This window comes from Psychrobacter pulmonis, from assembly GCF_904846465.1.
GTDB lineage: Bacteria > Pseudomonadota > Gammaproteobacteria > Pseudomonadales > Moraxellaceae > Psychrobacter > Psychrobacter faecalis.
The window spans coordinates 57672-158318 of sequence record NZ_CAJHAT010000007.1 but is presented as its reverse complement, the minus strand read 5'-3'; the positions used below and the strand labels follow the sequence as shown (position 1 = coordinate 158318).

Sequence of the window (100647 nt, the reverse complement as noted above, 5' to 3'; positions counted from 1 at the left end):
TATCATGATGATTTGGTTTGTCAAGCTTTTTTATAATTTGTTTCAATGGGTTAGCCAGGTTGGTTATATGTAATTCACATATAAGCTATTCCGGTTCTCCCTAATGAGGTGCGTATTATAGACGCTTATTTTAATTAGTCAAGAAGTTATTTTTATTTAGTTTGAAATTCTTACCAGCCTACTTAGTAGTAGTTTGATGTGTTCTTTCTCGATAATAGGTGTTTATTCAGTATCAAAGCACTTCCTAAACGCCCTTCCCTTTCGACTGGGTGGCATTATACGCGCTTTTAGTAGAGGGTCAAGGGGGTTTGAAGGTTTATTTCTGATTTTTTGATAATGCTAAATCTATGTATCAATCCAAGACGCTATTTAAGACGCTGTTAAGGGCAAAGATTCTTCGTCCATTTCCCTGCTTTGTTACCGCGAACACATTGATATTGCACACCATACTGAACCCAATGCCAACTTAATTCAGATGGCGTACCTTTTAAGGTAAAGCTAATACGATAACGTTCTGCGCTAACACTATCATCCATGAGATCAGAACGGGTAATGACAACAACGGCTGTCTTGGACTGGGCTTTTGATGGATAGAAGAAAGTTTGCGCCAAATCATAATCCGCGGACACCTCATCAATACTGCTATTGATGAGTTTGAGCTTTTCAAGACCACAAGAGATCAGTCCTATTTTAATAGGACACGGCGCTGATGCATAAGTCACTGCGCGGCCATTAACGCTTAAACGCTTAAAATTGGCTGGATTTGCAGCTTCAGCCCGAGATATGTGACTTATTGAGTTGCTAGTATTGGCATATGAAGATGCTGGAACTAATGATAATGAAAATAAAGCACTCGCTATCAAACCTCTTATCAAGTGTGTTGAGGTATTTGAGACCGGCAATAGATGATTAAAACTATTTAAGTGCAGCATAATAACCTCGACGTTTATTATCAAATAGCATTATAAAAAGGCTAGTCATATAATGTTTATATAGCTATACCATACAATACCATATTAAAATTATTTAATAATAACTCCAACCAAGTGTTATTTGTGTCTTTTTATTATAACCATCTCAGTTGTTATGATTATCTCTATTAGAGCCGTATATTGGTATGCAACTCACCACCCTAGCACGCAAATAAAAACCGCCCATTAAAAAATAAACGGTTCGTATGTGCATGTCTTAAGCCAACATCTACTATAAAGCAATCATAGCGTTAACTGGTGGCTTTGCTTTTTAGCGTGGTAAAGATACCTGATAATGCATAGATGATACCGATGGCTAAGATGCCTACTGGGATATCATATAAGATGATACTCATGACCAATACGCCAATGATAAGCACAACAAATGGCACTTTCTTTTTATCGAACTCTTTAAAGCTATAGTACTTAACATTACTGACCATCAATAAGCCGCAGATAACCACCCATGCCGCAAATAGGAACATGATGGCAGTATCGTATTGTCCGACCCATTCATTATGATCGACCGCAACCATTACCGCAGCCGTAACTAAGATAGCCGCGAGCGGACTTGCCAAACCGACGAAGTATTTTTTATCGACTATACCAACTTGCACATTAAAACGTGCCAGACGAAATGCGGCGCAAGCGGTAAAGACAAATGCACAGCCCAAACCAATACGACCTAACGGCTCTAACGCAAAGCTATAAATCAGAATTGCAGGCGCAACGCCAAAAGCCAACATGTCAGCGAGTGAATCATATTGCTCGCCAAAAGGACTTTGCGCATTAAGCATACGCGCAACACGCCCATCAGCGCCATCAAGGATAGCGGATAAGAAAATCGCCAGTGAGGCTTTATAAAATTCGCCTTGGGTACTGGCTAAAATAGAATAAAAACCCGATAGCAGAGATAAAGTGGTAATCAGATTGGGCGCTAAATAGACACCGCGACTAACCACACGCTTACCTTCGGCAACCTCTGCTTCAATCACCTCAAAGGTCAAACCATCATAATTGTCATTATCCGCTAGGCGAATATTGAACTCATGCTCATCGACAAAAGGCGGCTGAGTGGCAGCACTATCCTGTAAGAGCGGCTCTTTTACCAAACCGTCATTCATAACCTTGTCGGTTACCAGACTGTCCTTTGCAAGGCTATCTTTGCCCATACTACTTGATGATTGATTCGTCGTCATAACGATATCCTTATTCGCCGACCAGCCAGCGCACATTAGTGGCACTATCAGGAGACATGTCTGGGGCATCCGCAACTTTTAACACCGGCTGTAAGAAACGCAAAATCTCACGTGCGTGATTGTCAAATTGCCAAGGCGGATTGATAACGAGTAACCCTGTACCATTTAGACCAACAGCGATGTCGTTAGGATAGATATTGAGCTCGCAGACCAATTGACGTCTCATTTCAGTCCGTTTTAGCTTTTTGTAAAACAGCTCAACCGCTTCCATGTTTTTAATTGGATACCATAACGCGTAAGTACCTTGTGGCCACTTATTATAAGAATGTACCAATAGGTCAATCAGGCGGGTGAAGTCTTTATGCTCTTGCTCGTAAGGCGGATCAAGAAAAATCAAACCGCGCTTCTCTTTTGGTGGAATCACCGCAGCGATACCTTCAAAAGAATTGCGATGATGAATACCAATCGGCAATTTATGGAGCTGATAATTTAGTGCATCGTATTCACTGGCTTTGGCTTCAAACGCTTCACCGCGCACGCCGGCATCAGGATTTTTTTCAACATGATGGGCAATCCACCAAGGTGAACCAGGATAGACTTTTTTATCATACGTGAAACGAGCTTGCTTAATGCTTTCCATATAGTCTTTGACGGCCGCCGGTGCTTTTTCGATGTCGGCTTTTAACAAAGCTTGGATACCGCCTTTGGCTTCGCCTGTTTTGCGCGCCTCTTCACTGCCGAGCGAATACAGTCCACGACCACCGTAAGCATCAAGCACATAAAAAGGTTTGTTCTTTTGCCCCAATTGATTCAGCAGTTGTACCAATAAAATGTGTTTAACGACATCGGCAAAGTTACCGGCATGATAGGCGTGTTTATAGTTCATAAGATCAAAAGTTTAAATAAGAAAAATTGCATCTATGGTAGCATAGGCAGAGTAAAAGATAACGATGGTTTTGGTAAAAAGGCATGGATTGGCTGTGTATTGACAGTGAATGGCATGTTTATTGATAACGGCGAGGCAAAATGACGCAGATTATTAGCAATCTTGAAGTGACACAGTTAGTCGTCGATCATCCGATTGGAGCGGATAACCCGCCACTACTATACCCACCTAGCGATGACGAAAGGCAAACGCTACTCACTCAGCATGAATTACAATTCTCCGACTTTGATGTCGATTGGCAAAATAAGCTAACCGATAAACAGCTAGATACGTTTGTAGACGATGGCTGGATGATTATTGACGATGTGTTTGAAAATAAAGCGCTATTGGCTCTGCAGTCTGAGAGCGGTTTTATTGACTATCGTGACGCCGAGCTGACGGCTGGCATTCGGGTTAGCAATATTCGCGGTGATCGCATTCGCTGGATTACCGAAAACTTCTTTGCAGGCTACTATTATTTACAAAGTATCAATGCGCTTGCTGCTTTATTCAATCAAAGCTTGTTTGCTGGTATTCGCCATAGTGAGGCACATTACGCTTGTTATCCGGTAGGTTTTGGCTATCAATGGCATAGCGATAATCCGGCTGGACGTGATGAGCGCGTTATCTCGGCGGTGTTTTATCTCAATGATGATTGGCGTGATAGTGACGGTGGCGCTTTAGAAGTCGTCGACAAACATGGCGTCCACCATAATGTCATGCCTGTTGCCAATCGACTGGTCATATTTGATAGTGACTTGCAACACCAAGTGCAAATCGCCCATCGGCAGCGTTATTCTATCGCGACGTGGATGCGCCGTGATGGTTTGGTGCCTTTTGTTGAGGATAATATTTAAATATCGTTATATTTATACCCCACTCTCAACTTATTTTTCTAAGGTATTGGTTTACTTATTTTTTAAAATTTCAGTTAAAACAATTAGAATTTTAAATTCTATAAAAATCAAAAGCCTACGATAAGTTGAGATTGGCGTATTTATATACTATTCTTCACAAGCGCCGCTTATTTAATTACTCTATCTATCATTTCATCATAAAAAAGGTTTCTCATGTCAGATATGGATAAAGACCTAGTTTCTCAAACCCATCAACAAGCAACCTTAGACTTAAGTATCGCCCTACTTGAACGTCCTTCTGTCACCCCCGATGATGATGGCTGCCAAGACATATTGTCAGAGCGCCTGACGCAGGCTGGGTTTGATTGCGAGTTTATGTATTTTGGTGAGAGAAACCAAAGCGGCGAACATGCGGAAGTCAAAAACCTCTGGGCGCGCCGTGGCATCACCGATCCGGTTATTTGTTTTGCTGGTCATACCGACGTCGTGCCTACGGGTGATGAAAACAATTGGACTTATCCGCCATTTACACCCACCATTGCCGATGGTTATTTATGGGCGCGCGGTGCCGCTGATATGAAGACCGGCATTGCTGCTTTTACCGTTGCCGCCGAGCGTTTTGTCGCTAATCATCCTCAGCACAATGGCTCTATTGCTTTTTTAATCACCGCAGATGAAGAAGGCCCGTCCATCAATGGGACGGTGAAAGTCATTGAAACGCTTGAAGCGCGCAATGAGAAAATCACCTATTGCCTCGTTGGCGAACCCTCAAGTACCGACACGCTTGGCGATATCATTAAAAACGGTCGCCGCGGCTCATTGGGCGCCGAGCTGACCGTCACTGGCAAACAAGGTCATGTTGCCTATCCGCATCTGGCTTGCAATCCGATTCATGCGGCAATGGCGGCATTAGCAGAATTAACCAATGCCACTTGGGATAACGGCAACGAGTATTTCCCTGCGACTTCTTTGCAAATCTCCAATATAAATAGCGGTACAGGCGCAACCAATGTCATTCCTGAAACGCTAACCGTTATTTTTAACTTCCGCTTTTCCACAGAAACGACGGATGAAGAATTAAAAGCGAGAACTCATGCTATCTTTGATAAATATTTTGAAAACAATAAAGCCAGTTATGATATTAACTGGAAATTATCCGGTCAGCCATTTCTAACTCCTGAAGGCAAACTCGTATCAGCCTGCCAGCAAGCGATTAAATCTGTGACCGATGTTGATACCACGTTATCTACTTCTGGCGGTACTTCAGACGGACGCTTTATCGCGCCAACCGGTGCACAAGTGGTTGAGCTTGGCGTACGTAATGCCACGATTCATCAGGTCGATGAAAAGGTAGAAGTAGATGATTTGGGCAGATTGGCGCAGATATATGAAGGGATTTTGGAGAATCTGCTGCTTGATTAGACATAATCTATAGAAACAAAAAAAGCGCCATCTGCTTCGTATTTGGCGCTTTTTTATTATGATCTTTTATCGATAAGGACTTGAACAACACAAGTCAATTAAGCTACTTACTAGCTTCACTCAATCCCTATATAAACATCCACTTGCCCATACTCTAAATTACCATCAATATAGTGCTCAAAATCGACATTATAACTACGAGTATACTCACAGCTTGGGTCGTTGAAGTACTCCCAAGCCTTCTCCCACGCATTCATGACGGTATTAGGCATATTACCTGTTTCTGAAAAGACTAAGTATTTCCCTGCGGGAATGGCTATTGTTACAAGATTACTCTTATTGGCGACCGCCGCATTATCCGGCTGCGCCTGCTCATTGCCCACTTCCCAACCAGCGACAACATCAAACGCCCCTACTAAATCAGCACTTTCATAATTGTGGTAGATACCATAAATATCCTGATCTTCAGGCAAATCACCCATGTAGTTTTGATAGAACTTTTGCCATAAGCGGCCTAATTTTGCCGTTTCGTGGCTGATTTCAGCGTGATTGGTGGTACGTACGCTAATACCCTTGCAAGCTATCGCTTCGGGTAGCTCTTTAATTTGTGACGTCATGATGCTGCCTGCCCTGTTGTGCTGTGTGATTTTTATTTGATGTGCGATTAAATGAGCATAACTGCCTTAATCCGCTTCATCAATCCAATTCATTTGAATGGCTTCTAAGATACCCTCGTTTGATTTTTGCGGATCATCATCAAAACCTTCTAGCTCCGTCACCCAGCGGTGTAAATCAGTAAAGCGAATATACTGCGGATCGGTCTCAGGGAATTTTTCATAAAGCTCAATAGCGATATCTAAGCTGTCTGTCCATTTTAGTTTTTGCGGGCTCATGGTAGCTCCTTAACTGTTATTTATTTTATAGTTTTCATCAAACTAGAGATTAGTTTGACCAGTTGTTTGTATAATGTTTGTCTAACGCTTTACTTGCTCACTTACTAACCCCCTATCCTATCAAAATTCGCCAACTGATTATAGACAAGTTCGTTATACCGCCTTTGTTGCTTTAACTTTTTGCTTTATCTTTTTATTTTGTTTCTGCAGATTTAATCGCTACTTGATGCTGATTCCAAGAAACAATGACCTCATTTGTCTGCTCACCTGTCATATCCAATATCTCTGGTGCGCATTTGCCTTTTTTATCGTTTAAGACAAATTTAGTCATACCAACACCCATGAGCTGATTTTTTACCAAAAAGCGCGTTTCAAAATAGACGTATTTTTTATCCCAACCGACAAGCGTACTATTTACCGTCATTTTATTCAGGAATTTAATTTCTTTGAGATAGACCATTTCTTGCATGGCAATAATCCAGCCGAGATTTTTAATCCCCTTTTGATGACAGCAGGCCATCAGCCATTTAGTGATGTTTAACTCGATAAAAGACAAGTAGCGATAATTGGGCAGATGGTCGCGAAAACCCATGTCGTGTGGCAATACGCGATAGTGGCGCACAATTGGTTTGGTTAATGTCTCGACACTTAGGTGTTCATTAGCCGTTTGCTGTTTAAGCTGCTGCTTTAATAAGCTGACCATAATAAAAAAACGTATCAACATGTTCATAAAGGAAATCTCTGCACGGTTATTCTGTATGAATTATGAGTAAATATAGCTTTGATAAATGCTGCCTACCTTAACGCAAAAAAAGCCACCTCAGTGACTTTTTCGTAAAAATATTATTAGTAGATGATTAGCAATTAATGACCGCCGCCATTGATACTACGTACCATCTCTTCAACCATTTTCTTAGCATCACCAAAGATCATCATGGTTTTGTCCATATAGAACAAGCTGTTATCAAGACCTGCATAGCCCGTACTCATTGAACGCTTGATAACCATGACCGTCTGCGCTTTATTGACTTCTAAAATTGGCATACCAAAGATTGGGGATGATGGATCATCTTTTGCCGATGGATTGACGACGTCGTTGGCACCAATGACTAAGACCACATCAGTACTGGCAAAGTCGGAGTTAATCTCATCCATCTCAAGAATGTCATCATAGGGCACGTCAGCTTCCGCCAATAGTACGTTCATATGGCCTGGCATACGACCAGCAACCGGATGAATGGCAAAGCGCACATTGACGCCTTCCTCTTTTAACAGCTCATACAATTCTTTGACCGCGTTTTGAGCACGGCCTTGCGCCATACCGTAGCCCGGTACAATCACCACACTGCTGGCATTAGACATGAGGAAACCTGCGTCTTCTGCCGAACCTGCTTTGTAGTTTTTAGGTGCGCCATCATCTGCGCCTGTAGCGGCAGCTGCCGTACCCATACCACCAAATAAAACGTTTAGTAATGAGCGGTTCATGGCTTTACACATGATGTAAGATAAAATCGCGCCTGACGAACCAACGAGCGAACCTGCGATAATTAGCATCGAGTTGCCAAGGGTAAAACCAATACCCGCTGCCGCCCAACCTGAAAATGAGTTCAATAGCGACACAACCACGGGCATATCACCGCCACCGATTGGCGCAATCCACATCCAACCAAATATTACGGCTAATACTGCCATCGCATAGAAAGCTGGCAATGAATCGGTCATAAAGTAGACGATACCAAAACCAATCATAGCAATAAATAGAATCGCTTGTACCGGTTTTACCCAGCCGCCTACTAGGGTTTTTGCCCAACTTTTTGCGGCTAATTTACCAAAGGCAAAAACAGACGCTGAGAAAGTAATCGCACCAATAAAACAACCAATAAACAGTTCAGCACGGGCGACTGCGCCATGCTGTTGCTCAGTATGCAGTACGGTCGCTAAGGCAATCGCCACTGCTGCCAAGCCTACGAATGAATGCATCAAAGCAACGGTTTCTGGCATCTGGGTCATAGCAACCGTTTTTGCTTTCCACATGCCGACGACTGCACCCAATACCATGGCACCGATGATTAACCACAGCACAGGGCCTTCGGCTAAGAAAAAGGTCGTTGCAACTGCAATTGCCATCGCTACCATACCAAAGCGGTTGCCACGAATGGCGGTTTTTGGACTAGAAAGACCACGCAACGTTAAGACAAAAAGGATAGCACCGATTAAGTAAAACCAATCCGCATTTGCTGCAATCATATTTGTTAAATCGCTCATGCATCGCCTCCGCTTTCAGTCGTCGCAGTTTCAAGCGCTGGCGCTTTTTTTGCTTTTGGTTTAAACATTGCCAGCATACGCTCAGTCACCGCAAAACCACCAAAGATATTGATACTGGCTAAAAATACGGCAAAAGCACCGAGCAAGCTGGTTGGGGTAAACATCGCGCCGTCAATGGTGACGGTTTGTAGCATCGCGCCGACGATAACGATACTTGATAAGGCATTTGTTACCGCCATCAATGGCGTGTGCAGTGCTGGCGTGACGCCCCAAACGACGTAATATCCGACGAAAATAGCGAGCACGAATACCGTGAAAATCGCTACAAACGGTGTGCTACTCATGGCCGCACCCGCTGGCGCTGCCGCTAAAATAGTGGCAATCATCTAATCCTCCTAAAAATTTGTTCGTGTCTGGCAAATGTAAGGTAATGAAATTCGAGACTGGATATTTAAGGCTTAGCGTTTAGCAAGACGTACTTGATTGTCATGCGTCACTGCTAACGCCCCTTGAATCTCATCATTCATGTCTAAATTCAGTGCCAGCGTTTTCGCTGAAGCGTCGTCTTTAGCTGCAGGAGCCATTAAAGTAGTGATAAAATTAACAAGGTTATTGGCATATAAATCTGAAGACTGCGCCGCCAGTTGTGATGGAATATTGGCTGCACCGACGATACGCACACCGTTTGCCGTGGTAATGGTTTCATCAGGCACGCTGCCTTCGACGTTGCCACCTGTACCAGCGGCCATATCAATCAGTACTGAACCAGCTTTCATTTTGGCAAGCGTTGCCCCGTGCACCAAGCGCGGCGCGTTACGTCCAGGAATCTGCGCGGTGGTAATGACGATATCTGCGTTGCTCAAGGCTTTGTCTACGACAGCAGCCTGATCTTTGATATATTGCTCAGAGGGCGTCCATGCATAACCGCCCGTGGCTTTGGCTTTTTGCGCTTCGTCTTCGCTCATTGGCACGTCAAGCCATTTACCACCAAGCGATTCCACCTGTTCTTTGGCAGCAGGGCGCAAATCACTGGCTTCAACGACAGCACCTAAACGTTTCGCCGTCGCAATCGCCTGCAAACCTGCAACGCCAACGCCTAAGATGACCACTTTGGCAGGTTTCACCGTACCCGCTGAGGTCATAAACATCGGAAATGGACGCGAGTATTCATTAGCAGCAAGCAATACCGCTTTATAACCGGCAAGGTTGGCTTGTGACGATAAGACGTCCATATTTTGCGCACGTGACAAAGTACGTGGCAATAACTCCATCGCAAAGACGGTTGCACCTTTGGCCGCATAAGTATCTAGCTGGCTATTGCGATATGGGTCAAGCATACCAATAACCACTTGACCGGCTGTTAAATGCTCAGTCACCGCTGCTGGCAAATCATTGACGGTAGTAATAATTTGCGCTTGGTTGACGACCTCGGTACTACTGTTGGCAATATCAGCACCCGCTGCCTGATACAATTCATCAGCGTAATACGCTGCTTGACCTGCACCTGACTGAATGACGACTTCAAACCCTAGTTTACGTAATTTTTTTACCGCGTCTGGGGTTAGCGCTACCCGTTTTTCACTCGCGCTATCTGCACTAATAACACCAATCTTCATACCGTCTCCTTACTTACGTCAAATGACTATACTCACGTTTAATGACTATCTTTTAACACCCGCAACGCATCTTTAAAAAGCACAGGGGACAAAAAAATCTTTGGTCACGGTTGGTTAAGAACTTAAGACCAAAGATTATCAATTTAATAAATGATAGCTCCTTTGCCATCATGCCTTTTTATTATAGAGATAACATCTGCAAACTTTCATTGTCTAATGATGACCCACAAGTAAAATAAAAAGTTAGGTATTTACACCATCATCATAACTTTTATTGTTATATTAAAAACTTTTATTTTTTCCAAAAGCGCGCAAAGCCTGTAAGCTATTAGCTCACGACAAATATAAAAACCGGCTTAAGGTTTGACATATGTCTACGATGTCGCTTAAAAATACAAAACCGCTACGACTAAGTCAAGATAAAATACGGCCTAACGTATAATAAGAAAACTTGACCGCTCAATGGAACACCCATTGACCTACTATAAATAAGGAATAACCATGTATTTTTTACTCTCCCCTGCCAAATCGCTTAATGAGAAAGATGCCGTGCCAGTCAATCTCGGCAATTACTATAGTCAGCCCGAGCTGATTGAGCATGCGCAGGGGCTCATGAAAGACCTAAAAGCCAAAGAGCCAATTGATTTACAAGAGCTGATGAGTATCTCTGACGATTTGGCGCAGCTTAATGCCAGACGTAATCAAGACTGGGCTTGGAGTGCAAATACTCCTTTTACGGGTGACAACGCCAAACCAGCGGGGTATTTATTTGACGGCGATGTCTATACTGGGCTTGATATGTATCATATGGACAAAGATACTGCTATTTACGTTAATGAACATTTGGGTATTTTGTCAGGTCTTTATGGCGTGCTGAAACCGCTCGATTTGATTCAGCCATATCGCCTAGAGATGGGCACCAAGCTAAAAAATGATCGCGGGGATAATCTTTACGAGTTTTGGGGCGAAGAAGTGACTAAAACAATCAATGCACGTATGGCAGATAGTGAGGACAAAGTTTTAATTAATCTTGCTTCTAATGAATACTTTAAGGTAATAAAAAAGAAAGCACTGAATGCGCAAATCATCACGCCAAGATTTGAAGACGAGAAAAATGGCCAATATAAAGTGATTAGCTTTTATGCCAAAAAAGCACGCGGATTGATGGTGAAATATGCAGCAGACAATAAGCTGACCAACGCAGAGCAGCTAAAGCAGTTTGATTTGGCAGGCTATTATTATGTTGATGAGCTGTCTGACGATAAAACGTGGACATTTCGTCGGGATAAAGCGAGTCAGTAGTCTTCAAACAAACAACTAATATGCATAAAAAAACCCCGATAAGCTTAGCCTATCGGGGTTTTGTTTGAACTAGGTTTAACAAGTAGGTTATGACAAAGTCATACTTCTAGCGAAAAGCGATTTGTCGAGGAAGACGCGCGAAAATAGTACTTATCGTACATTGAGCGCGGCTAACAAAGAAAAATCGCTTTGTAGCAGAAGTAAAATTACATCATACCGCCCATGCCACCCATACCGCCCATTCCACCGGCAGCGCCCATGCCAGCCATAGCATCATCACCTTGCGGTAAGTCAGTAATCATGACTTCAGTTGTAAGCATGAGGCCTGCAACAGAAGCCGCATTTTCTAGTGCTGAACGTGATACTTTTGCTGGATCAAGGATACCCATCTCTAGCATATCGCCGTATTCGCCAGAAGCTGCGTTGTAACCGTAGTTACCGCTACCGCTCTTGACTTCATTAACCACCACTGACGCTTCTTCGCCTGAGTTGGTCACGATTTGACGTAAAGGTGCTTCCATCGCACGGCGTAGGATTCTAATACCCGCGTTTTGGTCGTCGTTATCGCCACGTAGTTCAGACAAGGCATTCATCGCACGAACGAGGGCAACGCCGCCGCCAGGGACAACGCCTTCTTCAACCGCTGCACGAGTCGCATGTAGCGCATCATCAACGCGGTCTTTCTTCTCTTTCATTTCAGTTTCAGTTGCCGCGCCTACTTTGATAACGGCAACGCCGCCAGCAAGTTTTGCCATACGCTCTTGTAGCTTCTCTTTATCGTAGTCAGACGTTGATTCTTCAACTTGACGTTTGATAGATTCAACGCGGTTTTCGATGTCAGCGGTGTTACCCGCGCCATCAACAATCACAGTGTTTTCTTTACCGACAGTGACTTTTTTCGCCGTACCTAATTGCTCTAAAGTAGCAGTCTCTAAGCTCAGACCAATCTCTTCAGAGATAACCGTACCGCCAGTTAACGTTGCGATATCTTCTAGCATAGCTTTACGGCGATCGCCAAAACCTGGTGCTTTAACAGCACAAGTTTTTAAGCCGCCACGCATGTTGTTTACAACTAGTGTTGCCAATGCTTCGTTTTCTACGTCTTCAGCAATGATTAGCAACGGTTTGCTTTGCTGCATGACTTGCTCAAGTAATGGCACGATCTCGCGGATATTGCTAATTTTTTTATCAACAAGCAAGATGTAAGGATTTTCGAATTCAGCGGTTAAGCTGTCTTGCTTATTGGCAAAGTACGGGCTGATATAACCACGGTCAAACTGCATACCTTCAACCACTTCCAAGGTATCTTCAAAGCTTGAACCTTCTTCAACGGTGATGACGCCTTGCTTACCAACTTTTTCCATCGCTTGGGCAATCAGCTCACCGATTTTAGTGTCTGAGTTGGCAGAGATAGAACCTACTTGCGCAATCGCTTTTGAATCGTCAGCTGGGGTTGATAACTCATGGATTTGCTCAACCGCGGCACGTACGGCTTTATCGATACCGCGCTTAAGATCCATTGGGTTCATGCCCGCAGCAACTGACTTCATGCCTTCAACCAAGATTGACTGAGCCAATACCGTTGCGGTCGTTGTACCATCACCAGCAACATCGTTGGTGCGGCTAGCCACTTCACGCACCAATTGTGCGCCCATGTTTTCAAATTTGTTTTCAAGCTCGATTTCTTTGGCAACCGATACACCATCTTTAGTGATGGTAGGTGCGCCAAATGATTTATCGATAACCACGTTACGACCTTTCGGGCCAAGCGTGACTTTTACCGCATTTGCTAGAACGTTTACGCCGTCCATCATTTGTTTACGGGCATCAATGCCGAATTTTACGTCTTTTGCCATGTTAAATTACTCCACTATTATAAGTATGAGAATACAATGAAAGGTTTCAATAATATTTTTTATAAATGCTCTTGGGTATAACTGTTGTTGGCTAAAAATCGTTAGCCAAAATTGTCTTATTAGCAATTAGCCTTCTAGTACACCCAATACGTCTGATTCTTTCATAATCAATAGCTCTTCGCCGTCAACTTTTACCGTTTGACCCGCATATTGACCGAACAAGACTTTATCGCCAACTTTTACATCTAACGCGCGAGTTTCACCGTTGTCACGAATCTGACCGTTACCGATGGCTAGCACTTCACCTTGAGAAGGTTTTTCTTGAGCTGAACCAGGAAGCAAGATACCACCAGCCGTTTTTGTTTCTTCTTCGATACGGCGGACGACAATACGGTCATGTAAAGGACGAATATTCATCGATACGACTCCAAAATTTGGTTAGTTAACATAAAGGTTTATTTGAATGAATGATCTCAATACCAAGATCTAGCAGAATGTCTGCTTAAAAACAGCATTCTTTAGATAAGCTTTGAGCTTGTATCAGAAAGTGGGGGCAAGGCAAGTTTGCTTCAAGTGTAAAGCCCAAAAATTTACAAGATTTTTGCACATCATTGCCTATGTAAGCAGTAGTGAGAGTGATAAATAGTCCATTGATTAAATTGCACGCTATTAAAGGCTTGAGCATTGCTTTAAAACAACAAGCCTTCCATCAAATAATAAGAGAGAAAATAAGCGATTGTAAATGAAGCTTTTAGCGGTATCAGCCAATTAACTTCCTCATTTCTTACCAAGCTTACAGCAAGTTACTGCCCGTGCTCGCTTTAGCTAAACCAGCAACATCGACTACAATAGCCTAACGCTTCACTGTGCCCCTGCCCTTGAAAATGTAACAGAGTATGACAATATATAAGGGTGAGCACATAACAACCCCTATAAATAATAGTTAAATAAAATACAGTAGCTTTAATCGAAACTGCCAATACAGCTTGAAACCAAATTAAGGAATATCCATGAGTTTTTTATCACAAAATAAACAATCCCTAACAACCCATTCTAATAACCCGAAACGCAGCCCCTCTAAATTTTTAAGCGCCTTAACCACTGGGGCAAGCATTGCTGCGATTGGAGCTTTAAGTATGACCGCACCTACCCTTGCCAGCGCTAAGAGCGTTGAGCCCTTAAGCGCGAACTATAGTTTCACCATTGAAGATAAATATAAAGGTACAGCCACCCGTTCTTTGAATAAATCTGGTAATACCTGGAAATACAATGTCAATGCTCGCGTTGCTGGTGTCGCCACCGCCGCGCAACATAGTACCTTTACTATTAACGGTAATAATGTGGTACCAACCCAAGCCAGCACCACTTATAAATTATTGGGCGTTGGTCGTACGCATAAGTTGGACTTTAATCCAAGCAGTAAAAAGGTAGTAAGTAACTATCGCGGCAAATCGACGACGATGAATATGGCGCAGCAAGCCTTTGATGATTTGAGCCTTGAGGTGCAAATTCGCCAAGATTTATTAAATGGTAAATTCTCTGGCAACTATTACATGGCGAAAAAAGACAAAATTGAGAAAACGCCTTTTAAAAAATCAGGCAATACTAAAATCACCGTACCAGCAGGTACGTTTGATACCGTGCGTGTCGACCGCGTGCACGATGACAATAGCCGCTCGACCAGTTTTTGGTTGGCGCCAAGCTTAGATTATCTGCCAGTTAAAGTCAGTCAAATTAACGATGGTAAAAAGATGGATTTAGAATTAACCAAAGTCAATTAAGCCCTTATCTTTGTATAAATGGTTAACGTAAAGAAGCGGCGCTCTAAATGAAGCGCCGCTTTTTTTTATCCGTATAAAACTTTCTATGAGAATTTTAGCGAGAACGTGGCTGTTTAACGACATTGTTCATTGACGGTAGACGTTTTAACAAGATAAATAACCAAACGTTGATGGTAAGTAATAACACAAAATCAAGCAGATAGACCATTATCTCAGCCCAACTACTGCCATAAACACGGGTAAATAGCACCACCCCACTCGCGCCAAGATAAACCAAGGTAAACATACTGTCTATCAATAGCGCATAAGGCGAACGCCCGCGTAATATCGATGGCGTTAAGACCAGCGCCGGTAGCAACCATAACGCTTGCCAAGCGATACCACCAACGATATCGGGACGACTAGGATTAAAGACGCTGATTAAAATCGGCAATGCCAATAATCTAAACGCTAGCCAAACCAACCACGTCACCATTAAGCGCTGACGTATGGGCGCTATCGGTTTTTGCGTATTGACTGTCTCAGGTGTTTTTGCTGCGGGCGTGTCGATATTACTGTCCTGCTTGGATTGGTTAGTGACCATGGGAGATATGTATTTCCTAATTGATAACAGCAAGCGGTAACCTATAAAGGTTAATTAACGCTGCCAATTGGCTTTCGTTAAGGCAGACGCGGTAATTGCCAAACGCCGACCTTGGGCAATCGCCAGCTCGCGCTCATCTGCCGATACTGGCTGATCATGTAACGCGCCGCTGACATGACTTGCGCCATAAGGCGAGCCGCCACGCTGCGTTCTATTTAACGCAGGCTCAGCATAAGGGACGCCCACAATCATCATGCCGTGGTGCAATAGCGGCATCATCATGGTCAGCAAAGTCGTTTCTTGCCCGCCGTGCATCGAACCGGTAGCCGTGAATACCGCAGCTGGCTTGTTTTGCAGATTGCCTGCCAGCCATAGGGTGACGGTATTGTCCCAAAAATACTTCATCGGTGCGGCCATATTACCAAAGTGCGTCGGACTACCAAGCGCAAGCCCGCTACAATCTTTTAAATCATCCATGGTGCAATAAAGGTCGCCTTCATCAGGAATGGCAGGCTTAGTTGCGGTGGTTTCAGGCGCGACAGTCGGCACCGTACGAATACGCGCCGTCATGCCAGCGTCTTCAACACCTTGGGCGATGGCATATGCTAATGTCTTCGTCGTACCATAATTTGAATAATAAAGCACCAAAACATAAGGGGCGGTCTGACTCATTAGCAAAACATCCTTAAAAAGTCGTGAAAATGAATGGTTAAAGGCGCGTCAACCACACTATAAATGACCCGCATGAATAATAGATGTGCATATTATGCCCGAGTCATGCATTGACAGCAAACAAAGCACATCAACCTCATTCAAAAGTGCCGTTTTGTAGATGGTGTAGACAAGCATGTAAACCAACGCTGACTCAGTGCATTTTGACACAATTCAGTGGCAGATTCTGCACGCTTACTTTTGTTACACTATTCGCACTCTTATTGCCGTTAAATGGTTGTCATGGAAAATTTACTAAAAAAAATCCCTTTTTTACACCAACGTTGGTTTCAGTTTCTCCGTTTTTTGACGCGGCACTTTTTTGAAGATAACTGCCAACAAAAAGCGGCGTCGCTAACGTATACGACGCTATTATCGATTGTGCCTATCTTAACGGTACTGTTGATGATTTTGTCGTCAGTGCCAGCGCTTGCGTCGGTCAGAGCGCAGATTTATGAAGTGATATATAGCAACTTGCTGCCGCAATCGAGCTTGCAAGTCAGCAAATATATCAATAACTTCGCTGAGAAATCGTCTAATCTGACCATCATCGGTTCGATGGTGTTGTTTTTTACTACCATCATGACCCTGACGACCATTGAGCGCGCCTTTAACCAAATCTGGCGAGTAGAGAATCGTTCAGGCGGTATGAAAAGTATTCTGCGCTACTGGACGATTGTGACATTAGGACCGCTGATTTTAGGCACGGCATTTATCGTCTCAAGTACGGTGCAAAGCTTAAGTTTCTTAAATCGACAAATCGCCGGCTACGGTATCGACTGGTCGTTTTGGATACAAATCGTTTCTATTGCGGTCACGGTAGCGGGCTTTATTAGTATGTACTGGTTTATACCCAAAGCGCGTGTCCCGGCAAAAAATGCGGCGATTGCTGGTGTCTTTGTGGCGATTATTTTTGAGTTAATGAAGAACCTTTTTGGTACGGTCATGGCGAATTTTACCAGCTATGAGGCCATTTATGGGGCGTTTGCCGCGCTGCCAATATTTTTATTATGGATCTATCTGTCGTGGAATTTGATTTTGCTCGGCGTTGAGATTAGTTATACCTTGACCATTTTTGAGACCGAAGAGGTTTATCCGCGCCACCCGCTCCTAAGTTTGCTCGATATGTTAAATCTCGTTTATACCCATCATTTAAAAGGCGAAGCGGTGAGCGAGCAAGCGCTGCGTAATGTCTTAGGACGTAAAGAGCTGCCAAAATGGTATACCTACATTAACTATCTGCAAGACAGTAATCTTATCACCATGACCGAAGAAGAAGATTATGTGCTGAAAAAAGATTTGAGCAAAATGACCTTGTGGGATTTTTATCGTACTCTGCCTTACCCTTTGCCTATCAAAGATGAGCTTGATGAGATGAGCATTGAGGACCAAAAACCTTGGCTGAGCTTATTGGTTGATCGCTTTGAAAATACAGAAGCCTATGCCAAACAGCAATTGGCTTTACCATTGAATATGATTTTCGCTCATAGCGAACCCCGTAAAAAATCTGAGGAAAATACAGCAAATTCAACTAAAAAGACTCGCTCTAAACTCTTTAGAAAATCTAACGAGGCAACCCCTAACTATCTATCTAAAAAAGATAAAGATAGGGATAACGTCACGCCGGACTTTGATCCTATCGCTTATGATAAAGACAGCGACGTAGAATGCGATGAGAATAACAATGAAATTCTCATTCCTAAAGATATTGGCGACAATAAACCTTCTACACTTCACCACAGAATTGGGAAGAGAGACGATATTATTACAGAAGCGGATAAGCCTATAATAAAGTAAGCTTATGTTAAGTAAGCTAACTATCATTTTTTATCTTCGTTACAACATATAAATAAGCTCCTATCATAGGGGCTTTTTTTACTAAATTTTTAAACGATCCTATTTATATGGTAAGGTAATTCCTTTTAAGCCTCGTCATTTAGTGAGGCAATAGCACGGCTTTTTTCAATAAAACTTGTTTAGTTTTTAGGTCATTTTTGGAGCGCATTATATTGGATAAACACCCTAAAAATGGCTGGCTTAAGTCGTTAAGTCGCTATTGCTCACCCTTATGCACAGGTTAAAGCAATTTGCCCAGCTCTGGTCGCTACAGACGCTATTGGATTTACCCGATCGCCTAAAAAATCTGTGGCAGCAGCTGATTGGTTCTTATTGGTTTATTCCTAGCGCTTGTGTGTTAGCGGGCATTCTCCTCGCGCCCATATTGGTCACCATTGATGAACATTTTGACCGCGAGACGGTTAGAGAGCTAAGTTTTGCTTTTACCGGCGATGATGAGGCCGCTCGCGCTATCATGACCACCATTGCTGGTGCCGTACTTGGTGTCGCGGGGACTACTTTTTCGATTACCATTGCCGTGTTATCAATGGCGTCTTCGCAATTTGGCCCCAGATTGCTGCGTAATTTTTTGACCGATACGCCCAATCAGTTTGTTTTAGGCGCATTTATTGGCACCTTTAGCTATAGTTTATTGGTGTTAAAAGCGATTCATAAATACGATGTTGCCTTTGGCGTACCGCAATTGGCCGTGACCTTTGGCATTATCATGGCGATTATTTGCGCGTTATTGTTGGTGTATTTTGTGCAGCATATGGTGCATGCGATTCAGGCATCGCATGTGATCGAAGGCGCCAGTAATGAGGCGATTAAAAATATTCACTACTGGTATAAAGACCGCTGTGATATCAAACATCAACGTGACGTTGTGCATCAGGATATCGAACAATTTCACACTTGGTCTGCAACGCCGATTTATGCGCCAAGCTCGGGCTATTTACAGCAGATTTACCTTAAGTCACTGGTAACTCTGAGCCAAGATTATGCAGGCGTGGTGCAAATTAATGCCAATCTTGGTGATTTTGTCACTGATAGAAATATTATCGGCTATTTTTATCAGCGCCCAGCCAACCATCCAGACAATCGACAGCAGACCAACACACCAAAACTTGCTATTGTGCCGCGCCCCCCAGATAGCTTGTTTTGGCAGCGCTTTGCTGGTTGTATCCGTATTGAGCAGCGCCTAAGCCATTCTAACGATATCGCTTATAGTTTAGGACAAATGACCGAAATTGCGGTACGCGCTCTTTCTCCAGGAATTAACGATCCCAAAACTGCGGTCAATTGCGTACAGTCTTTGACCAGCTGCCTTAGCATCATGATGCGTCGTCAGCCGCCAAGCCCCTATCATTTTTATATAAAAAATCCAGACAAGTCGATGCCAGATAAAACAACATCTGATAATAGCATTATTGAAAAAGTAAGCCATAAACCACGCGACGCCATATTAGCCGTCGTGACTCATACCCCTAAAATATCCGACTTTATCGATACCTCGCTTGGCGAGATACGGCGTTACGCGACCGCAGACTTAATGGTGTTAAAGGCGCTTTGTCAGGCAATGGTAGACCTTAATTATGCCAAAGTTAATAATGCTCAGCAGCAAACGTTACTACATGAGCTAACATTGATTGAACGCGCCGGACAAGACAATCTTAGCTATCAAGCCTTGGTCGATGACCTAAGCGCCATGTGTGCGCAAGCCAAGCAGTTTATTCTCAGCGACAATGACCAACACCAATATTTTGCTTATGTCGCTAAGTTCGATGCTCATATTCATCAAGCTCTACAAACGCAATCAAGATAGCGTTTAAAACGATCTTTATTACTAAAAATAAGTTTGCCATTCATAACTGGTAAGCCAGCGCAAAATAACTAAAATAAAACCCCGTTAATCCTCCTAAGTCCTAAAATTGGGGCGACTTTTTATCATTATTTGAGACCTTTTTATGGCCCCTACCAGCAGTTTGACCGTACTAGAAATCAGCGCTATTTTTTATCGATTACTGCCTTATTAACTTATGTCAATCATCGCTTTATCGGCTTACCAACGACTATCGGCGTGATGGTTATCTCCATCCTATTATCTATCGGTGCAATATTTTTGGGCTTTTTAGGTTTTGATCAGCTCATTGATTACGAAGTGAGCTTATTAGAACAGCTTGATTTTACCGAAGTCTTATTGGACGGCATGCTGTCTATGTTGCTCTTTGCCGGCGCGCTCCACGTCAATATTGGCGATTTAAAACGCTATAAATTGCCCATTGGTATCCTTGCTTGTATTGGCACCATCATATCGGCGTTACTGATTGCCGCTGCACTGTACTTTATGCTGCCGCTATTTGGTTTTGGCCTGCCGTTTTTGTGGTGTTTATTATTTGGCGCCTTGATATCACCGACCGATCCAATCGCCGTGATGGGTATTTTGGCCTCAGCTGGCGCACCAAAAAGCATTGAAACGGTCATCGCTGGTGAATCACTATTTAATGATGGTATCGGCGTGGTTATTTTCGTGCTGCTGCTCGGTATTTTATCCAGTGGCGATATCCCAACGGCCAATTATGTTGCCCATACCTTAGCCGTTGAAGCTGGTGGCGGTATAGTCTTTGGTTTAGTGCTCGGCGCAGTTTTGTACTACATGCTCAAAAGCATCGACAGCTACCAAGAAGAGGTGTTATTAACGCTAGCAGGCGTCATAGGCGGCTATGCACTCGCCAGCCATTGGCATTTATCAGGGCCACTTGCGATGGTGATGATGGGCTTAATGGTAGGTAATCGTGGACGCGCGCTAGCGATGAGTGATAAAACGCGCCATTATATTGATTTGTTTTGGGAATTAATTGATGAAATTCTTAACGCGATTTTATTTGTCTTGATTGGTTTAGAGGTGGTGATGATTGCTTATTCGGGCAATTTATTTATCGCTGCTGGTTTGACCATTGTTATTGCCCTAGTTGCACGCTTTATCGTCGTCGGCATGACCACCAAAACCTTTCATCGTCAGCTTGATTTGCCAAAAGGCGCGTGGAAAGTGCTGACATGGGGCGGCTTACGCGGCGGGATTTCGGTTGCTTTGGTGTTGCAGCTGCCAGCAGGCGGCGAGCGCGATATTTTATTGGCGCTGACTTATGCGGTAGTGATATTCTCTATTTTGGTACAAGGTTTGAGCGTTGGTAAAGTCGCCAAAAGCATTCGCACTGATGAGAAAGTCGCAGAGATATAAGCTTTACATAGTTTTTATTTAGCCGTTTTAATCAAAGAAAAGCCAGTATAAGAGGATAGCTTATACTGGCTTTTTTAGGTCTATTGAACCCGTGTATTGGTTTGTATCATAGCGTAGTTATATCAAACCTTTGCGCTTCATATTGCGATAAACCACGATAACGATAATAATGTTTGATAGCAAGATGGCAAGTTTAAACCAGTCAAATGGGCTAGCAAACAAATAATAAATCTCAATAGGAATAAATATCCCGTAGCCTAACACCCCAAACCAATATGCCCAAGTTTTATCTTGCCACAAACCATAAGCTTCAAGAAAGCGCAAACTGGCATAAGCAAAAATGAGCAATAAAAATACTGGCCAATTTTTGCTTGCCTGCTGCGCTATGCGTACCGCACTATCAACTTGCGGTGCTAGCAGTTGCCCAAAGACTTGCTGCCAAGAAGCGGTTGCTGTCGTTAGCCAATGCTCAAGGTCACTATGCCAGGACCATAAAGCCCCCGCCCCTAATAGCGCACCAACGCCTTTGACCACTTCATAGATTGCCACCGCTTTGATCGATTCGCTAGAGGTACTAGCGCCACTGCGCGGTGTATGCGGCTGACTGGTTAAATCTTGGTTATTATCCTTCGAGGATGGTAGCAGACTGTCATCCTGTCTGGGCAAATTAGGCAAAGAAAGTCTCCACCACACGACCCTGCAACTGCTCATTAAAGAACGGCGTGTTTTTCCCATTTGACAGCATGGTTTCTGTGGTTACTTGCCACTCAAGATTGGGATCGACCAACACCGCGCCGCCGATACTTTCATACTTCTCACTAATGCCCGCAATTTTTGCGGGGTTCAGACAGATTTTATCGACCAGTTGATCAAGCGTTAATACTTCATCGCGTACCAGCTGACAGGCCAGCGCCATAAAGGTATCAAAGTTTGAGATACCAGGCGTACTCTCAGCAAAGGGTGCTTTTTTAGCGGTACTATTTAGCGGCTCATGATGGCTGCAAATCGCATCAATAGTGCCGTCTTTTAGCCCGCGGCGAATGGCTTGCTGATCGGTATTACTACGCAGCGGCGGTAGCACATAGGCTTGGGCATTAAAGCCTTTTAAATTATCATCGGTTAAATACAGCTGATGCATCGCCACATCACAAGTCACCGGCAGACCTTTGTCTTTCGCCCAGCGCATCAGCTCAATCGAAGACTTACAAGATAATTGGCTAAAATGTGCGGCAATACCCGTTTCTTCTACCATCAATAACTGCGTTGATAAAGCAACCGTTTCTGCAATCCAAGGAATGCCTTGCAAACCATGATACGAAGCGATATAACCTTCATGTGCCACGCCATCACCAGAGAGACTTGGCTCGTCAGGATAAAAGAATACTTTCATGCCAAAAGTCGCCGCATACTCCAAAGTACGCAGTAACACTAAGTCATTACGAAAAGGTCGACGCGCATTAGAAACTGCGATACAGCTGCCTTTTTTCAGACCAGCGATATTTGATGGTCGCTCGCCTTCTAAGCCTGCGGTCAACGCCCCTAAAACATGCAAATAAATACCGCCATCACTCAGCGCCCGCTCACGCAAACCTTTTAATAGCGAGCCATTTTCTAAAATGGGGTTGGTATCAGGTGGAATCACCACATGCAAAAAGCCATTGCCACGGGCCGCACGCCCTTCTGACTCTAACGTACCGTGTTGTTGTTGACCCGGTTCGCGTAAACGGGCGCATAAATCAACCAAGGGCGGCAGTAGCCACATTTCGCGCTCTGACTCAAGAGAAGCCAGCTTATCGGTTACTGTGCTTGGTAACCCGTCTTTAAATGCTTTTGGAAGTAAGTCGTGCATATGAATATCTGAATTCGTAATGTGAACCATGAGCGTTATTACCGTATCAATAAAATGTGATAAATAAATATAAAACAGCGCAGCAGAGGATTATTGACTCGCCGCTTGATGCGCGCGCTGACCTTCCATAGCTAGCGATAACACTGCCATGCGAATCGCAATGCCATTATTTACTTGCTTTAAAATAACAGACTGGTCACCATCGGCAACGCTTGAGGCAATCTCAACCCCGCGATTCATCGGCCCAGGATGCATCACCAACGCATCGGGTTTAGCCAGTGCTAGGCGTTCAGGCGTAATACCATAGTGTTTATAATACTCACTCGACGACGCCAGCAGCGGCGAGCCGATACGCTCATTTTGTATTCTTAATCCCATAATGACATCACAGTCGGTGACGCATTCGTTCATATCTTCATAAACTTGCACGCCAAAACGCTCAATACCTTTGGGTAATAAGGTACGCGGCGCACAAACACGAATATCTTTAACTCCCAAGGTTTGCAGCGCACTAATATCTGAGCGTGCGACCCGCGAATGCTTAATATCACCGACGATGGCCACAGACAATTCTTCAAACGGGCGCGGTGCTTCACGGTGAATGGTCAGCATATCGAGCATACCTTGCGTCGGATGAGCATGCCAGCCATCACCGCCGTTGATAATAGCAATATCTGGCGTTACTTCGGTTGCCATAAAATGCGCCGCGCCTGACGCTGAATGCCGTACCACAAAGATATCCGCCGTCATCGCTTGTAGATTCCATAAGGTGTCGCGCAAGCTCTCGCCTTTTTTGGTACTGGAGCGCTCAATATCGATATTGAGCACATTGGCACCAAGACGCTTTTCGGCGACTTCAAAGGTTGTACGCGTGCGCGTTGACGGCTCAAAAAACAAATTCATCACCGTATAGCCTTCAAGCTCAGGGCGGTTAATCAGTTGCCCATTATCATCAAAAAATGTCTCTGCTTTGGCAATAATTGCCTGCAGTTGCGCTTTACTTAAACCCTCTACCCCTAAGAAATGGCGAATACTGCCATCGTTATTGAGCTGCGGACGACTGAGCGAGGCGTTGAGCTTTTGATGAATAGTCTCAGGATCAAACTTGGCATAATCAGTCGGCGAAACGGTTGGTGTTGAGCGACTATCGATAGAATTTGACATAATGGCACATCTTTATTGTTAGGTGATATGAGGTGATTATCATTATTTAGGCGTTTTACGCTCGTTAAGCACACAGACAAGGACATTTTGGCGCTTATTTGCTACAATTTAGCGCAATGACAAACAACCTTAAAAGATAGCTTTTGGCGTCTTAGTGAGCAATGGCTCTAGACATATAGCAAACCTTATCAAAAGCCACTTATTAACACCATAAATAAATAATCATAGCGCTAGTGTAGCTGATTTTGTGGTCAGGACAAAGACGCCTTGCTGGGTATTTAAAAATTTGCCAAATTTAGGCAAATTAAAGGTGATCTAACCGTCTCTCAAACTTCTATTTAATTTTTATTCTCATTGGTCTTATTTTTAAAAGTACTTATTTTAATACTATCTATTTTAACCGTCTTTATCAGGAAACCTTATGACAACCTTAGCAAATTATCTAAATGCTGATGCCAGTAACCCGGCACTTAATGACGTAATTACCACTGTGACTAATGTTGGTAAAACCATCTCGCAGTTATTAAGAAAAGGGGCGTTAGCAGATATCTTAGGCGAAGCAGGTAATCAAAATGTCCAAGGTGAAGAGCAGAAAAAACTCGACGTCTTAGCTAACGATTTATTATTAGAGGCGTTGGCAAACAACGCGCATTGTGCAGGTGTTGCCTCAGAAGAGCTCGACGATGCTACCCCTGCCAACGCTGATGGTAGTTTATTGGTATTGTTCGATCCGCTTGATGGCTCATCAAATATCGATATTAATATGGCCGTCGGTACCATCTTCTCTATCCTACCGTACCAACGCCAAGGTCAAATCAGTGCAAATAGCGATTTTTTACAAGCGGGTAATCAACAGCTAGCCGCCGGTTATTTGCTATATGGCACCTCTACGGTACTGGCATTAACCATCGCTGATAATGTCGTGATGTTTAGCCTAGACCCTGATAGCAATGACTATGTGCTGATAGAAGAGGATGTTCAGATTGATGCGGATACTAGTGAATACGCTATCAACGCTTCAAACTATCGCTACTGGCAAGCGCCTATGCAGCAATATATCGACGAGCTCATCGCTGGCAAGACTGGCGTACGCGGCCGTGACTTTAACACGCGTTGGGTGGCGGCGATGGTCGGCGATGTGCATCGAATTTTATGTCGTGGCGGTTTATTCACCTATCCATTTGACACCAAAGATGCCAATAAAGCCGGCAAGTTACGCTTGATGTATGAAGCCAATCCGATGAGCTTATTGATTGAGCGAGCGAGCGGCGCTGCTACCGACGCGGTGCAGCGTATCTTGGATATAGAACCAACGGATATTCACCAACGTGTCCCTGTGGTACTTGGCAGTAAAAACGAGGTCGATTACGTTAAAAATCTACATTTAAAACATGCTGATAAATAAATCATTTGCACCCAATTTGATAATACACAGCGTACAGCGATATAAACAATCGACTTTACGCTGATGATTCAAACTCTTTATATTTTAAGCGATCTATTATGGTAGCAAATCCCACCGAGCTGATTACCTCAGATAAAAATACGACTGTCAAACTTATCAAAGGGCTATTGACGCAAGCGCGCCAGCGTAAGAAACAAGGGCAAACCGTCATTGAAGGCGTGCACCTTATCGATGCCGCTCTGCGTAGCGATTACCCATTTGTGCAGATATTACTGTCTGAATCGGCGCACCAGCATTCTGAAGTTCAGCAGCTTTTGACGCGCCTACCGACTTATACGCCTATTTTGACTTTAGCAGATAGCCTGTACGAAGGTATTCGTAGCTTAGGGACTGGCATCGATATCATGGCGCTGATTAACATTCCAGCGCCTAGCCTTAAACCCATCAATGATGACTGCTTGATTCTTAATGATGTCCAGGACAGCGGCAATGTCGGTACGCTACTGCGTACGGCGGCGGCGGTTGGCATTAAAAACATACTTTGTACCAGTGCAACAGCGCAAGCATGGTCACCAAAGACGCTCAGAGCAGGTATGGGCGCGCAGTTTGCCCTCAGCATTTACGAGGGGTTAAGTGTGCAAGATATTTTAGATTTCGTACAAACGCCGCTATTTGCCACCAGCTCACATACCGATACGGTCATTTATCAACATGACTTAAGAAAGCCAATCGCTTGGATTATGGGGCATGAAGGCCAAGGTGTTTGCGACGAGCTAATGCAGTGTGCCACCCCTATCGCCTTGCCGCAGCCTAACGGGCAAGAAAGCCTGAATGTCGCCATTGCAGGCTCATTATGCTTGTATGAGACATTGCGTCAGAGAAGTTATGCTTAGAATCATTTAGAGAAAACACGAAAAACCCGCTATAAAAATAGCGGGTCTTTTTTGCTTCATTACTTATGCAAGAGGTAACAATTAAATCTTGCTAGTCAGCTCAGGCAATGCCTCAAACAAATCGGCTTCTAAGAAGTAATCAGCAACGCTCGCGATTGGTGATTCTGGATCATTGTTGATAGCAACGATGACTTTAGAATCTTTCATACCTGCTAAATGCTGAATCGCGCCTGAGATACCCGCTGCGATATAAAGGTCTGGTGCAACGATTTTACCTGTTTGACCAACTTGCATATCGTTTGGTACATAGCCTGCATCAACAGCAGCCCGTGATGCGCCAACCGCAGCGCCAAGCTTATCCGCTAGCGGCTCGATATATTTAGTGAAGTTTTCACCATTCGCTAATGCACGACCACCAGAAACCACGATGCTTGCAGAAGTCAATTCAGGACGGTCAGATTTTGCCATCTCTTCATTGACGAAGCTTGATTTACCCAAATCTTGAACATTATCGAGTGTCTCAACAGACGCTGAACCGCCTTCGCTTGCCACAGGATCAAAAGCAGTGGTACGGACTGTTAAAACCACTTTATCTTCTGAGGTCTTAACTGTTGCCGTGGCATTACCTGCATAGATAGGACGCTCAAAAGTGTTTGCATCTACCACCGCAGAGATTTCTGACAACATGCTCACGTCAAGTAAAGCGGCGACACGTGGCATAAAGTTTTTGCCAGTAGTGGTAGCAGCAGCGATGATATGGCTATAATCACTAGCGATGTCAGCAATCAATAGGGCGATATTGCCTGCCAATTGATGTTCATAAGCGGCGTTATCGGCTAATAGTACTTTAGTCACGCCTTCAGCTTTAGCGGCTGCATCAGCTGCTGCCTGCGCGCCGCTACCAGCGACCAATACATGGACGTCATCGCCTATTTGCTTAGCAGCAGCGATCGTGTTCAAAGTTGCCTTTTTTAGACTGGCATTGTCATGTTCTGCATATACCAAAATTGCCATTGTTTTTATCCTTTATTTATTCGTATCATCTATTCATGCGGTTGTTTGTGTACAAAACGATTTATCAAATCAGCTTAAATATGAAACCTTTTAGATAACATCATTTTGCACAAGATATGCCGTAGCAAAATATTAAAAGACTCACGCCTTAGATAACTTTTGCTTCATTTTTTAGCTTATCGACCAACTCGTCAACTGAACCTACCTTGATACCAGCTTTACGCTCAGAAGGTGGCACGACTTTGATAATTTCTTGCTTAGAAGTCATATCGACACCGAAATCAGCAGGCGTTTTTTCATCAAGTGGTTTTTTCTTCGCTTTCATGATGTTAGGCAATTTTGCATAACGTGGCTCATTTAAGCGTAAGTCAGTGGTGATAACCGCTGGTAGCTCAAGTGCTAGGGTTTGCAGACCACCGTCGATTTCACGCGTGACGTTGACTTTGCTGCCTTCAACTTTTACTTCTGACGCAAAAGTACCCTGACCGATACCCATCAATGCTGCTAACATCTGACCGGTTTGGTTGTTGTCGTCATCGATGGCTTGTTTGCCCAATAAGATAATATCCGTAGACTCAGTTTCAGCGATATTCTTAAGGATTTTAGCAACTTGTAATGGATAAGGTTTTTCGTCAGATATGACCAAAATCCCACGGTCAGCACCCAAGGCTAAAGCTGCACGAATTTGCTCTTGTGATTCTTTTGGACCGATTGAGGCGACGATGACTTCATCAATCACGCCCGCTTCTTTTAGACGAACGGCTTCTTCAACAGCAATTTCATCAAAAGGGTTGATTGACATTTTAGTGTTAGATAAATCTACGCCCGAATTATCAGCTTTTACACGAACTTTTACGTTGTAATCAATGACACGCTTGACCGCTACTAATGCTTTCATACGTTCCTCGTTTATTAATGTTATGAATTAAAAGTTACCAATTAAGAACCAAAGGTTCATTTTTTTCAAACTATGCTGCAAATTGTCGTTCAAAATACTACTAAAGGTTTTTACCACATTAGCATAGATTTAAACATAAATATGTATAAGCCGCTCACCCAAGATATCGCGGCATCATATTTATTATTCGCTAGTCGTGATTTATTATCGGTATTTACTCATCTAAGTATTTACCAATAACAAAAGTATACCAGTAAACGATTAAATCCTGCTAAAGCTAAGCCAACCGTTATTATCAGACCCGTCTATCTTGCGTGAGCTCAGGACTAAGGTCAAGACAACGCCGTGAATAATGCGTCATAAATTTGTCACCATTGTTGCAAAAACTGTCTATAAGAGCCTAAATAGATAGTTAATTTGCTCGAATACGCTAACTCGACCGTCCTTTATAACAGAGGCAGCTTTGTAATTATTGCCTACTTTACTATGATTTCATCTTCCGACTTTTTATTGTCTAGGCGGGTTATCAAGTTTATTGTTAGAGTTAATTAGCAAATGGCTGTCACGAATGTCGTCGAACAGCGACCAGTCAGGCGCGGTACTACCCTGCTTAATGACACTCATATCGCCAGTCGTTTCCATAATAACAGCGAATACTTCGCTTTTTGATTTCAATCCATTCCTACGCAATACTTCTTGCACGTCACTTTTGGTCAGATTGGCTTCTTTTAAATTATCGCAAAAATACTCTGCGTGCGCCATTAAGATAATTGCTTGATTATCAATGATCGATTTTAGAGGCTTAGACTTACGCCTGATGACAGAGATGGTACCTTGAATAAGAAACAATACCACAACGGCGACTAAGCCTTGTGACAAAGATGGACTATCAGATAAGATGGTTGACGCCAGTATGCTACCGATAGCAACAGTCATGGCAAAATCATAGCTTGAAAGCTTGGAAAAACTGCGTAACCCCATCAACCGCGTAAACAAAATGAGTCCCAAGTATAATCCAAGCGCCGATAGTGAAATGCCAACTATTTGCGGCCATTCAATCGCAAACCATTTTTCCCACTGCATACACTCGCCTTTTTTATTTGGTATTAATGCCTAAAAACTTTTTTAAACTAATCCTCTATTAAGATAACAGCGTTATTGTCAAAAATAAATAATCACGCTTTGTCCAAACTTACAGAATTTAAGTCATTTTCTTAAAAAAATATCATAAAAAAAGCAACCTGATGAATGGTTGCTTTTTTTTAAAGTCTAAACAGTATTTTTATTGTTTTAACAAACAAAGGAATCAATACTTATCGATCATCTTTATGGTATCAAGTTGGCTAATAAATCAGTTTACTCAATAATCACTAAGATTAGATAGCTTCGATTTGCTCAGCTTGTGGGCCTTTCTTGCCATCACCTAAGATGAAAGACACTTTTTGGCCTTCGGCTAGAGTTTTGAAACCGTTACCTTGGATAGCGCTGTAGTGAGCGAATACGTCTTGTCCGCCATTGTCTTGAGCGATAAAACCAAAACCTTTAGCTTCATTAAACCACTTTACAGTGCCTTCAACTTTCTCTGACATAAATTTTCCTAACTCTTTAACTGTTGGCGAGACGTGTGTCATCACCGATTAATTGATATATACTCAAGTGTTTTTTGCTAAGCGCATCGGCTTAAACCCTTGATTTATCTAGAAGATAACCTCAAGCTCTTGCCTAAAATCCTATGAGTACAAGCTGATTATAGCAGCTTTTCTAAACTGCAACAGGTTAAATTATTTTTTTTTGTAAAAAACCGCGGCCTTCTGTCAGCTTTATCATTAAATAAATATTTATCATTTAAATAATTGATTTTAATGGTTATTTTATAGTATCTAAGCTAAAAAAATTGATTTACGTTGCTCTTAATAGCACAACAACCAAAAATATCATCTAAACGCTAAAACATTGTTATGCAGGTAACGGCAACCATGGTGATAATAAAACCAGCAGACACAAGGCGAAAAATATCAAAGAAAAGGATTGGCTATAGGCGATATATTTAGCTGGCACCACCAAATCCTTCGGTGAGTCTGGTATGCCTTTGCGCTTGAGCAGACGCGTACCATATATCCAGCCGTAGATGGTATAGATGCTATAAGCGACTGGCACGGCAATGGCCAACGGCGCCAAATCAATGAGGTACAACGCCAGAGTAGAGACAAAGAACCAAGCGGTATCAAGTAAAGAGCTGATGCGAAAGAACTTGGATTGCGGCAGCTTACCTTGGTTGCGCTTGAGCATCTCGCCTTCTATCCAAATCAATACTGCTACCACAGCGCTCAGAGTAATGTAGATAAATTGCGGCGTTAGCCAGTTAGGACTTGGTATTTGCACAACAGACAACCTGTAATCAATAAAAAATAAGAATAAAAAATCAAGCGCTCAGATCATTCTTCAGCGTTTGGTTTTACTAATTTTTTTAAATAAAATAAAAGTAAAAATTAAATAACGGCTTAAGCAAGACACCGTCATTTATAAAATACACAAGTCTGCTTATATGAGGTAGTAATAAAGAGTTTTCAACCAGTAGCAAACGATTACGGTGGCAACTTTCTCTAGATTATTGAATTGCTAACCATTAAAAAACCCGTGTCATCAAGTGATAACACGGGTTTTGATTTTTAGATAACTAAAATGATAGAGATTTGATTATTGCTTAATTGCTTAACCATTCACTAATAAATTAGTTTTTGTCTTTATCGATGATTTTATTGCCACCAATCCAAGGCATCATGCCGCGCAATTTCGCACCAGTCACTTCGATTTGGTGCTCAGCGTTGTTACGACGACGGGCAGTCATTGAAGGATAGTTGGTTGCGCCTTCACTGATGAACATTTTTGCGTATTCACCAGATTGGATGCGTTTTAGCGCATTACGCATCGCTTCACGTGACTGTTCGTTGATCACTTCTGGACCAGTCACGTATTCGCCGTACTCAGCGTTGTTGCTGATTGAATAGTTCATATCAGCGATACCGCCTTCATACATGAGGTCAACGATAAGCTTTAGCTCATGTAAGCACTCAAAGTAAGCCATTTCAGGAGCATAGCCGGCTTCAGTTAGGGTTTCAAAGCCCATTTTTACTAGCTCAACCGCGCCGCCACAAAGTACCGCTTGCTCACCAAATAGGTCGGTTTCGGTTTCATCTTTAAAGGTCGTTTCGATGATGCCTGAACGACCACCACCAACACCAGCAGCATAAGACAAGGCTAACTGCTTAGCTTGACCAGACGCATCTTGATAGATAGCGATTAAATCTGGGATACCGCCACCTTTGGTAAATTCTGAACGTACGGTATGACCTGGTGCCTTAGGCGCCACCATAATAACGTCAAGGTCGCTACGTGGCTCTACTTGGTTGTAATGGATCGCAAAACCATGAGCGAAAGCAAGGGTGGCACCTTCTTTGATGTTTGGTTCAATCACATCGCTATAAAGCTGTTTTTGGAACTCATCAGGGGTCAAAATCATCACGACGTCAGCCGCTTTTACCGCTTCTTCTACTTCAGCAACTTTTAAACCCGCGTTTTCCGCTTTTTTCCATGAGCTAGAATTGGCGCGTAGACCAACGGTGACATCGACGTCTGAGTCTTGTAAATTCAACGCGTGTGCATGGCCTTGTGAACCGTAACCAATAATGGCAACTTTTTTGCCTTGGATGATTGATAGATCACAGTCTTTGTCATAATAAACGTTCATAAATAGAGTCCTTTTCCTAAAACATGGCTGGCCATGGATAATAAGCGCTCCTGCTCTAACCGAAACTCTAAAGTGTTGGCTAAAATGAGCGCGCTGTTGATAATAAATTAAGGTTTTTAATAACGATTATAAAATTATAAGCTCAGTGTTTTTTCGCCGCGTGCAATACCAATCACACCCGAACGCACCACTTCCATAATGCGCTCACGACCAATCACATCGATAAAGCCGTCAAGCTTTGCTTTATCACCAACGATTTGAATGGTGTATAGGTTAGAATTTACATCAACGATTTGAGCGCGGAAAATATCAGCACTGCGTTTAATCTCTTCACGTACGCCACCTGACGCTCGTACTTTAATAAGCATCAGCTCGCGCTCAACGTGCACGTTGTCTGTTAGATTGAGCACTTTAACCACTTCAATCAATTTATGCAATTGCTTGGTGATTTGCTCGATTCTTTCAGGCGAAGTAATGGTGGTGACCGTCAGACGTGAGATACTTGGATCATCAGTAGGGGCGACGTTTAGCGTCTCGATGTTATAGCCGCGTTGGGAGAACAAGCCGACTAACCGCGACAACGAACCCGCTTCGTTTTCCATCAATACCGAAATCAGATGTTGTTGTTGCATTAGGTACGCTCCCCTTTTGTTAACCACATATCACGCATCGCTTGCCCAGCGACTTGCATCGGATAAACATGCTCATTACGATCGACATAAACGTCGATAAATACCAATTTATCAGTCATAGCCATAGCTTCAGCCAATTGTGCTTCCATAGTCGCAGGATCGGTAATCTTAATACCGACATGACCATAGCTTTCAGCCAATTTGACAAAGTCTGGTAGTGAGTTCATATAAGACTGCGCATGACGGCCTTCATACAGCATGTCTTGCCATTGTTTAACCATACCCAACTGTGCATTGTTTAGGTTCAAAATCTTGACTGGCAAGTTATATTGTAGGCAAGTCGATAGCTCTTGAATATTCATCTGAATAGAGCCTTCACCGGTAATACACACCACGTCACGCTCAGGATTGGCAAGTTTTGCCGCCATCGCATAAGGCAAGCCTACACCCATGGTGCCCAAACCGCCGGAGTTCAACCATTGACCAGGCTCATTATAAGTATAATAAAGCGCGGCAAACATCTGATGCTGACCGACGTCACTGGTGATAATGGCGTTACTATTGGTTACTTTATCCAAAGCCTGCACCACCGCTTGTGGCTTAATACCATTATCGGTATTAGTGTCATAACGTAGGCCATGACGCGTACGCCATTCATTAATTTGTGACCACCAATCTAACAAGGCATGCTGCTCAAGCTCTTTATCATCACCGATGATTTCTAACATATCGGTTAAGACTGCTTTAACGTCGCCGACGATTGGAATATGGGCATTAATGGTTTTTGAAATGGATGCCGGATCAATATCGATATGAATAATCGTCGCATTCGGACAGAATTTTTTGACATTATTGGTCACGCGGTCATCAAAACGTGCACCGATTGCCAAGATGACATCAGCGTGATGCATACTCATATTGGCTTCATAGGTGCCATGCATCCCAAGCATGCCTAAGAACTGACTATCAGAACCTGGAAAAGTACCCAATCCCATTAAGGTATTGGTAACTGGCAAGTTTAAGCGATGCGCAAGTTCCCTCAGCTCTTTGCTCGCTTTACTCCAGATGACCCCGCCGCCTGCATAAATAACTGGGCGCTGCGCCGATAATAAGGTTTCAACCGCTTTTTTAATTTGACCGCTATGACCTTTTAGTGACGGCTGATATGAGCGTATAAACACGTCTTTTGGATAAGCGTAAGCAAATTTTTCACTTGGCGCTGTCATATCTTTTGGTACGTCAATGACTACTGGGCCTGGACGTCCAGACTGAGCGATATGAAAGGCTTTTTTGACAATCATAGGGATTTCGCTAGCATGGCGCACTTGGAAGCTATGCTTGACGATAGGACGTGATACACCGACCATGTCGGTTTCTTGGAAGGCATCTTCACCGATTAGGCTACTAGGTACCTGACCTGAAATAACCACCATCGGCACAGAATCCATAAACGCGGTGGCGATTGCCGTCACGGTATTGGTCGCACCTGGACCTGAGGTCGCGAGCACCACACCTGTCTGACCGGTCACGCGTGAATAAGCATCTGCCATGTGGCCGGCTGCTTGTTCATGACGCACTAAAATATGCTCAATATTTTCTTGTTGAAACAAAGCATCATAGATATGTAGAACGGCGCCGCCTGGATAGCCAAAAATATATTTGACCCCTTCGTCGGTCAGTGCCTGCACCAACATCTCAGCGCCAGACAACATCACAGGCTGCTCGCTACCTTCTGCAAGGCGTTGTTGCTTTTCTTCAAAATTTTTGGCGGCATTACCCGTTTGGGTATGTCCAGTCATATTTGGACTTTGCGTGGTTTGCGTCACTGTCATCACCTTTTTTTGTGGTAAGAATGGTCGCTCATTTATAAAAGAAAACACCGTTTTTACAAGGTTATTGGTCTTATAAAGAAGACTTGGGATTCTTATCCATATCAAGAATGTGTGCCTACTATATTCAAGTAACACTGTTATATAGAACAGCATGGCCCTCAAACACAGCAATATATGTAGGGTCAGCTTTGTGGCAGGATTTTATCGACAGACAGTGACAAGATGCGAATGCACCTATAAAAGAGGCTTATTATTTTGAGAATACCAAGTTACGACAGTGATAAATAAATAGAGGCAGGATATAAAACGACTCTCAATAATATTGACACGCTATAGGATCGCTAAATCTTATAACTTATTTAATGAGTTGTTGTTAAAACTACACATTGCGCCCTATTTTTTATTACAGCCAAATCTTACGAACCACAGTAATAATAAGTTTATCTTAGTCATTGTAGACAGATAAGTCCGCAGACAATAAATATAGCTTTGAATACGCATTAGGATAATGGCATTTTATTCCATATCATTGTCACAAAGAAAATAAAACTGAGCAAGCTACTGATAAGCAACCCGTAGTCCTTATTTTCAAGTGCCACGGCAATTTTATAAAAGCCGCTCACTGACCAATCAACTGCTATTATATTCGATGGTTTGGGCACCTTTGTCAAGAAAAACTTCTAAACCCTATGCCTAACTATTAGTTATTAAATAATGTACATTTATAAGTATTATTTGCTAAAATCAAACGCTAGTGTATTTATATTGTTATCAAGACGATTAAATATTATCCTTATCTGATAAATACGTCCGTTTCTTACCTATTAAGAGGATTGTCATTATGGCAATTGTTACCATGGCATCTGCGTTTCGTGTGAACACCGCTACCAAACTGCTTCTAAGTATCAGCACGGCGTGTATGCTCATGCTGCCAATCAATGCCAGTCATGCCATTCAGGTTTATAAATCTATCGGCGCGCATGGCGAGGTGAAGTACAGCCAACACGCCCCGCAAAACGGTAGAAATATTGAAGTGATAGAGTTTCGTAGTGACGGCAGACAAAGTAACGCCGGACAATTGGCAGGGAAAACCGAAGCCAATCAAGCGGCTCCGCAAAGTGCTGAAGAACAGCGCGTGGCTCAGCTAGAGGCGCGCATTAAAGAACAAGAAGCACAGGCGAATGCTCAGCGTTGCCAGTCATTACGCAATAATTTAACCAACCTAAATGTTGGTGGGCGTATCTACGAGATGGATGCCAATGGTAAACGTCAATATTTAGATGGCCGTGAAATTGAGCTAAAACGCGAGCGTGTACAGCAAGCCATCAATCAATATTGTAATGGTACCTAAACTCGGTCTTCATATACCTTTGAATAATACCATCACTGCTCTATTCAATGTTAGTCGTTGATACTGATGACTGATGATTCAGTCAGTTATCAGGTGCATAATATGGCGGATAGCAACGGGCATATCCTGTGCTTGCAAGCCTCGTTGGCCGATCAATAATGAGCGACAATTATGAGTATGGCTAAGACTTTCTAAATTTTCTGCCTGCCCCGCTAAGCAGTCGCCTGCCAGACCGTGAAGCAGAACCGCTTGGTGCAAACTACGCGCTTCTTCGGTCAAATCCTTTTGCGCTAGCAGACCTGCAATGACGCCTGATAACACATCGCCCATGCCAGCGCTTGCCATCCCGGCATTACCGACGCCACAAACGTAAATCTGTCTTTCCTCAGCCTTTTGCTCTAGCACTAACGACCCTGCACCTTTTAGCACCCAATCGCCGCCATAGATTTTGGCGCACCGTTTTATCATGGCTAGCCTATCCTCTTCTACTTCATTGACCTCTTTATTCAACAATCTTGCCGCTTCACCACTATGCGGTGTTAGGCAAACTTGATGTTCGCTACTATACGCTTTTAGCTGTGTAACCAGTTTATACTGCTCTGCCTGCAATGTTGCCAAATGGTATAGACCATCAGCATCAATCACTATTGGTTTGCTGTTTTCTATCGCCGTTTGGATATAATTTATAAACAACGCTTTTGCTTTGTCATCACGGCCAAGTCCCATGCCGATAGCAATAACACTGGCTTCTTGGATGAGGTTTTTTACGCCATCTGTATCGTGTAAATTGATGGTCATCGCATCAGGCAATGAAGTTAATAGCGCTCCATGAAATGCTTCATGACAGGCGACGGTAATTTTACCCGCACCAGTCGCCATCGTACTTGAAGCCGAGAGGATAGCAGCACCGCCCATGCCCTGCGAGCTATTAACGCGATTACCGCCAATCACCAATACATGCCCGTAACTGCCTTTATAACTGTTTTGACGGCGTGGATTTAATGGATAAGCTGCTGTCAGTAGCTTGGCAATTGGCTTAAATTCTTTACTAGCCATTTGATAAGGTATGAGCGGAATGTCAATAACTTGTCCGCTATAATCCATACCATCGTTAGTATGCAAACCAAATTTGCGCGCAATCAAACATAATGTCGCATCAGCGTTTACAGCTACTTGGTCGAATACTTGCCCAGTAGAAGCAACCAAGCCACTGGGCACATCAACCGCAATAACCAAAGCGCCGTTGTACTGCGCAGCATCGTTAAGACTATTAATTGCCTGTTTATAAATACCATCAGGCGCGCGATCTAAACCTATACCAAATAACGCATCGACGTAGACGTCGGCTTGTAGCTGCTCACTTACGTTTTGCTTGTCATCAGAACTGATGTCTTCAAAGCGTAAATAATCACAGTTAGCAGACAGCGCTATTTGTAGAGCTTGGTTGGCATCAGATAAAGAAGCTTCTTTGTTAGATGACTGCGTTGTCTCAGCTATCGCAAAAACTTGTTTATCAAAGCCAACCGTGATGATTTGTACTTGCCAGCCTATTTGCTGCAAATAATAAGCAATCAACCAACCATCACCGCCATTATTACCCTTTCCAACCCAAATACTTACTCGAGGCGAACAATTATTGCGATTATCAGTGTTAGTAAGTGCTGAGGAATGAGGATTAAGCATTTTTTGCTCATAAAGCACCACAATATAATGTGCCATCTGCCATGCAGCCTGCTGCATTAATCCAAAACTATCATGACCTGCGCCAAACCATGCCTGCTCCATAGCATAAATCTGCTGACTACTATACAACGCTACTGGTATGGTCGTTTTTGTGGATACATCGGTTGCTACTGGCATGGTTCATCCTCGCTTATTTTTATTGGCTGGTTTTATTATTTTAATCATAAGGTAATGTATGGGTGGTATCAGCTCTATCAAATTTTACGAGAGCTTACAGCTTGGTATAAATACAGATTTATTGGTTTTGCTACTTGCGCTCGTCGCTCACTGGCTTATCATACTGCTATTCACATTATCATTTATAGCGCATTATGAATACCAAAGCCCAACCTACCCACCTTCAATCAACACAGTCAGGCGCACAGACCTCAGATGCTCACAATTTAGCAGCGCAGACATCTGCGCCTAATCATGCAGAGCAAGCAAGAATTGCCGTTCATAATGCGTCAGAATTTGCTACACCGGCAGACGTCAAACAATGGATTAAAACCCAAGCGCAAGGCCTAGGATTTGCTGACTGTGGTTTTTTATCGGTGCATCATCCTTTATTTATCGAGCAAACAGAACATCTAAAGCAATGGCTGGCAAAAGGGTATGAAGGGCAATTGCAGTTTATGCATCATAACCATCATCTGCGGGCCCAACCTGAGCAATTGGTAGAAGGCGCGAAAACCATCATCAGCGTGCGCATGGATTATTTAACCCAAACTCCCACGCCGCGCGCAGTCACTGATAACGCTTATCCCAATCAAGGTATCATCGCCCGTTATGCTAGGGGGCGTGATTATCATAAGACCATGCGCAGTCGCTTAAAGCAATTGGCATTAAAAATTGAAGCCATGCTACCTGAATGGCAGCATCTTAATATTGGCTCAGAGCAGGATTTTATTTTTCGCCCCTTTAGCGATTCTGCGCCTATCTTTGAGCGTCCTATTGCCGATGCGGCAGGTCTTGGCTGGACGGGCAAACATACCCTGCTCATAAACAAGCAAGCTGGCTCGTTTTTTGTATTAGGCGAGCTATTTATGAGTCTTGAGCTGCCTGATGACGAACCGGTCAAGGAGCATTGCGGCAGTTGTAGCGCCTGTATTGACGTCTGCCCTACGCAAGCAATTATTGCGCCCTATGAGCTTAAAGCCTCTGCTTGTATCTCTTACCTTACCATCGAACACGACGGCATTATTGACAGAAAATATCGCCGTGCCATCGGTAATCGCATCTTTGGCTGTGATGACTGTCAGCTTATTTGTCCGTGGAATCGCTATGCCAATATCACCCCAGTAGAAGATTTTGCCCCAAGGCATAATCTTAATAACAGCAGTTTGCTTGAGCTATGGCAATGGCAAGAAGCGGAGTTTATGAAAAAAACCGAAGGTAGTCCGCTTAGACGCACCGGTTACGTGAATTTTTTACGCAATATCGCGATTGGTCTTGGCAATGCAGATGGTAGTACGGAAATAATTACTCAGCTGCAAGCAAAATTAGGCGTTCATAATGCCATGCTAGACGATCATATCCATTGGGCAATTAAAGAACAACAGGAAAAATTAGAAAATTTAAAACCGTAAATGCTATGGAAAATAAAGACCAAAAAAATGCCTCTAATTATATTAAGAGGCATTTTTATTAGCACATAACTTTAAATATCTGTGTTTAAGCGCTTATGTTTAAATACTTATATTTAAACGCTTAGCTTTAAGCACTTAACAGCCTATTACGGCTTAGGAATACGTAGAACTTGACCTGGATAAATCTTATCGGGATCAGAAAGCATTGGTTTGTTGGCTTCAAATATTTTCATATAATCACCCGTTGAACCATACACTTCCTTGGCAATTTTAGATAAGCTATCGCCAGATTTTACTGTGTACATGGTAGATTCAGGCGCATCTTCTTCAATATCGATATTATCAATAACTTTAGCGACGTTTTGCACGTTACCGATAGCGATAATAGCTTTTTCGCGATCCGCTTGGGTTTTGGCCTTACCACTGATTTCTGCAGTATCTGTAGAACCGTTATATTTCACTTTTAGATTACTGATATTCAGATTTTGCTGCTGAATACGGCGTAGTAAAATATTGGCAACTGACTGAGCAGAAGGCTCTGTGCTTTGAACTGGAGTATTAGCATCCGCTTTGGTTTCTGCTTTAGCGTCATGCTTGGCATCGTCACGGTTAAAAATCTTTTCACCGATGTCTTTTGCGAAACTGAACATACCCATAAAATTGCTCCTTAAAATATTGTTATCTATTATTTATCATTATTGTTTTAATAGGCAATGTATTTAACGTTTGTCACTCTCGCATCGCCTACATATGAACATAACTTTTATCTCTAAACAGTGGTTTTAATCGATATAACAAATATCACCTTATTACTGCTTACCATTCCTAGTATAGACAAAGGCAAATACCGTCTCTAGTAATAGTATGTTGAGTAATGTTGATTTGGCGTAGCTTATGTAACTTTATTATTAATAGCTACCATTCAAATATGGCAGTGAATTGAGCAAATATAAGCAGTAAAACAGAGAAATAATCACTACCTCTAAAAAATAGCGTTAAAAAAACCGCTTATCAATAAAGATAAACGGTCATAGCACACTTACTAAGCAAAGGATTAATTACAATTGCGCTTGTACGTAATCAATGGCTTTTTGAACAGTCGTTAGTTCTGCTGAATCTTCATCAGGGATAGTGATGCCGAAATCGCTTTCGAATGACATAACCAATTCAACTAGGTCTAATGAATCAGCGCCTAAGTCTTCCATGAATGAAGCATCATTATTGATATCTTCAACGTTCATACCTAATTGTTCCGCTACCGCAGATTTAACTCTTAGCTCGGTATCATTACTCATGTAGATTTCTCCTTTTTGATCTATTATTTCGACAAATTGCCATAGTCTTATGATAAAGCACTATGGCAGTATATATAAAATGGGCTGGTCAAATTATCACGGCTGTCTGGAAGACAGATAACCAATTATACGTTTTGACTAATGTCTGCTAAAACCTAGCTATCATACAGGGCTTTGACAAAAAAGTATCCGCTATTATAGCACCCTTTATTATAGTTTACACTCGTTCACAGAGTTTTTTATTATAACTATGTAACGCACCGTTATAATAATAAATAACGCTAAATTAGAATAATAACTTCTAACCCTACATGTACATACCGCCATTGACAGGAATAACCGCGCCAGTAATATAGCTGGCTTCATCACCTGCTAAGAAAAATACGGCGGCGGCAATATCTTCTGGCTGACCAAGACGGCTGATTGGAACCGCATCAAGCATTGAGTTAAGTAGGCGCTCGTCAAGCTCATCGGTCATATCGGTTTCAATAAGACCCGGTGCCACACAGTTAATCGTCACTTGGCGTGAGCCGATTTCGCGCGCTAGCGTTCGGCTAAAGCCTTCGACGCCGGCTTTAGTGGCCGCATAGTTAGATTGACCCGCATTGCCCATTTGTGCAACCACAGAAGTAATATTGATGATACGACCACGACGCGCTTTCATCATTCCGCGTACTGCCCGCTTACTCATACGATAAACCGAAGTCAGATTGGTATCGACAACATTGTCCCAATCTTCATCTTTCATACGCATCAATAAACCATCTTGAGTAATACCGGCATTATTAACCAGCACTTGTACGGCACCGTAAACACTTTCGATTTCTTCAAATAACTTATCAATCTGCGCCGTATCGCGCACGTCTAGCACGCGCCCGATACCGCCACTATCGTTTAAGTATTCTTCGATAAGTGCTGCGCCTTTTTCGGTGGTCGCGGTGCCAATGACAAAGTGTCCTTCTTTGGCAAAACGTTTGGCAACGGCTTTACCGATACCGCGGCTTGCGCCTGTCACTAATGTAATCGTACGGCTCATGATAATACCTCCATCAACTTATCTAAACGGGCAGGCTTGTCGGTAGGATAACTCACAATAGGATGTGCTTGACGCTTGGCCAAATTACTTAAAACATTACCACTGCCACATTCGATTAAAATATTAATTTGCTTGTCGGCCAATTCCTGCATGGTTTTTGACCATAAGACTGGTTCACTGAGCTGCTCGGTCAATGCTTGCTTGATAGCGACTGCATTGCTTTCAACGCGCGCATGGCGGTTTTGAATCACTGGAATGGCCGCTTGATCAAATTGAATGGCTGCCAACTCTTGCGCCAAAGCGCTAGTCGCAGGCTCCATAAGCGCACAATGCGACGGCACACTAACCTTTAATGGGATGGCTTTTTTACCGGTATTTTGAACTTTATCAATCACGGCATTGACACCAGCGGCGTTACCTGAAACCACCACTTGACCTGGACTATTAAAGTTTGCGGCGCCAACAATGGCATCATCAACGTGCTCGGTCGCTTGTTCGCATAAGTTTTCGACGCGGTGGTCTTCAAGACCCAGTACCGCTGCCATCGCTGTATCGACCCCTGCCACCGCCTCTTGCATCAATTGACCGCGTTTATGCACCAGTTTGACCGCATCAGCTAAGGATATTACGCCAGCAGCACATAAGGCGCTATATTCACCCAAGGAATGGCCCGCTAGGTAACAAGGCTTATCTTCTATTTTTTGTTGTAAGATGCGCCAAATAGCGATACTAGCAGTCAACAAAGCCGGCTGAGTATATTGGGTTTGGTTCAGTTTGTCTTCGTCCTGACAAATTACCCATAAGTCTTCACCAAGCGCTGTACTGGCTTCGGTAAAGGTATCACGAATTTCAGGATAGGTTTCAGCAAGCTCGCTCAGCATACCGACCACTTGTGAACCTTGTCCAGGGAATAGCACAGCTATACGGGTGGGTTGTTTTTTTACCATATCGGGTACAGAGGCCATAACCAATATTCCTTATTTAATTGGAAATACCCCTAAATGAATGGGGTTTATTATAGAATTAGAGACTAATAAAAAGATTCGCTGTACAAAGCACCGCTATCATTATTCCTTTAAGACAGCTGACTGCTATTAAACTATACACTGACGCAGACAATAAGCATAGCTATCAAAGACTGAACGCTTAAAATGTAATATCTCTATAATCACTACTTGATAAAAAATAGATAACAAAAAGCCAAGATATCTGACTTCATAATATATGATAGCGAGATAACTTGGCTCTTATTTGCTTAAACTGCTTGCACCATAACAACTGTGTAAAATCATCGATAGTCATTAGAACTACCAGCATTTTGCATCAACCATCAGCGCGCAAATAAATTAAGCGTCTTGACTAACTTTGAAAAGCTGGCGACCACGATAGAAACCATCTTTAGTCATGTGATGACGACGATGTTTTTCACCAGTAGTAGCGTCGATGCTTAATTCAGCCACTTCCATACGATGATGTGAACGGCGCATGTCACGACGAGAACGACTTTTACGACTTTTTTGAACAGCCATGATATAGCTCCTATACTTAAAAGGGTTAAGCTTGAAATTCAGCTTTAATCGATACCGACAGAGGCTATATAATCACAACAACCTAAGTCTTACGCATCATTAGTTAAATAGATTGCCACACGTATTAAAGTGCTGACTACGTCTAAAATCTATAGTTCGTTTGCGAAGCCAGCTTCTCTCTGCCAGCGGCAGGTTGCTAGAATGCAATAAACGGGACATTATACGCATGTTTCGCCAATTAATAAAGCCTTGCTTTTCACTCTTGGGCAAAAAGCTGATAAAAGGTAGAAAGTAATGATTTATCGACGTTATACTGCCAGTTACGCGGCTATAACTTGCCCTTTAACGATGCTAACGCTGCAAAAGGATTCTCATTTTCCTCTTCTTCTGGAATGTCACCAAACTGCTCAACGCTCATCTCGCAATCATCGTGCTTTGGTGCCATAGGCGCTTTTAGCAAAATTTCATCTTCGATCAATTTTTTAAACGGCAATAAACGCTCAGGCGCAGGCTCAGTGATAATTTCATCGAGCAGCAAGTAATCCTGCTCTTCACCGACCAAACGCACTTGGCTTTCGTTATCTAATAATGCAATATCATAGTCATCAGTCAAATCAATAGCAATCGGTTGCAAACAACGCTGACAAGTCAACCATATCTCACCTGTGAAAGTAAAAGACAAATGCAACACATTATTATGGCGATATAGATTGGCTTTAAGCTCAAGGTTTGATTGCTCGTGCTCAGTTGACAAGATGGCATTTAGGCGCTCAAACGAACGCGGCGCAACTTGCCCTGACCATTCAAAGCCACTGTCTTCCCATTTGCTTAAAGAGATATCCTCTGGCAAGTTGCTCGACATCGTAGCTGCTGTTTTGTCAGCCTGAAGCGCTGACGGCTTGTTTATTGGAGTGCTTGACATGCGCGGCCTCATTCATCAAAAACGGTGTATAATATTGCCTGCCATACTAACGGAAAGCGCTGATGAGCGCTAGGGCTAGTATGTTAAGATTTTTGGTAAGTGCTTTCGTATTAAGTTTGCATTTACCTTGGCTTGCTCGCGTTGCAAATCACGCGCTCTACCTTTTTATTTGGTTAATATATTCATATGATATCGCCTGCTGTGGATCCTGACTTTTCTGTTTTGCTTTCTGTTTCTGACGCAAAACGCTTGCTACATCGTTTAAATACTTTAGAAACCAAAAAGCCACCTGAGTCTTTGAGCGCTATTTCAAAGATGCAGTTAAACGCACTGTCAGAACAATGGCAGAAAATTATCCATGCTGAAAATATCAACACTGTTGATGAGAATGAAAAAACAGCGACCGATTGGCTGATAAGTCTCTTTAATACGTTATTTGCCCACCAGCACGTTATCCTAGTACGTGGCGCTGGCGAACCAGAGTACTTTCCTGCCAAAGACAATCAGCCAGCACGTATTGAATTTGCCCATGGTTTCTTTCAAAGCGCATTGCATGAGCTAAGCCATTTTTTTATTGCAGGTGAGCGTCGTAGACAGCTCTCTGACTTTGGCTACTGGTATGCTCCCGATGGGCGCACAGAGGCTCAACAACAAGCGTTTGAGCGTGTAGAAATCAAGCCCCAAGCGTTAGAGTGTTTATTTACTTTAGCGTGCAGACGTCCTTTTCAAGTCTCGCAAGACAATCTGTTTGCCACCTTTGATACCAGTACCAGCACCTTTGCGCAGGACGTCTATCAGCAGGCCAAAGCATATATCGCTGAACCTCACGTCATACCACGTGATGCCAAAATATTATTGCAAGCATTATTAACGATTTGTACTGCTAATTAGCGATGAAAAACTGCGCTCTATATATGTATTTCCTGTCGAAAGCGGTCCACAACTATAGTGTTAACGTTTCCCTACCCACCGTAACGCCTTGCTAATAAACTTATATTTACTTTGCGTTATACTGATTGAATAGTAGTTCTATCTTTTGATGCTGTCAGAGAGATATGCTAAAAAACAAAAAAATTTCATTTTTTAAAAACTACCTACGAAGCACTCTATAATTAAAAAATAAGGAAAAATCATGCAAGTATTTTACATTCATCCGGACAACCCACAACCGCGGCTTATCGAACAAGCAGCGGATTTATTACGTAATGATCAATTAGTTATCTATCCTACCGATACCAGTTATGCGTTTGGCTGCCGCTTAGGCGCTAAAGACGCGCTAGAAAAATTAAAACATATCCGTGAGCTTGATGATAAGCATCAATTTACCTTGTTATGTCGCGATTTAAGTGAAATTGCCAACTATGCCACGGTAGACAATGTGCAATTTAAACAGCTAAAAGCCCATACACCGGCACCGATTACCTTTATCTTAAACGCCACCAAAGATGTACCTAAGAAGTTGGCGCATCCTAAGAAAAAAACCATTGGTATTCGCGTGCCAAGCAATCCTATTGCGCAAGCATTGCTAGCAGCGATGGATGAACCTATATTGACCAGTTCACTCATATTGCCGCATCGAGATGAGATATTGGATGATCCATTTGAGATTGAAGAGTTACTCGGTAATCAAATAGATGGTCTCATTAATGCTGGTATCAAAACCACCAAACTGACTACTATCGTCGATATGACCACTAATCAGCCCGAAATCATCAGACAAGGTGCTGCTGACGTCAGCTCACTCGTACCATAAAAAAATTTTAAGAATAAAAGGCATAAAAAAAGCTCCAAATTATTGAAGCTTTTTTTGTTATACAATGAGCGTATAAAATTAGTCACGATCAACCAATTCTACATAAGCCATTGGCGCATTGTCACCATCACGGTAACCGCATTTTACGATACGCAAATAACCACCTGGACGAGTTTGGTAACGAGGACCTAACGTGCCAAATAGTTTGCCTACCATAGTTTTGCTACGCATACGACTAAATGCCAAACGGCGATTAGCAACGCTGTCTTCTTTAGCCAAAGTGATTAATGGCTCAGCAACACGGCGCAATTCTTTTGCTTTTGGTAAAGTTGTTTTGATCAGTTCATGCTCAAATAATGAGTTGGTCATGTTCTGAAACATTGCCTTACGATGACTGCCGGTACGACCCAGCTTGACTCCACTCTTACGATGGCGCATAGTCAAAAATCCTTAAAGTTTAACGGCTACGATAAGAAAAGCGATCATCGACACGAAGGTCAGCTGGCGGCCAGTTGTCTAGGCGCATACCGAGCTCTAAATCTTTAGACGCTAATACGTCTTTGATTTCGGTCAATGATTTCTTACCAAGATTTGGGGTTTTTAGTAGTTCAGTCTCTGAACGCTGTACCAAATCACCGATATAGTAAATGTTTTCAGCTTTCAAGCAGTTGGCTGAGCGAACCGTTAGTTCAAGATCGTCCACAGGGCGTAATAGCACCGGATCAACCTCTTCTTTTTCTTTCACAGGCTCAGGCGCTTCTTCAGCTTCTAGGTCAACAAAGATAGAAATCTGCTGTTGTAAAATAGTGGCTGCTTTACGAATTGCTTCTTCTGGATCGATAGTGCCATTAGTTTCAAGCTCGATGATAAGACGATCAAGATCGGTACGTTGTTCTACACGTGCGTTCTCAACCTGATAAGCAACACGCAGTACTGGACTAAAACTTGCATCAAGCTTTAAGCGTCCAATCGCTTTAGTGTCACCATCTTCACGGCGCTGGTTTGCTGGCTCATATCCACGACCCATTACCACACGCAAACGCATCTTAAGATGACCACGGTCGCTTAATGTACCTAATACCAATTCTGGATTGATAATGTCGACATTATGCGGCAACGTGATGTCTGCAGCAGTAATAGTGCCTGGACCTTGTTTATCCAAGGTCAAGAATACTTCATTTTGGTCATGAAGGGTGATTGCCAAGCCTTTTAAGTTCAAAAGCAAGTCAAGCACGTCTTCTTGTAGTCCTTCAAGCGTTGAATATTCATGGTCAACACCATCAATCTCAGCTTCAATGACTGCAGCACCAGGTAATGAAGATAACAAGATGCGACGTAAGGCATTACCTAAAGTATGCCCAAAGCCGCGTTCTAACGGTTCGAGCGTGACTTTCGCAATTGTTTCATTAACCGTATCCACGTTAATGGCGTTCGGCGTTAGAAACTCAGTTGCACTTAGCATCATGATGTCACCTCGATTTATTAAACTGGTTTAATTAACGTCAATTGCTCAATGCTATTATTATAACATCGAGCAGTACGTTACTTACTTAGAGTATAGCTCAACGATCAAGCTTTCGTTGATTTCAGCAGGTAGATCAATGCGATCAGGCGCTTGTTTAAACGTGCCCTGTAGCTTGCTGTGGTCAACATCTAGCCATTCTGGAATACCACGTTGTGTCGCTAGTTCAATAGCGTTTTTAATACGTAGTTGTTCGCGAGACTTCTCACGGATAGCGACGACATCACCATCTTGCAACTGAATTGATGGAATGTTCACACGAACAAACTCATCGCGGCCAGCTTTTTTTACCATCACAGTGCGATGGCTAACTAGCTGACGTGCTTCAGCACGAGTTGAGCCAAAGCCCATGCGATAAACGACGTTATCAAGGCGACTCTCAAGCATTGCTAGTAGGTTTTCACCAGTAGCGCCACGCTTACGAGCAGCTTCTTTATAGTAGTTAGCAAACTGACGCTCTAGTACACCGTAGATACGCTTAACTTTTTGTTTTTCACGTAACTGTAGAGAGTACTCTGAGCTCTTATTACGGCTGACACCATGTTGACCAGGTGGACGAGCCGCTTTTTTCGTTTTTACGTCATATGGTTTAACACCAGACTTAAGGCCTAAGTCTGTACCTTCACGACGTGATAATTTGAGTTTTGGTCCAATATAACGGGCCATTGTTATGTCTCCTATAAGCTCTTATGATAAAAAGCTTCGTCTTTAATATTAGACGCGGCGCTTTTTCGGCGCACGGCAACCATTGTGTGGGATTGGGGTCACATCAGAGATGCTGTTAACTTTATAACCCAATGCACCAAGTGCTCTTACCGCAGACTCACGACCCGGTCCTGGTCCTTTGACCAAAACGTCGATATTCTTAACACCGTATTCTTGAGCCGCTTTACCAGCGACTTCAGCTGCAACCTGAGCTGCAAATGGTGTAGATTTACGTGAACCACGGAAGCCTTGTCCACCTGAAGTGGCCCAAGCCAGTGCATTACCTTGACGATCGGTAATCGTAACAATGGTGTTATTAAAAGACGCATGGATATGGGCAACGCCCTCCGATACTGAACGACGAGTCACTTTTTTGCGACTACGAGTGTCTTTAGCCATCTTTTAGCTTCCTAAGTTAATTATCTTTTGAGAGGGCGTGTCGGACCCTTACGAGTACGAGCGTTGTTCTTGGTGTTCTGACCTCTAACTGGTAGGTTACGGCGATGGCGGATGCCACGGTAACAACCAAGATCAACCAAGCGCTTGATATTCATTGACACTTCACGACGAAGATCACCTTCAGTCATGTAATTTGCAACTTGTGCACGGATAGCATCTAACTGTGTATCATCTAACTGGCTAACTTTAGTAGTAGGGGCAATGCCAACTGCTTCTAAGATTTTCTGAGCAGTGGTACGACCTATACCAAAGATATAAGTTAGTGAAATAACAGCATGCTTATTATCCGGAATGTTTACGCCGGCAATACGAGCCATTGATTTCTCTCCATTAAAGAAAAATAAGCTTTATTCATTAATAAAGCGTTATTTTTCAGATTTGTTGCTGTCAATACTAAAGCTTTTATAATTATTATCGCTGCTTCAACTTGATAACAAGTCTCTTCATTGACCATTTTATAAAAGATTTTGCATAAACTACGGCAAGTGGCGGATGATATCGCATCCGCCGTTATTTTTCAAGTATTAATTTTATAAAACCAATAAGCGTGACGCTTTATGTCTTTAAAACATTAACCTTGACGTTGCTTGTGGCGAGGTTCTGCGGTACAAATAACATGTACACGGCCTTTACGGCGCACAACTTTACAGCTACCACAAATCTTCTTAACTGATGCTTGAACTTTCATAGCATACTCCTTTGAGATATCGTACCGCTCATTTAAGGTTGAGTGGGCGATTGAATTAACGTCTGATCATGATATTGATGGGTCATCAAATGCGCTTGGATTTGCGAAATGAAGTCCATTACCACAACCACCATAATCAGTAATGACGTACCACCAAGTTGAAACGGCACACCAAACGATGACTGCACGACCATTGGCATTAAACAAATAACCGTCATATACATCGCGCCAATAAAGGTCAGTCGGTTTAATACATGATCAAGGTAACGCTGAGTTTGTTGTCCGGGGCGAATACCTGGGATATACGCACCACTACGTTTAAGGTTTTCAGCAACTTCACGCGGACTAAATACCAATGCCGTGTAAAAGTAACAGAAGAAAATAATCATTGCGCCAAACAGAACCAAATACAGCGGCTGCCCTGGAGACAACACCAATGCCATATTTTGTAATATCTTTTGTGTAAAAGTAGGATCAGCCGATTGACCAACCCATTGTCCTAAACTTGCTGGAAACAACAATAACGAGCTGGCAAAAATAGCGGGAATAACCCCTGCCATATTTAGCTTAAGCGGCAAATGCGACTGCTGCTGAGCATAAATTTTGCGACCTTGTTGTTGCTTCTGCGCATAGTTTACTGGGACACGGCGCTGCGCTCGTTCAATATAAACGATACCGGCAGTCACCGCGATGCCTAGCAATACAAAGATAAAAAGTACAATCAAGTTCATCTGCCCTTGATTGACCTGTTCGATAGACTGCGAAATCATACCTGGCGTACCAGCCACAATACTCGCAAAGATGAGCATTGAGATACCATTACCCACGCCGCGTTCTGTAATTTGCTCACCAAGCCACATTAGGAACATAGCGCCAGCTACCAATGAGGTAACCGCTGGAATATAAAAAGTCAAACCAGTAGATAAGGTAAGATTCTGACTGATAAGGCCAGCACACATTCCTAATGACTGTACTAGTGCTAATCCAAGTGTCCCTTGACGGGTGTACTTGTTTAGCTTACGTCGTCCCGCTTCGCCTTCTTTTTTGAGGGCTTCAAGCGATGGCAATACCGCCGACATCATCTGAACGATAATAGATGCTGAAATATATGGCATGATGCCAAGTGCCATGATGGACATACGTTCTAGTGCACCACCTGAGAACATGTTAAACATGCTCAAAATGGTATTTTCGTTGCGCGAAAACAGATCAGCCAAGTTAACCGGATTGATACCCGGTACTGGAATATGTGACCCTAAACGATAAACAATCAATGCGCCGATTAAGAATAATAAACGCGTCCATAATTCATCATACTTACGTATAAAGGCAAATGGATTGAGCGGTATACCAGTCGATGACATTGATTGTTTTGACACGTTACTACTCCTCGATGCTACCACCAGCAGCTTCGATTGCTTGCTTGGCGCCTTTAGTCACTTTGATACCTTTAAAAGTATAAGCTTTAGTGACTTCGCCTGACAACATAATACGAACGCGTTTCATGTCATGACGGATAACATTAGCAGCTTTTAGTGTTTCAATGCTAACCACATCGCCTTCGACTTTGTTCAATTCAGACAGACGAACTTCAGCAGTCGTCATTGCCATTTTACTGGTGAAGCCAAATTTTGGTAGGCGACGATATAAAGGCATTTGACCACCTTCAAACCCTGAGCGAATGCTAGAACCTGAACGAGATTTCTGACCTTTTACACCGCGACCACCAGTTTTGCCAAGACCTGAACCGATACCACGACCACGACGTTGGGCAGTTTTCTTAGCGCCAACACCTGGTGATAATTCATTTAATCTAAGTCCCATTACGCTTCCTCCACTTTTACCATGTAGTTGACGCGATTGACCATACCACGGGTTGAAGGAGTATCTTCTACTTCAACAGTATGACCAATACGGCGTAAACCCAATCCTTTCAAGCTCGCTTTGTGGCTCTTGAGGCGATGGGCACCCGATTTAAATTGAGTGACTTTCATTTTTTTCATCGTAACTCACCTAGTTTCTAAGTTAACCCAAGATTTCGTCTACAGATTTACCACGTTTTGCTGCCATCTTTTCTGGAGTTGACATATCACGTAAACCGTTAAATGTTGCACGTACAACGTTTGCCGTGTTGGTAGAACCATGAGATTTCGTTAAAACGTCTTTAACACCAGCAACTTCTAATACTGCACGCATTGCGCCACCAGCGATTACGCCAGTACCTTCAGATGCAGGCTGCATGTAGACTTTACTAGCACCATGACGTGCTTTGATCGGATGGAACAATGTTGCACCATCAAGCTCAACAGTAATCATGTTGCGCTTAGCAGCTTCAAGTGCTTTTTGGATAGCAGCTGGCACTTCACGTGCTTTACCACGACCAAAACCAACACGGCCATTGCCATCACCCACTACGGTTAGCGCAGTAAATGAGAAAATACGACCACCTTTAACCACTTTTGCAACGCGATCAACGGTAACTAAGCGTTCTACTAGACCGTCAGTCTGTTCATTTTTATCATTTTTATCATTTCTAGCCATGATTAAAACTCCAATCCGTTTTCGCGAGCAGCTTCAGCTAAAGCTTTTACTCGACCATGATATTTAAAACCACTACGGTCAAAGGCAACTTTAGTAATACCAGCTGCTTTTGCGCGTTCTGCGATCAATTGGCCCACAGACGTCGCTGCATCAACGTTACCAGTTGCACCTGAACGTAAGCTGCTGTCTAAGGTAGATGCCTGAGCAATCACTTCACCACCGTTTGGAGAGATAATTTGGGCATAAATATGTCTTGGGGTGCGATTAACCGTTAAGCGATTTACGCCTAAAAAACGGATATGTGCACGGGTTTTCTTTGCTCGACGTAGACGAGCTGCTTTTTTATCAAACATTTCAACTCACCTTATTTTTTCTTGGCTTCTTTGCGAATCACATGCTCGTCACTATAACGAATACCTTTACCTTTATAAGGCTCTGGTGGGCGGAAACCGCGGATATTAGCCGCTGCTTGACCAAGCTGCTGCTTATCGTTTGATTTTAAAACGATTTCAGTTTGCGTTGGGGTTTCAGCTGATACACCTTCAGGTAGCGTATATTCTACTGGATGTGAGTAACCAACGTTTAGCGTTACTTTATTACCAGTAGCTTGAGCGCGATAACCAACACCAATAAGTTGAAGGCGTCTTTCAAAACCTTCATTTACGCCTATTACTAAATTGTTTAGTAAAGAGCGCATGGTGCCAGTATGCATCATGGCTTCTTTTGAATCGGCTGCAGGTGAGAGAAGAATTGCATCATCTTCCTGTTTTAGCTCGACCAATTCATGCAGGCGTAAAGACATATTGCCATTTTTGCCTTTAACTTCGACCTGCCGATCGTTCAAAGTAACACTTACGCCGCTAGGCAGTGCTACTGGGGCTTTAGCCACACGAGACATAGGAATATTCCTTAAAAAAATTAACTTACTTTTATTAGCGAAAAAACTAACAGGCTAAAAAGCGTGTTAGTTTAGCATAATTGACTGCATTAGGCACCTATCAATGTTAAAAAATATGTATGATAAAATTGATAAGTGCCCAACGAAGATCAAGTAGACTTTATCGTCTCGTTACCGATAGCAATGATTGCTAATTAAGCAACGAATGCAACGATTTCACCACCGATACCAGCAGCGCGTGCAGCACGATCGCTCATGATACCTTGGCTGGTTGATACGATAGCAACACCCATACCTTGTTTAACAGTAGGGATAGCGTCTTTACCGCGATGCTGGCGTAGGCCAGGACGGCTATAACGTTGGATCGTTTCAATAACCGCTTTGCCTTCGAAGTATTTTAACTCGATGGTCAAAGTTGCTTTGTTATTTTCTTGCTCAGTCACAACAGCGCTGGCTACATAACCTTCGCTTACTAATAAGTCAGCGATTGATTTACGTAGTTTAGAGCTCGGCATTGCTACCGATACTTTATTAGCCATTTGTGCGTTACGAATACGGGTTAGCATATCCCCAACGGTATCTTGCATACTCATATCGTTACTCCTTACCAGCTTGCTTTACGAACACCAGGCACATCGCCTTGCATGACACGCTCACGCAGCATATTGCGTGATAAGCCAAACTTGCGGAAGTAACCGTGAGGACGACCAGTGATAGCACAACGGTTGCGTAGACGTACTGGTGATGCGTTGCGTGGTAGGGCTTGTAGCTCTAGCATCGCTTCCATACGCTCTTCGTCTGATGCGTTGATATCACTGATAGTTTCTTTTAGCTTAATACGCTTTTCAGCATATTTAGCAACCATTTTTTCGCGTTTTAATTCGCGGTTAATCATGCTCTTCTTTGCCATAACGTCTTTACCTTATTTAAATGGGAAGCCGAATGCTTTAAGCAACGCACGACCTTCTTCATCATTACCAGCTGACGTGGTGATGGTCACATCCATACCGCGGATACGATCAATCTTGTCAAAGTCTACTTCTGGGAATACGATTTGTTCTTTGATACCCAATGAGTAGTTACCACGTCCGTCAAAGGCTTTAGGTGAAAAACCGCGGAAATCACGAATACGAGGAATTGCAATGGCAATGAGACGATCTAAAAATTCGTACATTTGCTCACCGCGCAGCGTTACTTTACAGCCAATTGGCCATTCTTCACGAATTTTAAAGCCAGCAACTGATTTGCGCGCTTTGGTGACGACAGGTTTTTGACCAGCGATAGCGGTCATGTCAGCTACAGCACCTTCAAGCAATTTTTTGTCTTGAGACGCGCCGCCTACACCCATATTAAGCGTGATTTTAGTGATTTTAGGCACTTGCATCACGTTCGCCAAACCAAGCTCTTCTTTGATTTGTTGCTTTAATTCTTCGTTATATAAAGATTTTAATCTTGCCATTACCATTACACCCTTAGTGTCTTACGCAGTCGCCACTACTTCACCGTTCGAACGATAGACGCGTTGTTTCTTGCCGTCTTCACCGAACTGATAAGTAATACGATCAGCTTTTTGGGTTTGCGCATTTAAAATTGCGACATTTGAGATATGCAAAAAAGCTTCTTGCTTAACGATGCCACCTTCAGTACCAGTTGCCTGATTTGGCTTCTGATGTTTGGTGACAATGTTGATGCCTTCAACTTTAATACGATCGTTTTTTACAGCTTGTACAGTACCTTGCTTGCCTTTGTCTTTCCCAGCAATCACGATAACTGTATCGCCTTTACGTAATTTTGACATGGATTACCTCACAATACTTCTGGTGCTAGTGATACAATTTTCATAAACTGATCACCACGTAGTTCACGAGTTACCGGTCCAAAAATACGAGTTGCTATCGGTGCTTTGTTTTGGTTCAACAATACCGCAGCATTGTCATCAAAACGCAGAACTGAACCATCAGGACGACGAACGCCTTTTTTGGTACGTACAACTACAGCATTCATCACGTCGCCTTTTTTAACACGACCACGCGGAATGGCTTCTTTAACCGTTACTTTAATAATGTCGCCAACTGATGCATAACGACGATGAGAGCCACCCAGTACTTTAATGCACTGAACTCGTCTTGCACCGCTATTGTCTGCAACTTCCAGCATCGATTCAACCTGAATCATAGCGTTACTCCACACGTATGAGCAATAAAAACCAGTTGCTGCCGCTAGCACAGAATGAGTAGTCGGCATTTTAATATTAATAACCGCTGCTACTCTTAATGTGAGTGATATACGCTCGGCGCAATCAGCATCCTTAAAAAGGCGGCTATTTTAACAGCTTCTGGCTTTTAATGCAATTTACTTAGATTTTTTCTACTTTTTCAACCACTTCAACCAAAGTCCAAGACTTGGTTTTTGAGATTGGACGCGTTTCTTTGATGCGGACAAGGTCGCCTTGTTGACAAACGTTATCTTCATCATGAGCTTTGATTTTTGTAGAACGACGAAGCTGTTTGCCATACAAAGGATGACGAACCAGACGCTCAATCAAAACTGTGATGGATTTGTCCATCTTGTCGCTGACAACTCGTCCTGTCAATACGCTAGCATTAGCTGTTTGATTGTTATCGCTCATGAGTCGCCTCGTTGTTTCTCGTTAATCAAAGTCTGAATCTGAGCAATCGTGCGACGATTGCTTCTGACTTCATGGGTGTTACCCAACTGACCCGTTGCTTTAGCCATACGAATACGGAAAGCATCAAGTTGCTTTTCATCAAGTAACTGAGTCAGTTCTTCTAATGATTTATCACGTAATTCACTGATCTTCATTACATTATCGTCCGCTTAACAATGGTAGTTTTAAAGGGCAGTTTTGCTGCAGCAAGCGTTAACGCTTCGCGAGCAAGTTCTTCTGAAACCCCTTCGAGTTCATATAGCACTTTACCAGGTTTGATTTCGCATACCCAATACTCGACTGGACCTTTACCTTTACCCATACGTACTTCTAGTGGTTTGTTGGTAATAGGTTTGTCTGGGAATACACGAATCCAAATCTTACCGCCACGCTTGATTTTACGAGTGATGGTACGACGTGCTGCTTCAATTTGACGGGCAGTCATACGACCACGAGTCAACGATTTTAGACCAATTTGTCCGAATGCAACGGTGCTTCCACGGTGAGCAAGACCTGTGTTACGACCTTTGTGCATTTTACGAAACTTGGTACGTTTTGGCTGTAACATAGTTTAACCTCTGTCTGTGTTTCGACGGTTTCCGTTTCCACGACCACGGCGTTTTGGCGCACGAGTCTGCTCTTCTTTGACGGGATTATATACGCTGTTCATACCGTCAAGGATTTCGCCACGGAAAATCCAAACTTTTACACCGATAGTGCCGTATGTGGTTTCTGCACGAATTGACGCGTAGTCAATATCAGCGCGGAGTGTATGCAATGGCACACGACCTTCACGGTACCATTCAGTACGAGCAATCTCAGCACCGCCAAGACGGCCAGACAGCTCAACTTTAATACCTTTAGCACCAGAACGCATGCTGTTCTGTACGGCGCGTTTCATCGCACGACGGAACATAACACGGCGCTCAAGCTGGCTGCCGATACCGTCTGCTACCAAACGTGCATCAAGATCAGGTGATGTGATTTCTTCAATGTTGACCTGAGCAGGTACGCCCATAATTTTGGTCAATTCTTTTTGAAGTCTTTCGATATCTTCGCCTTTTTTACCGATAACAATACCAGGACGCGCAGTGGCGATGGTAATCTTAGCAGCACCAGTAGGACGCTCAATCATAATGTTGCTGATCATAGCGTTGTCTAGTTTTTTGCGTAGATACTCACGAACTTGAATGTCGTTGATGAGGTATTCTGAGTATTGTTTAGGGTTAGCATACCAGTTTGCGTTATGCTTTTTGACAACACCAAGACGAATTCCGATTGGATGTACTTTTTGACCCATAACTTATTCTCCTACCTTTATAGTGATGTGACAAGTACGCTTACTGATACGATCAGCGCGACCTTTAGCACGTGGTAGGATACGTTTTAGCGTAATGCCTTCATCAACGTAGATGGTTGATACTTTAAGAGTATCGATATCTAAACCGTTGTTGTGTTCGGCATTGGCGATGGCTGAGTCAAGACATTTCTTAACGAAAACAGCGCCTTTTTTATTACTATACGTTAGGATATCCAAAGCACGCTCGATAGATTTGCCACGAACTTCATCAGCAACGAGTCTAACTTTTTGTGCCGATATGGCGGCACCGCGTAATTTTGCAGTTACTTCCATGGTAAGCACCTTATCTCTTAGCTTTCTTGTCAATGCCATGACCACGATATGTACGAGTCGGGGCAAATTCACCTAGTTTATGACCAACCATCTGCTCGCTTACGATAACCGGTACGTGAGTACGGCCGTTGTGAACAGATAAGGTTAGGCCAACCATTTGTGGCAAAATCATCGAGCGGCGCGACCAAGTTTTAATTGGTTTGCGTGAGTTGGTGTCTAATGCATTCTCAACTTTAGCAAATAAGTGCGCGTCTATGAATGGACCTTTTTTCAATGAACGAGGCATGAAATTCTTCCTTTATTTCTTCTTGGCGCGGCGGCGGATGATCATACTGTCAGTACGCTTATTATGACGCGTTTTAAGTCCTTTAGACTTCTGACCCCAAGGGCTGGTTGGATGGCGACCTTTGTTACGACCTTCACCACCACCGTGTGGGTGATCAACCGGGTTCATAGCGACACCACGAACAGAAGGACGAACACCGCGCCAACGTGAAGCACCGGCTTTACCAAGTGATTTCAAGTTATTTTCAGTGTTAGAAACTTCACCAATAACAGCACGGCAATTCACGTGTACGCGGCGAGTTTCACCTGAGCGTAGACGTAGAATAGCATAAATACCGTCACGACCTAGTAGCTGAACGCTGGCACCCGCAGAACGAGCTAGCTGTGCACCTTTACCGATTTTAAGTTCGATATTGTGTATCACAGTACCCAATGGGATGTTTTTCAGTGGTAAGCAGTTACCTGGACGGATTGGAGAGTTCTCTCCTGACATGACGGTATCGCCAACTGCTTGTTTTTTAGCAGCAATGATATAGCGACGTTCGCCGTCAGCGTACTTAAGTAAAGCAATGTGTGCAGTACGGTTAGGATCGTATTCGATACGCTCAACCACAGCTGGGATATTGTCTTTAGTACGTTTAAAATCGATAATACGATAATGCTGCTTATGACCACCACCAACGTGACGAGTCGTGATGCGACCATTATTGTTACGACCACCTGACTTACTTTTTGATTCGAGAAGCGCTGCAAAAGGACGACCTTTGTAAAGGTGTGGATGCACCACTTTTTCAACAAAACGACGGCCTGGTGATGTTGGCTTTGCTTTTACGATAGGCATGAGTGTAATCCTTATTCGTTGTTCGCTGTTTCACTAGTAGAAGCAGTCGTGTTTGCGACTTCTTCACCAGCATCAGCCATTTGTACATCTTGACCAGCTTTTAAGGTAACGTAGGCTTTTTTATAGTCATTACGACGGCCGATATTTTTACCAAAACGCTTTGTCTTACCTTTAACATTCAAAGTGTTTACTTTTAAAACTTCAACGCCTTCGAACATCATCTCAACCGCTTTTTTGACTTCAAGCTTAGTAGCATTAGAGTCAACTTTAAATACCTGTACACCAAGTGAGTCGCCAAGCATTTGAGATTTTTCTGAGAATACAGGCCCTCTTAAGACCTGATAAAGTCTTGCGTTATTCATGCTAGTGCTTCCTCAAATTGTTTCGCAGCTTCAACTGACATGATTACTTTATCAAAAGCAATCAAGCTCACTGGATCCACTTCGTTTGTACCAAGTACATTGACGTGTGGGATGTTGCGCGCAGCTAAGTATAGATTTTCGTCAACTTCTTTGGTGACGATGAGTGCACGAGGTGCGCCCAAATCATTTAACTTTGCAATCAGCTCTTTGGTCTTAGGACCAGAAACGCTTAGCTCTTCAACCAAAATCAAACGCTCTTGGCGAATCAATTCGGCTAGGATGCACTGCATCGCACCGCGATACATTTTGCGGTTAACTTTCTGTGACCAATCTTGTGGTTTGGCTGCGAATGCACGACCACCTGAACGCCAGATTGGGCTACGAATAGAACCTGCACGAGCGCGACCAGTACCTTTTTGGCGCCATGGCTTGATGCCACCACCAGAAACTTCGGCACGGGTTTTCTGAGCGCGTGTACCTTGACGAGCACCAGCAAGATATGCGGTGACGACCTGATGCACTAATGCTTCGTTGAATTCACGACCGAAAGCCGTATCAGAAAGCTCAACTGCCGCCCCTGTAACTGTTTTTAAATCCACGTTAATCCCCTTGCTTAGGCTTTGACTGACGGACGTACGATGACATCGCCACCGGTGGCACCTGGGATAGCACCCTTGATGACAAGTAACCCTTTTTCAACATCAACCGATATCACTTCTAGGCCCTGAACGGTAACGCGTTTGTTACCCATTTGACCTGGCATTTTTTTGCCTTTGAAGACTTTACCTGGTGACTGGTTTTGACCAGTTGAACCAAGGACACGGTGAGACACTGAGTTACCATGAGTGGCATCTTGCATGCTAAAGTTGTGACGCTTTACGCCGCCTTGAAAGCCTTTACCTTTACTCTGTCCTGTGACATCTACAATCTGACCTTGTTCGAACAAGTCAGCTAGGATCTCACCACCAATTTCACGACCTTCAAGATCGCTGTCATTGGCACGAAATTCCCATACACCACGGCCAGCTGCAACGCCAGCTTTAGCGAAGTGACCTTTCTGTGCAGCAGTTACGCGGCTGTCACGACGAGTACCTGTGGTAACTTGAATGGCTTGATAGCCATCTACATCAGTATTTTTTACTTGAGTAATGCGGTTAGCATGGACCTCAACCACTGTAACAGGAATAGATTCGCCTGCTTCAGTGAAGATACGGGTCATGCCGCATTTTTTACCGACTAAACCGATCGCCATTTTAGACCTCTTTATATCTTATATTAATGGGTTGGGTGTGTTTTGCATTAACCCAAAGCAATTTGAACGTCAACACCCGCCGCTAAGTCTAACTTCATTAGCGCATCCACAGTTTTGTCGGTAGGCTGAACGATATCAACCATACGCTTGTGAGTACGGATTTCGTACTGGTCACGAGCGTCTTTATTAACGTGTGGTGAGGTTAGAACGTTGAAGCGCTCAATGCGAGTCGGCAACGGTACAGGACCACAAACTTGCGCACCGGTGCGCTTTGCAGTATCAACGATCTCTTGTGCAGATTGATCAATCAGACGATGATCAAAAGACTTAAGACGGATACGGATTCTCTGGTTAGCCATGCCAGCAAGCTCCTAATATGTGCTTTTGTCATTCTTGCTTTGCAAAGATATGAGCAAAAGCCGTTTGGTTAAATATTCACTTTAAGCGGCCTTCTGTTCTTAACCAGAATGAGTTCGTTACCGGAACTTATAGCGTGCCAAAAGCAAAATAGTTTAAAGCCCCGCCGACCCTTCCATTATAGGATGTCAGCAAAGGCATAATGAAATAGTGCTAGAAACGATGCTCTAGCTGTCATAGCGCCAGCTGTTTAATTGGCTGCGCATATATAATTCAGTGGTGTGTATTATACATAGTATTTCGCTCATTGCAAGAGTAATATCGGCGGTGTTTTGAGATATCCCCCTTTATAAACAAGCGTTTTTATCAATAATTTTCTTATCAAAACCTCAATTAAGATATTTTATAATGGTATAAATTTACTCTATCATTAATCTAAAACGATGTCATATTGCTCTTGGGTATAGAGATTTTCGACCTCAAAGGTAATCACTCTACCTAATAGATACTCTAAATCTGCGACGGTGTCTGATTCGGTGGTCAATAGTAAGTCAATGACGGCAGCATGGGCAACCACAGTGAATTTCTTGGGCGAGTTATAAGTTCGCGCACAGCGCATAATCTCGCGAAATATCTCAAAGCAAACGGTTTCGGCCGTTTTAACAAAGCCGCGACCCTGACAGGTTGAGCAAGGTTCACATAGCTGCTGTCCAAGCGACTCACGGGTACGTTTACGCGTCATTTCAACCAGCCCAAGCTCACTGACTTGGGTAATTTTGGTTTTGGCGTAGTCTTGCGCTAGCTGCGCTTGCAGGCTCTCTAAAATATCGTCTTTATGCTGCTGCTCAAGCATATCAATAAAATCTAAGATAATAATGCCGCCAAGGTTTCTTAGGCGTAATTGCCGTGCAATAGCGTGGGTGGCCTCTAAATTGGTTTTATAAACGGTATCTTCTAACGAGCGCCCACCGACAAAAGAGCCAGTATTGACATCGATGGTGGTCATGGCTTCGGTTTGATCGATAATCAGATAACCGCCAGACTTTAAATCGACACGACGTTTTAGGGCATCACGCAAATCATCCTCGACACGGTGGACGTCAAACAAGGACGGCTCGGCAGTATAATGCACAATACGGTCGTAGATGAAAGGCACAAACTCTTTGGCAAAGTAACGGACTTGCTCATAGATTTGCGCGTTATCAATCACCACTTTTTCGGTATCGGCATGCACCAAGTCACGAATGGAGCGCAGCGGCAGTGATAATTCTTGATAAATAAGCTCAGAGCTTTGATTTGGTTTTGTCTCTTGGCGACGGGCGCAAATGGTGCGCCAGAGCTGCAATAGATAGTAAATATCTTCTTCGAGTTTATTAACCGGTACGCGCTCAGCGGCGGTACGCGCAATCAGTCCACCTTTGAGATTGACCGTTTGCATCAGGCTCGCCAGTTCAGTCTTAAGACGAGAACGTTCTTCTTCGCCATCAATACGCTGCGAGATACCGATATGATCGCTCGATGGCAGATAGACCAAGTAACGTGATGGCAGCGATATATTGGTGGTTAAACGCGCGCCCTTGCTACCGAGCTGGTCTTTGGTCACTTGCACTAAGATGCGTTGGCCTTCGTGCAGCCGATGCTGGATAAGAGATTTTGTAACGGCTACAACCTCAGTACTGTGCGCACTGACCACAGGTGGCGTTACCGCCAAATCATCAGCGGTAGCTTCGATAACAGGACGTTCGTTATCAGTATTTTCTGAGGTCTTACTTTTGCTCTCGCTGACAGGACGCGGTTCGCGCTGCATATCATTGACATGTAAAAACGCGGTGCGTGACTGGCCGATGTCGACAAAAGCCGCTTGCATACCAGGAAGCACGCGTACTACCGTGCCCAAATAAATATTGCCGACCAAGCCCAGTTTATGATGACGCTCGATATAAATCTCGCCCAACACCCCGTTATCTAACACGGCGACGCGCGATTCCATGGGACTAATATTAATCAGCAGCTCTTCGGACATAATATTTTCTCTTAGCACTCAGCTTTCTTGTGAAGCGTTCATCGTTTGGTAGCCTCACAGTGTACCAAATGCACCTTGGGTTTGCCCATTATCCTAGCGTGTCATTATGTGCAAATGATTGAGTGATAGCCATTTGCCATCTCATGTAAGACCAACCATTTAATTATCCTACATCAAATACGCGCTACTCTCACCTACCTGTTTACTCAGCTTATTTGCTCAATGCTTAGGCTCTATCGTTGGCGCTGATAGCCGTGATATTTTTAATCAACGCCACAGTTTGTGCCAGCGGTAAACCAACCACATTGGTATAGCTGCCATTAATGCGGCTTACCCAGGCCGCGCCCAAACCCTGAATACCGTAACCACCGGCTTTATCAGCAGGCTCGCCGCTGTCCCAATAGTTTTCCATCATCTCTTCGGTTAAAGGAATAAAGGTGACATCGGTGCGCTCAGTGATTTGTTGTTGATTCACGATTTGAAATGCTCTGCCGGAGGTTGGAGAGCTTGAAGACTTAGCAGATAACAATACTTGAGTTGCTTGCACTGCTGTCCATACTTGGTGGGTGTCATCAGACATCTGTTGCCACATGCGGTAAGCGTCTGCTCGGCTGTTGGGCTTGACCAATACCGTTTTGCCATCGGCTAAGACGCCAATGGTATCAGCGGTTAAAATAATTAGAGATGCAGATAAATCAGTTTGCCTGTCGTTTAACTTTTTATTTAGCTTTTTATTCAATTGCTCTAGCGCCGCTTCTGCTTTGCTAGCAACCATACGTTCAATATAATCTTTAGGAGATTCATTCACACGCGGCGTTTCATCAATATCGACGCTCATGACCGTAAAGTCGAGTTGCGCTCTGGTTAGCAGCTCATGACGACGCGGCGAGCCAGACGCTAAAATGAGATTCATTGTGATAACTCTTATTTTATAAATTTATGGTTTTTCAGCTTTATGAAACAAATAAATGTAAAAAGCTAGCGGGCAAATCTTCGTAATGCTAATAACACTAATGGCCAGCTGATGATACTCATAAGCAACGATAGGGCAGATTGCGCGACAAAGGTATTTTGGATAAAGAGTTGCAATATCCATAAGCTGACTTGGAAAACAACCAATCCTAGGCTTGCAATAAGCCAAGCGCTAATGGTATTAAGCTGTCTGATATAAATACTGGTGATTTTTATGACCATTGCGACCATAACGGCGGCGAACGCTTGCTGACCTAAGTGAGTATCCATTAATAAATCGGCGATAATACCAATAGCAAAGGCGCTGAAAATCCCGACATAGCGCGGCTGAAACAGTAACCAAAAAATCAGCACCATCACCATCACCATCGGACGCAGTGCAGCCATACTTGGGCTTAAAGGATAGACGCTCAGCGATGAGGCAATAATAAAACTCAGTATAATCAAGGCCGGGAGTACGCCAGTTGCATCATCAAAATCCGCGTATGCCATGAATACTTACCTTTAGCGAGAGTTTAGCAGCTATTTAATCGTTCAGTTAATATTGAAAAGAGTAGCAGCGCTAGTTGACCAAACAATTTTGAATACTATTTATCTTATCTGTCTATCCAGACGTCTATGTAAATGCCTGTGAAAATGTCTATGCTATCAATAATGACGCGCAATGTGGGCTTATTAGTAAGCTGACAAGCCCTTAGTTTTCTTTAATACCGGCATTTCTTCTATTAACCAGTTTATCTTGCAGCACCAACACATAAGCATTATCGATAAAGTTTGCCGCTGGCGTGACTTCAATACTTCTAAAGTTATCTTCTTGCGTGTCTTCGACATGGGCGATACGACCAACGCGGTAGCCCGCCGGAATACGTCCGCCCAAGCCTGATGACACCAGCTCATCACCGACACGCACATCTGAGGTTTTAAAGACGTAGTTAAGGCGTAATGAGGTCGGTATGCCCTCGCCAGTGACGATAGCCCGCTGTCCGGTACGTTTGACGGTCACAGCAACCGATTGCTGCTCATCGGTAATCAGCAATAAGCGACTGGTATTAGGATAGACATTAATAATCTGACCTAAAATGCCCACTTCATCGATGACCGTTTGACCGACTTGCACGCCATCTTGCTCGCCTTTATTAAGTACCACAATTTGCCTGAGCAGATTGGTATCCGTTCCAATCACTTGCGCGAGGTTTAAATCAAATTGCTCAGGGCGCGTGGTCGATAAGATACCTTGCAAACGCGCGTTCTGTGCCAAGACATAATCCTGCTGCTGCAGCTTGGCTTGGGCATGGATGAGTTGCGACTTTAGCTGCATGTTTTCACGGCGTAGCGCTTCTTTCGACTGCAAGCTGCCGCTCGACCAGTGTTTTGCATAACTTGGTAATAACGACAGCTCATAAATAGGCTGCATGGCGGCATGGGTGGTCGAGCGTATCGGCTTAAACCATTCTGGATTTTTGCTATCAAACCACATCAATACCAGCGCCACTATCAATACGATAGCAGTCTTACGAAGCGCGAGCGGCTGACGAGCAAAAATACTTGGAATCATAATTGGTCTAATCTAGAGGTTTTAAGGTGAGCAACAGTTGCGATGCGCCATAAGAGCAACAAATATCAGCATATAGCGTCAGTTCAAAATAATGTCGACACGTTAATAACCACGCGTGACTTATCGTACTTTTATTGCATTTTGGTATGGCTAAATGTCATTAAAGGCAACCTTATTGGCTACCTTTAATAGGAAAAAACAAATAGAATCAAACAATTTTTATAGCGCTTTAATATTCACAACTTAAACAAAAATCATATTTAGGCTTTTGTTGTTGATAAAATCAAGCGCAATACCGCCGCCACGGCTGACACAAGTTAATGGCTCTTCAGCGACCGTCACAGGCAGACCGGTTTCTTTAGAGATAAGCTTGTCTAAATCACGCAGCAATGCACCGCCGCCCGTTAAGACAATACCGCGCTCAGCGATGTCTGATGACAGCTCAGGTGGCGTCTGTTCAAGTGCTGCTTTTACCGCGCTCACAATGCCACTTAATGGGTCGCTTAAAGCTTTTTGTACTTCTTCTGAATTGACCGTAAAGGTCTTTGGCACGCCTTCTGCCATGCTGCGACCGCGAACTTCAACTTCTAATTGGCTGTCTTCATTTAATGCCGAACCCACCTCTTGCTTGATACGCTCAGCAGTGGTTTCACCAATCACGCAGCCATGCGTACGGCGCACATGAGTAATAATCGCTTCATCAAACATATCGCCGCCGATACGAATAGACTCGGCATAGACGCAGCCTGACAGCGCGATAACAGCAATCTCAGTCGTGCCACCACCGATATCAACGACCATTGAACCACTGGCTTCATGCACGGGCATACCCGCACCGATTGCGGCGGCCATAGGTTCTTCTAGCAACAATACTTTGCTCGCGCCAGCCGACGATACCGCTTCACGAATCGCTTTACGCTCAACCAACGTCGATTTGCATGGCACACAAACCACCACGTTGGGCTGCGCCATAAAACGCTTGGCTTTTACTTTAGTGATAAAATGCTTGAGCATTTTTTGTGTCACTTCAAAGTCTGCAATCACGCCATCTTTTAATGGGCGAATAGCCGTGATGTTGGCAGGCGTACGACCTAGCATCTGTTTGGCATCAATACCAACGGCGGCGACGGTAGGGTTTTGGGTACGATTACTACGTAGCGCGACCACTGTAGGCTCGTCGAGCACCACCCCTTTACCAGGAATAAAGATAAGGGTGTTCGCAGTACCGAGGTCGATTGCGATATTATTTGATAAAAATCCAAACGGGTTCATGGCTAATATATCCAGCGTATTACAAATGAGGCGAATGAGGCGAACGAAATTGACTGAGGGTTACTCGTCAGTGTTGAGCAGGTCGTCGTAAGACATGACCGATGGCGCGAGTTTATCATCGCAGCAAGTCAAACCGAAGCAATAATGATGAAATGAAAAAACTGAGCTAAATTATACCGATTTAGCTCAAAAAAAACACAGAAATTTGCATCAGTACGCTAGGATTTTGCCGTTAAACGCGAAAAGATGTTACAAAGTTTGAAATGACAGAGCAGAGCATGCCATTTAATGAAACATCATTTAATTCAAACACTAACAAGGCGCGATCACCAAGTATTATTGCTGCGGCGGGTTTTGCTAAGTCATTTAAAGGCATTTAAAGGCATTTACTTAACGTTTCGCTGAGCAGTGGCTGCATACTGTAACGTATTTCTGAACGCAATGCTGAGCAATTGACAATCAATCCATAACTATTCGGTCAATTTTGTAACGCTCTTATTTGAGTAAAGTTAGTAAAGATACAGCAGCAATCGATGCCCTGCTCTGTAATCTTCGGTGAGATGCTTTATAATAAAGGCACTCTTTATAAAATACTCAGGTAGATCGTTTATTTGCGTGTATTTTAAACATTATTACTTTATTTAGTTATTACCTATTTTTATCTCTACTCTAATAAAAACCATCCTTCACTGGAGAAACTATGTCACAGCAAACCCTCGCCGCTGAAAACAATGTCAGCCGCCAAGAAATCTTAGAAGTTGCCCGCCTTGCACGCCTCGGTGTTGATGAAGACACCGCCAGCAGCTACGCCGACGATATCAGCGATGTATTAAAATTGATGCAAACGCTTGGCAGTGTCGATACCACGGGTATTAAACCTCTATCAAACATTCATGAAGTTTGCCAAGATTTGCGCGCCGATGTCGCCAAACACGATATCAATCGCGAGCGCAATCAATCGGTCGCGCCTGCCGTAGAAGCAGGTTTATACCTTGTGCCACAAGTGATTGAATAATTGCCCCAATAATTTTTACCGTATTTCACTTTATTTAATGTTATTCACATTTTGACGGACGACACCTTATGTCTGAACTTCACCTTTTAAGTACCCAGCAGCTGATTACGGGCTTGCAAGACAAGCAATTTAGCAGTGCAGAATTAACTGAGCACTATATCAAGCGTATCGACGCGCTCGACAGTAAGATCAACAGCTTTATCACCCACACCTCCGAAACCGCGCGCGCGCAAGCACAAGCCGCTGATGAGATGCGTGCCCAAGGTGACAAGCGTCCCCTGCTTGGTGTGCCAATGGCGCATAAAGATATCTTTTGTACCCAAGGTGTCTTAACGACTTGTGGCTCAAAAATGCTGCATAACTTTGTGTCACCTTATGATGCCACTGTCGTCACCAATATCAATAAAGCCGGCATGATTAGCCTTGGTAAGCTCAATATGGATGAGTTTGCGATGGGCTCGGATAATGAGAGCTCGCATTATGGCGCGGTACACAATCCTTGGAATCTTGAGCGCGTCCCAGGTGGCTCATCAGGTGGTAGTGCCGCTGCCGTTGCCGCAGGGTTTGTTCCGGTTGCTACTGCCAGCGATACTGGTGGTTCTATCCGTCAGCCTGCTTCATTTTGTGGTTTAACCGGTATCAAACCAACTTATGGTCGTATCTCGCGCTTTGGTATGATTGCTTATGCGTCAAGCCTTGACCAAGCGGGTAGCATGGGCCGCAGTGCTATGGACTGTGCGTATCTGCTACAACCGATGATTGGTCACGACCCACGCGATGCCACTTCTATCAAGCATGATATGCCAGATTACGTGCAAGACTTAAATGATGCCGTCACAACTGCTGGCGACAACGCCAAGCCATTAGAAGGCTTACGTATTGGCGTGGCAAAAGAGTACTTTACCAAAGGCTTAGATGCTGAGGTTGAGCAAGCGGTACGTGCAGCGCTAAAACAATACGAAGCGCTTGGTGCGACGATTGTAGAGGTCAACATCACTGACCCTGAAATTACCCTTGCGACTTATTATATGCTCGCCCCTGCTGAAGCATCATCGAACCTATCACGTTTTGATGGTGTGCGTTTTGGCTATCGCTGTGACAACCCAACCGACCTGCTCGATTTATATACGCGCTCACGCTCAGAAGGCTTTGGCCCTGAAGTACAACGTCGTATTTTGACCGGTACTTATGCGCTATCCGCGGGTTACTTTGACGCCTATTACACTAAGGCTCAAAAAGTACGCCGACTCATCGTACAAGACTTTGAAGACGCTTTTAACAATTGTGATGTCATCGCCAGTCCAACCGCGCCGACCGCAGCTTATAAACTTGCTGAAGACCTTGATCCTGCAACCATGTATTTGGGTGACGTATATACCATTGGTGTTAACTTAGCGGGTTTACCTGCGCTTAGTCAGCCGGTTGGGTTAACCACAAACGGTTTGCCTATTGGTTTGCAATTGATTGGTCAATATTGGCAAGAAAGCAAACTGCTCTCTACCGCCCATCTATTCCAGCAGCATACCGACCACCATTTACAACACTCTACCATCGCGAAGGAGACGGTATAATGAACACAGCAACTACTACTGATAATGCCGCTCAGCAAGAAATTGTCCGCAAAGAGCTGTTCGTCGATGGCTATGAAGTGGTCATCGGGATTGAGATTCATTGCCAGCTCAATACTGAAAGTAAAATATTCTCCAGCGCGCCGACTGACTTTGGTCACGAACCAAATACCCAAGCCAGTATCGTTGATTTAGGACTGCCTGGCGTATTGCCTGTATTGAATACGGGCGTGGTCGATCGTGCCTTAAAATTTGGCATTGGCGTCAATGCTGAGCTGGGCTTATTTAATACCTTTGACCGTAAAAACTACTTCTATCCAGATTTGCCTAAAGGCTATCAAATCACCCAAATGGCCAACCCTATCGTTGGCAAAGGTTATATTGACGTGGTGGTCAATGAAGGCGAGAAAAACGAATATCCGAAACGTATGGGTATCACCCGCGCGCACCTAGAAGAAGATGCGGGTAAATCCGTACACGATGCCGTCGATGGTATGACAGGCGTTGACCTTAACCGCGCAGGTACGCCACTTATCGAAATCGTCTCTGAGCCTGATATGCGCTCAGCTGCCGAAGCGATTGCTTACATCAAAGCCATTCACCAGCTGGTCACATGGCTTGGTATCTCAGATGCGATTATGGCAGAAGGCTCATTCCGCTGCGACTGTAACGTCTCTGTGCGTAAACCGGGCGCAGATTTGGGAACACGTACGGAGTTGAAAAACCTCAACTCATTCCGCTTTATCGAACGCGCCATCAATCGTGAAATCGAGCGTCAAATCGACATCATCGAGGACGGCGGTAAAGTTATCCAAGCGACGATGCTATACGATCCTGAGCGTGATGAAACCCGCACCATGCGTACCAAAGAAGACGCCAACGACTATCGCTATTTTCCTGACCCTGACTTATTGCCAGTGCGTATCGAGCAGCATACGGTCGATGCCATCAAGGCTGCGATGCCCGAATTGCCTGTTGCTCGCCGTGCACGCTTTGAAGAAGCGCTTGGACTATCAGAATACGACGCTCGCATCTTGACCGGTAGCCGTACGCTCGCCGATTATTTTGAAAATGTCGTCGCTGAGGTCGGGCAACAAGACGCCAAAATGGCAGCTAACTGGGTCATGGGCGATCTACTCGGTGCTCTTAATAAAGATGATAAAGACATCGCCGACTCGCCCATCAGCGCCAAACAATTGGCTGGCATGCTGGCACGTATCAAAGATGACACTTTATCGGGCAAATTAGCTAAAAAAGTCTTTAGTGCGCTTTATGAGCGCGAAGGCGGCGATGCTGATGACGCTGCTGATAAAATCATCGAAGAAAAAGGGCTTAAGCAAGAAACCGATACGGGCGCAATTAAAGCCATCGTTGAAGACGTTATTGCCAAAAACCAAGCGATGGTCGACGAGTATCGCGGCGGTAAAGAAAAAGCCTTTAACGGTTTGGTTGGGCAAGTGATGAAAGCCAGCCGCGGCAGTGCCAACCCGCAACAAGTCAACCAAATCCTAAAAGAATTACTAGGTTAAGGTTGAATAACTATGTATGCAACTGACTGTGATAAGTAAAATGCCATTGTAGATTTTGACTAAAATAAATAGCCCTTGCAATATGCATAATTTTGCGTAAAATAGTCAGTCATTCGGGGCGTAGCGCAGTCTGGTAGCGCACTACACTGGGGGTGTAGTGGTCGCAGGTTCAAATCCTGCCGTTCCGACCAAACATAGATTTAGGGTAGACCGTCATTGACCGTCTACCCTTTATTTTGGGCGTTTTTCAGGTTTTCACTACCTTGTAGGTGTATGGCGTCCTATATAGAATGTTGGTATTATTGTTGGTATCGAGCAGTACCAACATGGACAATACCAACAAAGGATAACCCCATGCCCCTAACCCATACAGGTATTAACAAGCTACAGCCTAGCCAAACCGCGATTGATACAAAACGACCTGATAAACACAGCGATGGTAACGGGCTGCAATTATGGGTGAGATACACGGGCGTGAAGTCATGGATTAGCGCCTACCGCTGGCAAGGCAAACAGCAAACCCTCACTATTGGCACTTATCCAGTAATGAGCCTCCAAAATGCACGCCAGCGCAATATTGAGATCAAACGCTTAATAGCTGATGGTGTGAACCCTAAAGACGATAAGAAAAAGACACAAGCAGACAATGACGGTTCAAGGGCGTTCGATACCATAGCCCAGCGCTGGCATGATGACCGTAAGGCACACATTGCCGATACCACCTATAGCCGTGATTACTCACAGTACCAGCGCGATATTAAGCCCGTCATTGGTCACATGAACATAGAGGACATAACCGCGCCTGATGTTTTGGCTATTGGTAAATCTATCGAAGCACGGGGCGCTAGTGACATGGCAAGGCGTGCAATGCGTCAAACGGGGCAAATCTTTAAGCAAGCCATACGTGAGGGCTTAACAAACATCAATCCAGCCAACGACCTAACCGAAGCCTTAAAACCGCGTAAGGTGAAGCACCATAGCCGTATCACCAGCCAGCAATTACCAAAGCTACTACAAGATATTAACGCCTATGAGGGTGATCTATTGGTGAAGCTAGGCTTATGGTTTATGTGCTACACGTTTGTAAGAACGCAAGAATTACGCTTTATGGAATGGAGCGAGATAGACTACAAAGCTAAGATATGGCGCATACCAGCCGACAAGATGAAAATGGATAGACCGCACCTAGTACCGTTAGCACCGCAAACAATGGCAATTTTAAAGCAGATTAAAGAGCTAGGTTTTTCGGATCAATACGTTTTCTTTAATACCTCAACCCGTAAGCCATACAGTACAAACGCTTTTATTACTGCCCTATGGCGTATGGGCTATAAAGGTAGAATGACGGGGCACGGTTTCCGTGGACTTGCCAGCACTACCCTACACGAACAGGAATACATGCACGAAGCGATAGAGCTACAGCTGGCACATGAGAAAGAGAACAAAATCAGCAAAGCCTATAACGGGGCGCAGCATTTGCCCTACAGAACCAAGATGATGCACGAATGGGCAATTTTTATTGATAATGCCTATGCTGGCAAGTTGGATAACGTCATACATACCAGTTTTAAACAACAAGCACAAAAGCATGGCTAACGTCATGCTATAACGACCATGCAAGGCTAGGATTAATTACCCGAACGACAGCTATTTACACACCTTTAAGCTGTCACTGCCTTGCACCTATTTTATTAAAGGGTGTGAAAGGTGTGAGCTATGGACACAGGCAGTGCTATTAGTGTTTACGAACATTTTTTATATATTGATGAAAGTCTTAAGCTTTCAGTTGATCACTATCCTGATATTGACTCAATGGAGGATGATATTGAGTTTACGTATTATGATTTCGTCTTCAAGGATTATCTACCTATTAGGATGATGTTGAGTGAAAGTAATATTACTAATCTTGACGCTCACTACATATTAAAAAAGTTTGTTGAAACATTGATTAACTCTAATAGTGAACGTTCGAAAAGTAGACTCTTAAAACCTTTCACTTACAACGATTATTTACGTCTTGCAGATGAAGAAGAAGAAAAGATAGAGGGTCATCTTTCATACCTAATAGACCTTACTACTAATATTATTGAACATCCTCAACATTTATTTGAGTTCATAGCTGAGTTTGGTACTTTCAATACCAAACCAAAATATCCACAATACCCTTATAAACACATAGAAAACCATGGAAAAATACCATATATCCTTGCCTCTTATATAAGTCATTTACCGTTCAAAATTTACTCTCATAAAGTTAACTATGCTACTACTTTCACAAGCTATCAAGAAGTTATCGAATGGCAGAATAGTTTTTATAAATTTTTAGCAGACAATAAAGCTTTAGATATATTTCTAGGGTTAAAAGATTTAGCACAAAATTTTATAAGTCGTATTCAAACCCTTGATGAAATAAATATTGATTTAGGCTTTGATTTTTATCAAATGCAGAAAGAGTTGAGCTTTAGAAATAACAAACTAGCATTCATTGATTCTAGTCAAGAAAATATAGCACCTGAACTGATAGTTGCTCACCATGTCTGGAACTATATTTATTTAGAAGATAATGATTTAAACCAAAATCTATCTCATTCCTCAAAAGTTCCTCTAGTCTTGAAGCGTTTTCAAAATTTGCCTAAAGACAAAAGGTTTATAGATAGAATTACAGCTATTACCACACCTAAAGAGCAGAAAAACTATAACTGGAGTGATTTTTTTAAATAGTAATTTATCTGACTTATATTCCATGCTGACAAGGTGACACCTCAACGTGTCACCCTCATTTAAACCTTGCTTTAAACCTCTGTCGTTTGGAGGTGACACCACGTACAGACACCATTTTATTGAGGTGACACTCTTTTCTGACACCCATGCTTACCCTCTAACATAGCTCATGTAAGCCGTAGAACACCTTTACGGCTCAATACACTACATGGAGCTATGAACATGACACACCCAATCCAAAACACACCAGTAATTCCCTTTACTGATAACACCCCTCACGATACCGAACCAACCAACGCAAACAGCCCAGCGATGCAACTGCCTACTACTGGCATGGGTAGAGCTAAGGACATTTTGCCGTTCCTACCTTTTAGCAAAACCACCCTTTTTGAATGGTCAAAAGATGGACGTTTCCCAGCTGGCAAGAAGTTAAGCCCTACGATGACCGCATGGAGCTATGCAGACATTCACGAATGGCTTAATTCTTACACCTCAACCACTAGCGAGGTATAGAGCCATGACTACCACAGCCACAGCCACCGCCCCAGTGACAAACGAGCAAGCACCTAAGACCCAAATTGACACCATACGGGCACACTTGATGACAGGGGCAACTATCAGCACATGGGACGCATACCGCCTTTATCAAATCACATGCCTAGCACAGCGCATACATGACTTGCGCCTAACAGGGCTGGTTATTCAAAGTGAGATGATCACGCACAATGACAAGCGTTTTGCCCTCTACTGGCTCGATAAACAAACCTTACTTGAAAGCGAACTATCTAACAGTGAGGTGACACCATGTGCCAAATAGCAGAGCTAGAAACCAAGATGCTAGACAGCTTGTTACCGACAGGCAGCCGTCAAGTGGAGTCATTAAAAAAACCTAATAACAGAAAGGTGATAACTATGCTTAATTCAAACGAAAAGCAATCTAATATTGACGCTCAATTCATTAGTGATGCTCAAAGTTTCAGTATGACTGGACTCAACCTATTAAATATAAATAACCTACCTGAGCCGCTACAGTTTTTGGCTAAAGCGCGTTACTACTTATCTGTTATCACTGATGAGCTTATAAAAACAGGCAAAATTCAAGAATTAAATCGCGAAAAGTTAAGCGACTTTATTGCCCATCTGTGGAATGAGCTAGAACAAGTAACTTCTGCATTTAGGAATTATGATGACAGCTTCAAAGAACTAATAAAGCCACTACCATTTATGGCAGAACAGATGCTAAATAGCTTCTTTGCTGATAATGAAGTAATAAGCCACGTTAGTTTTATAGATTTTCTTATTGAAATAATTACTATTAGCAGACGCCTAGAGTTAGTTTGCGAGGTTGCATTGAGCCGTAAAGCAGATTGCAACAAGGAGATAGTAAGTCATGTTTGAGAATCATAACAGAACCAATCTAAAAGCCGACCATTGTCAGTATAGCGACAGCCAGCTCTACAAACGCAGCTTACTACTTAGCCTTACTATTTTTATTGCATGGGTAGTAGGCATTGGCTTGCTACTGTCATTGATAGCGAGCCAACCAGTTCATGCAAAACCGATTGCAAGTGATAATAGCAGCAGTTACTATATAGACCTCTCAAAAATCACTAGCGGACAAGCCAGCCGTTATTCATTGGCTTTTTTTGTGCATGATAATGGTGCAGCCTCTCAAGCTGTCACTGTGCCATCAAGCACCGCCCCAAAAGCGCATTTACGCGCCACAAGGGGTTACTCCCTCATATCTATAGCAAATCACTTGCTAATCGACTATGACGGGTTGACGCTGCAAAATACAATAGCCTACGGGCGAATATGCAGGGCGGCTTCTAGTGATGCCGAGAGTAAGACCCGTCACCCTATACTGTATAGCGTGGCATTAACTCATAAATCACTAGGAGGTAGCTATCATGGCTAACTCAATCAGCAAGACTTCAGAAGAAAGCCACAAAGCCCAAGCACACACCCATGAAAAAGCCCGTGCATTTAGCACAGGCTTTACAGTGGTAATAAATAGTTTTGATGCAGTCACACGGCAAGGACTGGCAAACGATAAGCTATTGCTTAAACTATATGACCTACTACCGCCTCATAGTTTGCTTAACGTCACCGACAATCTTACTACAGATGACGACAAAGTAGTACCGACCGCTGGCACGATAGCCCTAAGATTGACCGATAAACAAGGCGATATTGTAGGCGCGGTATTCTACACACCGAACAGCAAAGCAAAGCCCATTGTCATTGACCCTACAGGGTATGGCGCTATCGTCATGGGTGAGCTAAACAAAGCCAATGAGGTGATAGCACTTGATACTATAGATGATGGTATCGAGGTTCATTCATACTTAATGGCTAGCGATAAGACAATCATTGTTAGTCCTCAAAAAACAAACCAGCACCTTAAAAAGATGGTGCTGCATTGGAGCGCCGCCGCGCCCGTTACCGTACCGATGACACTTGATAATAAGGGTTTAATAAACTCATTGGCAGGTGTGAAAGCTCAAGCACTGGTTACCGTGGCTCATATCGTCACAATGCTACAAGATGACAGTTATGAGGCAATACTGGCAGCTGATGACACCCAGCTAATCAGCTTACAAGATACCGTCCACTACCCTGAATGGCGCAAAGACAGAGCCCCACAGCTTAATGAACCTATGATTGATGAAAGTGGGTGTTTTGAGCTGTACCATGATGGACTGTTTTTTGTGAAGTATAATCTTGATGATCCAGCAAACATAACCTTTAAGTTTAAGGCGTTTATTTGTTCACCGATTGAGATTATCGCTAAGACTAGGGACACAAACAGCGGTACATGGGGGCGGTTACTGCAATGGCGTGATGATGACAGCGTACTACATACGTGGTCAATGCCGTTATCACTACTACAAGGTGATGCCCGCGAGTATCGTAGAGAGCTAGCCAGTCAAGGACTAAACATTACCACCAATCCCAAACAGCGCAGTTACTTAGACACCTATATTCAAGAATACCCCATTCATAAACGGGCGTTATGTGTGGATAAGCTGGGCTGGCATGGTGAGCAATATATATTACCTGATGGCGCAATAGGCAGCGATGGTAAGCAGTTAATCGTCTATCAGTCTGCCCATGCAATCAACAGCACCATAACCCAGCAAGGTACGCTAGAACAATGGCGTGATGAGTTATGCAAACCACTTGCCGAACAGAGCCGTTTTGTTTTCTCGATTGCTTGCGCGTTTGCTGGACAGTTACTAGAGCCCTTAGGCAGTGATGGGGGCGGTTTTCATATTATAGGCTCAAGCACTATGGGTAAGTCATTATCGCTTAAAACGGCTGCTAGTGTATGGGGCAAGCCTGACAGCTACACTAAGACATGGCGCAGCACTGATAACGCCTTAGAGGGCACAGCAAGCGAGTATAACGACAGTTTTTTACCCCTCGATGAAATCAGTGAGGGCAACCCCACGATATTGGGTAATATTATTTATATGTTAGGCAATGGTACAGGCAAAGGTAGAAGCTCCACCACGGGGCACAATCGCATAGCCAAAACATGGCGCATTATCTTTTTATCGAATGGTGAAAAAACCATACAGCAAGAAATGGCGCAAGCAGGACAAAAGACTAATGCAGGTATTGAGGTTCGAGTGGCGCATATAGATGCTGATGCTGGCAAAGGCTTAAAGACGTTTGATAGTTTGGTACTGGCAGACACAGGCGCAGGACAAGCCGATAAGATAAAAGAGTTATCACAGGCTTACTATGGCGCGGCTGGTATCGCATGGCTAGAACATATCACCAGTGACAAGGCAGCGACCACAGCCACCGCTAAGCAGTTTGTCAGTGATTTTATGAGTCAATATAGCAACCTTGCCCCACAAGCGCATAGAGTCGCTAAACGGTTCGCTATTGTGGCGGCGGCTGGTGAAATGGCAACGCTGGCAGGTATTACAGGCTGGCAAGCAGGGCAAGCAACCACCGCCGTTATGACATGCTTAAATAATTGGCTTGATAACTATGGGCGTGATGGTGAGCATGAGCAGCGCCAAATCATAGAGCATATCAAGGCATTTATTGAACAGCATGGCAGTAGTCGCTTTCAACCTTGCCACATTCATATGCACCAAGACTTTGAAACTAAGATAACAAACCGTGCTGGCTATCATAACTACGACACAGGGGAATATTATTTCTCTACCAGTACGTTTGATGAAGTCTGTTCACCATTCAATAAAAGCAAAGTATTGCAAGTGTTAGATGAAGCTGGACTATTGAACGTGACAGAAAGTGACCGCAAAACGTGCAGAGTGCCTTTACCATTTAAGAAGAACCGCTCGCGCGTGTATGCAGTCAAAAACGATATATTAAGTTGTGAACCTACTAAAAGCAATGGGACAGCTGGGACAGCTGGGACAACCCATACGCAGCAAGGGCTAGGCACTGTCCCAAGCAATAAAACCCCACTGGGACAGCTGGGACAAAATAGCGCAATTTGTTAATCTGTCCCAAGTGTCCCAAAGGCTAAAAAGTGGCTGGGACAGCTACAAGCCAATAACCACGGGCGTTGTCCCGTTGTCCCAAGTGTCCCAAGCAAAAAACTAAGGTACAGCAAAAATAATCAAAGGTAGGCGTTTATCGTCTGCCTTTTTTATGGCTGATAATTTCCTTTTTATAGTAGTAGGCTAAAGCCAATAGCTCAAAACCCGACAAAATATAACTGTATTGTTGTATTATGAGGGTATATAAAAATCGAGGTCTAATCTATGCCGCATTTTAGCGCACTAAATGATTATGTAGCAGTCTTGCCAGCCGATAGACAACAAGCGATCAACAATAAATCTAAGATATTAAGCCAGTCTATTGAGCTTGCCAAAATACGCAAAAGCAAACAGCTAAAGCAGACTGAGCTTGCTGTCATTATGGGTGTGTCACAAGCCAGCATATCAAAGGTAGAAAGCGGTAAAGACATTCAGCTATCGACTTTGCAAAACTATGTTAGAGCGTTAGGTGGTGAGGTAAGCATTATCGCTAAGATGCCAAACAGTGACGTTATATTGATATAGCACCCTCACCCTATAGGCGAACCCTCACAACTTTCATACCTTATTTTAAATTTTATAATCCAGCCCATTTATTCATCAATACCACTTAGGGATATCTATGTCAGATAGCAATCATCAACACGTTAGCGATTACGTCAATAAAGTAGCCTCAAGAATTAAGTTAGGTCACAGTTCAGAACATACTTTCCGCATACACCTAGAATTTTTAATTAATGCTTTAGTACCTGATGTAATAGTGACCAATGAGCCAAGCCAAGTAACGGACTGCGGTAACCCTGACTTTTTGATTAGCAAAAAAGATATTCCCATTGGCTTTATTGAAGCCAAAGACGTCGGTAAAGACTTAGGTTCAAAACTGTATAAAGAGCAGTTTGACCGCTATAAGGCCGCACTTGATAACCTCATTATCACTGACTATCTGCGTTTTGAGTTTTATGTCAATGGTGAGCGCGTTCATGAGGTCTGTGTCGGTGAATTGGTTGCTGGCGTGGTGCAGTCGCATGATGGTGAGTTTAAGCGTTTGGCTGAGCTATTGCGTGACTTCTGTGTCTATGTCGGCCAAACGATTAAATCTGCTCAACGTCTTGCAGTCCTGATGGCAGGTAAAGCGCGATTACTTGAACATACGCTTTATCAGGCACTAATCAGCGATGAAAATTCAGACGATAATTCAGACCTACGTGCCCAGTTTGAGACTTTTAAGGGCGTACTTATACATGACTTAAACCCAGCAGACTTTGCTGATATTTACGCGCAAACACTCGCCTATGGTATGTTTGCCGCACGTTTGCATGATGACACCTTAGACACTTTTAGTCGTCAAGAAGCGGCTGAGCTTATCCCTAAAACTAATCCATTCTTAAGAAAGTTGTTCTCTCATGTGGCTGGTATTGATATTGACCCACGTATTAAAACTACGGTAGATAACCTTGCTGATGTATTTCGCGCCACCGATGTAGCAGCTATACTCAAAAATTTTGGTAAGACTACTCAGACACAAGACCCTATCATTCACTTCTATGAGACTTTCCTTGCAGAGTACAACCCCAAACTTCGTAAGCAGCGCGGTGTATGGTATACCCCTGAGCCAGTGGTTAAGTTTATTGTCCGCGCTGTAGATGATATTTTGAAGTCTGAGTTTGATTTAGCAGACGGTATAGCAGATACCAGTAAGATAGAAATAGAAAAACAGACACAAACCCCTGATAGTCGCACTAAGACGGGCTATAAGATGATTAAAGAGTTAGTACATAAGGTGCAAATTCTTGATCCAGCGACTGGTACAGGGACATTCCTTGCCGCCATTATTCAGCATATCTTTCACAGTCAGTTTGAAAATATGGGCGGCATTTGGAGCAGCTACGTTGAGCAAGACCTATTGCCACGCTTGCATGGTTTTGAGCTATTGATGGCAAGCTATGCAATGGCGCATTTAAAGCTTGATATGCTACTTGCTGATACAGGCTATGAGCCTATTAAGCCTAAACGTATGCAGGTCTATCTGACCAACTCACTAGAAGAACATAACCCCGATACAGGAACGCTATTTGCTGGCTGGCTGTCTGCTGAGGCAAATGAGGCTAACGCCATTAAGCGTGATGCACCAGTGATGGTAGTAATCGGTAATCCTCCATACTCTGTTAGTAGTTCTAACAAAGGTGAGTGGATTCAAAATCTCATAATGGATTATAAGAAGAATCTAAATGAGAAAAAGATAAACCTTGATGATGACTATATTAAGTTCATTCGCTACGGACAACATTATGTAGAAAAGAATGGCGAAGGTATCTTAGCGTTTATTACTAATAACAGTTTTATTGATGGAATTACACATCGGCAGATGCGTAAAAATTTGATTGAAAGTTTTGATAGCATTTATATCTTGGACTTAAATGGTTTTTCCAAGCTTAAAAATGGCGATGTCATAGATGAGAATGTATTCGATATCATGCAAGGCGTTTCAATAAATATTTTTATAAAAAATCCTAATAAAGCAAAAACCCCTATTAGATATAAATCCATTTTTGGTAAAAGAGCAGAAAAATATGATTTTCTAATTAACAACAATATATCTACTGTTGGCTGGGAAGATATCAAAGTGGAAGAACCTTACTACTTTTTCTCACCTAGAGATTTTGAAAACAGGAATATATATGAGGAGTCATTTGAGTTAAAAGATATATTTCAAATCAATAACTCAGGTATAAAAACTGACAGAGATAATCTCTTTTATGATGATAACAAGAAACTATTAAGTACTAGAGTTTTTACTTTACTTAGCAACGTCTTCGATACGAATTTTGTGGAAAAATATAACATCAAAGATTCTGGTAGCTATAAAATAACTAAAGTTATTAAAAACAATAGCTTTGATGAAGAAAACATCAATCTTTGTACTTATAGACCTTTCGAAGATAAGTTCATGTATTACTCTCAAGAAATAATTAGCCGACCAGCGCATAAAGTGATTAAGCATATAGATGGTCACGATAACCAATGTTTGATAATAGGAAGGCAAGGACAAGTAATTGGTAATATGCCTTGGAATTTAGTTTTTACAACAAACAAGCTAGTTGACTATAATGTTTTTTATAGAGGTGGCGGATATGTATTTCCACTTTATCTATATCTTCAAAAAGACGACCAAACTGAGCTATTAGAATCACGAGTTGAAGACAAACCAGCCCGAACATCAAATCTTGACCCTGAAATTGTGGCAGACATTGCTAAAACCATTGGCTTAACCTTTACCAATGAAAAGATGGCGGAGGCTGGCACGTTTGCCCCGATAGATATTCTTGATTATATCTATGCCGTATTGCATAGCCCGACATACCGTGAGACTTATAAAGAGTTTTTAAAGATAGACTTCCCACGTGTACCCTATCCTACCGATGCCGATACTTTTTGGCAGTTAGTCGCGCTTGGTAGCGAGTTGCGCCAAATTCATTTGTTAGAGTCACCAAAGCTTGCCGCACAAACTAAAGCGCTTGGTGTAGGTTATCCCGTAGGAGGTGATAATGCCGTTACTCGTAAAATGACCAAGACCAGCGTTGGCTTTGAGCCTGACGAAGTAGATAACAGCATTGGTAAAGTTTGGCTTAATGATACTCAATATTTTACGAATGTGCCGCTCATCGCATGGGAGTTTTATATCGGAGGTTACCAGCCCGCGCAAAAATGGCTGAAAGACCGTCAAGGTCGAACGCTTGATATGAGTGATGTTAGGCATTATATGAATATCATCGCAGCGCTTAGCTTAACCCATGAGTTGATGCAGCAGATTGATAATATCGACGTTGTGGGTTAATTCGGTATAACCATCACGCACAATCACATTAAGACAAAACAATCAAAGGCAGGCGTTAAGCGTCTGCCTTTTTGTTTTGCCTACATTTCTATATACGCCACATACAATCGTAACTTGTTATCTATTATCCAAAAGTTTACAATCAATTATAAGTATTCTTATAATTTATCCCCATGATTGATATTAACCAAACCGAACAATTTAGACGATGGTTGCACAAGCTCAAAGACCCGTTAGGCAAAGTAGGCATATTGGCACGTATCAAGCGAGCGCAAAGCGGTAACTTTGGTGACCATAAGCCATTAGCCAACACAAACGGTATCTATGAGATGCGAATATTCAAAGGCAATGGTTACCGTGTCTATTATGCCCAGCAAGGCGATACCCTTTATCTATTGTTGATAGGAGGAAGTAAAGATAGCCAAGCAAGCGACATTGATAAGGCTTGCACCCTATGGCAGCAGGTTAAGGAACAAGAAAAGGAGCACCCCCAATGACCGATATTAAGATCAGCCGTTTTGACGTAGCAGAATACCTAACAGATGAAACTCTTATTAATGCTTACTTAAATGAAGCGTTGAGCGATGGCACACCTAGTGACTTTATCCAAGCATTAAACGATGTTGCACGCGCAAAAGGCATGAACGAGCTAGCAGAAAAGACAGGCATAAGACGTGAAAGTCTTTATAAAACACTACAGTCCGAAAAGCCCCGTTTTGACACCATGCTAAAAATTATTGATGGTATGGGCTTGCAAGTCACTCTGACCCCTAAAGCCGAACCTTTTTTAGAGGCTTAATGTTTAATGATTGTTATTCTGAGAGGTGGACGTTATGCGTTTGCCTTTTTTATGGGCTGCACAAAACCTAATAAAACCTGATATTCAAAACCTAATGAGCAGATGCCCCAAAATGGAAGCAAAAAGCGAGGAAGCAAGGAAAATAGGAAGCAAAACAGCGAATTTTCCATTATTCCTATTTACCGCCAAGTCAGGACAGCAAACGGCTAGGAGTGGAATCAGATATTTTTTAGGAAGCAAAAAATTGGAATAATTCCTAATAGGCTAAATAGTATAGATGCAATAAAACGCACGAAAAACGCACGCATTTAAGCGCCATTATTGAGCGCGTGCAGTGATTAGCAATTTAACCCCATGCAAAAAAAGTGTAAGTATAAAAAAGTATTCTAATTTGCTGGCATGTTGAAAAATGTTGAAACGGCAAACAGTGAAAATAATTACAAAATAATATTGAGTGAAGCAGCAAACAGCCAAAAAACGGCGTTATTAAAAACGATTGTTGGTATTATTGTTGGTATCGTCATAATATAAAAATACCAAACCTATATATTACAAGGCATACAGACTTTACTTTACTTCCTGCCGTTCCGACCAAATATAATAGTTGAACAAAAAAGCCGACCATTGATATCAATGGTTGGCTTTTTTTATGCTCATTATTCTTCATGAAGTATTACAAAGATGCTTTAGTAATCGCACTTAGCGCTTCATTGATGATAAATACTTTAGATTTGATGTCTTTAAAACCAAATGAAGTTAGTCTTTGAGTATGCTTGTCTAAATATCTGTTGGCATCGTCCAAATTATCAAACACATAAATACCGCCTGCTTCTTGCGTTGCTTTGTTTTCTGTCCATAGCTTATAGACCAAACCGTTTTCGGTTGCGATATCTTCAGCCAGCTCTTTCATGGCATCAAAAAACGCACTACCAAAAGGACCACTATAAGGAAAGTCGATTTGCAAAAGGTACTTCATAATTTAATCCTCTGTATTATTAAAGGGTTGGCAATCATATATTCTGCCAAATGACTACAATCTTAACATATTACGATTCGCTATAGACTTTTAGTAAGCAAGTCGCTAGGGTAAATACTTTATATTTACTCTGGTGTGTCCTATGTCTGAGCTTACGCCGCGCCTTGATAGCTATGCACCTTGGGAAGCTTATCGGCGACCTTTTGTACGTGATTTGGCGTATGTGCTCGCCTGCCCTAATGTCTTGACGACGTGGTTAGATTTCGCACCGCATCAAACTACCCACAAAGTTGCAATACATAGCGCAGACTTTTGGCAACAGCAGTTTGAAGCTTATAAGCCGCGTTTAAAAGAGTTGGATACCACCAATGACTATCAGGCATTAACCCGCTATTTATTAAAACGTCCTAGCCCCAATCGCTTGGGTTTTCACTTTGAAGGATTGTTATCGTTTTGGCTAGAAGATGGCTTTGCACGCAAATTACATCGGTACGAGACGCTTGCCAATAACGTGCAGTTATACAATGGCAAGCAGACAACAGGCGAGCTGGATTTGATTTTGTATAATCATGAAGACAATCTGGTTGAGCATTGGGAGCTGGCGATTAAGTTTTTTATGGGTTCAGCACCGTTTGCGCCGATAAATTGGGTCGGTATCAATTCTAACGACAATTTACAGCGCAAAATGACCCACATGCAAACCAAACAGTTTCGTACGGTGTGGGTCGAGACTAAAAGTCATGGCCAAGTGAAGATTGATAAGCGTTATGGTGTTATTAAAGGACGCTTCTTTTTGCCAATGAACATCGCTAATTTCGTTTACCCTCATTGGCTAACACCAAGCTTTCCGATGCACGAATGGTGCGATAAAACTAATAATGCCACGCTTGCAACGATTGATGTAACTGCATTACGCGCCGCTCATTATATTGAATGGTTTAGCAAGCGCGACTTTTATGACAATCGGCTGTTACCACTTATCTATTCTGAAAACGGTGTTTTAAGAACAGGATTATATTTTGAAGGTGACAGGCCGATTGTGATTTATCCTAAAAAGCTTGGCTAAGCAAAAGATAAAGGTTAAGTTTTTATTATAACCTCAATAACTCTCAATCACCTGCATCAGTTCATATCTGAGCATATCGGCACTCGGCATGCGTTCGGCGTGAAAACGCACGATAGCAATACCGGCACTGGCAAGCGCTTTGTCTTTTTTATCGTCCGCCTTTTGCCGCGCTTTACTATTATGCGTCCAATCATCAAGCTCGATGGCCAGCAAGGTAGTCTGCGCATCGATATCCACGATGACATAGTCGACACTTTGGCGACAAATGCGATTGAACCAAAAGCTACGCTCCGAGGTTTCGTCACTGTTTGCTTCAATGATACGAGACAGCTGAACTTGGACAAAGATATGATATTCGGGCAAGGCATTTTTTAACTTTTTAAAGAAGATAACTTCCGTATCAGTCATAATAGGCATGGGCGCAAATGGCCAAATAGTCAGCTCATCACCGCGCACAGGTGGTGGCTCAGGCTCAGTGGCCTGCTTATCAGAAAACAGTTTTGGCAGGGTGATCAGCCCGACAAATCCAACTGCCAATATTAAAAATATAACGCCAAATGACATGGTTTTACCTTATACATAATGAAAGCCGTCAGCTACGTAGAGGATGTCATTAAATAAAATGACGAAACATAGCCAACCGCGGCAGGGCAGCCTTTATAGGCTGACAGGTTATACAGTACAGTAAAGAATAGGAAGAAACAGAAAATAGCGGCGCACATCGTAACCAAGCTGGCCCCAATCGGCAAACGATAAAACGAAAAACACGACAATAGATGTCGTGTTAAAAAATTTAGTGAGAATGATAAAAGTGAAAACGGGCGTAGTTAAAATTGTGCGGTTTATTTAGCGCTAATGGCTATCAGATTGCAGCAATTTAAATTTATTTTAGCGCCAGTATAAAACCCAAGCACTTGTCGTATTAACTTTCGGGTCGCTATTAATCTTATCTTTTAGCGCCAAAGCGGCCACTTTACCGCGTTCAGGACCGACGATGACGCGCACACCACGACTGGTAGGACTGGTTTTGACTTGATAGCCTGCTGATTGGAATTTTTTTGCCAACTCATCCGCTTTGGCTTGGTCATTCGCCAGTGCCACTTGTACACCAAAACTGCCTTTAGCATCGGTTTCTTTCACTTCTTTACGCGCTTCGTTCAGTTTCTGCTGCGCTTCACGCTTGGCATCGGCCGATTTCTTGGCTAACGCTTCTTCTTTTTGACGCTTTTCTTCACGCGCTTTTTCAGCCGCTGCTGCTTCACGTGCTAAGCGATCAACCTGCTGACGCGATGGGATGGTGATATTCTGACCCAGTTGTAGCGAGGTCGACGGTGAAAGGTTATTCGCTTGTGCCAAGACTTCTACGGGCATATTGTGTTGCCGTGCCAGTTTAATCAGCCCATCACCCTTTTTGACCTGATAATCCGTAGGCGATTTTGGTGCTTCTTTTTTAGCGACTTCTGCAGCTTTTTGTTTTTTCTCAGCTTCAGCCTGTTTTTTAGCCTCTGCCTGCTTTTTTGCTTCCGCTTCCTTTTTACTCTCTGCTAGCTTTTTAGCTGCTGCTTGTTCTTTCAGCTTGGCTTCTTGTTGCGCTTGAGCGGCTTTTTTCTGCTCACGGGCGCTATTATCACTCTCAGTTGCCGTGGCAGTATTATCGCTATCTGTACTAGATTTGGTCGCGGTCGCCGTGTCTTGTTCAGCGTCTTTACTCTCCTCGGCTTCTTTATCTTTAGCAGGTGCGGTGCTTGCCAAATATTGCTGACTTTCGGCGCGCGCTTTGGCCAATGCTTGCGCTTCAGCCGCCTCTTGCTCACTTAAAAATTGCTGTGCACGTCTTTCTTGCTCTGCTACGCGGGCGGCGCGCTCTTTTTGTTTTTGTGCCAAGATGCGCTTTTCAGTCTCGATATCAGTCGTCAAGGGCTGGGGAGATTCTTGCGCCGGGCTTTGTTTTTCTATCATCGCTGAAGCAGGTTTTGTTTTATTGCTATCGCCAATTTGTTGCACCATGGCGTACAGCATCACGCTACCGCCGATAATCATCCCAATGCCCAATAAGGCTTGTCTCGAAAAGTTCATCCGTTTACGTCTCTTAGTTGGTAATAAGGTTGATTGAGCGGCGCAACTATCGTCCCAAGCTATGTTTATATAGCTTTAATAAACAATCTTGAAACTTAATATCGCCGCCAGTTATGTCCAGCCACTCTCAAATGCTAAGACAAGCTGTTTATAGCCATTTTAATTTGTACATAGCATTGTATAGCAGTATGGTAAAGCAGTTTGATTATAAAGCATATTTTTTATACTGTCTGCCATCACACTCCTGCTAAGACTAACATTAAATCAGTATGATTTTAATTTAAATTATCAGCAGCAAGAGCCGCTAGCGCCTCGCCAATCGTATGGAACGAGCCACATACCACGATTAAGTCTTGCGCTTGGCTGTCATTTATAACAGCGGCGGTCGCTTCTGATAAACGTTCAAACGCATGTATTTGTGCCTTATCAACATAGCTTGCTAAAATACTTTGCAGCTGCGATGTGCTGGCTGCGCGTGGATAATCGATCTCAGCGATAAACCAATCGCTAATGGGCAAGCCCGCTTCAGCTAAACGCTGCACGACTTTATTGATATCCTTATCGCCCAACATAGAAAACAGCATTTTAATGCTAGCAGGTTTACGAGTTCCTTGTTCGCAACTATTTTGCGTTGCTAGATGCTGCTGCCAAAGTGGTAATAATTGCGCCAATAAAAACTCAACGCCTTGCTCGTTATGCGCCACATCAAACAGCCAATGACGGTTATGGGTCTCACGATAATCAAAACGACCGGCAAGCTTGACCGTTTGCAATGCCTGTTCAATAGCACTTTTATCAATATTTAATGGGCTTGCCAGCACCGCTGATAAAGCATTGGAAGTATTAGTCAAGGATAGCGTGGGGCGCGGTAGTTGCATAGTGACAGCAGCATTACTATATTGCCAAACGTCGGTATCTACTTCACGATAATTAAAGTCTTGTCCAGCTTGATAACAAGTTGCCTGATGCGTGGCAATCGCTTGCTGTACACTCGCTGGCATCGTCTTATCGCCATAAACTAGGGTAATACCATCGCGTAGGATTCCTGCTTTTTCACGGCCGATATCTTCGACATTATCGCCTAGCCAATCGACATGATCGATAGCGATATTGGTAATCACCGCCATATCAGGATCAATGATATTAACCACATCTAAGCGACCGCCGAGCCCCACTTCTAACACCCAAACATCGCAATCTGCTTCGGCAAAGATTAATAGTGCGGCCAATGTTGTCATCTCAAAAAATGATAAGGTTAAAGCGCACTGTAACCTTGCCGCCTCTACTTTGTTAAAGGCATCAATCAACGTCTCATCACTGACCATCTCGCCATTGATACGCACGCGCTCGTTAAACACACTCAGATGCGGTGACTGATACAGTGCCGTTTTATAACCTGCCGCTTGGCACATCTGCGCGATGACCGCGGTCGTTGAGCCTTTACCATTGGTGCCCGCTACGGTATATACATAAGCATCGTCTTTGGCTGACTGTACCACGCCTAACGCCTCAGCAACCGGCAATACGCGAGATAAGCCCATATCTATCGCCGAGACATGAATTTGCTGCATATAATCGAGCCATTCGGTCAAACTCGAGTGCTCATTAGGAATGTTAGAATTAGAAACGGTAGAGTCAGACATGGGCGGAACCTATATGAAATTTTCGGGAAAATAGAGAATGAGAAAATGGTTAAATAAGAAATAGAGACAGTATATAACTACCTAGCCAAAAAGCAAAAATAGCATTTACCGTGATTGACGATAAATGCTATTAAGTCATAACGATTTCGATTGTCTGTTTACTAAACCAGCTCAGCACATGTTAAGCATCAACATTCGGTACGCGGCATAGTTTTGCCAGCAGACGGTAAATGGTATCAATGAGCTGATGACGGTGCACCACTTCATCGACCACCCCGTGCTCTAATAAGAACTCGGCACGCTGGAATGGCTCTTCTAGCGTCTCACGTACTGTCTGTTCAATCACGCGCTTACCAGCAAAGCCAATCATGGCCTTTGGTTCTGCCAAATGAATATCACCAAGCATAGCAAGTGATGCTGTCACACCGCCATAAACAGGATTGGTCAATACTACAATATATGGCACACCAGCTAAGCGCAAACGCTCAATCGCCGCTGCCGTACGAGCCATTTGCATCAAAGATAGCAGACCCTCTTGCATACGCGCACCGCCAGAAGCAGCAAAGCAGACTAAGGGTACTTTATCTTTAAGGGCTTTTTCAGCCGCTTCTACAAAACGGTCGCCAACCACCGAGCCCATAGAGCCACCCATAAAACGGAAGTCAAAGGCACACGTCACGATATCAAGATTGCGCAATTTACCATACATCACAATCAGTGCTTCAGACTCGCCGGTTTTGTCTTGTGCTTCGCTCATGCGCTGCGGATACGGCTTACTATCCACAAAGCTCAATGGGTCTTTGGCAGTAAACTGCTGTCCTAGCTCACCCTCTACCTGGTCGAGCAGCCAGTTTAAGCGCTCACGAGCACTCATCGGTAAATGATGGTCACAATGCGGGCAGACATAGCAATTGAAAATTAGCGCCGTATTGGTAATCATCGAATGACAGCTGCTACACTTGGTTGACGGTTCAGTTTCGACAGCCGTCAAAGGTGCGGTCAGTTGCTGTTTAATGCCCGGTATCGGGCGCTCAAACCATGATTGCCCAGCGGAACTGCCATTTTTTTCAGTCGTGCTTGTTTCAGTATTATTTGCAGTGGTCATATCAGGTTTTGTTATCGTATCAGTCATAGTATTCGCCATTATCAAAGGCTTATCGACAAGTCGGCCAGCTTGGTTTAATTGGCTTAGTCTCTTGTCCCTAAGAAGTCCGTTTATAAGAATCAATTTAAAAGTCACATATCGTTATAACATCAGCAGTTATAAAGAGCGCTTATACGCAACTGTAACAATTTATATGGGATGTTAGTTTACACACGTAAACTAACTTTAGCAAAGTCATTTGCCTGTGTCTTTATAAACATTGTTATAAAAATTGCGCTGACCTTCTAAGCCTTTCAAATTTAGATACCAATAAACTCGATATAATATTAGGCGGTTAAACTATCAAGTGCGCCGCGTAACTCGTCCATTTTTGCCATAATTTTTTGCTGAGCAGCTGCGACCGCAGTCGCATCTTTAGCATCGATATCAGCAAAGTTTTGCACCAGCGCACTACCGACGATAATACCATCGGCGTGCTGACCGATCGCTTTGGCAGAGGCCGCATCACGAATACCAAAGCCCACACATACTGGCAAATCGGTCTCGGCTTTAATCGCTTGCACTTGGGTAGCCACATCATCGGTATCGAGCGTCGCCGAACCGGTCACGCCTTTTAATGACACATAGTAAATATAACCACCGCAATGGGTCAGAACTTGCTCGCGGCGCTCAGGTAAAGTGGTTGGTGACAATAGGAAAATCTCGTTCATCGCATGTTCAGTCAAATGCTGCGTGAAGCTGCCCGCCTCGGCTGGTGGCAAATCAACCATCAAAATCCCATCGACGCCTGATTGCTCGCATAAAGCGACAAAATTGTCATAACCGATGATTTCCACGGGATTCAGATAACCCATTAAGATAATCGGCGTCTGCGCATCTTGTTTGCGGAATTCTGCCACCATGTTTAGTGCATCACGCGTACTAGTACCGGCTGCTAACGCACGCTCGCCAGCTGATGCAACAGTTGGGCCATCGGCCATTGGATCAGAAAACGGCAAGCCTACTTCAATCATATCTGCGCCGTGCTTGACTAAGTCATGTAGTAAGCCGACAAAGTTAGCAGGTGTTGGATCGCCTGCCATTACATAAGGAATCAGGGCTTTTTTATTTTGGGCTTTTAAGGTTTCAAAGGTGCTTTCAATTCGGGTCATAGTGTTCTCTACAATTAATTCAAACTGGCTATATTGGCTCTATATATATTAAAAAGAGCCAATCAATTTATTTTATAAAAGTGGATTTATAGGGTGCAGTACAATACGTGGCTACAGTTCAATCCCTTCTGCCTTCATTACCGAATGCAAATCCTTATCACCGCGACCTGACATATTAACGATAATGCTTTGCTCAGGCGTCATGGTTTTAGCCAGCTTCAGCGCATAGGCGACCGCATGAGCAGATTCAAGCGCAGGGATAATCCCTTCTTTACGCGTCACTTCATGAAAGCCCTCCAATGACTCTTTATCAGTACAGCCAACATATTCGACGCGTTTCATGTCTTTTAAGAAGCTGTGCTCAGGGCCAACGCCCGGATAATCAAGTCCCGCTGAGATAGAATGCGTCTCTTGGATTTGGCCTTCATCATCTGCCATCAGGTAAGTACGATTGCCATGCAGCACACCGATACGGCCAGCGGCCAATGGCGCTGAATGTCGACCCGTTTCTATGCCGTCACCTGTCGCTTCGACGCCATACATTTTGACCTCAGTATCGTTTAAAAAATCAAAAAACAGACCAATCGCATTTGAGCCACCACCGACACAGGCAACCAAAGCATCAGGTAATTTTCCCGTTTTTTCTAAATGTTGAATACGCGCTTCTTTACCGATAATCGCTTGGAAATCACGTACCAGTAGCGGATAAGGGTGCGGCCCTGCAACCGTGCCAATGATATAATAAGTCGTATCAACGTTGGTCACCCAGTCGCGCATGGCCTCGTTCATGGCGTCTTTCAGCGTCCGCGAACCTGAAGTCACTGGCACCACTGTCGCACCAAGCAAACGCATACGATAGACGTTCATCTTTTGGCGCTCGACATCATCGGCACCCATATAAACGATACACTCTAACCCTAGGCGCGCAGCAATCGTTGCCGTCGCAACGCCATGTTGTCCCGCCCCAGTTTCGGCGATGATACGCTTTTTACCGCACATTTTGGCAAGTAGCGCCTGCCCGATGGTGTTATTTACCTTATGCGCGCCCGTATGATTTAAGTCTTCGCGTTTAAAATAAATCTGCGCGCCACCAATCTCATTACTCAAGCGCTTGGCATGATAAAGCGGGGTTGGACGACCGACATAATTGACCAAATCGTTATGATACTCTTCCCAAAACGCCGGATCGGCTTTTACTTTGGTATATAAGGTTTCAAGCTCTTCAAGCGCTGCCATCAGGGTTTCAGACACAAAACGACCGCCATGCACACCGAAATGTCCGCGCGCATCAGGATATTGGTTAAAGTCTTGTACGTTTTCTGGATTGGTAAAGGTATTGATAGCTTTAGCAGTAGCAGATACATCTTTGTTTGCGACATGACTCATGATAATTCCTACTATAATAAGTGGTATTTTTTAGAATAAATAAAGGGAAGGGTTTTAGGTAATGAGCTATTTAATAAATATAAATCCACCGTTAAAAAGCTAATTACTGTTATTCGAAGGTTCGCTCGGCGTCTCGTTTTGCCATCGGTCGCGTTTAACTGCTTTCATAAAGGCACGCATTTTGGCAGCGTCTTTTTTACCTTTGCCCGACTCAATACCGCCACTGACATCGACGGCATAAATCGGCAGCTCTAAAGTAGCAGCGACATTGTCGGCATCAAGCCCGCCCGCTAAAATAATAGGCAGCGAGCTGTCTTGCGGTAGCAAACTCCAGTCAAAACGTGCACCTGTGCCGCCATACTTATGAGGATGGTAAGCATCGAGCAAAATACTGTTCGCGCCAGCAACAGCAAACTCATCAATTTGAGCGCTTACGCCAGCAGTGGTGTGCTGCTCGGTATTAATACGTAAGGCTTTTATCCAGCGTTTATTGACCGCGCTTGCCAGCTGCTGACACTGTTCGGGCGTTTCATCACCGTGAAATTGAATGATATCAAAAGGGACATGGTTTGCCAGTTCAATAAGTTCTGCTCGCGGCATATTGACCACCAAGGCCACGACACTTATAAAAGCGGGCAAAGAAGCACTTAGCAATTGCGCCTGCTCAATAGTAACAGCGCGTGGACTTGGTGGATAAAACACTAAGCCGACGGCATCGACACCCAACTGAGCAGCCATTTTAATATCACTAGGCTGGGTAAAACCACAAAACTTCACCTGCATAATGTGACCTTAGATATAACATAAAATAGACATGACACTAAATATAACGTTGATAGATTGGCTCGAATACATAGATGACGATAAATATTGATTGCCAACGCTAAAAAGCAAATATGATGATTTGTTAATTGAATGGCAAATCCATTGCATCCAAAAACTTATCCTAGCATACTTTTATTCACAGTTTTGTTTATGATTGCGATTGATTAATATAGGAAAGGTAGAATGTCTAAAACGGTGGCGGCAACGTCTCAGCACATTGCTAGCAATAATACGACGAGTGCAAACCCCGCACATTATTTAATGTGGTTTCGTCGTGACCTGCGAGTTCATGACAATACGGCATTGGCAGCGCTTTGTGAACGTGCAAATGCGGATAATGCGCGAGTCAGCGCTATTTTTTTTATGACGCCTGAACAATGGCATGCACATGATATGTCACTCACCCAGCTCGATCATATCGCCCGCACCTTGCCACTCTTAGCAACCTCTTTGCAAAAACGCTTAAATATCAACTTAACCGTCCAGCTCTGTGCCAGCTTTTCTGACTGTGTTGAGACGCTAAGCACGTTGTGTGAGGTAAATGATATCGATGTTGTCATGGCAAATCATGAGTACGAAGGTAATGAGATTGACCGCGACCAAGAACTAACCAAACAACTTGCCAAATCAGATATCAAATTTATCCGCTGGCACGACCAGTGCATCTTGCCACCAAAAACCATTACCACCAATGACGATAGCATGTATCAAGTCTTTACCCCATTTTATAATAAATGGCGGCATACCTTGGACGTTAGCAATTTACAAATGCACCAAGCCATGGCGGTAAACTATCAGTCAAAAATCAGCCAGTCAAAAACTACCCTAAAAACTGCAAAAGAGAGCGCCAATACTGTTAAAGACATAGAACAACTCAGTAAAAAAGCCGTCGAAGATTATCAAAAACGGTTAGAGACTGCCCTAGCGTATCAGCACATTGATTTTGGCGCTCAGCTTGAGCAAGCTAGAACGGCTTATCCTGCTGGTGAAGGAGCTGCTTGCAAGCGTTTAGAGGATTTTATCGCGGATGATATCGATAACTATGACATCAGCCGCGATGTGCCAAATTTGCAAGCGACTAGCCAGCTATCAGCCTACCTCACTATTGGCGCAATAAGCCCAAGACTTTGTTATCTGCAAGCCACAAAAGCATTAGAGAGATTACAGGATAATGATAGCGATAATTTCGATAGCTTTGATAAGTCAGATAGGTCCGATAACAACGATATTAACCGCTGGATAAGTGAACTGGCGTGGCGCGACTTTTATCGTCATGTTTTAGATGATAAGCCCGAGCTTATTCGCCATAAAGCTTATAAAGAAGAAACCGATAACAAGATTAACTGGTCATATAATCAGGATGATTTTAAGGCATGGTGCACAGGCATGACAGGCGTGCCATTGGTCGATGCGGCGATGCGCTGTCTCAATGCGACCGGGTTTATGCACAATCGCTTACGGATGGTGACGGCGATGTTTTTGACCAAAGATTTATTAATGGATTGGCGCTTGGGCGAGCGTTACTTTATGCAGCAGCTGATAGATGGCGATTTTGCATCCAATAATGGCGGCTGGCAATGGAGCGCGTCAACTGGCACAGATTCCGCACCTTACTTCCGTATTATGAACCCTTTTAGCCAAGCTAAGAGCCATGATACTGATGGATTATTTATTAAGACTTGGCTGCCAGAATTAAAAGACGTGCCAAGCAGAATTTTGCATAGTGAAGATAAAATGCGTAAAGCGCTCACAAAGGGCGGTCAGTTTGCTGACATTGCTTATCCTGTGCCGATGGTTGAGCATAAGGCAGCACGACAACTGGCGATTGCTGAGTTTAAAAAACAACGCTGACATTTTTAGTAAAAAGCGCTAGTTTTCTACTTGAGCTACCTCTTGTGGCGCACTACCAGTTTGTACCAAACTGCTTTGTGCTGCACTATCTATATCGATAGCTGGCTTTACTATTCGTGTCTGAATGGTATAAATAGCATACGCAAGACAAGTAAAGCTTATGATGAGCAGCACCCACGTCGCAAAAGGTAGCGATTCTTTTGCTTTAGGCTGCTTGATTAATTCGCGTTTCTCATGAACGGAGGGCTGATTATTGGAAGTTGTCATATACGCCACCTCTTATATCATATAAGCTTATTTCAACGACAGCATTTATAAGGCTATCGTTAATAATAAATAAGTCCTGCTATATAATATAGTAACCCTATTGCCAATAAATTCAAGCAACATCTGTTAAGTGGTGTGGCGTTTCGTTAAACCATTTTAAGTATTAAGCCGTTGGCATTTGACACGCGCCTGCTCCCTGCGTGGAGACCGTTACGACAGCACCCGTCAATGAAAATAACTGCTGCAATTGGGTTTGCGCATTTTCTAATGCCAGATTCATCACATCACCGCGGCAAGCACGCTCAAGGACTTCTTTTTTCGCCATACTTTGCGCTTGTTGCAAGATTTTTGGATCGACCTGCATCATACCAAAAGCGCCCGTTTGCCAATCATAGATTTCGATATCGTCTAAATAAACAGAAAATATCTCTGACGGCGGCAAGGTAATATTGATTTGCGGCAACATTGAAACAGGTGTATTAGCATCAGCTTCCTGCACCTGTTCAACATCAATCTCTGGCTGCACCACCTGTACCATCTCTGGCGTTAATGCACTCAAATCAATCCCTGCTTCTACGCGCCCGCGTGCAATAAACAAACCCTTTTGCTCATCTTGCCACAGCTTCATCCAACTGCCTGGCTTTTGGCTAGTAATAACGGTATCGACACTGAATGCCACCGTCTCTAAACGATTTAATTTTTGAATTTGCATCACCACCCCTTCACGGGTAATGGTTTCTATCGGTTCTTCTTTGCTGAGGTTTTGCGCGCTGTATATCGCAAAAGCGAGCGCGGCAAGACCGATAAGCAATACCAGCCACGATAGCATGGAGATGGGTTTTTTCGCTTGCGGGTGCTTGTCATTATTATTAGCCGCGGGAGAGTGATTATCAGGGTTGACCATGTAAACTACCTCAAGGTTTTATATTAATTCTTATCAGCATAAAATTGCTAAATACTAAGCCTTTAATGCTAGTTGTTTATAATCATTTCAAGCAGTTACTACCATTCTTCTACATAATTAATGAGCTTGATGCCACTTTAAAAACTAGCTTTTGCTTCACTATTTATCCCTTTATTCTTTTATGTCCAGAATCTATAAATCGTGCTGCTTTATCAGCTAACCAGAGTTTTATCTTTGAGTCTCCAAAATTGGTGGATTTTGAGTTTAAAAATCCGCTTATTTTTAGCATTGTTATTGAGTTTAGCCACTGTTTGGGATGAAACAACAAAAAGTCATTGCGTCTTAGGCGAACTTTACCTAACATAGTCAGATTGTATAAGCAAAATGTTGGCATGCACCCATTTTTCTGGCTTTTTTGCCAAAAATATGACGCTGTCGATATGGATGTATTCATACAAAAATAAAAGTTTCACCCTTTTTGTAAGGCGTTTTATAAACGCACTTTCTAATAACGTGCTGCTTGTTGCAGTACTTTTTAGCTAGGCAGGTCCTAGACTATTACCAAGTGATAAAAGGTAAGCTTGCGTCGGCCACCAAAGCACACGCTAAATATCCTCCTATTTCTTATTTATTTTATCGTTGATAAGGTTCCGCTTTATTTATGAAAGCCAGTCAATTTTTGTTTGCCACGCTAAAAGAAACGCCCAGCGACGCTGATATCGCCTCAAGCCAACTCATGGTAAGAGCAGGTCTTATTCGTAAAATCGCTTCTGGATTGTATATCTGGCTGCCGATGGGTTTACGCGTGTTGCAAAAAGTCGAACGCATCGTTCGCGAAGAGATGCAAAACGTCGGCGCTCAAGAAGTGCTAATGCCAATGACCCAGCCTGCCGAGCTTTGGCAAACGACCGGGCGTTTTAATGACTATGGTCCTGAGCTGCTACGCTTTAAAGACCGTCATGACCGCGATTTTGTCTTGGGGCCGACGCACGAAGAAGTCATCACCAACCTTGCTCAAGGTGAGCTGCGCAGTTATAAGCAGTTGCCGATTACCTTTTTCCAAATCCAAGGTAAGTTCCGTGACGAGATTCGTCCACGTTTTGGCGTGATGCGTGCGCGTGAATTCACCATGAAAGACGCTTACTCGTTCCACGCTGACCAAGCGTCTTTGGCAAAGACTTACCATGAGATGTACGACGCTTATACGCGCATCTTTACCCGTTTGGGTTTAGATTTCCGTGCCGTGCAAGCGGATACCGGTTCTATTGGCGGTTTTGCGTCGCATGAGTTTCATGTGTTGGCAGACAGCGGTGAAGATGATATCGCTTTCTCTGACGTTTCTGATTATGCAGCCAACGTTGAGCTTGCCGAATCGGTCAGCACCGCTGAGCGTCAGCCACCAAAAATGGAGCGCGAAGATGTTTTAACAGAAGACATGACCAGCTGTAAAATGGTTGCTGAGCATCTAGGCGTACCATTAGAAACCACGGTAAAAACCTTAATTGTCCATGGTCATACCGAAGATGATGAGCCGCAATTAATCGCGATAGTCTTACGCGGTGACCATCAGCTAAATACCATTAAAGCGGAGAAAATTGAAGAAGCCAATGTACCGCTAACGATGGCCTCCGATGAAGAGCTTAAAGCCGCTGGTTTGCATAAAGGTTATATCGGCGTTGATTTGGATATGCCCGTATTTGTCGATCGCTCGGCAGCGTCTTTGTCAGATTTTGTCTCGGGCGCCAATGAAGTTAATAAACATACCATCGGTATGAACTGGGCGCGTGACGCCAGTATTACCCGCGTCGTTGATGTGCGCAATGTACAAGAAGGCGATCCTTCTCCTGACGGTAAAGGCAGCCTAAAAATCAAACGCGGTATCGAAGTCGGTCATATCTTCCAGTTGGGTGATAAATACTCGCAAGCGATGAATGCGACTGTCTCTGGCGAAGATGGCAAGCCTGTGACCATGATGATGGGTTGCTACGGTATTGGCGTTAGTCGTATCATCGCAGCTGCTATCGAGCAGAACAACGATGAAAACGGCATTATGTGGCCACAAACGCCAAGCATTGAAGATTCAATTGCGCCGTTTGAAGTCGCTATCATACCGATGAAGTCAAAAGAAGACACCGTCATGCAGACGGCGACCGCGCTGTATGAAGAGCTAAAAGCTCAAGGGGTTAACGTCCTACTTGATGACCGTAATGAGCGCCCGGGCGTGAAGTTTGCTGACCTTGAACTGATTGGTATTCCGCATCGTATCGTGGTTTCAGACCGTAACTTGGCTGAAGGCAAATACGAATACGTCAATCGCCGCGAAACAGAAAAGCAAATGCTGAGCCGCGAAGAAGTGATGGCAAAAGTAAGCGGCAAATAGTTTTTACTAAAACTTGCTCAATAAAAAAGCGCCTATCTGAATCAGATAGGCGCTTTTTTAAACCAAACGCTGCAAAATCAATTTAAATAAAACCATTACTTTACTGGCGAATTAAGCGGCTTGGCTGCGGTAATAACTTTATATCACTGACGCGGCAAGGATTGATATCGATACCGCCGCGACGTGTATACCACGCGCGCACCATCAGCTCGCTTGGCTCATAATGTTTGCTTAAATCAGCAAATATTTGCTCGACACACTGCTCATGAAAACCATTATGCTGACGGAAACTTAAAACATAACGCAGCATGCTCGCTGCATCGACTGCTTTATCACTGGTAATTGAAACCGCTAACGTCCCCCAATCGGGCTGATTGGTCACCGGACAATTACTCCGCAGCGAGTTAGAATAAAAAGTATAAGGCTGCGCAACTTCCGCCGTATTGTTGCTTGCTAAATTATTATCATCTGCCTTGCTCTCTAGCAATGACGCGTCAGGATGTTCCGTTAGCGCGACTTTCTCGCTGCTATTGGCAAGTGCCTCATCAATACAAACGCCTTCAGGTTGAGCAATTAACAAGCCTGTTGCTTTATCATCCAAGTCATCATTTAGGCTAAATGTTTCAACGGTTACTTCTGCTTGAACGCATGACGATAAGTCTTTAGCAATCAACGCTTGCACCTCATCCCAACTACCAAACTCAGTAAAGTTAATACTATTTAAATATAGTTTTAATGACTTTGATTCGACGATAAACGGCGAGCTTGCCGGGATACCAAAACGCGCAATAGCCACTTGCGAGATACCTTGTGCATTTAACCAAGACAGCTCAAAGGCGTGCCACCAATCGACGCCCACTGCTAGCTTATCATCTTGCCAGCCAATCACATCGCGCCCTAGATTGCGCGCTATTGGATAGAGGGTCTCAGGACTATACTCAGTTGGATAATCAGTGGTTTGTTCGCCTAAAATACCGTGAATACTCATGGCTAATTCCTAATAGTAAAACTAATGATAGTTAAAATGCTAGAGATTATATATAGAACTCACAGCAACTTATAAACGAATACGCGAACCATCACTTAATAGTCGATAAGAGATGATATAAAAAATGACGCAAAAAACAAAGATAGCCGCCATCGAATACCACACATTGACATCAGAATAGCCAAGGATACCGTAGCGGAAAGAATTCACCATATAGACAATTGGGTTTAACAGTGAAATATTTTGCCAAAATGGTGATAAATTTTCCATCGAATAAAACACCCCGCCAAGATAGGTCAGCGGCGTCAACACAAAGCTTGGAATAATAGAAATATCATCAAATGAGCGCGCAAATACGGCGTTGATAAAGCCACCAAGCGAGAATAAAACCGAGGTGCCAATCACCGTAAATAAGGTAATAAATAAGTGCTCAATACCCAGCTTGGTAAAAAATAACGCCACAATAAAGACGATGACCCCAACCGCCAGTCCGCGGAAAATACCGCCACTGATATAACCGGTCAAAATAGCGTGCTTAGAGATTGGCGATACCAGCAGCTCCTCAATGCTCGAGTGAAACTTAGCACTAAAAAAGCTCGAGACCACGTTTGAGTAACTGTTGGTGATAATCGCCATCATAATCAAACCGGGCACGATAAACTGCATGTATGGCACACCGCCCATCTCGCCCACGCGCGAACCGATCATTTTACCAAAGATGACAAAATACAGGCTCATCGTAATGACTGGCGGCAATAATGTTTGCGGCCAGATGCGTAATATGCGGCGAATCTCTTTAATCAGCAGGGTGCGAAAAGCAATCCAGCGTTGTGCGAAGTTCATGCGTTATCTCTCCTAAGCAGTCTACAGGCTAATATCAAAACGCTATCACGGCCCGCAGTGTTGCCTATATGGTTGCTATATTTATAGTGGTCTATTTATGTGGGTGGGTAAATCGAGAAATTATGAATAAAACAGCCTACGAGCTTAAAGGTTCATGCAAGCTTTTATCGACCAAGCGCATAAACAACTCTTCTAAACGGTTGGCTTTATTACGCATACTGGCGACCAAAACGCCTTGCTTAGACAACTGCTCAAAGACACCGTTTAGCGACTCCCCTTCTGTCAGGGTCACTTCAAGCGTTAAATCATCAGGCTGTAGCGTGTCAGTAACCCCTGTTAAAGCAATTTGCTTGGTCAATGGCGTCGCCAAATCAAAGACAAAAGTTTCGACCGATAACTGCGCTAATAAATCTTTCATTTCTGTATTAATACGAATCTCACCGTGATCCAAAATAGCGATACGCTTACAAAGCTGCTCTGCTTCTTCCAAATAATGGGTGGTCAAAATAATCGTGGTATTTTCTTCAACGTTAATCTGCTGCATAAATTCCCACATCGAGCGGCGCAGCTCGATATCGACCCCAGCCGTTGGTTCGTCGAGTATCAATAGCTTTGGTTTATGAATCAAGGCGCGCGCAATCATCAATCGGCGCTTCATACCGCCCGATAGCTCGCGCGCTTTATTATCGCGCTTATCCCATAAGCCCAATGCTTTGAGCAGTTTTTCTGCTCGCGGCTTAGACTCTTTTGCTGCAATACCAAAATAGCCGGCTTGAGTAATCAAAATATCTTCAACTTTTTCAAACTGATTAAAGTTAAATTCTTGCGGTACCACGCCCAAAAACTGTTTGGCTTTTGAAGGTTCAGCCAATAAGTCAGTACCAAAGATATGCACACTACCCGCCGTTGGCTTAAACAGGGAGCTAATGATACCAATCATCGTTGATTTGCCCGCACCATTTGGCCCAAGGAGCGCAAAAAATCCACCTTGTGGCACTGTCAAGCTGACATCTTTTAATGCCGAAAACCCGTTGCCATAGGTTTTAGATAGGTTCTGAATAGATAGCGCT

The 100647-nt window shown here is 43.4% G+C and carries 107 protein-coding genes, 1 tRNA gene and 1 pseudogene (1 of these 109 cut by a window edge); 32 read left to right on the top strand and 77 right to left on the bottom strand.

The features are described from left to right. Positions 1 to 380: 380 nt before the first annotated feature. The 3 genes from JMX70_RS11850 to JMX70_RS11840 form a co-directional block, all read right to left on the bottom strand. Entirely contained in the window at positions 381 to 722 is a 342-nt protein-coding gene (locus tag JMX70_RS11850; protein WP_225211733.1) for a hypothetical protein, read from the bottom strand. A 500-nt stretch (positions 723 to 1222) separates the two neighbouring features. Next, positions 1223 to 2170 (bottom strand): CDP-diacylglycerol--serine O-phosphatidyltransferase, encoded by a 948-nt coding sequence (gene pssA, locus JMX70_RS11845; RefSeq protein ID WP_227671261.1) that lies wholly within the window; start codon positions 2168 to 2170, stop codon positions 1223 to 1225. 10 nt (positions 2171 to 2180) lie between these two features. After that, entirely contained in the window at positions 2181 to 3056 is an 876-nt protein-coding gene (locus tag JMX70_RS11840; protein WP_144297694.1) for a 23S rRNA (adenine(2030)-N(6))-methyltransferase RlmJ, read from the bottom strand. 140 nt (positions 3057 to 3196) lie between these two features. On the opposite strand from JMX70_RS11840, the gene JMX70_RS11835 reads away from it, so the two are divergent. Both JMX70_RS11835 and dapE read left to right on the top strand, forming a co-directional pair. Then, positions 3197 to 3952 carry a 2OG-Fe(II) oxygenase gene (locus tag JMX70_RS11835; protein WP_200663866.1) on the top strand — a complete coding sequence of 252 codons (756 nt, stop codon included), beginning with the start codon at positions 3197 to 3199 and terminating at the stop codon, positions 3950 to 3952. 213 nt (positions 3953 to 4165) lie between these two features. Beyond that, the gene (gene dapE / locus JMX70_RS11830; protein WP_201592308.1) at positions 4166 to 5374 is read left to right on the top strand and encodes a succinyl-diaminopimelate desuccinylase; all 1209 of its coding nucleotides are present in this window, start codon (positions 4166 to 4168) and stop codon (positions 5372 to 5374) included. A gap of 116 nt (positions 5375 to 5490) precedes the next feature. Here dapE and JMX70_RS11825 read toward each other — a convergent pair whose 3' ends face one another. The 6 genes from JMX70_RS11825 to JMX70_RS11800 form a co-directional block, all read right to left on the bottom strand. Then, positions 5491 to 5991, bottom strand: a complete 501-nt coding sequence (locus JMX70_RS11825) for a GyrI-like domain-containing protein (protein WP_144297697.1) — start codon at positions 5989 to 5991, stop codon at positions 5491 to 5493. A gap of 66 nt (positions 5992 to 6057) precedes the next feature. Next, positions 6058 to 6267 (bottom strand): Fe-S cluster assembly protein IscX, encoded by a 210-nt coding sequence (gene iscX / locus JMX70_RS11820; protein ID WP_144297698.1) that lies wholly within the window; start codon positions 6265 to 6267, stop codon positions 6058 to 6060. Between the two features lie 193 nt (positions 6268 to 6460). Then, complete coding sequence (locus tag JMX70_RS11815) at positions 6461 to 6997, bottom strand: acyl-CoA thioesterase (protein ID WP_191692385.1); 537 nt, start codon at positions 6995 to 6997, stop codon at positions 6461 to 6463. A gap of 134 nt (positions 6998 to 7131) precedes the next feature. After that, positions 7132 to 8532: an NAD(P)(+) transhydrogenase (Re/Si-specific) subunit beta gene (locus tag JMX70_RS11810; RefSeq protein WP_144297700.1), complete on the bottom strand. Its 1401-nt coding sequence runs from the start codon at positions 8530 to 8532 to the stop codon at positions 7132 to 7134. Next, positions 8529 to 8876: a proton-translocating transhydrogenase family protein gene (locus JMX70_RS11805; RefSeq protein WP_144297754.1), complete on the bottom strand. Its 348-nt coding sequence runs from the start codon at positions 8874 to 8876 to the stop codon at positions 8529 to 8531. Before JMX70_RS11805 ends, JMX70_RS11810 begins: the two co-directional genes overlap by 4 nt. A gap of 114 nt (positions 8877 to 8990) precedes the next feature. Next, positions 8991 to 10148 carry a Re/Si-specific NAD(P)(+) transhydrogenase subunit alpha gene (locus JMX70_RS11800; protein ID WP_198329053.1) on the bottom strand — a complete coding sequence of 386 codons (1158 nt, stop codon included), beginning with the start codon at positions 10146 to 10148 and terminating at the stop codon, positions 8991 to 8993. Between the two features lie 501 nt (positions 10149 to 10649). On the opposite strand from JMX70_RS11800, the gene yaaA reads away from it, so the two are divergent. After that, positions 10650 to 11450 (top strand): peroxide stress protein YaaA, encoded by an 801-nt coding sequence (gene yaaA / locus JMX70_RS11795; RefSeq protein ID WP_201592300.1) that lies wholly within the window; start codon positions 10650 to 10652, stop codon positions 11448 to 11450. Positions 11451 to 11656: 206 nt separating this feature from the next. Here yaaA and groL read toward each other — a convergent pair whose 3' ends face one another. Both groL and JMX70_RS11785 read right to left on the bottom strand, forming a co-directional pair. Next, positions 11657 to 13306 carry a chaperonin GroEL gene (gene groL, locus JMX70_RS11790; RefSeq protein WP_191692388.1) on the bottom strand — a complete coding sequence of 550 codons (1650 nt, stop codon included), beginning with the start codon at positions 13304 to 13306 and terminating at the stop codon, positions 11657 to 11659. Between the two features lie 126 nt (positions 13307 to 13432). Further along, the gene (locus JMX70_RS11785) at positions 13433 to 13723 is read right to left on the bottom strand and encodes a co-chaperone GroES (protein WP_201592298.1); all 291 of its coding nucleotides are present in this window, start codon (positions 13721 to 13723) and stop codon (positions 13433 to 13435) included. Positions 13724 to 14316: 593 nt separating this feature from the next. Here JMX70_RS11785 and JMX70_RS11780 point away from each other — a divergent pair. Further along, the gene (locus tag JMX70_RS11780) at positions 14317 to 15087 is read left to right on the top strand and encodes a DUF3108 domain-containing protein (protein ID WP_201592296.1); all 771 of its coding nucleotides are present in this window, start codon (positions 14317 to 14319) and stop codon (positions 15085 to 15087) included. A gap of 94 nt (positions 15088 to 15181) precedes the next feature. Here the strand turns inward: JMX70_RS11780 and JMX70_RS11775 are convergent, their stop codons facing one another. Next, complete coding sequence (locus JMX70_RS11775) at positions 15182 to 15670, bottom strand: hypothetical protein (protein WP_227671260.1); 489 nt, start codon at positions 15668 to 15670, stop codon at positions 15182 to 15184. A gap of 54 nt (positions 15671 to 15724) precedes the next feature. Then, the gene (wrbA, locus tag JMX70_RS11770) at positions 15725 to 16342 is read right to left on the bottom strand and encodes an NAD(P)H:quinone oxidoreductase (RefSeq protein ID WP_201592294.1); all 618 of its coding nucleotides are present in this window, start codon (positions 16340 to 16342) and stop codon (positions 15725 to 15727) included. Between the two features lie 282 nt (positions 16343 to 16624). Here wrbA and JMX70_RS11765 point away from each other — a divergent pair, with 282 nt between their 5' ends. The 3 genes from JMX70_RS11765 to JMX70_RS11755 all read left to right on the top strand — a co-directional run bounded on the left by JMX70_RS11765 (position 16625) and on the right by JMX70_RS11755 (position 21458). Next, a complete protein-coding gene (locus JMX70_RS11765) occupies positions 16625 to 18178 on the top strand; it encodes a YihY family inner membrane protein (RefSeq protein WP_201592292.1) in 1554 nt (517 codons plus the stop codon). Between the two features lie 271 nt (positions 18179 to 18449). Next, positions 18450 to 20042: a DUF2254 domain-containing protein gene (locus JMX70_RS11760; protein WP_201592281.1), complete on the top strand. Its 1593-nt coding sequence runs from the start codon at positions 18450 to 18452 to the stop codon at positions 20040 to 20042. A 129-nt stretch (positions 20043 to 20171) separates the two neighbouring features. After that, the gene (locus JMX70_RS11755) at positions 20172 to 21458 is read left to right on the top strand and encodes a cation:proton antiporter (RefSeq protein ID WP_265089135.1); all 1287 of its coding nucleotides are present in this window, start codon (positions 20172 to 20174) and stop codon (positions 21456 to 21458) included. A 117-nt stretch (positions 21459 to 21575) separates the two neighbouring features. Here JMX70_RS11755 and JMX70_RS11750 read toward each other — a convergent pair whose 3' ends face one another. From JMX70_RS11750 to JMX70_RS11740, 3 genes are all read right to left on the bottom strand, one after another. Continuing rightward, a complete protein-coding gene (locus JMX70_RS11750; RefSeq protein WP_227671259.1) occupies positions 21576 to 22133 on the bottom strand; it encodes a DUF2127 domain-containing protein in 558 nt (185 codons plus the stop codon). Continuing rightward, the gene (locus JMX70_RS11745) at positions 22126 to 23307 is read right to left on the bottom strand and encodes a dihydroorotase (protein ID WP_144297711.1); all 1182 of its coding nucleotides are present in this window, start codon (positions 23305 to 23307) and stop codon (positions 22126 to 22128) included. Before JMX70_RS11745 ends, JMX70_RS11750 begins: the two co-directional genes overlap by 8 nt. A gap of 90 nt (positions 23308 to 23397) precedes the next feature. Next, complete coding sequence (locus JMX70_RS11740; protein ID WP_102076262.1) at positions 23398 to 24471, bottom strand: aspartate carbamoyltransferase catalytic subunit; 1074 nt, start codon at positions 24469 to 24471, stop codon at positions 23398 to 23400. Between the two features lie 421 nt (positions 24472 to 24892). On the opposite strand from JMX70_RS11740, the gene JMX70_RS11735 reads away from it, so the two are divergent. Both JMX70_RS11735 and JMX70_RS11730 read left to right on the top strand, forming a co-directional pair. Next, positions 24893 to 25876, top strand: coding sequence for a class 1 fructose-bisphosphatase (locus JMX70_RS11735; RefSeq protein ID WP_198328483.1), 984 nt, complete (start codon positions 24893 to 24895; stop codon positions 25874 to 25876). Between the two features lie 98 nt (positions 25877 to 25974). After that, positions 25975 to 26769: a TrmH family RNA methyltransferase gene (locus JMX70_RS11730; RefSeq protein ID WP_200662397.1), complete on the top strand. Its 795-nt coding sequence runs from the start codon at positions 25975 to 25977 to the stop codon at positions 26767 to 26769. An 81-nt stretch (positions 26770 to 26850) separates the two neighbouring features. Here the strand turns inward: JMX70_RS11730 and JMX70_RS11725 are convergent, their stop codons facing one another. The 8 genes from JMX70_RS11725 to JMX70_RS11690 all read right to left on the bottom strand — a co-directional run bounded on the left by JMX70_RS11725 (position 26851) and on the right by JMX70_RS11690 (position 34893). Beyond that, on the bottom strand, positions 26851 to 27783 hold the full coding sequence (locus JMX70_RS11725; RefSeq protein WP_191691519.1) for an electron transfer flavoprotein subunit alpha/FixB family protein: 933 nt from the start codon (positions 27781 to 27783) through the stop codon (positions 26851 to 26853). A gap of 148 nt (positions 27784 to 27931) precedes the next feature. After that, positions 27932 to 28681 carry an electron transfer flavoprotein subunit beta/FixA family protein gene (locus JMX70_RS11720; RefSeq protein ID WP_198328480.1) on the bottom strand — a complete coding sequence of 250 codons (750 nt, stop codon included), beginning with the start codon at positions 28679 to 28681 and terminating at the stop codon, positions 27932 to 27934. A gap of 507 nt (positions 28682 to 29188) precedes the next feature. Next, positions 29189 to 29764, bottom strand: coding sequence for a DUF421 domain-containing protein (locus JMX70_RS11715; protein ID WP_201592277.1), 576 nt, complete (start codon positions 29762 to 29764; stop codon positions 29189 to 29191). A gap of 293 nt (positions 29765 to 30057) precedes the next feature. Then, on the bottom strand, positions 30058 to 30270 hold the full coding sequence (locus JMX70_RS11710) for a cold-shock protein (RefSeq protein ID WP_068408416.1): 213 nt from the start codon (positions 30268 to 30270) through the stop codon (positions 30058 to 30060). A gap of 367 nt (positions 30271 to 30637) precedes the next feature. Beyond that, positions 30638 to 31063, bottom strand: a complete 426-nt coding sequence (locus tag JMX70_RS11705) for a hypothetical protein (RefSeq protein WP_201592275.1) — start codon at positions 31061 to 31063, stop codon at positions 30638 to 30640. A 349-nt stretch (positions 31064 to 31412) separates the two neighbouring features. Next, positions 31413 to 32429, bottom strand: coding sequence for a ketol-acid reductoisomerase (gene ilvC / locus JMX70_RS11700; protein WP_068408420.1), 1017 nt, complete (start codon positions 32427 to 32429; stop codon positions 31413 to 31415). A 134-nt stretch (positions 32430 to 32563) separates the two neighbouring features. Then, a complete protein-coding gene (gene ilvN, locus JMX70_RS11695; RefSeq protein WP_068408422.1) occupies positions 32564 to 33061 on the bottom strand; it encodes an acetolactate synthase small subunit in 498 nt (165 codons plus the stop codon). Next, positions 33061 to 34893: an acetolactate synthase 3 large subunit gene (locus JMX70_RS11690; RefSeq protein ID WP_191691523.1), complete on the bottom strand. Its 1833-nt coding sequence runs from the start codon at positions 34891 to 34893 to the stop codon at positions 33061 to 33063. The genes ilvN and JMX70_RS11690 overlap by 1 nt, the downstream gene beginning before the upstream one ends. Positions 34894 to 35734: 841 nt before the next feature. On the opposite strand from JMX70_RS11690, the gene JMX70_RS11685 reads away from it, so the two are divergent. After that, on the top strand, positions 35735 to 36244 hold the full coding sequence (locus JMX70_RS11685) for a DUF4124 domain-containing protein (protein WP_223808605.1): 510 nt from the start codon (positions 35735 to 35737) through the stop codon (positions 36242 to 36244). 78 nt (positions 36245 to 36322) lie between these two features. On the opposite strand, the gene JMX70_RS11680 is transcribed toward JMX70_RS11685, so the two are convergent. Further along, entirely contained in the window at positions 36323 to 38104 is a 1782-nt protein-coding gene (locus JMX70_RS11680; RefSeq protein WP_201592273.1) for an NAD(P)H-hydrate dehydratase, read from the bottom strand. A gap of 194 nt (positions 38105 to 38298) precedes the next feature. Between JMX70_RS11680 and queG the strand changes: the two genes are divergently transcribed. After that, the gene (gene queG / locus JMX70_RS11675; protein ID WP_201592270.1) at positions 38299 to 39555 is read left to right on the top strand and encodes a tRNA epoxyqueuosine(34) reductase QueG; all 1257 of its coding nucleotides are present in this window, start codon (positions 38299 to 38301) and stop codon (positions 39553 to 39555) included. Positions 39556 to 39701: 146 nt separating this feature from the next. Here queG and lysM read toward each other — a convergent pair whose 3' ends face one another. The 6 genes from lysM to JMX70_RS11645 all read right to left on the bottom strand — a co-directional run bounded on the left by lysM (position 39702) and on the right by JMX70_RS11645 (position 44337). Next, a complete protein-coding gene (gene lysM / locus JMX70_RS11670) occupies positions 39702 to 40211 on the bottom strand; it encodes a peptidoglycan-binding protein LysM (RefSeq protein WP_144297874.1) in 510 nt (169 codons plus the stop codon). A 402-nt stretch (positions 40212 to 40613) separates the two neighbouring features. After that, entirely contained in the window at positions 40614 to 40850 is a 237-nt protein-coding gene (gene acpP, locus JMX70_RS11665; protein ID WP_068034635.1) for an acyl carrier protein, read from the bottom strand. A gap of 307 nt (positions 40851 to 41157) precedes the next feature. Continuing rightward, positions 41158 to 41892, bottom strand: a complete 735-nt coding sequence (gene fabG / locus JMX70_RS11660) for a 3-oxoacyl-ACP reductase FabG (RefSeq protein ID WP_223808606.1) — start codon at positions 41890 to 41892, stop codon at positions 41158 to 41160. After that, the gene (fabD, locus tag JMX70_RS11655; RefSeq protein ID WP_144297875.1) at positions 41883 to 42851 is read right to left on the bottom strand and encodes an ACP S-malonyltransferase; all 969 of its coding nucleotides are present in this window, start codon (positions 42849 to 42851) and stop codon (positions 41883 to 41885) included. The genes fabG and fabD overlap by 10 nt, the downstream gene beginning before the upstream one ends. 381 nt (positions 42852 to 43232) lie before the next feature. Continuing rightward, a complete protein-coding gene (gene rpmF / locus JMX70_RS11650; RefSeq protein WP_068408434.1) occupies positions 43233 to 43415 on the bottom strand; it encodes a 50S ribosomal protein L32 in 183 nt (60 codons plus the stop codon). 328 nt (positions 43416 to 43743) lie between these two features. Beyond that, on the bottom strand, positions 43744 to 44337 hold the full coding sequence (locus JMX70_RS11645) for a YceD family protein (RefSeq protein WP_198328467.1): 594 nt from the start codon (positions 44335 to 44337) through the stop codon (positions 43744 to 43746). A gap of 186 nt (positions 44338 to 44523) precedes the next feature. Between JMX70_RS11645 and JMX70_RS11640 the strand changes: the two genes are divergently transcribed. Together JMX70_RS11640 and JMX70_RS11635 are read left to right on the top strand one after the other, a co-directional pair. Further along, positions 44524 to 45228, top strand: a complete 705-nt coding sequence (locus JMX70_RS11640; protein ID WP_191691533.1) for an elongation factor P hydroxylase — start codon at positions 44524 to 44526, stop codon at positions 45226 to 45228. Positions 45229 to 45469: 241 nt separating this feature from the next. After that, the gene (locus JMX70_RS11635; protein ID WP_093069565.1) at positions 45470 to 46090 is read left to right on the top strand and encodes an L-threonylcarbamoyladenylate synthase; all 621 of its coding nucleotides are present in this window, start codon (positions 45470 to 45472) and stop codon (positions 46088 to 46090) included. A 78-nt stretch (positions 46091 to 46168) separates the two neighbouring features. Here JMX70_RS11635 and rplQ read toward each other — a convergent pair whose 3' ends face one another. From rplQ to JMX70_RS11470, 33 genes and pseudogenes are all read right to left on the bottom strand, one after another. Continuing rightward, a complete protein-coding gene (rplQ, locus tag JMX70_RS11630; RefSeq protein ID WP_068408443.1) occupies positions 46169 to 46528 on the bottom strand; it encodes a 50S ribosomal protein L17 in 360 nt (119 codons plus the stop codon). 19 nt (positions 46529 to 46547) lie between these two features. Next, complete coding sequence (locus JMX70_RS11625; protein ID WP_068408445.1) at positions 46548 to 47555, bottom strand: DNA-directed RNA polymerase subunit alpha; 1008 nt, start codon at positions 47553 to 47555, stop codon at positions 46548 to 46550. Positions 47556 to 47636: 81 nt separating this feature from the next. Continuing rightward, a complete protein-coding gene (rpsD, locus tag JMX70_RS11620) occupies positions 47637 to 48278 on the bottom strand; it encodes a 30S ribosomal protein S4 (protein ID WP_068408447.1) in 642 nt (213 codons plus the stop codon). Positions 48279 to 48326: 48 nt separating this feature from the next. After that, positions 48327 to 48716 (bottom strand): 30S ribosomal protein S11, encoded by a 390-nt coding sequence (gene rpsK / locus JMX70_RS11615; RefSeq protein ID WP_058368279.1) that lies wholly within the window; start codon positions 48714 to 48716, stop codon positions 48327 to 48329. 20 nt (positions 48717 to 48736) lie between these two features. Then, the gene (rpsM, locus tag JMX70_RS11610; RefSeq protein ID WP_058025564.1) at positions 48737 to 49093 is read right to left on the bottom strand and encodes a 30S ribosomal protein S13; all 357 of its coding nucleotides are present in this window, start codon (positions 49091 to 49093) and stop codon (positions 48737 to 48739) included. A gap of 254 nt (positions 49094 to 49347) precedes the next feature. Next, on the bottom strand, positions 49348 to 49464 hold the full coding sequence (gene rpmJ / locus JMX70_RS11605; protein WP_011279805.1) for a 50S ribosomal protein L36: 117 nt from the start codon (positions 49462 to 49464) through the stop codon (positions 49348 to 49350). A 32-nt stretch (positions 49465 to 49496) separates the two neighbouring features. Continuing rightward, on the bottom strand, positions 49497 to 50828 hold the full coding sequence (gene secY, locus JMX70_RS11600) for a preprotein translocase subunit SecY (protein ID WP_180952577.1): 1332 nt from the start codon (positions 50826 to 50828) through the stop codon (positions 49497 to 49499). A gap of 19 nt (positions 50829 to 50847) precedes the next feature. Further along, the gene (rplO, locus tag JMX70_RS11595) at positions 50848 to 51288 is read right to left on the bottom strand and encodes a 50S ribosomal protein L15 (RefSeq protein ID WP_068408451.1); all 441 of its coding nucleotides are present in this window, start codon (positions 51286 to 51288) and stop codon (positions 50848 to 50850) included. Further along, entirely contained in the window at positions 51288 to 51467 is a 180-nt protein-coding gene (gene rpmD / locus JMX70_RS11590) for a 50S ribosomal protein L30 (protein ID WP_068408453.1), read from the bottom strand. Before rpmD ends, rplO begins: the two co-directional genes overlap by 1 nt. A gap of 22 nt (positions 51468 to 51489) precedes the next feature. Further along, on the bottom strand, positions 51490 to 52005 hold the full coding sequence (gene rpsE / locus JMX70_RS11585; RefSeq protein ID WP_068408455.1) for a 30S ribosomal protein S5: 516 nt from the start codon (positions 52003 to 52005) through the stop codon (positions 51490 to 51492). A 2-nt stretch (positions 52006 to 52007) separates the two neighbouring features. After that, on the bottom strand, positions 52008 to 52358 hold the full coding sequence (rplR, locus tag JMX70_RS11580) for a 50S ribosomal protein L18 (RefSeq protein WP_068408457.1): 351 nt from the start codon (positions 52356 to 52358) through the stop codon (positions 52008 to 52010). 11 nt (positions 52359 to 52369) lie between these two features. After that, positions 52370 to 52903, bottom strand: coding sequence for a 50S ribosomal protein L6 (gene rplF / locus JMX70_RS11575; RefSeq protein WP_068408459.1), 534 nt, complete (start codon positions 52901 to 52903; stop codon positions 52370 to 52372). Positions 52904 to 53097: 194 nt separating this feature from the next. Continuing rightward, entirely contained in the window at positions 53098 to 53496 is a 399-nt protein-coding gene (gene rpsH, locus JMX70_RS11570; RefSeq protein ID WP_068408460.1) for a 30S ribosomal protein S8, read from the bottom strand. Between the two features lie 11 nt (positions 53497 to 53507). Next, positions 53508 to 53813, bottom strand: coding sequence for a 30S ribosomal protein S14 (gene rpsN / locus JMX70_RS11565; RefSeq protein ID WP_068408462.1), 306 nt, complete (start codon positions 53811 to 53813; stop codon positions 53508 to 53510). 12 nt (positions 53814 to 53825) lie between these two features. Beyond that, entirely contained in the window at positions 53826 to 54362 is a 537-nt protein-coding gene (gene rplE, locus JMX70_RS11560; protein WP_068408463.1) for a 50S ribosomal protein L5, read from the bottom strand. A 21-nt stretch (positions 54363 to 54383) separates the two neighbouring features. Then, positions 54384 to 54701 carry a 50S ribosomal protein L24 gene (gene rplX / locus JMX70_RS11555; RefSeq protein ID WP_068408465.1) on the bottom strand — a complete coding sequence of 106 codons (318 nt, stop codon included), beginning with the start codon at positions 54699 to 54701 and terminating at the stop codon, positions 54384 to 54386. 8 nt (positions 54702 to 54709) lie between these two features. Further along, positions 54710 to 55078, bottom strand: a complete 369-nt coding sequence (rplN, locus tag JMX70_RS11550; RefSeq protein WP_010196702.1) for a 50S ribosomal protein L14 — start codon at positions 55076 to 55078, stop codon at positions 54710 to 54712. A gap of 181 nt (positions 55079 to 55259) precedes the next feature. Further along, positions 55260 to 55532 (bottom strand): 30S ribosomal protein S17, encoded by a 273-nt coding sequence (rpsQ, locus tag JMX70_RS11545; protein ID WP_068408467.1) that lies wholly within the window; start codon positions 55530 to 55532, stop codon positions 55260 to 55262. After that, complete coding sequence (gene rpmC / locus JMX70_RS11540; protein WP_068408469.1) at positions 55529 to 55726, bottom strand: 50S ribosomal protein L29; 198 nt, start codon at positions 55724 to 55726, stop codon at positions 55529 to 55531. Before rpmC ends, rpsQ begins: the two co-directional genes overlap by 4 nt. Beyond that, positions 55726 to 56139: a 50S ribosomal protein L16 gene (gene rplP, locus JMX70_RS11535; protein WP_068034608.1), complete on the bottom strand. Its 414-nt coding sequence runs from the start codon at positions 56137 to 56139 to the stop codon at positions 55726 to 55728. Before rplP ends, rpmC begins: the two co-directional genes overlap by 1 nt. Further along, positions 56037 to 56871 (bottom strand): annotated as a pseudogene (gene rpsC / locus JMX70_RS11530) (30S ribosomal protein S3). The gene rplP and the pseudogene rpsC overlap by 103 nt, the downstream one beginning before the upstream one ends. 3 nt (positions 56872 to 56874) lie before the next feature. Further along, on the bottom strand, positions 56875 to 57204 hold the full coding sequence (gene rplV, locus JMX70_RS11525; RefSeq protein ID WP_068408473.1) for a 50S ribosomal protein L22: 330 nt from the start codon (positions 57202 to 57204) through the stop codon (positions 56875 to 56877). A gap of 10 nt (positions 57205 to 57214) precedes the next feature. Next, positions 57215 to 57490 carry a 30S ribosomal protein S19 gene (rpsS, locus tag JMX70_RS11520; RefSeq protein ID WP_010196682.1) on the bottom strand — a complete coding sequence of 92 codons (276 nt, stop codon included), beginning with the start codon at positions 57488 to 57490 and terminating at the stop codon, positions 57215 to 57217. 12 nt (positions 57491 to 57502) lie between these two features. Further along, positions 57503 to 58330, bottom strand: a complete 828-nt coding sequence (gene rplB / locus JMX70_RS11515) for a 50S ribosomal protein L2 (RefSeq protein WP_068408475.1) — start codon at positions 58328 to 58330, stop codon at positions 57503 to 57505. An 11-nt stretch (positions 58331 to 58341) separates the two neighbouring features. Further along, on the bottom strand, positions 58342 to 58692 hold the full coding sequence (gene rplW, locus JMX70_RS11510; protein WP_068408477.1) for a 50S ribosomal protein L23: 351 nt from the start codon (positions 58690 to 58692) through the stop codon (positions 58342 to 58344). Further along, the gene (rplD, locus tag JMX70_RS11505; RefSeq protein WP_068408479.1) at positions 58689 to 59291 is read right to left on the bottom strand and encodes a 50S ribosomal protein L4; all 603 of its coding nucleotides are present in this window, start codon (positions 59289 to 59291) and stop codon (positions 58689 to 58691) included. The genes rplW and rplD overlap by 4 nt, the downstream gene beginning before the upstream one ends. Positions 59292 to 59305: 14 nt before the next feature. After that, complete coding sequence (rplC, locus tag JMX70_RS11500; protein ID WP_068408481.1) at positions 59306 to 59944, bottom strand: 50S ribosomal protein L3; 639 nt, start codon at positions 59942 to 59944, stop codon at positions 59306 to 59308. Between the two features lie 47 nt (positions 59945 to 59991). After that, on the bottom strand, positions 59992 to 60303 hold the full coding sequence (gene rpsJ / locus JMX70_RS11495) for a 30S ribosomal protein S10 (protein WP_010196670.1): 312 nt from the start codon (positions 60301 to 60303) through the stop codon (positions 59992 to 59994). A gap of 428 nt (positions 60304 to 60731) precedes the next feature. Then, on the bottom strand, positions 60732 to 62324 hold the full coding sequence (locus tag JMX70_RS11490; RefSeq protein ID WP_201592269.1) for an Rne/Rng family ribonuclease: 1593 nt from the start codon (positions 62322 to 62324) through the stop codon (positions 60732 to 60734). Positions 62325 to 62550: 226 nt separating this feature from the next. Next, positions 62551 to 63237: a Maf family protein gene (locus JMX70_RS11485; protein WP_201592268.1), complete on the bottom strand. Its 687-nt coding sequence runs from the start codon at positions 63235 to 63237 to the stop codon at positions 62551 to 62553. Positions 63238 to 63302: 65 nt separating this feature from the next. Continuing rightward, positions 63303 to 63788, bottom strand: a complete 486-nt coding sequence (mreD, locus tag JMX70_RS11480) for a rod shape-determining protein MreD (RefSeq protein WP_102077547.1) — start codon at positions 63786 to 63788, stop codon at positions 63303 to 63305. Between the two features lie 202 nt (positions 63789 to 63990). Further along, positions 63991 to 64851, bottom strand: coding sequence for a rod shape-determining protein MreC (mreC, locus tag JMX70_RS11475; RefSeq protein WP_201592267.1), 861 nt, complete (start codon positions 64849 to 64851; stop codon positions 63991 to 63993). Between the two features lie 243 nt (positions 64852 to 65094). Further along, a complete protein-coding gene (locus JMX70_RS11470) occupies positions 65095 to 66132 on the bottom strand; it encodes a rod shape-determining protein (RefSeq protein ID WP_414706782.1) in 1038 nt (345 codons plus the stop codon). A 691-nt stretch (positions 66133 to 66823) separates the two neighbouring features. Between JMX70_RS11470 and gatC the strand changes: the two genes are divergently transcribed. The 16 genes from gatC to JMX70_RS11390 all read left to right on the top strand — a co-directional run bounded on the left by gatC (position 66824) and on the right by JMX70_RS11390 (position 82369). Beyond that, complete coding sequence (gatC, locus tag JMX70_RS11465) at positions 66824 to 67138, top strand: Asp-tRNA(Asn)/Glu-tRNA(Gln) amidotransferase subunit GatC (RefSeq protein WP_201592264.1); 315 nt, start codon at positions 66824 to 66826, stop codon at positions 67136 to 67138. Between the two features lie 68 nt (positions 67139 to 67206). Further along, positions 67207 to 68709, top strand: coding sequence for an Asp-tRNA(Asn)/Glu-tRNA(Gln) amidotransferase subunit GatA (gene gatA / locus JMX70_RS11460; protein ID WP_144297883.1), 1503 nt, complete (start codon positions 67207 to 67209; stop codon positions 68707 to 68709). Continuing rightward, positions 68709 to 70235 carry an Asp-tRNA(Asn)/Glu-tRNA(Gln) amidotransferase subunit GatB gene (gene gatB, locus JMX70_RS11455; RefSeq protein WP_201592258.1) on the top strand — a complete coding sequence of 509 codons (1527 nt, stop codon included), beginning with the start codon at positions 68709 to 68711 and terminating at the stop codon, positions 70233 to 70235. Before gatA ends, gatB begins: the two co-directional genes overlap by 1 nt. Before the next feature lie 114 nt (positions 70236 to 70349). Beyond that, positions 70350 to 70426, top strand: a tRNA-Pro gene (locus tag JMX70_RS11450). 163 nt (positions 70427 to 70589) lie between these two features. Then, complete coding sequence (locus tag JMX70_RS11445; RefSeq protein WP_201592255.1) at positions 70590 to 71831, top strand: tyrosine-type recombinase/integrase; 1242 nt, start codon at positions 70590 to 70592, stop codon at positions 71829 to 71831. A 120-nt stretch (positions 71832 to 71951) separates the two neighbouring features. Next, positions 71952 to 72956, top strand: a complete 1005-nt coding sequence (locus JMX70_RS11440; RefSeq protein ID WP_201592242.1) for a hypothetical protein — start codon at positions 71952 to 71954, stop codon at positions 72954 to 72956. Positions 72957 to 73178: 222 nt separating this feature from the next. Further along, complete coding sequence (locus tag JMX70_RS11435; RefSeq protein WP_227671258.1) at positions 73179 to 73469, top strand: helix-turn-helix transcriptional regulator; 291 nt, start codon at positions 73179 to 73181, stop codon at positions 73467 to 73469. A 4-nt stretch (positions 73470 to 73473) separates the two neighbouring features. Continuing rightward, positions 73474 to 73773, top strand: a complete 300-nt coding sequence (locus JMX70_RS11430) for a helix-turn-helix domain-containing protein (protein WP_201592221.1) — start codon at positions 73474 to 73476, stop codon at positions 73771 to 73773. After that, a complete protein-coding gene (locus tag JMX70_RS11425; protein ID WP_201592219.1) occupies positions 73761 to 74354 on the top strand; it encodes a hypothetical protein in 594 nt (197 codons plus the stop codon). Before JMX70_RS11430 ends, JMX70_RS11425 begins: the two co-directional genes overlap by 13 nt. Next, positions 74347 to 74874, top strand: a complete 528-nt coding sequence (locus JMX70_RS11420) for a hypothetical protein (protein ID WP_201592217.1) — start codon at positions 74347 to 74349, stop codon at positions 74872 to 74874. Before JMX70_RS11425 ends, JMX70_RS11420 begins: the two co-directional genes overlap by 8 nt. Beyond that, positions 74867 to 77443, top strand: coding sequence for a DUF927 domain-containing protein (locus JMX70_RS11415; RefSeq protein ID WP_201592214.1), 2577 nt, complete (start codon positions 74867 to 74869; stop codon positions 77441 to 77443). Before JMX70_RS11420 ends, JMX70_RS11415 begins: the two co-directional genes overlap by 8 nt. A 264-nt stretch (positions 77444 to 77707) precedes the next feature. Then, positions 77708 to 78007: a helix-turn-helix domain-containing protein gene (locus tag JMX70_RS11410; protein ID WP_201592211.1), complete on the top strand. Its 300-nt coding sequence runs from the start codon at positions 77708 to 77710 to the stop codon at positions 78005 to 78007. Between the two features lie 97 nt (positions 78008 to 78104). Further along, complete coding sequence (locus tag JMX70_RS11405) at positions 78105 to 81317, top strand: type ISP restriction/modification enzyme (protein WP_201592209.1); 3213 nt, start codon at positions 78105 to 78107, stop codon at positions 81315 to 81317. A 173-nt stretch (positions 81318 to 81490) separates the two neighbouring features. Next, positions 81491 to 81814, top strand: a complete 324-nt coding sequence (locus tag JMX70_RS11400; protein WP_201592208.1) for a type II toxin-antitoxin system RelE/ParE family toxin — start codon at positions 81491 to 81493, stop codon at positions 81812 to 81814. Next, a complete protein-coding gene (locus tag JMX70_RS11395) occupies positions 81811 to 82116 on the top strand; it encodes an addiction module antidote protein (RefSeq protein ID WP_201592207.1) in 306 nt (101 codons plus the stop codon). Before JMX70_RS11400 ends, JMX70_RS11395 begins: the two co-directional genes overlap by 4 nt. Before the next feature lie 34 nt (positions 82117 to 82150). Further along, a complete protein-coding gene (locus JMX70_RS11390) occupies positions 82151 to 82369 on the top strand; it encodes a hypothetical protein (protein WP_201592206.1) in 219 nt (72 codons plus the stop codon). A 420-nt stretch (positions 82370 to 82789) separates the two neighbouring features. Here the strand turns inward: JMX70_RS11390 and JMX70_RS11385 are convergent, their stop codons facing one another. Beyond that, on the bottom strand, positions 82790 to 83092 hold the full coding sequence (locus tag JMX70_RS11385) for a monooxygenase (RefSeq protein ID WP_201592205.1): 303 nt from the start codon (positions 83090 to 83092) through the stop codon (positions 82790 to 82792). Positions 83093 to 83234: 142 nt separating this feature from the next. On the opposite strand from JMX70_RS11385, the gene JMX70_RS11380 reads away from it, so the two are divergent. Then, entirely contained in the window at positions 83235 to 84158 is a 924-nt protein-coding gene (locus JMX70_RS11380) for a DUF1853 family protein (protein ID WP_201592204.1), read from the top strand. 33 nt (positions 84159 to 84191) lie between these two features. On the opposite strand, the gene JMX70_RS11375 is transcribed toward JMX70_RS11380, so the two are convergent. From JMX70_RS11375 to JMX70_RS11345, 7 genes are all read right to left on the bottom strand, one after another. Next, the gene (locus JMX70_RS11375) at positions 84192 to 84722 is read right to left on the bottom strand and encodes a DUF2726 domain-containing protein (protein ID WP_201592202.1); all 531 of its coding nucleotides are present in this window, start codon (positions 84720 to 84722) and stop codon (positions 84192 to 84194) included. A gap of 324 nt (positions 84723 to 85046) precedes the next feature. Continuing rightward, on the bottom strand, positions 85047 to 86234 hold the full coding sequence (locus tag JMX70_RS11370) for an SPOR domain-containing protein (RefSeq protein ID WP_201592199.1): 1188 nt from the start codon (positions 86232 to 86234) through the stop codon (positions 85047 to 85049). Positions 86235 to 86509: 275 nt separating this feature from the next. After that, complete coding sequence (gene folC / locus JMX70_RS11365; RefSeq protein ID WP_201592197.1) at positions 86510 to 87877, bottom strand: bifunctional tetrahydrofolate synthase/dihydrofolate synthase; 1368 nt, start codon at positions 87875 to 87877, stop codon at positions 86510 to 86512. A gap of 181 nt (positions 87878 to 88058) precedes the next feature. Next, positions 88059 to 89021 (bottom strand): acetyl-CoA carboxylase, carboxyltransferase subunit beta, encoded by a 963-nt coding sequence (gene accD / locus JMX70_RS11360; protein WP_201592195.1) that lies wholly within the window; start codon positions 89019 to 89021, stop codon positions 88059 to 88061. 287 nt (positions 89022 to 89308) lie between these two features. Further along, positions 89309 to 90133, bottom strand: coding sequence for a tryptophan synthase subunit alpha (gene trpA, locus JMX70_RS11355; RefSeq protein WP_201592192.1), 825 nt, complete (start codon positions 90131 to 90133; stop codon positions 89309 to 89311). Between the two features lie 111 nt (positions 90134 to 90244). After that, entirely contained in the window at positions 90245 to 91519 is a 1275-nt protein-coding gene (gene trpB, locus JMX70_RS11350) for a tryptophan synthase subunit beta (RefSeq protein WP_227671257.1), read from the bottom strand. A 99-nt stretch (positions 91520 to 91618) separates the two neighbouring features. Continuing rightward, the gene (locus tag JMX70_RS11345) at positions 91619 to 92302 is read right to left on the bottom strand and encodes a phosphoribosylanthranilate isomerase (protein ID WP_190295464.1); all 684 of its coding nucleotides are present in this window, start codon (positions 92300 to 92302) and stop codon (positions 91619 to 91621) included. Positions 92303 to 92527: 225 nt separating this feature from the next. Here JMX70_RS11345 and JMX70_RS11340 point away from each other — a divergent pair, with 225 nt between their 5' ends. Beyond that, positions 92528 to 94195 carry a cryptochrome/photolyase family protein gene (locus JMX70_RS11340; protein ID WP_201592189.1) on the top strand — a complete coding sequence of 556 codons (1668 nt, stop codon included), beginning with the start codon at positions 92528 to 92530 and terminating at the stop codon, positions 94193 to 94195. An 18-nt stretch (positions 94196 to 94213) separates the two neighbouring features. On the opposite strand, the gene JMX70_RS11335 is transcribed toward JMX70_RS11340, so the two are convergent. Both JMX70_RS11335 and JMX70_RS11330 read right to left on the bottom strand, forming a co-directional pair. Next, on the bottom strand, positions 94214 to 94462 hold the full coding sequence (locus tag JMX70_RS11335) for a hypothetical protein (protein ID WP_144296360.1): 249 nt from the start codon (positions 94460 to 94462) through the stop codon (positions 94214 to 94216). A gap of 163 nt (positions 94463 to 94625) precedes the next feature. Further along, a complete protein-coding gene (locus JMX70_RS11330; RefSeq protein WP_201592186.1) occupies positions 94626 to 95366 on the bottom strand; it encodes a DUF4230 domain-containing protein in 741 nt (246 codons plus the stop codon). A 661-nt stretch (positions 95367 to 96027) separates the two neighbouring features. On the opposite strand from JMX70_RS11330, the gene JMX70_RS11325 reads away from it, so the two are divergent. Then, positions 96028 to 97746, top strand: a complete 1719-nt coding sequence (locus JMX70_RS11325) for a proline--tRNA ligase (RefSeq protein ID WP_201592183.1) — start codon at positions 96028 to 96030, stop codon at positions 97744 to 97746. Between the two features lie 100 nt (positions 97747 to 97846). Here the strand turns inward: JMX70_RS11325 and queF are convergent, their stop codons facing one another. The 3 genes from queF to JMX70_RS11310 form a co-directional block, all read right to left on the bottom strand. Next, positions 97847 to 98734, bottom strand: coding sequence for an NADPH-dependent 7-cyano-7-deazaguanine reductase QueF (queF, locus tag JMX70_RS11320; RefSeq protein ID WP_201592180.1), 888 nt, complete (start codon positions 98732 to 98734; stop codon positions 97847 to 97849). A gap of 69 nt (positions 98735 to 98803) precedes the next feature. After that, complete coding sequence (locus JMX70_RS11315) at positions 98804 to 99577, bottom strand: ABC transporter permease (RefSeq protein ID WP_191691672.1); 774 nt, start codon at positions 99575 to 99577, stop codon at positions 98804 to 98806. A gap of 136 nt (positions 99578 to 99713) precedes the next feature. Then, positions 99714 to 100647, bottom strand: the 3' portion of a protein-coding gene (locus tag JMX70_RS11310) for an ABC transporter ATP-binding protein (RefSeq protein WP_068408527.1). The gene runs 14 nt beyond the window's last position; the window shows 934 of its 948 coding nt (coding positions 15–948); its start codon lies beyond the right edge, outside the window; it ends in the stop codon at positions 99714 to 99716.

What these genes read in the sequence shown, in the direction of transcription:
- yaaA (WP_201592300.1), top strand. Translation starts at nt 10,650, where the DNA reads ATGTATTTTTTACTCTCCCCTGCCAAATCGCTTAATGAGAAAGATGCC.
- gatA (WP_144297883.1), top strand. Translation starts at nt 67,207, where the DNA reads ATGTCTGAACTTCACCTTTTAAGTACCCAGCAGCTGATTACGGGCTTG.
- JMX70_RS11800 (WP_198329053.1), bottom strand. Translation starts at nt 10,148, where the DNA reads ATGAAGATTGGTGTTATTAGTGCAGATAGCGCGAGTGAAAAACGGGTA.
- rplX (WP_068408465.1), bottom strand. Translation starts at nt 54,701, where the DNA reads ATGTCAAAATTACGTAAAGGCGATACAGTTATCGTGATTGCTGGGAAA.
- JMX70_RS11325 (WP_201592183.1), top strand. Translation starts at nt 96,028, where the DNA reads ATGAAAGCCAGTCAATTTTTGTTTGCCACGCTAAAAGAAACGCCCAGC.
- mreD (WP_102077547.1), bottom strand. Translation starts at nt 63,788, where the DNA reads ATGGCATACGCGGATTTTGATGATGCAACTGGCGTACTCCCGGCCTTG.
- mreC (WP_201592267.1), bottom strand. Translation starts at nt 64,851, where the DNA reads ATGATTCCAAGTATTTTTGCTCGTCAGCCGCTCGCGCTTCGTAAGACT.
- JMX70_RS11485 (WP_201592268.1), bottom strand. Translation starts at nt 63,237, where the DNA reads ATGAATCTCATTTTAGCGTCTGGCTCGCCGCGTCGTCATGAGCTGCTA.
- rplO (WP_068408451.1), bottom strand. Translation starts at nt 51,288, where the DNA reads ATGGGACTTAGATTAAATGAATTATCACCAGGTGTTGGCGCTAAGAAA.
- JMX70_RS11730 (WP_200662397.1), top strand. Translation starts at nt 25,975, where the DNA reads ATGGTAGCAAATCCCACCGAGCTGATTACCTCAGATAAAAATACGACT.
- JMX70_RS11735 (WP_198328483.1), top strand. Translation starts at nt 24,893, where the DNA reads ATGACAACCTTAGCAAATTATCTAAATGCTGATGCCAGTAACCCGGCA.
- rpsS (WP_010196682.1), bottom strand. Translation starts at nt 57,490, where the DNA reads ATGCCTCGTTCATTGAAAAAAGGTCCATTCATAGACGCGCACTTATTT.
- rpmJ (WP_011279805.1), bottom strand. Translation starts at nt 49,464, where the DNA reads ATGAAAGTTCAAGCATCAGTTAAGAAGATTTGTGGTAGCTGTAAAGTT.
- rpsH (WP_068408460.1), bottom strand. Translation starts at nt 53,496, where the DNA reads ATGAGTATGCAAGATACCGTTGGGGATATGCTAACCCGTATTCGTAAC.
- JMX70_RS11370 (WP_201592199.1), bottom strand. Translation starts at nt 86,234, where the DNA reads ATGAACTTTTCGAGACAAGCCTTATTGGGCATTGGGATGATTATCGGC.
- JMX70_RS11440 (WP_201592242.1), top strand. Translation starts at nt 71,952, where the DNA reads ATGGACACAGGCAGTGCTATTAGTGTTTACGAACATTTTTTATATATT.
- JMX70_RS11680 (WP_201592273.1), bottom strand. Translation starts at nt 38,104, where the DNA reads ATGCCAGTAGCAACCGATGTATCCACAAAAACGACCATACCAGTAGCG.
- rplN (WP_010196702.1), bottom strand. Translation starts at nt 55,078, where the DNA reads ATGATTCAGGTTGAATCGATGCTGGAAGTTGCAGACAATAGCGGTGCA.
- rpsN (WP_068408462.1), bottom strand. Translation starts at nt 53,813, where the DNA reads ATGGCAAAGAAGAGCATGATTAACCGCGAATTAAAACGCGAAAAAATG.
- lysM (WP_144297874.1), bottom strand. Translation starts at nt 40,211, where the DNA reads ATGGGTATGTTCAGTTTCGCAAAAGACATCGGTGAAAAGATTTTTAAC.
- JMX70_RS11490 (WP_201592269.1), bottom strand. Translation starts at nt 62,324, where the DNA reads ATGTCCGAAGAGCTGCTGATTAATATTAGTCCCATGGAATCGCGCGTC.
- pssA (WP_227671261.1), bottom strand. Translation starts at nt 2,170, where the DNA reads ATGACGACGAATCAATCATCAAGTAGTATGGGCAAAGATAGCCTTGCA.
- JMX70_RS11395 (WP_201592207.1), top strand. Translation starts at nt 81,811, where the DNA reads ATGACCGATATTAAGATCAGCCGTTTTGACGTAGCAGAATACCTAACA.
- ilvC (WP_068408420.1), bottom strand. Translation starts at nt 32,429, where the DNA reads ATGAACGTTTATTATGACAAAGACTGTGATCTATCAATCATCCAAGGC.
- JMX70_RS11330 (WP_201592186.1), bottom strand. Translation starts at nt 95,366, where the DNA reads ATGGTCAACCCTGATAATCACTCTCCCGCGGCTAATAATAATGACAAG.
- rplR (WP_068408457.1), bottom strand. Translation starts at nt 52,358, where the DNA reads ATGTTTGATAAAAAAGCAGCTCGTCTACGTCGAGCAAAGAAAACCCGT.
- rplW (WP_068408477.1), bottom strand. Translation starts at nt 58,692, where the DNA reads ATGAATAACGCAAGACTTTATCAGGTCTTAAGAGGGCCTGTATTCTCA.
- JMX70_RS11710 (WP_068408416.1), bottom strand. Translation starts at nt 30,270, where the DNA reads ATGTCAGAGAAAGTTGAAGGCACTGTAAAGTGGTTTAATGAAGCTAAA.
- rpmF (WP_068408434.1), bottom strand. Translation starts at nt 43,415, where the DNA reads ATGGCTGTTCAAAAAAGTCGTAAAAGTCGTTCTCGTCGTGACATGCGC.
- rpsE (WP_068408455.1), bottom strand. Translation starts at nt 52,005, where the DNA reads ATGGCTAGAAATGATAAAAATGATAAAAATGAACAGACTGACGGTCTA.
- JMX70_RS11745 (WP_144297711.1), bottom strand. Translation starts at nt 23,307, where the DNA reads ATGCACGACTTACTTCCAAAAGCATTTAAAGACGGGTTACCAAGCACA.
- rpmD (WP_068408453.1), bottom strand. Translation starts at nt 51,467, where the DNA reads ATGAAAAAAATGAAAGTCACTCAATTTAAATCGGGTGCCCATCGCCTC.
- JMX70_RS11635 (WP_093069565.1), top strand. Translation starts at nt 45,470, where the DNA reads ATGCAAGTATTTTACATTCATCCGGACAACCCACAACCGCGGCTTATC.
- JMX70_RS11335 (WP_144296360.1), bottom strand. Translation starts at nt 94,462, where the DNA reads ATGACAACTTCCAATAATCAGCCCTCCGTTCATGAGAAACGCGAATTA.
- accD (WP_201592195.1), bottom strand. Translation starts at nt 89,021, where the DNA reads ATGGCGAATACTATGACTGATACGATAACAAAACCTGATATGACCACT.
- acpP (WP_068034635.1), bottom strand. Translation starts at nt 40,850, where the DNA reads ATGAGTAATGATACCGAGCTAAGAGTTAAATCTGCGGTAGCGGAACAA.
- JMX70_RS11810 (WP_144297700.1), bottom strand. Translation starts at nt 8,532, where the DNA reads ATGAGCGATTTAACAAATATGATTGCAGCAAATGCGGATTGGTTTTAC.
- rplB (WP_068408475.1), bottom strand. Translation starts at nt 58,330, where the DNA reads ATGCCTATCGTAAAAGCAAAGCCAACATCACCAGGCCGTCGTTTTGTT.
- secY (WP_180952577.1), bottom strand. Translation starts at nt 50,828, where the DNA reads ATGTCATCGACTGGTATACCGCTCAATCCATTTGCCTTTATACGTAAG.
- JMX70_RS11345 (WP_190295464.1), bottom strand. Translation starts at nt 92,302, where the DNA reads ATGCAGGTGAAGTTTTGTGGTTTTACCCAGCCTAGTGATATTAAAATG.
- folC (WP_201592197.1), bottom strand. Translation starts at nt 87,877, where the DNA reads ATGTCTGACTCTACCGTTTCTAATTCTAACATTCCTAATGAGCACTCG.
- ilvN (WP_068408422.1), bottom strand. Translation starts at nt 33,061, where the DNA reads ATGCAACAACAACATCTGATTTCGGTATTGATGGAAAACGAAGCGGGT.
- JMX70_RS11410 (WP_201592211.1), top strand. Translation starts at nt 77,708, where the DNA reads ATGCCGCATTTTAGCGCACTAAATGATTATGTAGCAGTCTTGCCAGCC.
- JMX70_RS11685 (WP_223808605.1), top strand. Translation starts at nt 35,735, where the DNA reads ATGGCAATTGTTACCATGGCATCTGCGTTTCGTGTGAACACCGCTACC.
- fabD (WP_144297875.1), bottom strand. Translation starts at nt 42,851, where the DNA reads ATGGCCTCTGTACCCGATATGGTAAAAAAACAACCCACCCGTATAGCT.
- JMX70_RS11390 (WP_201592206.1), top strand. Translation starts at nt 82,151, where the DNA reads ATGCGTTTGCCTTTTTTATGGGCTGCACAAAACCTAATAAAACCTGAT.
- rpmC (WP_068408469.1), bottom strand. Translation starts at nt 55,726, where the DNA reads ATGAAGATCAGTGAATTACGTGATAAATCATTAGAAGAACTGACTCAG.
- JMX70_RS11425 (WP_201592219.1), top strand. Translation starts at nt 73,761, where the DNA reads ATGTGCCAAATAGCAGAGCTAGAAACCAAGATGCTAGACAGCTTGTTA.
- JMX70_RS11775 (WP_227671260.1), bottom strand. Translation starts at nt 15,670, where the DNA reads ATGGTCACTAACCAATCCAAGCAGGACAGTAATATCGACACGCCCGCA.
- JMX70_RS11625 (WP_068408445.1), bottom strand. Translation starts at nt 47,555, where the DNA reads ATGATGCTAAGTGCAACTGAGTTTCTAACGCCGAACGCCATTAACGTG.
- queF (WP_201592180.1), bottom strand. Translation starts at nt 98,734, where the DNA reads ATGAGTATTCACGGTATTTTAGGCGAACAAACCACTGATTATCCAACT.
- JMX70_RS11315 (WP_191691672.1), bottom strand. Translation starts at nt 99,577, where the DNA reads ATGAACTTCGCACAACGCTGGATTGCTTTTCGCACCCTGCTGATTAAA.
- rplV (WP_068408473.1), bottom strand. Translation starts at nt 57,204, where the DNA reads ATGGAAGTAACTGCAAAATTACGCGGTGCCGCCATATCGGCACAAAAA.
- rplE (WP_068408463.1), bottom strand. Translation starts at nt 54,362, where the DNA reads ATGGCAAGATTAAAATCTTTATATAACGAAGAATTAAAGCAACAAATC.
- JMX70_RS11405 (WP_201592209.1), top strand. Translation starts at nt 78,105, where the DNA reads ATGTCAGATAGCAATCATCAACACGTTAGCGATTACGTCAATAAAGTA.
- JMX70_RS11785 (WP_201592298.1), bottom strand. Translation starts at nt 13,723, where the DNA reads ATGAATATTCGTCCTTTACATGACCGTATTGTCGTCCGCCGTATCGAA.
- rpsD (WP_068408447.1), bottom strand. Translation starts at nt 48,278, where the DNA reads ATGGCCCGTTATATTGGACCAAAACTCAAATTATCACGTCGTGAAGGT.
- rplF (WP_068408459.1), bottom strand. Translation starts at nt 52,903, where the DNA reads ATGTCTCGTGTGGCTAAAGCCCCAGTAGCACTGCCTAGCGGCGTAAGT.
- JMX70_RS11815 (WP_191692385.1), bottom strand. Translation starts at nt 6,997, where the DNA reads ATGAACATGTTGATACGTTTTTTTATTATGGTCAGCTTATTAAAGCAG.
- JMX70_RS11400 (WP_201592208.1), top strand. Translation starts at nt 81,491, where the DNA reads ATGATTGATATTAACCAAACCGAACAATTTAGACGATGGTTGCACAAG.
- rplC (WP_068408481.1), bottom strand. Translation starts at nt 59,944, where the DNA reads ATGGCGATCGGTTTAGTCGGTAAAAAATGCGGCATGACCCGTATCTTC.
- dapE (WP_201592308.1), top strand. Translation starts at nt 4,166, where the DNA reads ATGTCAGATATGGATAAAGACCTAGTTTCTCAAACCCATCAACAAGCA.
- JMX70_RS11825 (WP_144297697.1), bottom strand. Translation starts at nt 5,991, where the DNA reads ATGACGTCACAAATTAAAGAGCTACCCGAAGCGATAGCTTGCAAGGGT.
- JMX70_RS11430 (WP_201592221.1), top strand. Translation starts at nt 73,474, where the DNA reads ATGACTACCACAGCCACAGCCACCGCCCCAGTGACAAACGAGCAAGCA.
- rpsQ (WP_068408467.1), bottom strand. Translation starts at nt 55,532, where the DNA reads ATGAGCGATAACAATCAAACAGCTAATGCTAGCGTATTGACAGGACGA.
- gatB (WP_201592258.1), top strand. Translation starts at nt 68,709, where the DNA reads ATGAACACAGCAACTACTACTGATAATGCCGCTCAGCAAGAAATTGTC.
- JMX70_RS11385 (WP_201592205.1), bottom strand. Translation starts at nt 83,092, where the DNA reads ATGAAGTACCTTTTGCAAATCGACTTTCCTTATAGTGGTCCTTTTGGT.
- JMX70_RS11640 (WP_191691533.1), top strand. Translation starts at nt 44,524, where the DNA reads ATGATATCGCCTGCTGTGGATCCTGACTTTTCTGTTTTGCTTTCTGTT.
- rpsJ (WP_010196670.1), bottom strand. Translation starts at nt 60,303, where the DNA reads ATGGCTAACCAGAGAATCCGTATCCGTCTTAAGTCTTTTGATCATCGT.
- iscX (WP_144297698.1), bottom strand. Translation starts at nt 6,267, where the DNA reads ATGAGCCCGCAAAAACTAAAATGGACAGACAGCTTAGATATCGCTATT.
- JMX70_RS11690 (WP_191691523.1), bottom strand. Translation starts at nt 34,893, where the DNA reads ATGACAGTGACGCAAACCACGCAAAGTCCAAATATGACTGGACATACC.
- JMX70_RS11760 (WP_201592281.1), top strand. Translation starts at nt 18,450, where the DNA reads ATGCACAGGTTAAAGCAATTTGCCCAGCTCTGGTCGCTACAGACGCTA.
- JMX70_RS11645 (WP_198328467.1), bottom strand. Translation starts at nt 44,337, where the DNA reads ATGTCAAGCACTCCAATAAACAAGCCGTCAGCGCTTCAGGCTGACAAA.
- JMX70_RS11420 (WP_201592217.1), top strand. Translation starts at nt 74,347, where the DNA reads ATGTTTGAGAATCATAACAGAACCAATCTAAAAGCCGACCATTGTCAG.
- rplQ (WP_068408443.1), bottom strand. Translation starts at nt 46,528, where the DNA reads ATGCGCCATCGTAAGAGTGGAGTCAAGCTGGGTCGTACCGGCAGTCAT.
- trpA (WP_201592192.1), bottom strand. Translation starts at nt 90,133, where the DNA reads ATGACCCGAATTGAAAGCACCTTTGAAACCTTAAAAGCCCAAAATAAA.
- queG (WP_201592270.1), top strand. Translation starts at nt 38,299, where the DNA reads ATGAATACCAAAGCCCAACCTACCCACCTTCAATCAACACAGTCAGGC.
- JMX70_RS11725 (WP_191691519.1), bottom strand. Translation starts at nt 27,783, where the DNA reads ATGGCAATTTTGGTATATGCAGAACATGACAATGCCAGTCTAAAAAAG.
- wrbA (WP_201592294.1), bottom strand. Translation starts at nt 16,342, where the DNA reads ATGAGTCAGACCGCCCCTTATGTTTTGGTGCTTTATTATTCAAATTAT.
- JMX70_RS11340 (WP_201592189.1), top strand. Translation starts at nt 92,528, where the DNA reads ATGTCTAAAACGGTGGCGGCAACGTCTCAGCACATTGCTAGCAATAAT.
- JMX70_RS11765 (WP_201592292.1), top strand. Translation starts at nt 16,625, where the DNA reads ATGGAAAATTTACTAAAAAAAATCCCTTTTTTACACCAACGTTGGTTT.
- JMX70_RS11375 (WP_201592202.1), bottom strand. Translation starts at nt 84,722, where the DNA reads ATGTCATTTGGCGTTATATTTTTAATATTGGCAGTTGGATTTGTCGGG.
- rpsM (WP_058025564.1), bottom strand. Translation starts at nt 49,093, where the DNA reads ATGGCTCGTATTGCCGGCGTAAACATTCCGGATAATAAGCATGCTGTT.
- trpB (WP_227671257.1), bottom strand. Translation starts at nt 91,519, where the DNA reads ATGAGTCATGTCGCAAACAAAGATGTATCTGCTACTGCTAAAGCTATC.
- groL (WP_191692388.1), bottom strand. Translation starts at nt 13,306, where the DNA reads ATGGCAAAAGACGTAAAATTCGGCATTGATGCCCGTAAACAAATGATG.
- JMX70_RS11720 (WP_198328480.1), bottom strand. Translation starts at nt 28,681, where the DNA reads ATGAAAGCATTAGTAGCGGTCAAGCGTGTCATTGATTACAACGTAAAA.
- JMX70_RS11840 (WP_144297694.1), bottom strand. Translation starts at nt 3,056, where the DNA reads ATGAACTATAAACACGCCTATCATGCCGGTAACTTTGCCGATGTCGTT.
- rpsK (WP_058368279.1), bottom strand. Translation starts at nt 48,716, where the DNA reads ATGGCTAAAGACACTCGTAGTCGCAAAAAAGTGACTCGTCGTTCAGTA.
- JMX70_RS11835 (WP_200663866.1), top strand. Translation starts at nt 3,197, where the DNA reads ATGACGCAGATTATTAGCAATCTTGAAGTGACACAGTTAGTCGTCGAT.
- JMX70_RS11380 (WP_201592204.1), top strand. Translation starts at nt 83,235, where the DNA reads ATGTCTGAGCTTACGCCGCGCCTTGATAGCTATGCACCTTGGGAAGCT.
- JMX70_RS11435 (WP_227671258.1), top strand. Translation starts at nt 73,179, where the DNA reads ATGACACACCCAATCCAAAACACACCAGTAATTCCCTTTACTGATAAC.
- gatC (WP_201592264.1), top strand. Translation starts at nt 66,824, where the DNA reads ATGTCACAGCAAACCCTCGCCGCTGAAAACAATGTCAGCCGCCAAGAA.
- JMX70_RS11445 (WP_201592255.1), top strand. Translation starts at nt 70,590, where the DNA reads ATGCCCCTAACCCATACAGGTATTAACAAGCTACAGCCTAGCCAAACC.
- JMX70_RS11780 (WP_201592296.1), top strand. Translation starts at nt 14,317, where the DNA reads ATGAGTTTTTTATCACAAAATAAACAATCCCTAACAACCCATTCTAAT.
- JMX70_RS11715 (WP_201592277.1), bottom strand. Translation starts at nt 29,764, where the DNA reads ATGCAGTGGGAAAAATGGTTTGCGATTGAATGGCCGCAAATAGTTGGC.
- JMX70_RS11415 (WP_201592214.1), top strand. Translation starts at nt 74,867, where the DNA reads ATGGCTAACTCAATCAGCAAGACTTCAGAAGAAAGCCACAAAGCCCAA.
- JMX70_RS11805 (WP_144297754.1), bottom strand. Translation starts at nt 8,876, where the DNA reads ATGAGTAGCACACCGTTTGTAGCGATTTTCACGGTATTCGTGCTCGCT.
- rplP (WP_068034608.1), bottom strand. Translation starts at nt 56,139, where the DNA reads ATGTTACAGCCAAAACGTACCAAGTTTCGTAAAATGCACAAAGGTCGT.
- JMX70_RS11740 (WP_102076262.1), bottom strand. Translation starts at nt 24,471, where the DNA reads ATGTCAAATTCTATCGATAGTCGCTCAACACCAACCGTTTCGCCGACT.